We start from the raw sequence: 115,343 nt of genomic DNA, 5'->3' as shown, positions 1-115,343 counted from the left end.
GAGGGCCTGCTGCATGCGCAGGTGAGCCTTAGGCTTGGCTCCCTTAGCTATCGCCTCCATGGCAACTCCGTCACTGCCTTTAAGCGCAACGCTCCCCCCCAGACCCGCTAAAGGGTTAATAATCAAACCTAAACGAAACCGACTTGTCATTACTTGTCCTTGTACAAATATTTGATAGCACGCTCTTAGTATCAGAGTTCAATGGCTATGTGCTGCTCTCACCATGTCAGATGACTTAATGCTTAACCTTTTTAGGGATAAAAAAGATAGCCAGCATAGCCAGAAATGCACAGGCTGCCGCAGCAACCCACGCCAGTGAAGCCCCACTTCCATCGCCCCAGATCATACCACAGAGCCAGGTACCCATTGCTCCACCGACACCAAAGCTTAAACTGGCATACAGAGCCTGACCTTTACTGCGATGGCTGATATCGAAGTAGCCATGCACAAATTGAATGGAGGCGGCATGCACTAAGCCAAACGTAAACGCGTGCAGGAGCTGACTCACACCCAGCAACAGAAAATTATCGACACAAAATGCCATCAATAACCACCGCAGACCCGTGAAGCCCAGGCTGATGATCAATAATCTGTTTACCCCGAAGCGACCCAGTAGTCTGGGCGCCAGCATAAACATAAGAATTTCTGCTAACACACCGAATGCAACATAGATCCCCGCGATGGCCTCGCTGTAACCGGACTGCTTCAGATAGAGTACGAAAAAACCATAAAACGGCCCGGCACTCATCTGTAACAAGATAGCCGAGACAAGAAACCAGAATATGGCCCGATCAATTTTCAGTTTTGGCTTTTCGGCTTGATGTTTGACCACCACCCTGTCTGACGGCAGAGGTAAAGCACTGATCAGTAAGCCGACAAATAGCAGCATGCCGATGTAGGGTAAAATCTCGGTCCCCCACAGACTGATTGCAAAACCGACACTCACAACAAACACCAGATAACCTAAACTGCCGAAGCTGCGAATGGAGCCGTAACGTGAGGTATTTTCGCCTAAGGTTTCCAGCGTTATCACCTCAAGCTGGGCTAAAATGGCATTCCAGAAAAAAGTGTAAATGCTGAGGCTGATGGCTAAATAGGTGAAACTGCCATCATGAAAAAAACTTAAATAGCTGACGGCAGCAGCTGCGGCCCCCCACTTAACCAGCTGAGAACGCATGCCCGTTTTATCCGCCACCATGGCCCAAACATTCGGTGCAATGATGCGAGTGGCCATCAAAATGGCCAGCAAGAAGCCTATCTCCTGAGGATTAAAACCGCGGTTCTCAAAGAAGACACCCAGATAAGGCACCATCACGCCGAGAATGGCAAAGAAGAAGAAATAGCAGGCGCTGATCCAACGCAACTGCGTGCTAACGTTAGCGGATTGATTCATTGATTTTATTCTAAATATTGAGGGCGACTCTATTTTATACCAATCGGTATAAAGATGTGAGCGCTCAACAAAAATTTAGCGTTTATGAGGCAAGCTCATTAACTGCTACTCTGAAACTGCTCCATGGGTTAACTCTTATAAAAGGCATAAAAAAAGGCGCAAGATGCGCCTTCAATCGAGAGTGTAGCCCTTAAGCAGAGAGTAAAAGCGTTAACGCATCCCTATCTCTGGTGTCTGACTATTTACATCCATATTCTGCGCTCTGTGGCGTAACAGGTGATCCATTAATACAATCGCCAGCATGGCCTCGGCGATCGGTACCGCGCGTATACCGACGCAGGGATCGTGGCGGCCTTTAGTGACGACTTCGGCGACATCGCCTTGCGCCGTCATACTTTCACCCGGAATACTGATACTTGAGGTCGGCTTCATCGCTATGTGGGCAACAATGGGCTGACCGGAAGATATTCCACCTAAAATGCCGCCAGCATGATTAGAGGCAAAACCTTCGGGTGACATCAAATCTCTGTGTTCCGACCCCTTCTGATTGACCACCCCGAAACCATCACCAATCTCGACGCCCTTTACGGCATTAATCCCCATCAGGGCATGGGCGATTTCGGCGTCGAGCCTGTCAAATACCGGCTCTCCTAGCCCAACGGGAACACCCGTTGCGACCACGCTGACTTTAGCACCGATGGAGTCGCCACTTTTGATCAGCTTACGCATATATTCATCAAGTTCATCGAGCTTAGACTCATCAGGAAAGAAAAAAGCATTTTGTTCAATCTGAGAAAAATCCACGGTGTCGGCCTTTATCGGGCCGAGTTGAGACAGGTAGCCGTTAATTTCAATACCATGAACTTGTTTAAGGTATTTTTTGGCCACTGCGCCTGCAGCCACACGCATCGCGGTTTCACGAGCCGATGAACGTCCGCCTCCGCGGTAATCGCGCAGGCCATACTTTTGCTGGTAGGTATAATCGGCGTGTCCGGGACGGAAAAGGTCTTTAATATTCGAATAATCTTTGCTGCGCTGATCGGTATTTTCGATCATCAAGCCGATAGAGGTGCCGGTGGTTTTCCCTTCGAAGATCCCCGAAAGTACGCGCACTTCGTCAGGTTCACGCCTTGCCGTCGTATAGCGGGAAGTACCTGGACGTCTACGGTCAAGATCGCGCTGCATATCGGCCTCATTGAGCTCGAGTCCGGGAGGGCATCCATCAATTATGCACCCTAATGCTTTTCCGTGGCTCTCACCAAATGTTGTAACCACAAAATTCTGACCAATACTGTTTCCGGACATCCGTTTTCTTCACCTTTTAGCTAGTTATGAAAATACTCTGAATTTAATACACCATCTGAGATTAGCCCAAATGGGCTTTGAGTAACAGAATTAAAAAAGGCTAACATATTCGTTAGCCTTTTTTATCACCAGTATGACTCAGTGCCGATTATTCACTATCTTTATAGATGGCGAAAAGTGATTCATTTTCAACTAGCTGATCACGAGTCAACACAAACACACCGTCTCCGCCATGTTCGAAGCTTACCCAAGTGAAGGGGACATCAGGGAATTGCTCGATAAGGTGAACCATAGAGTTACCGACTTCAACAACCAGTAAGCCCTCTTCAGTCAGGTAGTCACTGGCATTAGCCAAAATTCGTTTAGTCAGATCCAATCCATCTCTGCCTGATGCTAAGCCGACCTCTGGCTCATGGTGGAACTCATCCGGCATATCACCGATATCTTCTGCATCGACATAAGGTGGGTTTGATACGATAAGGTCATAATGAGGACCTTTAGGTATCGCAGAGAAGATATCTGATTCCATTGGGAAGACTCTGTCCATCACCCCTAAGGACTCTACGTTTATTTGAGCTACCTCAAGGGCATCGGTGCTGATATCTAATGCATCGACTTCCGCTTCATCAAACTCATAGGCGCAGGCAATAGCGATACAAGCACTTCCCGTACACAGATCGAGTACGCGGTTAACCGACTTATTGTATAACCAAGGGCTGAAACGGTTCGCTATCATCTCTGCAATCGGAGAGCGAGGAACAAGAACACGCTCATCGACGTAGAACTGCAATCCAGCAAACATCGCTTTATTAGTCAGGTATGGTACGGGTAAACGTTCTCTGACCCGGCGAATGATAAGCTCTACTATCTTATGTTTTTCTGAGCTGGTGAGATTTGAATGTATAACTTGCTGCCCAATATCTTCAGGCAGATGTAGGGCATGAAAGACCAGCGCAATCGCTTCATCCCACGCATTATCGGTTCCATGACCATAATAAATATTGGCATCGTTAAAACGACTCACAGCCCAGCGCAGCATGTCACCAATCGTACGCAATTCAGTCACAGCTTCATCTACAAAAATCTTATCCAAAACTCACTCCAGCATGATAATTCCGCCTCATTGTAACTGAACTCTATTCATATGGCATCGGATTCAATAAAATAGAGGGAGAATCACTATGATTTGACTCAATCGTTGCTAATAGTTGCTTAATCAAGCAAAGCTACGACGTTCAAATCGACAGACCAGACCAGTAAATTGAGATATGAAGAAGAAAAATAACACCGAAGATCAAGATCTGTTTTCGACGCTAACTGAAGGGATCAAACCCTTGAAGCAGGATAAGCGTCATTTTCGAGTACATTCAAAAGATAAAAAGCAGATAGAAGAGAAAGAGCAACAGCTACACGCTGACAGTTATTTTTCAGATACTTATCAGCCCCACCTTCCCGATGAAGGCGCCATGCGCTGGAATCGAGATGATGTCGACAGCTTTGAGGTAAAACGATTACGTCGGGGCGATTACCAGCCGGACTTGTTACTCGACCTCCATGGTATGCGGCAATCTGAAGCTAAACTTGAACTGGCTGCATTGATCCAGGCATGCATAAGGCAACAATCCCATTGCTGCTGCGTGATGCACGGACATGGTACCGGCATCCTGAAGCAGAATATTCCCATGTGGTTAGCCCAGCATCCTCATGTGATGGCTTTTCATAAAGCCCCTAAAGAATGGGGTGGCGATGCGGCTCTTTTGGTACTAATCGATATCGGCGATGTGCCTTACAGAAGGTAGAGCGTATGGAACGCTTGAGACCATGGAGGTCTACCCAACTGGTTCCATACCAGTTTAGGCATTTCCTCCACTGACCCATAGGGACATGGGAAATGTCTTTGAAGCGTAGGGAACGCTTAAGACCATGGAGGTCAGATCCCGGCCAAAAGCTCGCCGGGATGACAGATGAAACTGGATGCTCGTTGCTCCAAAACATTCGCGGCTAAAGCTGCTCCTACATAGAGAATATCTCACCCCAGCAATAACGCTCGTAGCTCAGCATTAACTTACTGTGTGTGGATTATGCTGCCAGACTAATGAAGCTTGCTCAGCATGTTTGTCGATTAAGGTCAAACCGGAAGTCGCAAACAGAGGGGGCTCAGTTCCCGCCACTAACTCGCTGACCATGTAACCCAATAAAGGCATGTGAGCAATCACTAACACCTTGTCAGCCTTGTATTGTTCGGCATAAGCAAGGGTCAGATCGGCCGCCGTACAGGGATCACCTGAGGGAACTAATTCGTCGAGCACTAACCACTTTCTGGGCTCAGGAAAGTGTTTACTGACCTCCTGCCAGCTCTGTTGAGCTCTCAGATAGGGGCTGACCAATACAAGATCGAACTCCATAACCGTTCTCGCCAACCAGTTACTCATCAGTGAGGTGTGGTAACGCCCGGTCTCGGTAAGTACCCGTTCTCTGTCTGAATGAGCAAGATAACTAGCTTCACCATGTCGCATTAAAAATAGCTGCATACTACTCTCGCTACTCATTTTTCTTATCTCTTTATACGCCAATTGTAGCCTTAAACACAGTTAGGACAAACCAAAAATAAGTTATTAATTAGTCGAATAGACGCAGAGACATTTGCCAAAGCCTGATAAGGAGACCAATATATATATCCAAGCTACTTCAAAATGCTCGTTTCAGAGCTTACGTAGGATAGCTGAACAAGGCAGTGATTAAAGAGAATGGTGAGTCCCTTTTCAATATCACTAGCGCAGTACAGATAGTAATCGCTAACATATTCGGAGCGTATAGTTGCCAGAATCTTTGCAAATCATAAAAAGCCCTAATGATCATCGCCGATATCAGCACCTGGTGTTGGAAAATGGTTTATCTGTTCTGCTGGTCGAAGATAAGCAAGCCAGCCAGGCTGCCGCATCGATGGCAGTAAACGTCGGCCATTTTGATGATCCGCTCTCCAGACCCGGAATGGCGCACTTTCTCGAGCACATGCTTTTTCTTGGTACAGAAAAGTTCCCGGAATCCGGCGAATACCATGCCTTCATCAATCAACATGGCGGCAGTAATAATGCGTGGACAGGGACAGAACAGACCAACTTTTTCTTCAGTATAAATGCAGATGTATTCGAAGAGTCACTCGACCGCTTTAGCCAATTTTTTATCGCTCCTCTGTTTAGCAAGGAGCTGGTCGATCGTGAACGTCATGCTATCGAGTCCGAATTCAGCCTGAAACTCAAAGATGATATTCGCCGCACGTATCAGGTGCAGAAGGAAACCGTCAACCCAGCTCACCCTTTTTCAAAATTTTCAGTAGGGAATTTAGAGACCTTAGCTGGGGATGAGTCGACTTTAAGAGAAGAGTTAATCAGCTTTTATCAGTCTCATTACAGCGCTAATTTGATGACGCTATGTCTTGTAGCACCATCTCCTCTGGCCGATTTAGAGACGTTAGCGAATACCTACTTTAGCGATATTGAGAATCATCAAATCAAAAAAGCGTATCCTGAAGTTCCCATATATCAAGCAGAACAGCTAGAGTCGCAGATAAATATAATTCCAATTAAGGAGCAAAAAAGGGTCGCCATGACCTTTAGCCTACCCGCAATAGATCCTTTCTATAAACACAAGCCCTTGACCTTTATCAGTCACCTACTGGGTTACGAAGGCAAAGGCAGCTTACTCTCTTATCTTAAAGATAATGATTTAGCTGTGAATTTATCAGCTGGCGGTGGCGTCAACGGCTACAATTTCAAAGATTATAACATTAGCATTCAACTGACCGATAAAGGGGTCGCTAACCTGGATACAGTCATTGAATGCGCTTTTGAGTATATTGAACTTATCAAGACAAAAGGGATGCAGGAATGGCGCTATAAGGAGCGGGCCAACTTATTGAAACTGGCGTTTAAATATCAGGAACAGATTAAGGCGCTGGATCTGGCCAGCCATCTCAGCATCAATATGCATCATTACGATGTTGAAGATCTTCTCTTCGGTGATTACAAGATGGATAGCCTCAACGTTCCCGAGACCCTGAGTCTATTAAATATGATGACGCCATCGAACCTTCGCGTTCAACTCATCTCTTCTGAGCTTGATACAGAACGTCAGGCAGCCTGGTATCACACACCTTACCAAATAAAAGCCATCACCCCAGAGAAGCTAAAACACTGGAGTCAACTGACCATAAGGCCTGAGCTAAAATTGCCTGACGCCAACCCGTTTATTATCGAAGACTCAATTCCCAGGGCCGATAAAAGCCAAAACAGAGTCCCCGTTATCGTCTCTCAGGAAAAGGGATACCGCATCTGGCACAGAAAAGATGATGAATTTAATGTGCCTAAGGGACACCTCTATCTGTCACTCGATTCGGTACAGGCCGCTTCTTCACCTAAAAATGCTGCATTAACGCGGCTGTATGTTGAGATGCTACTCGACTACCTCACCGAATTTACCTACCAGGCCGAAGTGGCCGGGCTCAGTTACAATATTTATCCACACCAGGGTGGGATCACACTGCACCTCACCGGGTTTACCGGCAAACAAGAGGTGCTACTGGCCCTTCTGATTGATAAAGCGAGGGAACGAAATTTCACTCAAGGTCGGTTTAATCTGATTAAACGACAGATTTTAAGGAGTTGGTATAACCAGGCGAGAGCAAAACCTATCTCTCAAATATTTACCAGCCTCACGGTTACCTTACAGAAACGCAGTTATGAACCATCACGCATGGCTGAGGAACTAGAGGGGATCACACTCGAAGATCTTCACGAGCATGTCAGAAGCTTCTTTGAAAAGATCCACCTCGAAGGCTTGGTCTATGGTGACTGGCTGGAAAGTGAAGCTCAATCATTAGGTAAACGCTTGGACCACATCTTATCTCTCGTCTCCTCTCCAAGCAGAGAATCAGAGCGTGAGCTGGTTAACCTGGCGGGACACGGGACTATGATGCGAGAACTGGATGTCTCACATCAGGACAGCAGCATCATAGTCTACTATCAAGCCGATGCAGCTTCAGCAGATCAGATGGCTCTGTTTAGTTTGTTGAACCACACTATGTCATCGACCTTCTTCCATGAATTGCGCACTAAGAGGCAGCTAGGTTACATGGTAGGCACAGGGTACCTGCCGCTAAACAGATACCCGGGGATGATCTTCTACATTCAGTCACCGACATCGGGGCCAAGACAGCTTTTAGAAGCGATTGATGAATTTATTGCAGATTTTAACTATGCCGTGATGCAGATAACCAACGAGCAATGGGAAGTGACGAAGCAAGGGCTGATCAATCAAGTGATGGAGCACGATCCCAACTTAAAGACTCGCGGGCAGAGGTATTGGTCGAGCATAGGTAATAAAGACTATCAATTCACCCAAAGGGAACTCGTAGTCAAAGAGGTTGCTAAATTAACCCGATCCGACTTAATCAAATTTATGATGAAGAAGATGCGTACTAAGCACTGCGATAGGCTAGTCCTGTTCACTACCGGCGAAAGCCACGGTAACCTGGAACCCTTGACCTCAGATAATATGATCACCGATCTACGCACCTTTAAGCTAAATGCAGACAAATTTAGTTACTAATCGAGCCAGACTTATTAGAGGTTAACAAGCAGGAGTTAACCACTAGCTGTGAACAAAAGAAGTTTATAAGCAGTGTCTGTCAAACAGCACTGCTTGTTCTCTCTCCCACACAATCAACCGCGATGCCCGACGGTGTTAACATGCTCCATAGCATTAGCCCTTTGCATCAGAATAAAAGATACATAAAATATAAGATTATCAAAGGGACAACGAAATCAGTCAAAAGCACTAAAAATGTGGATCCACGCCTCTATTTGACGAGGTGTAAGGGATAGTTTCAGAACAATATCTGAGGATAAAATGAAAATAGTAATAATTATCACCTGCTAAAAAGCCTTCAAATTTTGACAAACTGTTCACTTTCTGAAAAAGTGAGGTTAAACATCTGTTGCCTAAGCATTACTGGCTAATAATCAAACTAAAAAGATGCCAAACTCTCTTATGAAAATTATCATCACTCTCCTACTGACCCTCTGCATTTTTGGTCAGGCATTTGCTGTAGAAGAAAGCATTGAACCAACTCAGCAATTAGCTAACGAACAAGTTAGTAATTTTACCCAAGAAAACCATCGCGCATCAATCCTCCTCAATTCAGAAACCTATAGTGTTCCAGAAGGGCTATCTCAGAGCACTGTCACCTCTCTTGTAGAAGATGAAGATGGGTATGTCTGGATTGGAACACTCAATGGACTCAATCGCTTCGACGGTAAGGAGTTTAAACATTATTTTGCAGATGAAACCTCTGGCCTTCCCAGCTCCTTCATTAGAAGCTTACTAATTGACAAAAAAGGTAATTTACTGGTAGGAACTGATAAAGGATTAGCTATATACAATGATAAAGTGGATAATTTTGTTATTGTCACAACAAATAGTCAACTAGAAGGAAAATCTATATGGTCACTGTTAACCGATCATAAAGATATTATTGTAGGTACAGAAAACTCTATAGTTCGTATCAGTAACGATATGAATAACATATCAATATTATCAGAATATCCATTTGGAGGCATTAAAAACTTACTTAAGCATAATGGCAGTTACATAGTAAGAACTTATGACGAGAAAGTTATAAGTATAAAACAAAATGTAGCCACTTTGCTTCCAACAGCATCTAAAGATCTATCAGTTTGGAATGACACTATATATTCCACAAATAAAGACGGCCTATTTTCAATAAATAAAAGCGTAAAGAAAATAAATAACATTTCATTCGACAGCATAAGTAGCAACCATGATAAATTAGTTGCAATAAAAAACAATAACATTTACACCATAAGTAATGATAATTCACATACATATGTAGGTGAAGTTGATACAACAACTAATAGTTTCAATAGACCAAAAGTCTATATCGGACAGAAGTCAATTTATATCGCAATACAAGGAAATGGTTTTGTAAAGATTCAAGAACAAGAAAACCTAATTTCCAACATAAACACGGACAAAAATGTTTGGTCAATTAATAAAATAAGCGATAATTTTTTAGTTTCTTCTGACTCAGAAAATTTAATCCTATATGATAACAACTTTAATACCATCAACTCGTTCAACACATCGATTACGGGACCTAAATCAGCAATTGTAAAAAATAATGATATCTTTGTAGGTACTTCTAGTGGCTTGCTAAAGATGGATATTAATGGAAATGGATTGCACTTACTAAACAAAGATAAATTTTTTATTGTTAAGGATGATAAAAGTTCAGAATACATATACGCAGGAACTGTAGCCGGTTCAATATTGAAATTCAATACCAATAACTCTACGTCTGAGAAATTTATTATTGATCAAGGAAACCCAATATTTGACATCCTTGTTGATGACAATTCTATTTGGATTGCTACTCAAGGCGGGTTAATTAAGAAAACTGGTGATATTATTGAGCCTGTTTTCACGGAAGACTTAGTTGGTAGCTTATATCTTGATAATGATGACCTTTACTTCGGAACAAGGACTGGCATATTCAAATACAATTTAAAAAGCAAAATAATAAGCAATGAACACTCTAATAACAGACCAATATACGCAATAACAAAATTCAACAACTATATAATTGCTTCTTCTGTTAGCGAGGTAATTATACTAGATTTAAATTCCAAGCTAGAATATGCACTAACTACTAATTACGGAAGCCAAATAGAATACAACATCCAGTCAATTGCCAGTCTTAAAAGCCATATCTATATTGGTGGAACAAGTGGGGTTAGTAGGTTTTCTATCGATGATTTATTTAATCATATAGAAAATAGAGAAGCTCCAGAAACAGTAATAGATAAACTATTGATTTTTAATACTCCTCAAGGTATTGGAAATGGTATTTTAAAAAAACAACTAAAAATAACTGAATCTATAAAGTTAAAATATTCAGATTATCCATTTACACTTAACTTCCACACACCTGGAGATTCTAGCAGTAAATCACTCTTCTCCTATCAAATGCTTGGCCTTTCAGATGCTTGGTTAGAATCAAAAGGCATTAATTCTGCTACTTATACAAACCTATCACCCGGTGAATATAGCTTCAATGTCTATGCTATAGATCCATTAACACTTAAGAAAGGGGTTACTAAAAGTCTGAAAGTTATAATAACCCCGCCTTGGTGGCTCTCAACACAAGCCAAATTTATCTATTTAATGCTAGCTCTGATAATTTCAGGAGCGATAGTTAAGGCAGTGCTTCGCCGTCGTGAAGTTCAGAACCAGATAGCTAAATCAGAAGAAAGATTAAAGCTATCGCTATGGGGTAGCGGAGATGAGATGTGGGATTGGGATATAGAAACCGGACAGATATACCGCTCGAACATCTGGGGCTCGCTGGAATTCCCGAGAGATGGACAACGCTCCGGCGAGAATGGTGAAGAGAGTAATATCCACCCAATGGATCAGGAGCGCGTCAGCAGCGCACTAAATAATCACTTTTATGGCAAAACCGATCATTTCGAAGCCGCCTACCGGGTAAAAGGCAAATCAGACGAATGGGTATGGATCTTAGATAGAGCCAAAATTGTCGAGCGCGATGAAAATGACAATGCGCTTCGAATGACTGGCACGATTAAAAATATTAATAACTTTAAGCATGCCGAGGAGCAACTCAGATTATTCGAGAGAGCGATTGCCAATATATCCGAAGGCATGTTCATCCTTGATAGCAACTTCCATTTTGTAGAGGTCAATGAGGCCTGCTGTGAACTGTCTATGACATCGAGAGATCAGTTTATCGGTAAACAGCTAAATTTCGATCGCTACCCCGAAAGTTATTCAGATCAGATCCGCTCGATTCTGCATCAACAGGGGAGTTGGAGCAATGAGGTTGAATCGGCGAAAGGTGATGGCAGCAGTTTTTTGATGGAGCTAACCGTCGATGCTATCTATGACGAGCTTGGCCAGCTATCCCATTATGTCGGTGTTTTCTCCGATATCTCGAGGCGTAAACAGCAAGAGGAGGAGCTGAGAAAGCTAACCAATAACGACTTGCTGACTAACTTACCCAATCGCTCCAGCCTTATGGTGACCTTAGGTAACCTGGTCAAGCGTGACTCTCACCATACACTGATGGTGCTGGACTTAGATAACTTCAAGAAGATCAATGACTCATTAGGCCACCAGGTCGGTGATGAGCTGCTAATTAAAGTCGCTAAACGTATCGAAGACACCGTGCCCTTCCATACGAGTATCTATCGCCTGGGCGGAGATGAGTTTGCCATCTTAGTCGATAACAACCCGGATATCGGCTCCAGCGCCGTTATCGCCAACAAGGTCATAGATGCTTTTGTGAGCCCGTTTGAACTAACCTCAGATAAGGTAGTAGTAGGCTTAAGTATAGGCATAGTACTCTATCCGGAAGATGATCAAAACGAGCAAGCGTTACTGCGTAAGGCCGATATTGCCATGTACCACGCAAAGTCAGGCGGCGGTAATCGCTATCAGTTCTATTCAGAATCGCTGAACCGAAACGCGATTCGACAGCTCGAAGTTGAAAACCTGATCCGCGAAGGCTTGCGTGATGATCTGTTTGAAGTCTACTACCAGCCTAAAATTGACCTCAAGTCCGGAAAAATGGCGGGCATGGAAGCGTTAGTGCGTCTTAATCACCCCGAGCAGGGACTGATCCCCCCGAGTGAGTTCATTCCTCTGGCCGAGGAGAATGGCTTAATCGTTGAAATTGGGGACTTAGTGATGAAGAAAGCCTGCTTCGCGGCACAAAAATGGCGGAGTCAAGGAATCTTCGATGGACGCGTTGCCGTCAATTTATCTTCATATCAGTTCGCTCTTCCCGACCTTCAACAGCGAATAGAGTCAATTTTACGTCTAACTCAGCTACCCGCAGCCAATTTGGAGCTGGAAATTACCGAAGGGACCGTCATAAAACAGCCGGAGAAGGCCATCAAGGTGATGCAGCAGCTCGCTAAGATGGGGGTTAGCCTGGCGTTAGATGATTTTGGTACCGGTTACTCTTCACTTTCTTACTTGAAACGCTTTCCGATCCATACGCTGAAGATAGATAAGGCTTTTGTCGATGATATAGACAAATCAGACAGAGACCTCAAGATGGTCGACTCGATCATCACTATCGCACACAACATGGGCCTCTCGGTTGTCGGTGAAGGGGTGGAAGACGCTTCACAGCTAAGCATTTTAAAGGCGTTAAAATGCGAAGAAATACAAGGATTTATATTTAGCAGGGCTGTAACTGAATCGCAGTTCACCACGCTGTTACACAAAGAATTTATCGAGCCTGACTTAGTACAAAAGAGCTCGAAAGCAATGTAAGATAACATTTACCCAATAAAATCCGCGAGAAAAACAAAAGCTGGCATAACAACTGCAACAACTCTCTCAAGTGTCAAAAAAAATGACATACCTACTAACTTGGAACATCACGTGGATGTCCCAGAACTTGAGAGAAGAATAAAATGATTAAAGTATTAGCTACGACTACTGCCCTTGTATTTTCAACTTCTACAATGGCGTTTGACACTCCTACGATTAATCCAAGTCAAGACCTTCTCTCAAATGTACAAGCTACAAAGCTAGAGAGTTCTGTCGAGATTGCAGGTGGTTACCCACACGTTAAATTCAAGCCATTAGAGCTTGCTGGCGGATACCCTCACGTTAAGTTCAAGCCGTTAGAGCTTGCTGGTGGCTACCCTCACGTTAAGTTCAAGCCATTAGAGCTTGCTGGCGGCTACCCTCACGTTAAGTTTAAGCCACTGGAAGTTGCAGGCGGCTATCCTCACGTTAAGTTTAAGCCACTAGAAGTTGCAGGCGGTTACCCACACGTTAAATTCAAGCCATTAGAGCTTGCTGGCGGATACCCTCACGTTAAGTTCAAGCCATTAGAACTTGCTGGCGGATACCCTCACGTAAAATTCAAGCCATTAGAGCTTGCTGGCGGCTACCCTCACGTTAAGTTCAAGCCATTAGAGCTTGCTGGCGGCTACCCTCATGTTAAGTTCAAGCCATTAGAGGTTGCTGGCGGATACCCTCACGTTAAATTCATCAACTCTGCAATTGCTTAAGGTCTAAGGAGAATTATTATGTTTGATTCAATCAAGAAAGCACTAGGCCTAACCCAAAAGCCAGAGCGTAAGAAAGTTCAGTTACCTGAAGGGTTAGATCATCTGGAAGTCATTTCTGCGAAGGTTTGGTGGAACTAAGTTAAACCAATAATATACAGATCAAAAAAGGAGCCTATTGGCTCCTTTTTAGTTTCTATCTCTTACTATATCCAATCTATTTTTATATCCAATCTTTTCTTGCATAAGTGCAAGCTAACAAGCTCGCATGGCCCTATAGCCTTATCGTACTCGCTCTTCTGCCAACTGCACGCTTCATCGCAAACCGCTTATGGGTATTGAGTAGTGGGTAACCCACAGGGCCTAAGATAAGTCCTATCATAGTCCAGCGCTTCACTCCCAGGCCAGAGCGAAAAGCTAAGTTACCCATCACAATACCTGAGGTAATCAATACACTTGCAACAACAAGTACAGCCACATTGACACTGAAAAATATCACTTATCTACAACCTCTTCTAAAACTATACTGCTCAAGCGCAACCGGACAAAATACAAGGAATCAATCGCACATATAGCCAATAAACCATCGTAATACCGAGAGACATTATCTAAAAAGGTCCAGTCACTTGTTTAGTATGCGAACCGCATTGTACAGAAACATCAAACAAACGCGAACAAAAAACAGGCAGCGCATCTCCTTCCGGACAAAAAAATGCGGCACCATGTTGCCGCATTGTTAATAAAACTCTTTTTGAACGAGCTTATCGTTTATTCAAAAAAGGACAGTCCATTTTCAGCCATCTCTTTTAAACGATCGCAAGGTGTAAACCTATCTCCAAATTTGGCCTGATAAGTTTCCAATACTGCCACCAGCTCAGCGGCTCCCATTGAATCGATATAATGGAACGGGCCTCCAAGAAACGGCGGGAAACCGATTCCGAAGATGGCACCAATATCACCATCACGTGGTGAGGCGATAATCCCCTCTTCCAGACAACGAACGGCTTCATTAAGCATCTGCACGACACAACGCTGAGCAACATCCTGAGAGTCGTTATTACTATCCGTTGATGTAGGCGTTAAACCAAGCACTGCATAGACTGACTCATCGACCAGCTTCGCTTTCTTCTTAAATCTCTGTTTAGCCTTGCTGCCATAAAGATAAAAACCTTTACCATTCTTACGACCTTTTCGATCGTCTGCAAGCAGCTTATCGAAGGCTGCAGGAGCCTTAAAGCGTTCGCCAAGCTCTGACTCTAAGATAGGAGAAATTTTAGCCCCGACATCGATTCCAACTTCGTCGAGTAGCGTCATAGGTCCGACAGGGAAACCAAATTTAACCAGCGCCTTATCTAAGTGTTCAACACTCTGCCCTTCCAGCAGCAGTTGAGCGGCTTCATTCATATACAGGGCCAAGATACGGTTGACATAGAAACCAGCCCCATCTTGAACCACGATAGGCGTCTTCCCCTGCTTACGGGCGAAGGCGACGGTTGTGGCTATCGTTTCGGCAGAGGTCTTCTCATGGGCGATAACCTCAACCAAAGGCATCTTCTCGACCGGAGAAAAGTAGTGTAAGCCAATAACATTTTCAGGACGGCTGGCGGCCTCGGCTATCTGCGAAATAGGCAGTGAGGAGGTGTTAGAGGCAAAAATGGTATTCTCACCACATTCACGTTCAACATCTTTAACCATCTGATGCTTTAATTTCAGATCTTCAAACACGGCTTCAACGACGATATCGGCATCTTTAATGCCTTTATATTCTGTCGTTGTCGTCATCAGAGACATTAAGTTATCTCTTACTGCCGGTGTCATATGACGACGCTTAACGCCCTTATCTAATAGCTTATAAGCATAAGAAAGCGCGTTACTCAGCCCCTGCTCACTAATATCCTTTACTCGAGCGGGTATTTTAGCTTTGGTCGTCGTCACAGACGCGATACCTCCTCCCATAAGCCCGCCACCTAACACCATAGCCTTATGAACTTTCCGTGGTTCAACATCACCGGCGCCAGTCTCTTTCTTCATCTCAGTGGTACCAAAGAAGATGCTTCGCAGCGCTTCAGATTCTTTAGAGACGACCAGATCGGCAAAGTGGTTAGCCTCAACCTCCAACCCTTTGGTTAGCCCTTTGGCCATGCCTTGACGTACACAATCAATAATTTTTGCCGGGGCCGGATAGTTACCGTGAGTTTTCTTCTCAACTTGCTTACCGGCTTGGTCGAAGATAATGTTGCGGCCGGGCGGAGTTCCCTCAAGCAGGCGGGTCACTAATGACTTTTTCACTTTTTTAGGGGCACGCTTCCCCTTAAGTGCCATCTCTACCGCGGTCTCAAGCAAAATAGACTCGGGAACCACATCGTCAACTAATCCCATTTTAAGCGCTTGCTTGGGACGAAGTTGCTTACCCGTCAACATCATATCCAGAGCGGTGGTGATCCCGACTAATCGTGGTAATCTCTGCGTTCCTCCACCACCGGGTAACAGGCCGAGTTGTACCTCAGGCACGCCCATCATGGTCTTACTGTTTAAGCTACATACTCGTTGATGACAGGCTAATGCCAATTCGAGTCCACCACCTAGACACGCGCCATTAATAGCGGCAATGACCGGAATTTTTAACGATTCCAGCTCATTAAAGACAACGTGTCCCTGCTGAGATAACTGCTTAGCATCGGCGGCCGTTTTACAGGCATCCAGCATAGAGATATCGGCGCCGGCAACGAAAGAGTCTTTCTTTCCGGAGATAAGTACCAGCCCTTTGATACTGCTGTCGGCTTTTATCTCTGCTAATACTTGGTTAATTTCAGGGCCAAACTCGGCACGCAAGGTGTTCATTGTTTCGCCGGGCACATCCATTGTCAGTATGGCAATACCATCTTCACGACGCGCTAAATTAAAGGTCTTTTCCATGACTATTACTCCACTTCAACTATCATTGCTGCGCCTAAACCGCCTGCTGCACAGGCCGTCGTGAGTCCGGTACCTCCACCGCGGCGTTTAAGCTCACGACACACCTGGGTGATTAATCGAGTTCCTGTTGCCGCGAATGGGTGTCCATAAGCGAGTGAGCCGCCCAGAACGTTAAACTTGCTCATATCTATCTCACCAATCGCACGATTACGACCTAACTTTTCGGCAGCAAACTTCTTAGAGCCAAACATCTGCATATTAGCCAGTGTTTGGGCAGCAAAGGCTTCATGCATTTCGATCAACGTCAGATCTTCAAGTTCCATTCCGGCGCGCTTGAGTGCCAATGGCGTCGCGTAAGATGGACCCATTAACATATCTTCCCAGACATCGATGGCACTAAATGCGTAGCTTTTAATGTAACCGATAGGATCGTAACCTAATGCCTTAGCGCGGCTTTCACTCATCAAGAGTACTGCCGATGCACCATCGGTGAGTGGCGTACTGGTCGCCGCAGTCACAGTACCGTGCTTGCGGTCGAACGCGGGTCTCAATTTGGCGTAAGATTCTATCGTTGAGTTTTCACGAATATTGTTATCGCGATCGATAAAGCTTTTATAAGGGGGAACATGTGCCGCCATCACCTCATCAGTCAGGTGACCGGCATTCCAGGTCTCAGTGGCCAACGAGTGTGAGCGATGAGCCAACGCATCTTGGTCGGCGCGGCTGATGTTGTAGGTTTTTGCCATCTGCTCTGCTGTTTGTCCCATAGAGAGACCCGTGGAAAATTCGGCAACGGCTGGAGGCACGGGTAACAGATCTTTTAAGCCTAAACGGCGGATAATAGCCAGTTTTTGGCCAAATGAGCGGGCTTTATTGAGATCGATCAAGGCATGAGCCAATTTCTTAGAAACACCAATAGGGACAACTGAAGATGAATCGGCACCACCGGCAATCCCTATTTCAATATTCCCCGTCATAATTGACTCGGCAACATTCACCGTCGATTGAAAACTGGTCGCACAGGCTCGGGTAACACTATAGGCGTCAGTCGCGACATCCATCCCGGTGCCAAGTACAATCTCACGAGCAATATTAGGGGCGGCGGGCATCAGCACCACTTGACCATAAACTAATTGTTCAATCTGTTTTGGGTCCAGTTCAGAACGAGATAGCATTTCATTAACGACCATCTTGCCCATATCTAACGCCGATACACCATGAAATGCCGTGGCTTGTTTTGCAAAGGGGGTTCTTAATCCCGTTACAATGGCAATACGATCGCCTCTAGCATTCGTTACCTGTTGTCTATCACTCATTTGTCACCCTCTTATTATACGTCCCGCTTACTTTAGCGAGAGGCGATATTATTTCCTTACCGCATTGCTTATGTAGACACCTGCTATTAATCAGTCCGACTGTACCTCTAATAACAGGTCTGACCATCAAAGTGTGATCTGATTCTAACTTCTTATAGTCAAGTTTTAAACAGTTGTTTGGTTTTTAGTCAAAATAAATCGGGAAAACCCTTTGTGAACAATGTTTAATGAAGAAAATTTTGATTTTATTATTGATAACTATGCATATTACCAGTCACAAATTAGCTATAACATTCAATAGAGAGCAGGATTAAGCATAATGAAAGGGCGATATTCTCACCAAAGATGAGAATTGGCACTAGCCAAACCCTATTGGAATTTTTTACCATATCTATGGTCTATACCCAAACGACCCTAAACTAACCCAAATTAACCGAGTAGCATCATGCCTTTGAGTCGATTTCACGCGTTACGCGAATACCTGAATAAGGTCATTTTAGGACAACCCGTCCTGACCGAAAACCTGCTAATAGCCTTGATTGCAGATGGACACCTGCTCGTAGAGGGACCACCAGGTTTAGCTAAAACTCGTGCAGTCAAGGCCCTGTGTGACGGTGTCGAAGGGGATTTTCACCGTATTCAATTTACTCCCGACCTATTGCCAGCCGATCTTACGGGTACCGATATCTATCGCGCACAAACTGGAACATTTGAATTTGAAGCGGGCCCAATTTTTCATAACCTTATTCTGGCGGATGAGATCAACCGAGCACCGGCAAAAGTACAATCGGCACTGCTGGAAGCCATGGGCGAAGGCCAAGTTACCGTTGGCAAGAACAGTTACCCATTACCTGATCTGTTTCTCGTTATGGCAACCCAGAACCCACTGGAGAATGAGGGAACCTACCCTCTGCCTGAGGCGCAACTCGACAGATTCTTAATGCACTTAAATCTGGATTACCCCAGTGCTGAAACCGAGTTCGAAATCATGCGGATGTCACGCAAAGAAGCATTGAAACAAGCAGCACCTTCTGTCGAACCCATTATTCAAAAAGATATATTTGAAGCCCGCGAAGAGTCACTCGAGATCTACCTTGCTGAGCCACTGGAAAAATATATCGTCGATATCGTGATGGCGACTCGTCAACCCGAGCGATACAGCGATGACCTGGCAAAATGGCTCGAATATGGCGTGAGCCCGCGAGCAACATTGTCACTGGAACGTTGTGCCCGGGCACGCGCTTGGCTCAATGAGCGAGACTTTGTCTCACCCGAAGACATTCAGGCAGTAGCGCCTAACGTATTAAGACACAGGCTACTGCTGAGCTATCAAGCCCAAGCCGAAGGCGTGAGTCGCGATCAAGTCATTAGCCATATCCTTTCTCAAGTAGCGGTACCTTAAATGGCAGAGATAGCCTTGCCTCTTTTTGCTGATGGGGTAAATCTCACTCAAAAAGAACTTTTAGCGTGCCAAAACCTAGCCAGAGCACTTCCCGAGAAGCGCTCCAAGGCCCGTGCAAGTCTCTCCGGTGACAGAGCGAGCCTAATTAAAGGTCGCGGAATGGAGTTTGCTGAGGTGCGTCACTATCAAGCCGGTGATGATGTCCGAACCATCGACTGGCGAGTGACTGCCAGAACAGGTAAGGCGCACACTAAGCTATTTGTAGAGGAGAGAGAACGGCCGATTTTAATCCTGCTCGATCTCAGTCACAGCCTCTATTTTGGCTCAAGCCTACTGCTTCAGTCCGTTCAGGCGGCGCACTTAGCCACGACCTTAGGTTGGAGTGCCATTTTTCATGGTGACAGATTAGGGGCATTAATCGCGACAGAGCAAGAGCATCTTGAATTAAAACCGAGAAGTCGTCAGCAGGGGATCTTACAGCTGATCTCCGGCATAGAATCCCTGCATAAAAAACAACTCAGTCAGATATCTGAGTATCAAAGTGAACCCGAGCATCTTTTTAAGGCCTGTCAGCGATTAAGGCGGATAGCGAAACCCGGCTCTCTAATCTGGATAATCAGTGATGGCAGTAATTTTAATGATGCTTGCCTCGCACCGTTATCGGATCTTAAACGTCATTGCGATATGGGGGCGTTCTTAATCACTGATCCACTGAGGCAAGGTACACTGGCATTGCCAAAGCAATTCCAGTTACCGGTCAAGGAAGGCAATAAAGAACTTACGCTCAATCGCGCAGGCTATGATGCCTGGCTGAAGAAACAACTCGATTCTCAAAAACAATTTACACAGATGATGCAAAAGCTGAATGTTCAAACCCGGGTCTTAGATGCGGGAGATACACTAAATAATCAAATTGGGGCATTGAGGTAATGGAAGCAACAACAAATCCCGCCTTGGCGTCTCTGAAAGATATTCAGACACCAGACGTCATTGCCTCATGGCCTATCGCTTATGGCTACTGGGTCACACTGGCTCTGATAATAGTGACGATTACTGCCATTTTCTATCTGGTCAAACGCCGACGCCTATACTCTGCACCTAAGCGTATCGTGATAGTCGAACTCAATGAGCTGGATCCAAACCACAAAGAGTTATCTTCACAAGTTAATACCTTGATTAAACGGGCTGCTATGAGCTACCTGCCCCGTGAACGAATCGCAGGACTCGAGGGACAGACTTGGTATAGTTGGATGAATACTCAAGTTAAACAGCCTGATCCACAACTGCAGCAGCTGCTCGACAAACGCTATCAAAGAGAGGGTTTAGCCAGTGGAGAAGGCCCGGTTCTGAAGGCCTTAGCTCACCAATGGCTTAAAGAAGCGTTACCCATCAAGGTGGACTCAGCAAATAGCTCCCAAACAAATACCGAGGAGCACAAATGCTGACTCTCGCATGGGCATGGCTTTTACTACTTCTGCCACTACCGCTTATTTTTCGTAAAAAACAACAAGAGGTGGAGGTCAGCGGACACCTGCATCTGCCAGGTATTGCACAAAATGGCCCCCAACAGATAGAGCAACAAGCCAGATCGCGTAAAATGCATTGGCTTATTTGGATATTGTTAATCATCGCCGTCGCTCGTCCATTATGGATGGGGGACCCCATAGAGCTTCCCAGTAAAGGGCGCGACTTGATGATGGCGGTCGATCTCTCCGGCAGTATGCAGATTGAAGACATGGTACTCGATGGAAAAACGGTGGATCGTTTCACTATGATCCAAGCCGTTGTCAGCGACTTTATTGAACGACGTAAGGGTGACAAATTAGGCTTAATTCTTTTTGCCGATCACGCCTACCTGCAAGCGCCTCTCACTCAGGACCGACGCTCCGTGGCCCAATTTTTAAAAGAGGCGCAAATAGGGCTGGTCGGGAAGCAGACCGCCATAGGTGAGGCTATTGCCTTAGCGGTTAAACGATTCGATAGGGTCGATGAGAGTAACCGCATATTAGTATTACTTACCGATGGTTCAAACAACTCCGGCTCCATCTCGCCGGAGCAGGCGGCGGCCATTGCGGCCAAGAGAGGCGTCAAAATTTACTCCATCGGTGTCGGTGCTGAAGTGATGGAGAGACGCACCCTATTTGGCAAGGAGCGAGTTAATCCCTCGATGGATCTCGACGAAACCCAGCTCACCGCACTGGCACAAACCACTGGCGGTCTCTATTTTCGAGCTCGAAATGCACAAGAGCTGGAGTCAATCTATCAAGAGATAGATAAGCTTGAACCTATCAGTCGGGATCAACTCAGTTACCGACCTCAATCGGAGCTTTTTTACCTCCCTCTTGCTACGGCCCTGCTAGTCAGTTTTTTTATGGCCTTATCGCAACTCTCACTCTTTAAACGACTCAGCATCAGATGGGGTAAACGCTAAACATGTTACATTTCTTACGCCCTGAATGGTTCCTTGCCCTGCTTCCACTCGTGATAATCATGTGGCTTTTATGGCGAACCGAACAGGCAAACTCGACCTGGAATCGATATATCTCTCCGCATCTGGCGGCATTACTGGTAACAAAAACAAAAAATGTTAAGCGTCCCTCACTCTCGTATCTGGCTGTTAGCTGGTTGATCGCGGTTTTTGCGCTTTCCGGACCCGCCTTTACTCAACAATCACTCCCGGTGTTTGAAGCCGCTCAGGGGCGAGTGATCGTCATGGATATGTCACTGTCGATGTACGCGACGGATCAAGCGCCTAACCGACTGTCTCAAGCTAAGTTTAAGGCGACAGACTTGATAGGTGAGCTAACAGAGGGGGAGACAGGACTCGTCGCCTATGCGGGCGATGCCTATACCATCAGTCCGCTAACCCGTGACAGGTCAACCTTGCTGAATCTCTTACCTACCCTCTCCCCGGATATTATGCCGTCCAGGGGCTCAAACCTCGTCGCTGCATTAGAGCAAAGCAAAAACCTGCTGGCTCAAGGTGGTCACATTCGTGGGGATATCCTACTGCTATCAGACGGCATACCTCCACGGCAGCTCAATGAAGCCAAGAAAGTCCTTAAAGGCACACAATATCGGCTCGGGATCTTAGCATTTGGAAGCGAGCAAGGCTCTCCTATCCGATTACCCGATGGCCAGTTACTTCGGGATAATGCTAATCAGGTGGTTGTGGCGAAAACAAACTACCTGCAGCTCAATGAACTCGCTCAAGAGGCCGATGGCATATTGATCCCCTTTCGCACCGATGGTCAAGATCTAGAGCAATTGCTTACCTGGCTTTCCACCACTGGCGAGACGAAAGCAACAGAACTCGATGGTGAGGTCTGGCAAGATGCCGGACCATTCATCGCTTTGTTGCTGCTTATTCCCGTCCTGTTAAGTTTCAGACATGGGTTAGTTTGCGCCGCACTCGTCTGCATTATCTATCAACCAACCCCAGCCCTTGCTTCAAGCTGGGACGATGTATGGCAAACTAAGAACCAACAGGGGATGGAGGCCTATCAGGCTCAGGAATATCAAGGTGCGTCTGAAAAATTCAGTGACCCTCAATGGCAAGCCAGTGCACACTACAAGGCTGGCGATTATGATGAAGCCTTAGCCCTATTTGAACAAGATGAGAGTGCAGCAGGCCTTTATAATCAAGGGAATGCCCTGATGCAACAGGGTAAATATGACGAAGCTATCAAGCGATACGAGCGTGCCGTCAAGAAAAACCCTGAGCTTAAAGATGCACAAGAGAACTTGGAGTTAGCTAAAAAGTTAGAAGAACAGAAGCAGGAGTCATCGGAACAGGATGAAGACTCTGGTCAGGGAGATCCCTCTGACAAAGATGAGAACTCAGACAAAGAGAAAGAGTCGAAACAGGAGAAAGGTTCTGATAAGGGGGATGGCTCTGAACAGGAGAACAAACCTGGGCAAGATGAAAACTCAGAGCAAGGTAATAACGCTAATCAAGACGAGCAATCGGATCAAGAGCAACAAGCTTCAGACCCCGCTTCGCAGGAAAATAGTAATGAATCTGAAATGCAGGCCGATCCCGACAAGAAAGAGGCTGAAAAGCCCGAAGGTGAAGAGACTCAGCAATCATCTGACTCGGTAGAGCAAAACGCTGAGAGTGCCGAAAAGGAACAATCTAAAGCTGCGCAAGCCCAAGCAGAGATGGGCGAAGAGGGTCAGGAACAATCTACAGATGAGGCAACGGCTGCTCAGCAGGCGCAAACTCAGGATGAACTTCCACCTGAGATGGAGCGCGCATTAAGGGCATTAGCCGACGATCCCCAAGTTTTGCTTCGCAATAAAATGCAGCTGGAATATCAGAAACGTCGCAGACAAGGTATGTCTTCGCAGGAACAAGAACAATGGTAAAGGTCTTCAACCAGCCATGCTTTGTAAAATTGGTATATCAAAACGACTTTAACCAAAATTTTTCTTCAAAGGATCTCGAATCGTGGTAATACGACAACTCTTTATTGCGGCACTATTAACTCTGTCGTTCTCATTCCCAAGCTTTGCCATCAGCAAAATTGAAACCTCTGTGGATAGAAATCCTGCAGTGGAAGGTGAGTACCTGGTTCTAACCATAAATGCCGACGACGACATCAGCACAGGAAAGCTCGATACCTCTTCGTTACTCCATGATTTTATCGTGGGCAGAACCAGTGTGAGCCGCAGTACGCAGATCGTCAATTTTGACACCCAAAGACTCACTCGCTGGCAAGTACTATTAGCCCCAAAGCGTTCCGGTAACATTCTCATTCCGCCCTTCACTATCGACGGAGTGAGCTCTGCGCCAATTAGTTTAACCGTTGTCCCCGTAGGCAGCCAAACCGAGCAGATGCAAAGCCTCTTTATTCGAACCAGTTTATCGACCGAGGAAGCCTATGTCGGCCAGCTGATCACCTATAAGGTTAAGCTCTTTCTGGCGGTCGAACTGCAGCGCGGAATACTGAGCGCACCAGCGATAGATGGCGCACAGATTAAGCAACTTGGCGAAGATATCGATACCACAGAGATCGTCAATGGACGGCGCTACAGAGTCATAGAGAGAACCTATGGCATTATCGCCGACCTACCCGGTGAATTAACCATTGAGGGGGCTCATTTCTCAGGTGACGTTGTCGTTCAAGCATCGAGACGAGGCGGTATGTTTTCTTTCAATGAAAGTAAACCGATGCAAGCCAAAGCCACTAAATCAGTTATTTTGATCAACCCGATCCCAACTGAGTTTATTGGTGACTGGTTAGTCTCAGATCTTGTCGCATTGAACGAAGAGTGGAAACAAGAAGACAGCTACGAGCTCGGCTCTCCAATCACGCGTACCATTACGCTTCTAGCGGTGAATACCGACGAAACAAGCCTGCCAGAACTCGATATTAAGGTACCAGGCGAACTAAAAACCTATCCGGAAAAGGCTCAAAGACAGTCTTTTGTACGCGATAAAAAGATCGTCTCTCAACTGACACAGACCTTAGCCATCGTCCCGACTAAGGCCGGCAATTACACACTGCCAGAGATTAGTGTTCCATGGTGGAACCCGCATACGAAAAAACAAGAGGTCGCTAAACTTCCTGCAAGAACCATCCTTATCACTGGAAGTGATAATGTCGAAAATGAGTTACCTATCATCTCAGCCGAAACGCATGGTTCGACGACCTCCGGTATCTGGCCCTGGTTAACACTGTTTTTTGCGCTACTTTGGTTAGTGACACTGATGCTCTGGCGCCGGGCACTTTCCCATAAATCACGTGCCGGTAATGAGCGTTTACAAGTTGCAGCAGTACAACCTAAGCAATCGAGTAGCTATGAGAGTATCGAGCAGGCCTGTGAAGAGGAGAATGCGGGTAAAGTACTCTCCGCTCTTCAAGCCTATTTCAGCGAGCAATATGCCCAAACCATGACCTTAAATGAGATATCTCACTTATCCACCGCGCTGCATACTGTGATTGCAGAGCTACAAGCAAGCGCTTTTAGCCAGGAAAAACCTAAAATAGATTATCGAACAGTCTTAGCCTCGGTAAAGTCGGCCCCCGCAGTATCGACTAAACAGGAAAAATCGGCTTTGGTCGAACTCAATCCCCGATAATTTGTTCTTTATCCAAGCATGGCAAGAAGTTAACTTGTTATTAACTTCTTGCCATTCATCGCCAGCACGTTAAGCTAGCGGGTATTGTTGGATCACAGATTTAAGAAATGTTTAGTCGCTCGCGAAATAAAAAGTCTAGTTCCACGGTCAATTCAGACATGCTTAGTAAACAAAGACGATACGATAGCCTTGTCAGGGCACTTCACGCCGACATATTCCGTTACGCCTACTGGCTTTGCGGCGATAAACATGTCGCTGAAGATATCACTCAAGAAACCTTCCTAAGGGCCTGGCGCTCGCTTGAATCTTTAAAAGATGATAAAGCGGCTAAAGCTTGGTTAATCACGATTCTGAGAAGAGAAAATGCGCGTCGATTTGAGCGTAAACAGTTTAATTACTCAGATGTAGAGCAGGATCATCTTGAAGATCAATTATCAAGCAGTTCTGAAGATCAGGCTGAACAACACTTAATTCGTCGACAGATAGCCAAGTTAGAACTCGAGTATCGCGAACCTTTACTGCTGCAAGTTATTGGTGGTTTTAGTGGCGAGGAGATCGCGGGTATTTTAGACCTTAACCGAAATACCGTTATGACCAGACTCTTTCGCGCAAGAAATCAACTTAAAGATGTTATTGAACAACCCCAAGCAAGAGGTCAATCCAATGGATGAGCTTAAATTTAGACGACAGGCCTATGGAGAGCCAAACTGTCAAGATGAGGATTTTCTCACAGCGATGCACGATTCCCCTGAGCGTGAGTCCTTTCTCAATGATCTGAAAAAGCTCGATAGTAAACTTGAGCGGGCTTTAAAGGTCGATGTGCCTGAAGACTTGGCAGCAAAGTTACTATTGAATCAACAGCTCCATCAGCATCAGGTTCAACGTCGTAAATCTGGTTTTACGCTCGCACTCGTCGCCTCAGTCGCATTTATTGCCGGGATCAGTTTCACTCTCTTAAGAATGGGGCCGGTTGATTTAGGCGAGCATGCCCTTGCCCATGTCTATCATGAAGCAATGGCCCTTAAGGTCGATGATAATGTTGGCTTCGATGAAGTTAACTTCCAACTGGCAGCGATGGGGACATTAGGTAACGCAAAATTCACGCAGCAGCCCGGTAAAGTCTTTTACAGTACTGATTGCGATTTTCAGGGGGTGAAAAGCTTACATCTGGTAATGCAGGGCGAGCACGGCAAGGTCACCCTGTTTATCGTTCCGCTTGAAGACCGCATGGTCTTAGATGAAGCCTTTGCAGACAATAACTATATAGGCCAAGGCTTTGCCACCGATAAGGCTTATATGTTACTGGTTGGTGAAGATACCGCAGATCTGGGGTTCGTAAAAAAAGAGATTAAGCAAACCTTCATCTAACTTAATCTATTATATACCGATCACTCTGTGGCACTACCTGTCGCCACAGAGTCAAACATTCGTCACATTCCCCAACAATATTGAGCTTCCTATCAAACATCTGCTAGCATAGCCCCTCACAATTCCAGAAAAAGCAAGAATGGCACAAGCATGAGCATTGAATTACCAATTTTAATTACTTTCATCGGCTACCTCGCCCTAATGATGGGAATAGGACTCTGGGCCTATAAAGCAACCGATTCTGTAGACGACTACATCCTTGGTGGCAGAGGCATGGGCCCGGCGGTGACAGCCCTGAGTGTCGGCGCCTCAGACATGTCTGGTTGGTTATTGCTAGGATTACCCGGTGCCGTTTACCTCGGTGGACTCGGTGAGGCTTGGATTGGAATAGGCTTAGTGTTTGGCGCATGGTTAAACTGGCTCTTTGTCGCTAAGCGACTGCGAATTTATACCGAATTCACCGATAATGCCCTCACACTCCCTGACTTTTTCGAGAAGCGCTTCGAAGATAAAAAAGGCCTGTTAAAATTCGTATCGGCGGTGACTATCTTAGTCTTCTTCACCTTTTATGCCTCTTCAGGCATGGTTGGCGGCGCTATCTTGTTCGAGAAAGTATTCGGTTTAGATTACACTCTCGCCTTAGTGATAGGCTCGACTATCATTGTGGCTTACACCTTCGTCGGTGGTTTCTTTGCCGTAAGTTGGACAGACTTTTTTCAAGGCTGTTTGATGTTAGTCGCACTACTTATCGTGCCGGTGGCTATCTTTAGTCAGCCTGAGGCACAAAATGGCATCGACACATTAGATCCTGCCATGCTCTCACTGTTCCATGAAAACACGACGGTAATAGGTCTGGTATCACTGTTGGCCTGGGGTCTTGGTTATTTCGGCCAGCCACATATTCTATCTCGTTTTATGGCTATTGGCAGTGCTGAGGATATCCCGGTATCTCGTCGTATCGCGATGAGTTGGATGGTCGTCGCGCTGATCGGAGCCTTGGCAACGGGACTCGCCGGAACCCTCTATTTTGCTAATGATCCATTGGCCAATCCTGAAACTGTATTTATTCATCTGGCCCATGCCGCTTTTAACCCTTGGATTGGTGGTCTGCTTATTGCGGCTATTCTTTCGGCTATCATGAGCACCATCGACTCACAGCTTCTGGTCTGCTCCAGCGTTATCACCGAAGATTTTTATAAGAAATGGTTACGACCCGAGGCGACAAGCAAAGAGTTGATGCTAGTCGGCCGTATAGGCGTATTAGCCATTGCTGTTATCGCAGGCATTGTTGCCCTTAACCCTGAAAGTAGTGTACTTGGACTTGTCAGCTATGCCTGGGCCGGATTTGGTGCCGCATTTGGTCCCGTAGTCTTATTATCCCTCTTCTGGAAAGCATATAGCCGTGACGGCGCCGTCGCAACGATTGTTGTTGGCGCATTAACCGTTGTCATTTGGAAGCAGTTATCCGGTGGAATTTTCGATCTGTATGAGATCTTACCTGGATTTGTATTTGCGACACTTTCCGGCATTATTGTTAGTAAATTATCGACACCATCTGAAGCGGTCAGAGAACAGTTTAGAGTATTTACTTCAAAACTATAAACAGTAAAAATAAGGGTTTCAGAGCGATGAAAACATAAATAGCGTACACGTGTACGCTATTTATTTACCTCTTTCTATATTTTCTTTTCCAGGTGATTTTACATTACATTAACCTCACTCCTAATACCCTTAATCCCTTAATCTTCCTGTAGATAGGGGCTTGAGCCACGCATTCAAATGCAGGCGCTCATTCCTAAATCCCCCCCCGCTCCTTATTAACATTTTTGCAACCAAAAACACCGTCTGGTCGGAGTTGTTGACAGACAATTGCATCCCTAAGATGCACTGGTCTAATAAGTGGATCCTGCAGCTAACTCTTTTCAGTTGGTCATAAAAAGCGGGACCGTAAAATAAAGAGAAGATAAAGATGAAGTACTTCAACAAGACAATTTTAGCCGTTGCTGTGACACTTGCTAGTTCACAAGCTATGGCAGCAGGATTCCAACTTAACAGTCAATCAGCAACTGGACTCGGCCGCGCATTTGCCGGTGATGCAGTTATCGCTGATAACGCATCTGTGCTATCACGTAACCCAGCAGCAATGGCTCTGTTTGATGAAAAATCATTGTCAGTTGGTGTTGCATATGCCGATTTAGACGTGAACGTCTCTGACGTATCGATTCCATTGGGGAATTACGGTAACGCAGATGACGTAGCTGAAAACAAACTTATTCCTAACTTTTACTATATCCAACCTATTAACGACAAATGGGCATTTGGTGTCGCAGGGTTTAGTAATTTTGGTACAGGTACAGATTTAACCGGCCTCGCCAACAGCAATCCAAAAGCAGCTGATGGTTCAATCGTGCCTGCACCTGCCCCGGTTGATCTGTTAGGTAATACAGAAATTATTACCATGAATTTCAATGCTAGCTTATCTTACCGTTTCAATGATCATTTCAGTGTTGGGGCTGGAGTAGACATCATTTACGGTGAAGGTAACTTAAGCCGTGAAGGAAACCTTCCGTTCGGTGAAAATGGAAGCATGGTGCCGGTTTCTTTAGTTGATGTAGAAGCTGATGGTGTTGCATTTGGTGGCATTATTGGTGCTGTTTACGAATTTAATGCCGACCATCGTTTAGGCATGAGCTACCGCTTTAGCCCAGAGTTTAAAGCTACTGGCGATGTCAACATGACTCAACCAGGTGTAGGTGCTATAGCATTTGATGAAATTAACATCCCAATGCCAGATATATTTCAAGTTGCCGGTTTTCACCAGCTCACTGAAAAATTTGCCTTACATTACACCGCTCAGCTAACGACATGGGGCGACTTCCATGAAATTACTGTTACTGACGGTCAACTGGCAAATGGAACACCTGTTGGCGATGCAGTACTTAAGCAATATGCATGGGATGACTCTTGGCTATTCAGTGTCGGTGGTACATACACTATCAATGAAAAGTGGAAAGTGCGTGCAGGTTACATGCATGATCAGGGCGTTGTGGGCGATCTCAGTTCACTGTCTATTCCTGACTCAGACCGCAACTGGTACACAGCTGGTGTAAGTTATGGCCTTAGCACACAATCGACTATCGATATGGGCATCGCCTTTGTCCGTGGTGAAGATGTTCATGTTACCGAGCATAGCTCTGTGATAGAAGCTATCCCAGGTTTGTCTGGCGATGTAACTGCATATACTCGTTCAGATGCCGTGTACTATTCAGTACAATATAGCTATCAGTTCTAAAAATTTGCTTTAACTAAGCTTGTTACGACAATACCAATCGGTATTATAAGCCGCACTCACAGTGCGGCTTTTTTGTACTTTTACAAAATGTTTCCTACAGTTAGAGTTACAACACATTGAATATGAACCTTCATGGCAAAAGTCATCGGATTGGGTGGCATCTTCTTTAAGAGTGCAGATCCCAAAGCATTAGCAGATTGGTATAAAGAGCATCTTCAGCTTCCGGTTGAACCTTGGGGCGGTGCGGCATTTTACTTAGATAACCTCTCATCTTTTTCCCGTAGCGGTTACAGCGTCTGGTCACCAATAGAAAATGGCAATGATTACCTGTCTCCTTCCGATAAGAATTTCATGTTCAACCTCATTGTCGATGATCTCGATGGTGCCCTCAATCAAGTCCAACGAGGCGGCGCAGAGGTGATCAGTGTCACCGAAGATTCAGAGTTTGGCAGATTTGGATGGTTTATCGATCCGGACGGCAATAAAGTGGAACTTTGGCAACCCCAAATAGCCTGATTGTACTGGTCGATATAATCATAGATTTCAAGGATAAAAAGTATAATATATTGATACCACCTCGTTTTATCTATGGAATAACCATGCAAAAAAATTCTCAGGTCTCGGCTTTTATATTAGGTGGATTTCTCTGCCTGGGTCTCATTCTCCTTGGTAATAGCATAGGACAGAGTCTGATCCAGATGAAATCCATGGAGCGTACCGTCACCGTAAAGGGGCTGGCAGAGCAGGAAGTTAAAGCCAATATCGCCATCTGGCCGATACGCTTTACCGAAGTCGATAACGATCTCAACTCTCTCTATCAGACAGTGCAAGATAAGACAGATAAAGTGGTACTTTTCCTGACCAAGCAAGGTTTTACACCCGATGAAATTTCAACTTCCCTCCCCTCTATCGAAGACAGACAGGCTCAGGGCTATGTCGACCCTAATGTAAAATTTCGCTACGCCGCCAAGGTCACAATATCTCTCTACACTAAGCGAGTGGATCTGTTCTTGACCAGCCGTAAGCATCTGCTGGATTTGGCCAAAGATGGAATTGCCATATCAAATCAAGATTACAACAGCCGGACCGAATTTCTGTTTACAGAACTCAACCGGGTGAAACCAGAGATGGTACAAGCCGCCACTCAAAATGCCCGCAAAGTGGCTGACAAGTTTGCCAAAGATTCCAATTCAACATTAGGCAAAATTAAGAAGGCTTCACAAGGTCAATTTAGTATCTCAGATCGAGACAGCAATACCCCTCACATAAAGAAAGTACGTGTAGTCTCGACATTAACCTACTATTTAGGTGACTGACCCAAGTCTAGGTGACTGATCCAAGTTAGCCGAATTAAGGAGTCAATGACTCCTTTTTTATTTCTCCCCCCTATAAATCGTATTTTTCTAATTTAATTATTGCATCATAAAACGCCATCCATTAGAATAATCTTATGAACTTTCATTGGTGAGCTTATTATGCGTATTCGACAGACTAAATTTCTTTTTCCAGCCCTTTTCCCTGCCCTTTTCATTAGCCTCTCATTGATGAGTGCTCACCTTTATGCTGCTTCAATTGAAACCACCACCCTGGTTGAGACCAAGAAAACAAAATGGATAGAACTGGATTCAAAACTTGAAGCCGTGAAAGCCGCAACCGTATCGGCGCAAACCTCCGGTCGCATAATAAAACTCAATTACGATGTTAATGATATTGTCTCCGAGGGAGCCTCATTACTGGAGATCACCAGTAAAGAACAGGGCGCAGAACTGGCTGCCGCCGAAGCCGACTATGCCAAAGCGATAGCCCAAGATAATGAGGCGCAGCTGCAAAGGAACCGGTATGAAACCCTGTTCCCTAAGGGAGCCATATCACAAGGCACGATGGATGAAGCTATTGCCAATGCCAAGTCCACTCAAGAAGCAGTAAGAGGCTCAAAGGCCCGCATCATCCAAGCCACTGAATCGCTAAAATATACGGAAGTCAATGCGCCATTTTCAGGAATCGTCACTAAGAGGCATGTGGAGCAAGGCGAAACAGTAAGTCCCGGGCAGCCGCTCTTCTCCGGTTTTTCCATGTCACAGATGCGCGCCATCGCCCACGTGCCACAGCGTTATATAGACGCATTGAAACAACTACCGGAGTTTAAGGTTACCCTCAATGATGGTCGTCAATTTACCTCCAACTCGCTCACCATTTTCTCGTTTGCCGATCCCCAGAGCCACAGTTATAAGGTAAGAATAAACCTACCCGAGAATGAGCCAAATTTGATGCCGGGAATGTGGGCAAAAGCCAAATTCAGTGCAGGCACTCGCTCGAGTATTCTTATTCCGACTTCATCCCTGCTGAAACAAAATGAGCTCAGTGCCGTCTACCTCAAACAGGGGGATGACTTTGTACTCAATCAAGTCCGTTTAGGCAATTACCAGGATAAAGAGGTCGAAGTCTTGGCGGGGTTGAGCCCCGGAGATGTGATCGCCAGCGACGCGTACCAGGCACTTCAAAACCGTCAGGCAAAGTAGAGAGGTCAAGATGAACGAATCAGAAAACACGACTCTGCCTGAAGCAAACATGCCCAATTCAAAATTAGGGATATCGGGTAGAATTGCGGCGGCTTTTCAGCTCAGTGCCATCACACCACTGCTGGCACTACTTGGTTTACTACTGGGTCTGTTTGCCGTCATAGTAACGCCAAAAGAGGAAGAGCCTCAGATAGATGTGACATTTGCCGATGTCTTTATTCCCTTCCCCGGTGCGACTCCGGCTCAGGTTGAAAGCTTAGTCACACTCCCGGCCGAACAGGTGATCTCCGAGATAAAGGGAATAGATACACTCTACTCTTTTTCGCAACCTGACGGTGCACTTATCATCGCGATTTTTGAAGTTGGGATCCCACGTAACGAAGCGATTGTTAAGCTCTATAATCAGATCTACTCGAACCTTGATAAACTCCCATCGGGTGCAGGGGTAGGCGAGCCACTTATCAAGCCTCGTGGAATCGATGATGTCCCCATTGTTAGTTTAACGCTATGGTCCAAACAAGCGTCAGTTTCGGCAGAACAGTTGACCCATGTTGCTCACGGACTGGAAACAGAGCTGAAGCGTATTCCCGGCACGCGTGAAGTTTCTACCTTAGGCTCACACGAACTCGTGCTTAATGTTCGAATAGATCCGATGAAGATGAACTATTACGGACTCACCTTTGATGCAATATCTCAGAGCCTTAAGTCAAATAATCATATCTCCATGCCCGCTTCTCTTATTCAGGGCAATCAGGAGATAAAAGTTCAAGCCGGTCAATTTCTGCAATCGGCTGATGATGTTAAACAACTCGTCATCTCGGTTTATCAAGACATCGACGGACAAAGCGCCCCCGTCTACCTCAGTGATGTAGCACAGATAACATTGAAATCCGATATTCCGGTGAAAAGTGTCTGGTATGGAGATAAAAATGATATCTATCCAGCAGTAACGCTGGCGATAGGAAAGCAACCTGGTGAAAATGCCGTCGATATCGCCGATCAGATCTTACAACGTATCGAGCAAGTTCAAAATATTCTGGTTCCCGACAACGTAGAGGTTACGGTATCGAGAAACTATGGTGAAACGGCGGGAAATAAAGCCAACACACTTATCTTCAAGTTAATATTTGCGACATCGGCTGTCGTGCTCTTAGTCTTGTTCACTATGGGCACCAGAGAAGCACTCGTGGTTGGTATCGCGATTATCATTACGTTAGCATCGACCCTGTTTGCGTCTTGGGCCTGGGGCTTCACATTAAACAGGATATCCCTATTTGCCCTCATCTTCTCTATCGGTATTTTGGTCGATGATGCCATCGTAGTGGTCGAAAATATCCACCGTCATATGGCGATGGGCAAACAGTCTTTTAAAGAGCTGATCCCCGTTGCCGTCGACGAAGTCGGAAGCCCTACCATTTTAGCGACCTTTACCGTTATCGCGGCACTATTACCCATGGCCTTTGTCTCTGGGTTAATGGGGCCATATATGGCGCCTATCCCAATCAATGCCAGCATGGGAATGCTTATCTCCTTAGCCGTCGCGTTCATCGTTACCCCCTGGCTCAGCCGAAAATTACTTAAACAGAATGATCAGCTGAGTCCATCTGCAGACACGACTGATGAATCTTCACTTAATGCCACAACTAATGCCTCAACAAAAGAGGAGATGAACGGTGAGCCTGAAAAAAACAGCATGATGTTAAGGCTATTTACCAAACTTATTGGCCCCTTCGTTCTGGGCAAACAGGCACGCAGGGCTCGAATTGGGCTCGCAGGCGCCATATTTGTCTTGATAGGCGTTGCAACGGCATTGCCCTTAAGCAAACTCGTCATACTCAAGATGCTGCCTCTGGACAACAAATCTGAATTTCAGGTAATGGTGGACATGCCTGAAGGGACGCCGGTAGAACAGACACAACGTGTACTTCAAGCACTCGGGCGTTATTTGGGCACGGTCGAAGAGGTTGAAAACTATCAACTCTATGCGGGCACCAATGCCCCGATGAATTTCAATGGGTTAGTCAGACATTACTTCTTGAGAGAGACTCAGGAGCTTGGCGATATTCAAGTCAACCTGCTCGACAAGAAGCACAGAGACAGAGACAGCCATACAATCGCACAGTCAATCCGTGCACCGCTGCAAGCGATAGGTAAGCCGTTTAATGCCAACATCAAAGTAGTTGAAGTGCCGCCGGGACCACCGGTCTGGTCACCTATTCTTGCCGAAGTCTACGGACCGAGCGAAGCGATCCGTGAAAAAGCGGCCTATCAGTTACAGGCCCTGTTTCATGGGACTGATGATGTCGTAGACATAGATATATTTCTGCCTGCAGCGCAGCAAAAATGGCAAGTGATCATCGACAGGAGTAAAGCGAGTCTTTCAGGGGTTCCCTATCAAAATATTGTCAGCCTCATTGCCACCTCTGTCGGCGGTCAGGATATGAGCTACCTGATTAAGGATAAACAGAAACGCCCCACACCAATCCGATTGCAGTTAAAGGAGTCAGCCAAGCTTGACCTTGAGCAAGTATTAAATCTCAAATTACTTGGCCAAGATGGCAATTCAATCCCGGTATCTGAACTGGTGAATATCAAAAAGGGCAAGATAGATGCGCCCATTATCCACAAAAACATGATCCCTATGGTGATGGTGGTTGCCGATATGGCTGGTGAGTTAGATAGTCCCCTGTATGGCATGTTTGAAATGGCGGCCAAGATAGATGCTGAAGACGGGCTGGGTTTCGAGCAACACTTTATCAATCAACCTTCGGGCCTCGACGCTATCGCGGTGCTGTGGGATGGCGAATGGAAAATCACCTACGAAACATTCCGAGATATGGGGATAGCCTACGGCGTTGGTATGATAGCCATCTATCTTCTGGTCGTCGGCCAGTTCCGCTCCTATACCGTGCCGCTCGTCATCATGGCACCGATCCCGTTAACGGTCATCGGGGTGATGCCTGGACATGCACTACTTGGGGCACATTTTACCGCGCCCTCCATGATAGGCATGATTGCGCTGGCCGGGATCATCGTCAGGAACTCCATCTTGTTGGTGGACTTCATCAACAAGGAAACCGCCGCGGGGGTTCCGTTCGAACAGGCTGTGATTCATTCAGGTGCAGTCAGAGCCAAACCAATTATGCTGACTGCGCTAGCGGCCATGATTGGTGCCCTGTTTATTATCGATGACCCCATCTTTAACGGGCTCGCCATCAGTTTAATCTTCGGCATCATGATCTCGACCCTACTGACTCTGGTCGTGATACCGGTTCTCTATTACGCAGTGATGAAAAAGCATCACGCCTGATAACTGACACATTAGATAACGAACAACGTATCAATTAACAAAACACGCGGAAATTGGTTCCGCTAAAGGAGATAACAATGTCTATAGAACGTGCAATCATGGCTTTTGCAGGAATGATGGTTTTACTCTCATTAGTATTAACGACCCTGGTTCATGCTAATTTCATCTGGTTGACGGTATTCGTTGGCGTAAATCTATTTCAAAGTGCATTTACCGGATTCTGTCCTGTCGCTATACTTATGAAAAAGCTAGGGGTAAAAACCGAGGCTGAACAGGCTTTAATAAAGGCCAATTGATCTTTCAGATTTGTAAACTCTTGCCCCTGAAAAATATCCCCATAGCGGTGCCAGGAGAGGAGAGATCGACTGGCTCAAACTAAAACATAAAATAATTAAAGGAAATTGTGTGTTTAAACAAATACTAATATCAAAACAACGCCTACAACTGAAATACTTTATGATCTTTGCCGCTTTTCTATCTCTCACTGTCAGCCAACTATCCTGGGCGGCAGATAAGGATGCTCAAGTCGCTTGGGATATGATCGATGCAGGGGCTATGGTTGTCGATGTACGAACGGCAGAGGAGTTTGAAGCGGGTCATCTTCCCAATGCAATTAACATCCCCTTCGAGCGTATAGCTGCTGCATTTAAAGAGCGAAAGATTGCCAAAGATAAGTCTGTCTTACTCTATTGCAGAAGTGGACGCAGAAGCGGAATCGCTTTCGAGGCCTTGGTATCCGAAGGCTATACCAACAGCTACAACGGCGGTGGACTTGAAACACTAAAAAGCGCGCGGGCAAAGTAGCATTCTAACTTCTGGCTGGAGATCAGGCCTGATGTCCAGCCAGTTGCCTAACTTAGGTATCTAGATAAGCTTTCTAACTCCGTTGCCTAGCGCAGATGTCCGAAGAATTAGTTGTCAAGCTTAGACCGCGCCACTCGTTCACTTAAACAATATCAGCAACGCTATGTGGTGCCCCCCTTCAAAAAAGACGACCTCTACAAATCAATATTCACTTTCTGCTTCAATCATCCCGCCTCGATTATTACTTTTAAGACTAAGTTATTCCAAATCGCGCAAAGCAATTAATTCTCAACAACTTCATCACCTTAAGCACAAACCGTTACCATTCTGCTCGCCTGTAAATATACAGTATAGATAATATATAAAGCATTTATCAAAGAGTTAACTCGCATAACGATGCGATATAAACCCCGATTCATACGCGTAAAATGCGTTTTAAACGCAATATTTATTCAGTAAAGCATTTATTACTCAGATATCTATCTTCTCGCCCCAGGTAAATAACAAGCTATTTACAAATGTTTCACACCTAGATACATTCGCTGTCGAGTAACCGGTTTTTTATATCTTCATCTGAAAAGCCACCTAATAATAATGATTAATTCTAATTAACATGGAAGACAATTATGACAGTAAGACAATTTACGACTTCAGCATTGAGCCTGTCAGTTTTAGCTATCGCTATCTCTGCCACTGTTCAAGCCGCTCCCACATTCACTCAAGGTATCCAGTCACTGAAATCTGACAGCAAACAAGCATCGCCTTTACCAAAGCGATATATTGTTAATTTCAAAAGCAGTATTCAGTCTGAAGGTGATGAAATCAGTGGGCTTTCTTACGAAGCTGCTCAAAATGAGGTGCTTTCTCAGCATAAGGCGTTGAACAGCGTTTCGGCTAAAGAGATGAAACGCATTGGTCGCAGTAACAGCTACACAGTGAAATTGGATAAAGCAGGCATCGACTCACTCAAAAAACGTGGTGATGTTGACTATGTCGAAGAGGATATGCAGCGCCATTTTCTCAGCGAAACCACTCCCTGGGGGCAAACCTACGTAGGTGCGACATCCTTAAGTGACTCTCAGGCCGGTAACCGTACTATCTGTATTATCGATTCAGGTTATGACCGCAGTCACAATGACTTAAGTGGTAACAATGTCACCGGAACCAATAATTCCGGTACGGGTAACTGGTTCGAACCGGGCAACCATAATGCTCACGGTACTCATGTAGCAGGTACAATTGCGGCGATCGCCAACAACGAAGGTGTTGTCGGTGTCATGCCGAACCAAAATGCCAATATCCATGTAATTAAGGTATTTAATGAGGCAGGTTGGGGTTACTCATCTTCGCTGGTCTCTGCAGTCGATACCTGTGTCGACAATGGCGCCAATGTTGTGACCATGAGTTTAGGTGGTAGCAGTTCCAGTACCACAGAAAAAAATGCATTAACCGCCCATCAGGATAACGGTATCTTACTCATCGCCGCTGCGGGTAATGACGGAGATAATACTCACAGTTATCCAGCCTCTTATGATGCAGTGATGTCAGTTGCGGCGGTCGATAACAACAAAGATCATGCGGCGTTCTCGCAGTACACTAACCAAGTTGAAATTGCAGGCCCGGGTGAGGCGATTCTCTCAACCGTCACTCTCGGTGAGGGTCGTCTTGCCGATATCACCATTGGTGGTCAGTCTTACTTTGATAACGGCGTTGTCCCCCATAACCGTTACGTAAAGTCGGGCACAGATCATGTGGCAACGCCGATTAGTGGTAGCGTTATGGGCGAGCTTGCCGAGTGTTCTGTGTCAGGCAGTACATTTAACTGTGGCGACATGAACAGCAAAGTTTGTCTGGTCGAGCGTGTCGGTAACCAGGGAGCCGGTTATCCGGAGATCGATGCCGTCAGAGCCTGTAATAACGCTGGCGCGAGTGCTGTCATTGTCTATGGTAATCCCGCACTGCCCGGCCTTCAGAACCCCTTCCTGGTCGATACCAACAATGAAGCTGCTATCGTATCAGTATCGGTAGACAGGGCAACGGGTCAGGCTCTTCAGGCCCAAGTAGGTTCAACGGTGACCGTTGAAAATACTGCCAACGAAGATTATGAATATTATAACGGTACCTCTATGGCGACCCCTCATGTATCGGGCGTTGCCACACTTGTCTGGAGTCATCACACTGAGTGTGGCGCAGCGCAAATACGTGCGGCACTTAACGCGACTGCCGAAGATCTTGAAACGGCGGGCCGTGATGATAAGACCGGTTACGGCTTGATCGACGCCGTGGCAGCCGACACCTATCTGGATGCTTCTTGTGACGGACCGGTCGATCCCGGTACTGGAACAGGAACCGGTGGTGCTGAGTTACAAAATGGCGTAACTAAAACAGACTTAGCCGGAGCAAAGAATGAAGAACTTCATTTCTCTTTAGATGTTCCTGCTGGTGCGACAGACTTAAGCTTCACGATGAGTGGTGGAAGCGGTGATGCCGATCTGTATGTTCAATATGGAGCAGCCCCGAGTACGAGTAGCTATGACTGTCGTCCATGGAAAACAGGCAATAGTGAATCTTGCCCTATCACCACAACGGAATCCGGAACTTACTATGTAATGGTTCAAGGCTATAGTGCATTTAGTGGTATCAATTTGGTCGCTAACTATACTGAAGCAACGGGTGGAAACACAGGCGGTGTGGCGAGCTACACCAATACTAACAGCTACTCTATACCTGACAATAAAGCTGCAGGGATCAGCAGTCCAATATCTGTGAGCCGAAGTGGTGATGCAGGCACGGTATCTGTGACAGTCAACATCACCCACACCTATATCGGTGATCTGCAGGTTGAACTTCATACTCCAAGCGGTGAAGTGGCTATCTTGCACGATAACACGGGGAGCAGCACAGATAACATTAACCAGACCTACACCGTCGATACCACTGGCATAGAATCTGCCGGAGAGTGGAAGTTAAAAGCGGTAGACAGTGGTCGCCGTGATACGGGTAGCATCGACTCTTGGGAGATAAGCTTCCAATAATAAGTTGAAACAGCCAAAGAGAGGGCTCACGCCCTCTTTTTCATTAAAGTTAACCATAGCGACCTCCTGTTAATTGCACCGCAATAGCTGATATAATCAACTTAATATCAATTGACACAACGAACTCATGACACAAGCAAATAATCCGCTTCACGGTATCAAGCTAGAAGATTTACTCACAGATCTGGTCGATCATTATGGCTGGGAAGAGCTTGGCTCCCGAATAGACATTCGTTGTTTTAATCATGATCCCAGTATCAAGTCGAGCCTGAGGTTCCTACGTAAAACCCTCTGGGCCAGAGAAAAAGTTGAATATCTTTACCTTAAGATGAATAAATTGCCTTTGCCTGCAAGAAAACCAAGGGATGACGGCTATCAAGCCAGTGATAAAACGCTTCGCGCTGCGAAAGACAGAACCACAGCTAAACCGAACAAAGACTCGAATGATGACACTCAGGTCAACGCCAATATTTGGGGAAAATAAACAAAAGCTAAAAGGGCCGAAAGTAAATACTTTCGGCCCTTTTTAATCTGTTTTAATTTAACATAGGTCCCTATCTGAATAGAATTCCTGTCAAATTTATACCAATTGGTATCATGCCGCTTTCAACATATAGTCAGATCCATCTTTTGCTGTAAACATCTGATCTTGCAGTGACCCATCGATCATACGTTTGGCATCGACATTGAGCAGGCTTATCCAATACCTGTGGCCTTCAATCTGAATATCTTCAACATTGGCTCTGTCATAAGCGCCAACCTCACCACAACGATCGAATGTCAGCTCAACATGAGTGCCCTTATCTCGCAGCAAGATGGCCGAAGGCTCACTCTTATGACCATTTAAGGCGACAAACTGCTTCGGGTCTTTCAAACCGGTATGAGTACCGTCGGTGAAGAAGATCAGCAACTGCTGGTAGTAAACAACATAACTACTGACATCCTGATGCGACCCCTTAGCTAATGGAAATGTGCTGTCAAGAAACTGCTTAGCGTTGGTCACTGCAATTTCACTTTGTGAAGTTTTGACAAGCTCCACATTCACAACTTCAGCATTGATAAGGTCATTAAAGTTCTGCTCACTTTGAATACTATTGCTTGTTGAAATGTCCATAGCCTTATCCTCTTCACTCGATCTTAAGTTAGATTTTCCATTATTTACAAAAGCATAGAAAGATATCTTTCCATCTGTTGAATATCAAATTCTTACCCTAGCCTCGATATTCAACATAAATACTCTTCCCTGATTGCTTAATTTGTAGTCTAGCGAATTTTTTACTACAATTTCACAATTAAAATTTTACACTGTGAATTTTACAAAATGCGCAATAACCAAAGCTTAATGAGAAAATCACATTTTCTGGGAACTAAGATAAGAAACCTAAGAAAACGTAATCATTTGACGATGGAGGATCTCTCCGCTCGATGTGTTCGAGTCGATGCAGATTCGGCTCCATCGGTCTCCTACCTTTCTATGATTGAGAGAGGAAAGCGGGTACCCAGCGCAGGCATGATGGCCGTCATCGCCGCCGTTTTTCAAAAAGAGGTCGATTGGTTCTTAGACGATGTCCCCGAAGATCAAGCCATTACGCCCGAGAAAGGCAGGCGAGGCGGAATAAGTGGCATGGCATTAGAGCCAAGCTTTCTCTTTTCAAAGGATATTTTGCAGATAGCCATACCTGAGATGTTATCTCAGACCGGTATTACAGGCCGCCAGTTTGCCCATCTGCTTATCCGTGCTCATCAGGAGCACCATCAGAATCACTTTCCGGATCTCGAACGTGCAGCCGAAGAGATAGGCCTTAAGCGTATGCCACTCGCGGTTGAAGATCTGATGGATATCGCAAAAGGTTTGGGGCTCTCGATAAAGTGGATCAACGATACTCCTCACGATGTCGTCGATGAGATGGGGGTCACCTCCAGTCAACTTGTCACCTCATTCTTCGAGCCTCCATCGACCATTTACGTCAATGAACAACTTAAGACGACTCCTATCAGGCTCAAATACGATCTCGCCGTACACATAGGTCATTGCGTACTGCACAACAAAGACGGGCTCAAATCTGTGTTAACCACAGGCCGAAGCCAGATCAGTGCAGATGTGGATTCGGGGGTCCCCCAATCTTCGACCGTTAATGCCCAAGATATTCTCCATGCCTGGCGTGACTTTGAATCAAGTTTTTTTGCCGGCGCCCTACTCTGTCCTAAGGTGCCATTCAGGCAGTTACTGGATCGCCACGGATACGAGATAGACGTTCATAAACAACTGGGCGTATCAGCCTCGGTAGCCATGCGCAGAATGACTGTAGTATCTCCCTACCCTCACTGGCACTACTTCGATGCCTATGCCCCGGGTAAATTGAAAGCGGTATATCGCGGTAACGGTATTCCACTGCCTTGGGGGAACATGAGACAGGTGCAGGACCCCTGTCAGCATTGGGCGGTATTTAGGATGATCAACGAACCTACGGAGGGGACATCGGCGCAGATTTCGATACTCAATGTTGAAAATGAACCCAGGATCTACTGCTGTGAGTCGATAAAAGTCGAAGATCTTGCCGGTAATAATCATGTACTTTGCGCAGGTATCGATCTTAACCCAGCCATCGAAGCACAAGGTGGCGATGCACTTTCGATAGCATCGGATCTGAAACAGGCATGTGTCACTCACGGTGGCTCGGCATCGATACCAAAGGTTATCAAGAAGGAGCTGATGAGCGTGGCGAAAATTCTCAATATCAACTGGGTAGAGCGAGGCATTGAGTCCGAGGCCAGAGTGATCTGCTCCAGAGGCGCTGTATGCCCACGAGATCCCAGCTGTTACCAATCGGGAAAGAGTCAATGTGATGGGTAAGGTTATTTTTATAACAAACTGATAAATAGAGAAGAGTCAGGACATGCTTAACTCTTCTTTAATTACAATAGGTATAACGGTTTTATATCATCTTGCCCTGAACCGGGATCAAGGCACCGGACACGTTAGCGCGTGACGACTGGCTGAGATCAAGCATCACTCCGGCTAACTGCTCAGGGTTAACCCAGTTAAGTGGATCTTCATCCGGCATCGCCTCCCGGTTAACCTGAGTGTCTATGATAGTAGGCAATACCGCATTGACCCGTATGCCGAAAGGCACGCCCTCTGAAGCCAGACTCTGCACAAACATATTGAGTGCCGCTTTGGATGCAAGATAAGGTCCCATCCCTGCCGGAGCTGAACGAATCGTGTCTCTTGCCGAAACAAACATCAAGGATCCAAAGCCCTGACTCTTCATCACATCGAAGATTTCACGACCAAGGCTCCAGGCTGTGGTGAAGTTTGAGCTCCACAGCCTTGCCACTTCCTCTTCACTGACATCGTTCCAGCTGCTCCTGGAGTACACACCTACAGCGTGATAGTGCGCATCTATGGTGCCACCTAATATCTCGAGTGACTGTGTAACCAGCTCTTTAGCGCTTTGGGATGTGGTGAGTTCGCCAAATAGTACGGTAAATTTACCTGGGTACTTAGAGGTTAACTCTTTTGCTCTGGCTTCATCACCCGGCCGACAAAAGCCCACCACTGAGGCACCGGTCGAGACTAACTCATCCACCAGGGCCCTGCCGACAACACCACAACATGCGGCGACAGTCGCAGTCTTAATCTTTTGATTATTCATATCTATCTCCATTAATCTGAATCGCGATAAGAATTAAGCCGTTAACGCAATTTTACCCACCGCTTTACCGGACTCTAATCTGGCATGGGCGTCGGCAACCTGCCAGATGGTGAAATCTGAGTCATCCAGCAGAGGTTTAACCAAGCCAAGATCGACCAGTTCGGCGACTTTAGTCAAGATCTCACCATGAGCGCTGCGGTTAATCCCCTCAACCATAGGAATAAGCATCAGCACGCTGTGAAAACTCAGGCTTTTTAAGGCCACCTGTAATACATTTTCAATAGGCAGGGTCGTTGCAACGCCGCCGTTAAATCGTGCAGCCTCGAAGCTGCGTTGAATATTCTCACCGGCCACCGTATCAAAAATGGCATCGAAGCCTACACCATCGGTATATTGCTCCACATACTCCTGTACGCTTTGCTCTGCCACGTTGACTAAGTTATCTGCCCCTAATGTCGCTGCAACTGCTATATTTTTAGCCATAGAGGTCGCAGTCACGTTTGCGCCAAAGTATTTAGCTAACTGAATAGCGATGTGACCCACGCCGCCAGTCGCACCATGAATGAGTACCTTATCCCCCTCTTTTACAGCCAGCTTGTTTTGCAGTGCTTCCCAGGCCGTGATAGATACCAAAGGCAGAGCCGCCGCCTCTTTCATGCTCAGGCTTTTCGGTTTATGTGCCATCAAGTCCACATCGACCAACATAAACTCGGCCAGCGCACCATCAATACCCGCGATCCCACCGGCGCAGCCATAAACCTCATCGCCGACCTTGAAATGGCCCACATCTCCAGCAACCTCAGTCACTATGCCTGCCACATCCCCATGTAAAACCTCAGGTAAATTGGCAGACCAGGGGGTGTCGCTCGAACGCAGCATGGTATCTAATGGATTGACACTGCTGGCTTTTACTTCCACCAGCATATGCCCGGATTTCACAATAGGTGTCACTTTATCTGCAAGCTCGAAGACGTCACTCGAACCCAGTTGTTTAATTATCATTGCTTTCATGTTTGTGCCCTCAAATAGTTAGTGGGGATATTCTATTGATTGCACTAAGAACCAACAAGGCCCCGTAAAACAAACCACTTTTGCTTTTTAGGCAAAGGCACTTTAAGCTAACTGCTGCGATAAACCAGCAGAAGAAAGTCAACATGAGCATGATCACCAGACTGCATTACTTTAATTGTGTCGTAGAAACAGGAAGTATCTCTGAGGCGAGCCGGGTGTTCGATGTTCAGCCCTCATCGATATCCCGTCAACTTATCGCATTAGAGAAAGAGTTGGGAATAAGCCTGATCAACCGCACGACCCGTAATATAGGCCTCACTGAAGCTGGGCTCACCTATTACCAATATTCTCAACGAATCGTCTCCGAGCTTGACGAAGCCCACAGAGCGGTCAACGATCTACAGCAAAATCCAAAAGGGTCTCTGAAGGTCAGTATGACTGTCGGCTTCGGCGAAAGCTGCGTGCTTCCCTTGGTCCCCGTCTTTATTAGCCTGTTTCCTGACATTAAAATAGAGCTCGAGCTAACCGAACGGGTCATAGATCTGGTTGAAGACAATGTGGATATTGCTATTCGAAGTGGCCGCTTGCCGGACTCAAATCTCATCGCCAGAAAACTTGCCGACAACAATTTTCTACTTTGCTCCAGTCCCCAGTACCTGGCCCAACACGGCAGCCCTGAAACCCCTCAGGCATTAACGGATTTTGATTGTATTCGATACGGATACGCGGGATGGCGAGACTGGTACCTGATGGATGAGAAACCTAAGAAGTTATCGATTAGAGATGGGATCACGGTAAATTCAGTCAATGGCCAGAAACAGTTATTGCTGAGTCATGCAGGCCTGGCCCTGATGCCATTATGGGCGGTCCGCGATGAGCTTAAAAATGGCAGTCTGACTCATGTTCTCAACCAGCATACATTCAGTCCTTATGAAAGCATGAGCTCAACCTATGCCATCTATTTAAGAAGAGAGCTTATCTCTCCAAAAATCAGGGTGTTCCTGGATTACCTGAAAGAACATTTAGATTAACTCTAGGGTTAATGAATATCAGGTTAAATGGGAAACTCGAATATCAAGCGCCAGGCTTGCACTCCGTCACCGGCCCGGACACTTAAACCCAGTCTATCTATCCCCATCCACTCCCAGAGAATGGGTTTTGAGAAAGCCAGAGTCGCGCCAACCTCCAAACTATTGGAAACCAGCACATCTTCACCAAACGGCGTGGCAATTTTAAGTTTATCGAAGTACCAGTAGCCCACGGCAAACACACGCGGCTCAACATCGACACCCAGCCAGTTCCATCGCCAGTGTATATCTGTGCCAATATCGATTCCCGACTGAAGGGCGGAATAGGTTTCCTTCTGTTCCCCACCGAAGCTTCGGTATCCTGCAAAGTACAGACGATTTACCCATCTGGGCCTGGTCTGTTTAAATTCCAGATCGAGCAAGCTGGAAACACCGGCCGACATGATCGCCACATTGGTACCCGAAGTGAAGTTCTTACCATAACCAAGATCGAAATAGCTTTGAAATTCATACCTCTCGGAGGTGCGGACCCGATACTCGATCCCCGGCGTAAAGGTCGCGGTCCCGACGCTCGAAGGCAAGTCCCCTTCAGGCACATCGCTCCACTTAAAGTTAAAGAAACCCAGTGACACAGGTGCTCGTAGCATTAGGGTCTCTGTATCATTTTGTTGAAGTTCGAAACTGAAAGGAAGGTTAACAACCGTCGCATTTTGCCCAGAGGTTCTATACAGACCACTGCCTAAATAATTAGCAAAAGCGTAATGAGTAAAGTCGTCTTCACTATAAACAGAAGAGGAAAAAAAGAGGATAGAGATAAAAATGGAACAGGTTTTGTTCAGAACCATAAATAAGATACGGGTTTTATAATTATGGTTCTGAATATAGCGAGAGGCAGGCTGAAAATCTACAGTGAAGTTTACTCTTTCTCTTCACCGGTAAAATGATATTCGGACATCATATGTCCAAGCTCAGTAGACTTAGTCTTCAGATACCCTTCGTTATAGCGGTTTTTCCCCACCTGAAGTGGTATTCGCTCAACGACCTCGATACCCAACTCTTTCATCGCCTTAACTTTGCGAGGATTATTGGTCATCAGCTTCACTTGCTTAATACCGATCTTCTCCATCATAGGTAAGATCATATCGTATTTTCGCATATCGGCCGGGAAACCTAATCTTTCATTAGCCTCGACGGTATTGGCACCTTGATCTTGTAGCTCATAGGCACGGATCTTATTCAGCAGACCAATTCCACGCCCTTCCTGACGAAGATAAAGGATAAAACCTTGGCCTGCTTCGGCAATATTCTGCATTGCGGTTTGAAGCTGGAATCCACAATCACAACGTAAACTAAACAGGGCATCACCGGTTAAACACTCGGAGTGAATGCGACCTAAAATCGGGGTATTTGCATCCAGCGTACCTAGCGTCAGCGCCACATGCTCTTTTCCTGTATCGGAATCTTCGAAACCATGCATGGTAAATACGCCCCATGGTGTGGGCAGCTTTGAAGAAGCGACATACTTAATCGACATGAAATAACCTTAACGACTCTCTTTCCCTGAGACGACGACAATCCAGAAAAACCAACGAGACCTATAGCCACTGATAAATGTCTTCAACAACTATTAATTCTGTCTCGTACTCAGGCGGAGTATTTTATGTGTTTTTATCTTTAAGTGAAATACCCTAGCGATTTAATCGGCTATTGATTCACCTGAAATGATAGTTGACTCACAACGCCAGCGTACGAAGGATACGCGTGGCGACAACAAAATAATTTGAAGTCGCTCACTAATGAATAATCGCGGTGGAGTAATTATTCAGTAATTAAAATTCTTTCGGGGCGAAGCCTGTCACTTGGGTGATCCCCATTTCACGGCCAAGTGCCGTCATAGGATGAACAACCACTAAGCCTTTGACTGACTTTTTAAGCTTACCCATATCGGCCTGCTCAGCCTTAGTCAGAACGCGTTTAAACTTCAATCCAGCAACACTGCCACCTTGCTTACTCAGTTCACGAGTCTGCTGCGCCTTAACACTGGCAATACGCTTAGTGACCTTGTTGATCTCTTGTGTAAATTGCAACATGATCCCTTTGTCACCACGCTTTTCAGCGGCGGCGAATTTGCGGCGAAACTGCTCTAGCTTGTCGCTAAGTCCATGAAGCTCTTCTTTTAAATTCATGCTCGTGCCTTAAATAATGCTATAAAATGCAAAAACAGCCTTGATATTACGGCTGTTTTTTAAAATTCTTGTTTGCTTGATTGGCTATTATAACGTATCTGTGCGAATACAGTTATCGCTTTTATGTCAGATAGTGAATAACCTGATTACTGCTGCCATGGAACACTAAACTGGGATCGGCCAGCTCCTGCTCAAACTTACCATCGACCAGAACATCGATATACTCAATAACGGCTCGCTGGGCATCAGCTAACTCATCCAACAGATATCCGGACCACAACCAAATATCTTTATCGGGACATTCGGCTTTAACCCTTTTGACCAAGGCTAATATAGATGCAACATTGGCAGGGTGAAGCGGATCCCCCCCCGACAGAGACAAACCTTTGCGTTTGATACGGGTATCTTTTAGATCGCTCAGTACTCGCTCTTGCATTGCGATATCAAACTCATGTCCGCTGCAAGGCTTCCACGTCGACTGGTTATAACAGCCTCGACATTGATGCTCACAACCAGAGACAAACAGGCTAGCCCGAGTACCCGGGCCATTGATGACATCTACGGGGAAGTATTGATGGTAATTCATTGCGACACCTTGCGAGTTAATTCTTTATTTTGTCTACAATTTCAAAGAGGTTTTTAGGCTGGAAGCACAGCTCAAATGGCGAAAGTAAAATGACCAAAATAAAATAACAAAAGTAAAATGACGCAACTCACTCAGGTCAGTTGCGTCTATAAGTTGACATCTGTCGTTAAACTTATGTCATTAAGCTGAAAACGAGTTAAAGATGCTTGACTCGTCGCTTAACTTCTTCCTGCTTACCATAGTTAAATGGTCGAGCATCTGGGCTTCCCAGATAGCCACAAACACGACGTGTTACAGAAACCCGGCTTGGCTCATGGTTACCACACTTAGGGCAGGTAAAGCCTTTACTGGTACACTCAAATTCACCGGTAAAGCCGCAATCGTAACACTCATCAATGGGAGTATTTGTCCCGTAGTAAGGAACACGACTGTAGCTGTAATCCCAAACATCCTCTAATGCTTCTAAATTGTTCTGCATATTGGGATATTCGCCGTAACAGATAAATCCACCGTTAGCGATAGCTGGGTAAGGTACTTCGAAGTCAAGTTTATCGTACGGGTTTACCGCTTTTTCAACATCGAGGTGAAAGCTGTTGGTGTAATAACCCTTCTGTGTCACACCTTCGACGACACCAAATATTTTAGTATCGAGCTTACAGAAACGACTACACAAGTTTTCACTCGGCGTGCTGTATAGGCTGAAACCATAACCGGTCTCATCTTTCCACTTAACTGTCGCCGCTTTCATATACTCAACGAGCGCAATCGCTTTTTCCCGCAATATCTCGCAGTCATATACGTGCTTATCGGTGCCATGCAATGCATTGATAGTTTCATGCAACCCGATATAACCTAAGGAGATTGATGCACGACCATTTTTGAAAATCGTAGAGATATCATCATCGGCGCGTAAACGTACACCACATGCACCTTCCATATAAAGGATGGGCGCCACTCTGGCTTTTACACCTTCTAAACGTTCAATACGGGTATCTAAGGCTTTGCGGGCAATAAGCAAGCGTTGATCCAGTATGCGGTAAAACTCAGCCTCATCACCATTAGCTTCAAGCGCTACGCGAGGTAAGTTAAGACTCACCACACCTAAGTTGTTACGCCCTTCATGCACCAATTCCCCCTCTTCTTCGTAGGTACCGAGGAAGCTACGACAACCCATAGGAGTCTTGAATGAACCGGTCACCTTCTCTACCTGCTCGTAGTTAAGAATATCCGGGTACATGCGGGTACTGGCGCACTTAAGTGCCTGACGCTTGATATCGTAGTTACAATCGCCTGCTTTATGGTTGATACCATCGCGAATGGCGAAAACCAACTTAGGGAATACCGCGGTCTTACGATTCTTACCCAAGCCGGCAATGCGGACCTTCAGCATAGAAGATTGAATTAAACGAGACTCCCATGATGTCCCGAGTCCGAAACCAAAGGTGACAAAAGGAGTTTGGCCATTTGCAGTGTGCAAAGTGTTCACTTCATATTCCAGAGACTGGAACGCATCGTGACACTCTTTTTCGGTCTGAGTCGTCGCAAATGCTTTTGCATCTGTGATCCCCCAGGTCAGTGCAACCTGATAATGCTTGTCGTAACTCTTGGCTACAAATGGCGATAATACTTCATCGATGCGGTTGATCGTGGTTCCACCATAGATATGGCTGGCCACCTGAGCGATGATCTGTGCAGTCACTGCGGTCGCTGTCGAGATAGACTTAGGCGTCTCAATCTCGGCGTTGCCCATCTTGAAGCCGTTGGTCAACATGCCGGCAAGATCGATCAACATACAGTTGAACATAGGAAAAAATGGCGCGTAATCCAAATCATGATAATGGATCTCACCAGACTCATGAGCCGCAACCACATCTTTGGGTAATATATGGCGAGTTGCATAATGCTTTGCAACAATACCGGCCAACAGATCACGTTGAGTCGGGATGACTTTCGAATCTTTATTGGCATTTTCATTAAGCAGGGCAGCATTGCTCTGCTCAACCAAACCTTTGATCTCTTGATTCAACCGGCTGCTGGTCTCGCGATGAAGATCTCTGTCATGACGATACTCAATATAAACCCGGGCAAGGGATTTATAGGGTCCTTCCATCAGTTGATTTTCAACGACATCTTGCAGGTCATGAATATCAACTTCTGGCATATCGGCAACGCTCTCAGCCACATTATTGGCCACTAGAGTTGCATAGTCATTATCATCAATACCTGCCGAGTTTGCTGCAGCCGATACAGCATCTCTAATCCTTGTTTCGTCAAAAGGCGTGCGGTAACCATCCCGCTTAATAACCACTGGCATTGTTTAATATCTCCTCAAGTGACGCTGAATTTAACACCACATATAGTGTATTTAAGACCATTCAGCACAATATGTTGCGTATTAAGCTACAAACATCACCAGAGAACATTGATCTCGATCATATAATTTTGGATGTGAGAAAAGAACAAAAGATAAGTGCCTATGAGGCCACTTATCTCCGATTTGACCCTTGACCCTGACACAAAAGAGGGCTAGATGAAGGATAAGAATGGTAAAAATTGTGGATAAAAATTACTTATGCTTTCCCAAGAGCAAGATAGCTACTGAGTTGGCCACCGGCTTGCTGATTTTCTCCCATCGAAGCGGCTAACTGCATGACAGATTTTAACCCCTGCCACTGCTCACGAGAGCTCTGGGTTAATTCAACATCACCCTTGAGATAAACATTCAGTTGGGCGGAAACTCTCGAAGCCTTCTGGCTGATCTCGGCACTTTGCGCGCTCCCCATCCCATCGATAACACTCTCGGCATCATTGAGTAACTTAATAAACATACTTTCAGCTCCAAACTCACTCTCCCCCCCCTTTTTTGCCAGTGCATTTTCCAACTCCCTTCGCTGCTCTTTAATGAAGGTCTTAAGATCTTCGGGCTTAGTTGTAGGCTGAGGGATATCGAAGCCGCCGTCCGATAACCGTGTCAGTTGCGAGTCAGACAAGATGCCATCCTGATACAGACGTTGTACCAGCTTTGGAATATCCTGAGTTGAGAAGTTACCCGAGCTAAAGAAGTCTTTGGCCATGCTTTCGATCTTTTGTGCTCTTTGAGCCCGAGGAGAGAGAGAGACCGACTCATCTTTAACCGTTTCTTTAGATGAGGGAGTACGCGTCGATTGAGATTGACTTAACGTCACCTTGTCACTGCTCTTCCCCGCCTCAGTCTGCTGACTGTTAACACCGTACGCATCGGCAATATTAGTGGCAGTGGAAAGCTGGCTTGCAGTATTAGCTATTGGATTCATTGTCAAAAAGTCGGCGTAAAAGAACTGGTGCAATCAACAAGCAGGAATCATGCCGAAACGATAGCGAATCAAGACTTTAGCTGTTAAAAAAGTATTTAATCAGAGAAGAACAGATGGAATCAATATAGGAATCGAATGTGTGGCAGACGAGTATTCTATCGCTGAATGCGCCACATTAAGCAAAAACAGCGATACTATACGCACGATATGCTTGGACTAACTAGCCATGCTTCGCAGAAGAGCGTTTCGAGCCTTCCTGAATGCAGGCTTTAAAATTACCCATTGAAATTTCTTTTGCATGTAGCTCCAAGCCACCAGAATTTTTGTAAGTGGTATAATCTTTATTCGGCATCTCATTGGAAACATACCAATCATTTAAATCGACATTATCGGCACATGAGCCTTTAAAAGTTAATGTCCAGGTATTTCTCAAGAAACATTTTTTAGCCGTTTGTATATAGGTATCTTCAATCTTTACCGTATCGCCCTGTGAGCCGTAGATCTGTGTAACAGTAACTTCTGTAGAAGGGCCATCGATCCCTCCCTTATGTTTATTAATGAAAAGGTTCCAATTTCCTTGAAGCTGGCTATTTTCAAGAATAAAGCTGTCACACTTAGTTATCCCGTAGTCATGAAATGCCCCGACCAAAATTTGATCATCATCAGCAATTGCAAAATTGCTTAACAACACAGTACTCACTAGCGTACTTTTTAGAATTGTTTTAATTGTCATCAGTTTTTCCTTAAATGATGTGATGAGTAAAGCCTAATGTTCACAGAGGCAAAATTAACGTTGGCGATAGCCTGCACCATTTTTTGTTAATTTTGCTCTCCCCTTCCCCAACCCAGCTCTCTGGGCATAATCCTGATTACCCGAGAATTGATGAGAAGACAATAGTTTAAATGATTAACGATACCGAAGAGGAATATAGACTAACGGCGAAAATTCATCCTCCCTTAACGACTAAAAACACCTGTTACGTTAATTGGTAGTGGAGCCTACGTCATTTACATTTCATTAACAATAGGCAGTGAGTTGCCTGACTGTATTTTAATCTGAAGTGTCCCCTATTTTTGGAGAGACAGGGAAATAGTGTTTTGATAGATACAGCTGTCCCAGTCGATAAATTCATTATCGCAAAGCCTTCATAACAGGCAACGAGTTATCATAGTGGCAGTGAGAGCAATATTGATATTAACAAAATCATAAATAGGGTAATTGCTTGAGACACAAGATATTATGATTGACAACTTTGCATCCGACATAAGCTTCGTGATCCAGGAAAGGTACTATTTTCTGTTCAGATCTTCCGTCAGAGTTAAACACATGTCCCTCAAGGAGGTTATATCCGTCTCGTCCAAGGTTACCTTTTTAAGTAACACCTCTTTCAAAGCCAATGCCTGTTGTTTCAGATCGAACCCGGCGTCAGTGGTCTCGATCACTTTCTTACGCTCATCATTTGCATCTACACTGCGGCTCAATAACCCTTTCGTCTCCAGTCTTTTGACTATGGGGGTTAAAGTTCCCAAATCGAGACGCGTCGCTTGAGATAGCCCTGTCAAACTTGCGCCATTGTCTAGCCACAGAGCCTGCATAACTAAATACTGAGGATAGGTTAGCCCGCACTCTTCGAGTAAAGGCCTGTATGCCCGGACCAATGCATTTGCAGCGGTATACAGCGCGAAACAAACATTATCAGACAGACACTTTCCTTGCTTTTCAACGGGTAAGCAATTTTCATTTTCAACCTGAAACTCTGTATTTTTACTCACTCAGTAACACCTTAATTGTCGCCATCATCTTGTCAGACTCTTCTATTGAAGCGTTATTGTACTCCGAACTACGTCAAACATAAGCCGGCGCATCCGGATTTCTGCTTGAGTTGTTGAACCGGAAGATAACTGCGGAGAATAACTCAAACAAGTACTTTGCGCGCAAAGCATTTGCGAACTTGGCTATTTAATAGTAGAGTTTAGCACAATTAATTAGCGCGCAAAGCAAAGGAGGTTTTATGCAGGCTCAACAAATTCTCTTAGATTCTCGTCCCGAAGGGTTGCCAACAACAGCTAACTTCAAACTGGCTTCATCTCCATTAGCAGGCATTAACGATGGTGAGTTTCTGGTAAAAAACTTATGGATGTCTGTCGACCCTTATATGCGTGGTCGTATGATAGACAGAAAAAGTTACATCGCCCCGTTTGCCATAGGAGAAGTCCTTGAAGGTGGTGCCATCGGTGAAGTGATCGAGTCCCGTCATCCTGAGTTTCCGGTTGGAAGTAAAGTCAGTAGCATGTTGGGTTGGCGCAGCCACTATGTGACCGATGGTAGTGATCATACTCGTCTGCCACAGACACCACTGAGTGAATCGCACTTTCTTGGCGTGCTGGGTATGCCGGGAATGACTGCCTGGACGGGTCTCAATCGAATCGCCGAGCTTAAAGAGGGAGAGACGCTTTTTGTTTCAGCCGCTTCAGGTGCTGTCGGTAGTGTGGCTTGCCAGTTGGGTAAGTTGATGGGAGCCAAAGTTGTCGCATCTGTGGGCTCAGATGAAAAAGCAGAGCACCTATTATCTATTGGTGTCGATGCTGTCATTAATTATAAAATATCGGAAAATTTAAGTGCTGAATTACACGCGGCAGCACCTGAAGGGATCGATGTTTATTTTGAAAATGTCGGCGGCGAGCACCTGTCTGCAGCACTCGACAACATGAATGACCATGGCAGAATTGCCGTGTGTGGCATGATATCTCAATACAATGATACAAGGCCGACACCGGGCCCGAGCAATCTGGCCATGATCATCATAAAGAAACTAAAAATCGAAGGATTTATCGTATTCGAGCACTGGGCTCATTACCCTGAGTTTGCCAAGCAGATGGGGCAGTGGTTAGCCAGTGGAGCGGTTAAAGCAGAGCAAACGGTCTACGAAGGGCTTGAACGGGCACCGGATGCGTTTATCGGTTTATTCGAAGGTAAGAACCGCGGCAAGATGGTGGTAAAACTCGCTTAAATTATTTTACATAAGCCAAAGCATGTTAAAAGAGAGGAAAAGGGCCTAACGGGCCCTTTTTGCTATTTGAGATCACGACTAGGGACCCAACACAGCTTCTATCTGATGTTTCGCCTGCCTCACCGCCTCCTCTCCGGCCGCAATAGCTTCTTCGGCGCGATGAAATTCCATTGTACCAATTTCGCCAACATCCGGGACTAAGCAAATATCGGGCGGGTCACCCATCAGACGCGCACGTTTATGACGCTGCTCCAGAATATCCATCGATTGCGACATCACGGCCAACATGCTGGGATCGGAGCGATTACCCATAGTGAACTTATCCGATAAGCTGGTCACATAATCCCGTCCGCGCGCCAACAGATCCATGAAGCCGGTATCTTGATGTGCTTGCGCTATCTCCTTGTCTTCTACCGAAGGTTTATTACTGGTCATGTCCACTGGCAAGACCTGTAACCGCTCCCTTCCCTGACCATTGAGATCGACGGCAATCACCACATCGACCTCCATAGCCCTGCTAACAGATACAGGCACAGGATTAACTACCGCACCATCGACAAGCCAGCGCTCTCCGACTTTCACTGGTGGTAAAATTCCAGGCATAGAACACGATGCGCGAATAGCGTGACGAAGATCGCCCTCCTTAAACCAGATCTCTTGCCCGGAATAGAGATCCGTAGCGACGGCGATTAACGGCCGCTGTAAGCCATCGATCTGTAGATCGCCAATTCTATTTTGAATAACATCGAAGACTTTATCTCCCCCGATTAAGCCCCCCTTTCGCCAACTCACATCCATTAACCCCAACACATCCCAACTGGAGAAGCCTCTCACCCAATCTTCAAGCTCCTCGAGTTGATCGTTTGCATAGGCAGCCCCTACGAGAGCCCCTATCGAGCAACCCGAGATTTTGTCGGGCTTTATTCCCATCTCAGCGAGTCCTTTTAGCACACCTATATGTGCCCAGCCTTTTGCGGCGCCACTACCTAATGCAATGCCAATTGTTGCCATATGTCCCCACAAAACGAAATTAAAAGGTGAAAAACAAGCCAGATTCATCTTATCTGTTATTTATCAAGGATTCACTAATAGATTATCCAGGTCCAGTTTTATAGCTCCAGCTCTAATACAGAACCGATACTCAACACTCTGTTAGCGCTTTATTCTAAAGTATTCTGGCCAGCAAGAGCTTTAAAATGAATCTGACTTTCTCTATGGATGAATCACCACGAGTTAGGTTATAATGGTCAGTCGAATCAATTTTGGAGTACACCTTTGCAATTTACCGATTTTTCACTGGATACGCGTCTGTTAAAGACATTGGATCATATGGGCATAGAAAAGCCCACGGAGATCCAACAGCAGGCGATACCAGTAGGCCTGTCAGGCAAAGATCTGATGGCATCATCAAAAACAGGCTCAGGTAAAACCTTAGCGTTTTTGTTACCGGCAATGCAGAGGATTATTTCCACAAGAGCATTAAGTAAGCGAGACCCGAGGGTATTGATCTTATTGCCGACCCGCGAACTCGCTAACCAGGTATACAGCCAGTTACGCTTGTTAGTCGCCAACACACAATATAAAGCGGTCAAAATCTTAGGCGGTGAAAACTTTAATGATCAGGCTAAATCATTAGAGAGAGATCCTCACTTCGTCGTGGCGACACCAGGAAGACTTGCCGACCACTTAGCTCAGCATCATCTGCACCTTAATGGACTCGAACTATTAATTTTAGATGAAGCCGACCGCATGCTTGATCTGGGCTTTGTCGATCAGTTAAAAGCAATTAATGCAGCCGCTGACCATAAGCGTCGCCAAACATTGATGTTTTCAGCAACCTTAGATCACAATAAGATCAACGAGATTGCCGCCGAGCTGTTAAAAGATCCTATGCATGTATCTATTGGTGCGGGCAATATTGAAAACCTGGATATCACTCAAAGAATTTACCTCAGTGATCATCTGGATCATAAAGAAGCATTGCTGAACCACATTTTAAAAAATGAGAAAAACAAACAGGTCATCATTTTTACTGCGACTCGCCAAGATACCGACAGGTTAGCGACTAAGCTTGCTGAAGCCGGATTTAATACCGCATCCCTCAGTGGCGACCTAAAGCAAAATGCCCGTAACCAGATCATGGATCAGTTCAGTAGAGGTTTACAGGATATCTTGGTCACTACCGATGTGGCTTCACGTGGTCTGGATCTGCTTAATGTCTCTTTGGTTATCAATTTCGATATGCCAAAATTTGCCGAAGAATATGTTCATCGTATCGGCCGTACGGGTCGAGCCGGTGCAAAGGGTGATGCGATTTCTCTCGTCGGCCCTAAAGATTGGGTCAACTTCAAACAAGTACAAGTTTTCCTTCGCAAAACATTCGAGATAAGTACAATCGATGGCTTAGAAGCTAAATTTTCAGGGCTGAAAGACAAGCCTAAGGCAAAGAATAAGCCTAAGGCTAATGCGAAGAAATCGACGGCAACGGCTGCTAAGGGTAAAACTAAGGCTAAGGCTAAAGGAAGTAGAGACAAGCGCTTTATCACAGGCATCGATGTTGGTGATGCCCCTATGCTTAGAAAGCCAAAATCTAAGCTTCAGGATACCCCTGAATAACCAGTTTAAGATGTAGGTAATAATATAATAATTATTACCTGTATCTGTGCATTGATAATTTTCCGGTTTTTTCTAGCCAATTATAGAGCCGCTAGTAACGAAACCAATAACGATTTTAAGGTATAACATGAGAGTTTGTGGCGTTGAATTAAAAGGTGGCGAAGCCATCATCTGTTTGTTGAGCTATGAAGGCGAGACGTTTAACGTGCCCGATTGTCGCCAGCAATCATTCGTCATTTCGCATTCAGAGTCTACTGAGTCTATTCGTGATTTTCATTTTGCATTCAGCAAACTAATGGAAGATTACAAAGTGGATAAAGTGGTTATTGTCTCTCGCGAACAGAAAGGTAAGTTGGCAGGTAGTGCCACCAGCTTTAAAGCCGAAGCCGCCATTCAGCTTCTTGAACTGCCGGTTATATTAATGTCTCCGGTCACAGTTAAAGAGCGTTTAAAGCGTAATCCTCCTATGGTCGACTTTGATGGTTTAGGCCTGAAGCGCTTCCAAAACCTGGCTTTCGATGCCGCTTACGCTTACCACAACCAACACATTTTCAATGTTTGGGATAGCGAGTAATAACTCTCCCTAATATTTTGTCATGAAATCAGGGTGCTATTTGCACCCTTTTTTTTACCCCATTTTTTTATACCAGTTTCATTAAATATGTTGTCAATTCAGAGTCACTCAGACTTTTCAATTCAAGGCGCATTGATGAAAGAATGGTTGCTCCCTTGTAAGTCAATGCAACGCAGAAGTGGGAAGTCTGAGAGCCTCCCAACGGGCGGGTTTCAAAGCCCTGCATGCTATGTTCGATGCTTTTGATATAGAATAACTATTAGCTTCAATCATCCGCCTTGCCTTCAGCGCTTTGAACTCCCGCTGAATGAACAGATATTTAATGAAATTGGTATTATATAGCGCTCATGAATACACTCAAATACTTAGCCGGTTATCAACAGCCAATACAAGATCAGGTATCCGAACTACTCGCCAATGGCAAGCTTAAAGCGATACTGCTTAGCAGGCACCCGGATATTCATGCTATTCGTACTGACAGAGCCTTATACGATTATACAATAGAGATAAAAAACCAGTATTTGCGCAAGTCCCAACCCCTGTCGAAGATCCAATACGATGATAAGATCAGCTTAAGCCATCAGGCTCTGGGTCTTCACTCATTCGTATCCAGAGCCCAAGGCAGAAAGACGAAAGCTAAGAACGAGATCCGCATATCGTCACGCTTAAAGAAAGTTCCGGAGCCGTTATTACGTATGGTCGTCGTTCATGAACTCGCTCACCTCAAAGAGAAAGATCATAACAAGGCCTTCTACCAACTCTGTTGTCATATGGAAGCAGATTATCATCAACTGGAGTTCGACTTAAGGTTACTGCTAACCTTACTCGACAGCGGCGTTAAGGTTTACTAATTGAACCTGAAATCCGCTTCAGGTTCAAATTCAGACTCGGGAGTTGATAGCTCGATACTGAGCAAGGCTGAACCCAGGTATCGTTCGAATATCTGTTTATATTCCTGACTTTTCATAAACAGCTGCAACTCCCGGTTAAACTCGTCCCTTAATTTTTCATCGTGAAAGGCACTGCTGGCAGGCACTGGCGGGATCAACTTGTGTTCAGTAAAGATAGTCACATCACGCTGTTTATCATTCAGGCGGTAATAGTAATAAAAAATGTATTTATCTAATACCGCATACTCATAACGACCTTTAGTTAACAGTTCTGCGATCGCCCCCATATCGGTCAACTCCTGATATGAGTCTCCCCGGGCGACCTGTTTAAACGATTCGCCGAAGTATCCCGGCGCCCCCTGAAAGGTCAGCAGACTGTGGTCCTGTAGATCTGATATTGTCTCTGGCTTAAGACCACTGACTTTAAGAGAGAAGACCATAGGTTGATAAAGAACAATTGAATCAGAGATATAGCTACCTTCGCCGTCCGCCTGCATAAAAACAGGGGCCGTCACATCCACTCTTCCTAATTTCAGCTCTCGATGCGCACGTTTAAGCCCCATAAACTCATAGGAGACGTCATGACCGAGACGCCTGAGTACCGCTTCGACGATATCGAGATCGATACCATGATGAATATCATTAATCATATGCGGTGGCCCTTCGCTCGATGCGATGGTGAGCGTTCTGGCGTTAGCTGAACTCAACAGGGTCAATGACAGGATAAAAAACACAATGAGCTGCAATTGTCCCCTCCTCATTTGATAACTAAAAACCTTTTTATGTCGGCCTAACGAATCGAGCTCAACAACCAGCCAGAACTGAACACAGTGATGCTGTTATTTAATTATACTAGGTGAGCGAATTTACCGAATAAAAAAGCAGCAATTATAGAAAGAGGTTGATAGAGATAGCGGAGATAAAAACGCCAGCGACTAGGCTGGCGTATTGGACATAATAACGAACCTAAACGGTTAACTCTGGCCCATCATCATTTGACGAACCTGCACCAACTGCTCGAAAGAGTTCATCTGCTTACGTGACAGCTGACTCGCCATGGGGATATTCGCCTTCATCGGGTTGACCGGCCTGCCATTCACATGAAACTCATAATGAAGGTGCGGCCCGGTAATGCGGCCGGTATTGCCCGATAGGGCGATAACCTGACCACGTGAGACCCTCTGCCCCTTATGCACTAATGCCTTCGAGAGGTGCAGGTAACGTGTACGGTATTTATTGCCGTGCTCTATCACCACATACTTACCCGCAAATCTATGGTCGGTCACCAAAGAGACGATACCATCACCCGGCGCGATAACCTTAGTGCCGATTGGTGTGGCAAAGTCGGTACCATTGTGAGGAGAGGTGCGCCCTGTTACCGGATGGTGACGATGAGGATTAAAGCTCGAGCTGATACGATAGTTTCTTTGAAGGGGAATACGCTGAAAAGCCCGCGCTAGACTCTGCCCTTTTTCATCATAGAAGTTGCCATCACTGTTTTGGTAGGCATTAATATGACTTCGGCCACGCTGAATGCTTACCCCCAAAATATCGCTTGCGCCCGTCATTGAGCCATCGATATATTGATCGCTCATCAGCACTGAGAAACTGTCACCCGCCCTCAGATCCCGGGCAAAATTTAATTTCTCCTTCAGCAAAGACTCTATTCGCTGGATCTCGCCTGAATCTAACCCCATTCGCTTAGCCGAGAGATAAAATGACCCCTGGATCTCCCCCGCTACGGCACGATTCTGCCAAATGCCCTCGATATTGATCTCATCGACATTGTAGGAGCCATCATCGAAACGGCTGAAGACCACCTGCCTAGCAGCCGAAAAGTATAGTTCGAGCTTCTCAAGCTCTCCCTTATCATCCAACCAGAACTTTATCTCGTTCCCCGGCTTAAGCGTATCGAGTGCCAGAATGTTTAAGTCGGCCTCTAAGACCCGGTACATGGTTTGCTGATCGACACCGGCCTGAACAAAAAGGCCACTTAAGGTATCGCCGCTGATAATACTCTTGTCAAAATCTGGTTTTACAACTGACACAGCCTCTGTGGCTACTGTGGAACTTATCTGACTGACAAGTGCATCGATATCTAAGTCGATAGGAATACGCTGAGGCAACACTTGCTGATGAGTTGGCCACAATATGGCCGCACCGATAAGCAGACCCGCACCTAATAATACTTTTTTATGGATACTCGACTCTTGTAAAAATGAGAGTACCTGAGTATTTATCTGAGACATTTTAAAAAAAGAGAATTTACCTGTTTGCAAGCTTGGCCCCATCTTCACATTATTATTCTTTTGTATGGCTATTACAGTTTTCTTTAAGAAACTGAAACAACTGCTATCAAAGCGTCATCAATCGAGTCTACTTATGGAGACTATGGCTAAGGGCCTGTTATCGCTTTGATGCAGTATTTTAAAATTGGTGTTCTTACCTGTCGCGGTAAGAAAGCCAGCATATTTATACCAAAAAAAAGTGGAACTACAAACAGGAGATATGAATATATGAGTGACATTAAGAATAATTATTCTTAATGTCACAAGAGTAGGAAATAAGATTGCAAATGAGATTAGCTTCTGGATTAGCTCTCAACCATTGGGTCAATCAGCGCACTAACACAGTAGTCACGCAATAGTCACGGCAAGACCAGCCGGGTCTCGCTGCCCATTGATGACTTAATGATATCGACACGGGTACCTATCTGCTCTTTCATCTCTGAGACATGGGAGATAACCCCGATCATGCGCCCGGTGGATTGCAGATCCATCAAGGTACGAATAGCCAAGTCCAGCGAATCTTGATCCAAACTGCCAAACCCTTCATCGATAAAGAGGGTATCGAGCTTAATGCCCCCCGCATACGCCTGTACAACATCCGATAAGCCAAGAGCCATCGATAGGGCTGCCATAAAGCTTTCACCACCACTGAGGGTCGCGACGGGACGCACCTTAGAGGTATAGGCATCTTCGACCTCGAGTTCCAGGCCTGACGCTTTATTACCCTTGGCCCTGTCCTCTTTGCGCAGCAAACGATAACGCCCCTTACTCATCACCTGCAGGCGATGACTCGCCTCGAGCAAGACATCATCGAGTAGCACACTGAGCACGAAGCGCTGCAGGCTGATCTTGTTGCCGGTATTGCCATTGGCCACATCGGCTAAGGTGCCGATAACGGCATACTCCTCTTCCAGCTTCTTGGCTTGATTGTCAGCCTCATGTAACTGCTTTTGAGTCTGAGTCAATTGCGTCACTCGGCCCTGCAATGCCTGCCAACTATGTTCAGCCTCTTGTTGCTCAGCCTGAGTACTTGCTACACGCCCCTCAAATTCGGCTAGTTGAGGTTTAACTTGCTCGGCTAACTTCTCTGCCAATTGAGCTAATGTCGTCTGGTTCGCGATGCAATCCTGCCGATATTTGGCAATCTCATCGGCTATCAGCTTTAACGCTTCACTCGATAACAGCGCTTGTGTTAACGCCTGCTTATTCTCGAAACCAGAAGCGGCCAATTGCCCATTGAGATCGACTTGAGCCTCATCACTTTTCTGCGTTGCTCGGATTGAATTCGACTGAGCCGCCGCCAATGCTTCTGTTTGAGCGGCATCTTGCTCACGCGCTTGAGTGTGAGCCTGACGGATCTCACCTATCGTTTGCTGTAAACCGTTAAGCAAGACCTGCGCTTGATTTATCGCGGTATTAAGCGCATCTAAACTACGATACTGATCGGGTATTGCCGCTAATGCCTGATCACGTTTGCCCTGTAGTGATGCTGAATTATTCTGCAGAGTGTGGAAATATTCTCGGTCAGCTTCTAATTGATGTTGTAGCTCCCTCTCCTTGGTCAGCCAAGTTTGCAACTGCAGCCTGAGCTGAGTTAACTCCTGAGCCGCAGCATTCGCATGATTCACTTGCAACTGAACTTGCTCAAGATGCGACTGCAACGACTCAAGGGGATGAGAAGCCCACTCACCGAGTCGTTGTTGATATTCATCTCTGAGCTTCGCTTGCTCCTGTAACTGTGCTTTTAACCCTTTATAATCGGCTATAACTTGATTCAAAACTCCTTTAGCAGTTTCACAAACCAGTTTGCTTGATTCTAAATCATCTTCTGTCGGCAGTACCTGCTCACTATGGGCAGGGTTTGGATGCTCAGCGCTGCCACACACGGGGCAAGGCTCACCCGGGTTTAGCTTTTGTGCCAATATACTCGCTTGACCACGATGCCAGATTAATTGTAACTGGTCATAAGCATCACCTTTCTCTTTAGCCTCCAGACGAAACTGCTTACCTTTCTCCTCTGCAAGTTTCAACGCTTGCTCAGTTTTAGCAACCTGATTGCCGGCAACTTGCCATTGCTGATAACGCTCAATCAACTCGCCTTGCGCCGTGAGTGTTTGCTGGACATTGAGCAGCTCACTGGCCACTTGTTCTAACTGGGGAACGCGTAGCTCGGCGTTTTGTCTCTCAAGCTCTATTCCCTTTAAGGTCGCGCTTGCTTTAATGCCCTTATCTTTTGCCCGATTGAGCGAGAGCATTGCTGTGTGCAGCTCTTTTTCCAGTCCATCGAGCCCAAGAAGCTGTGGTTTTAGCGAATTTAAGTATTGCTCATTACTCTGGACATCTTGTAATTTCTGCTCCTGCTCGGCCAAGGTGTCGAATTTTGCCTGACTAATGGTTAACGCCTGTTCAGTCTGTTGCTTGGAAAACTGAGCTTGGGTAATACCAGCTTGCGCCTGAGCCACTTCTGACTCACGAGCCAATGACATATCTAAAACAGGTTTTAATTGCTGCGCCTTTTGGCCGTTTTCGAACTGAAGCTGACGCTCTGCTATCGCCTCTTTCTGCTCAGCTAAATGTGTTGCTGTTTGCTGAAGTTTATCTAGCGCATCGAAGTCATTAACGAGCAACTTGGCAGATTCAAGCTGCTTATTGGCATCGATCAGGGCAAGCTTCGCCTTATCTTTACTCTCTGAGGCTTGAGTTAACCTTGGCGTCACCTCGGCAAGTTCGGCATTTAAGGCCTCGTCTGAGTCCAGTGAGACGCTGTGCAGCATGCCGTCACATTTATTACGATGGTCTCTCACATCATTGCGTATCTTTGACGCTTGCAGTTTTAATTTGTCTTCAATTTTGCGATAGATCTGAGTCTGAAATAGCTGACTGAAGATCTTCTCTCTGTCTTTCGAGTCCGCCATCAAGAGTTCACGAAATTTCCCCTGAGGCAATACCATCACCTGACGAAATTGGTCGGCATCGAGTCCGGTCAATTGCTCTATCTCGGCAGTTGCCTCGGATACCTTGCTGGCAACGAGCAGATGCTCGGTGCCATCGCTATCGACTCGATACAGCTGGGCCTCCGGCTTTTGTACCGTGTAACCATCGCCACTTTTCTTGGCTCGCTGCTGTTCGGGTACGCGTCTTATTCTGTATTGCTTTTCACCCAGCGCAAAACTAAAGGTGACCTCAGTCAACAGAGTATCGACGGATAAATCACAGCGCATCTGGCTACCTTCGCGCTCATCGCCTGTCGTCTTGCCATAAAGGGCAAAACAGATGGCATCGAGGATCGTGGTTTTACCCGCGCCTGTAGGTCCGTTGATTAAAAAAAGCGGATTGCTGCCCAGCGCCGAAAAATCGGTGACTTGGGTCGAAGCAAAGGGGCCAAAGGCCGACATTGAGAGTGAAAGTGGTCTCATGATACTTGCTCTCCCTTATGCAGTTCATCGATAGCCTGCACCATGGCTTGCTGCTGCGCTTCATTCATAGGATCCCCAGATACCTGAGAGAAGAACTCGGTAAACATATCCAGCTCCCCCTTCTTAATATGATCCCGGCGGATCTCCAGCTGGCCGTTATCAGTCATCAAGCCGGTTCGCTCCAGATGTAACACGTTAGGGTAAACCGAGCGTAACTTGCCCATGGCATCTAAGATTGCATGCTTATCTAAAAGCCGAACCATCAGGTAATCATCACAATTGGGATCTGTCTTACCAGCCTCTAACAAGGCAGATAACTCACCTTCGACAATACGGACATCACGTTTGGCAGTCAGAGGCAGTAGCTCTATCTGCGCCTTACCCTGGCTGTCGAAATCGACTAAAGTGACCGACTTTTTCTGGTGCTGCTCACTGAATGAGTACTTCAGGATGGAGCCTGAATATCTAACCTGCTCCTCCCCTTTGTACTGCGGACCATGAAGATGACCAAGAGCGGTATAATTAAACGGGGTGAACAGTGTTGGCGATATTTTATCAGCCCCACCGATACTCAATGGCCGCTCAGACTCTGACTCGCTACCACCATCGAGAAAACAGTGACCAATCACGACCTTTGGAAGACCTTGACTGTCATGTTCATGAACCTGTTCCAGCAATACCCCCATGGCCTGCTCATGGCTACCTGCTTCACAGTCAAACACCTGGCGAACCGTCGCGGGATCGGCATAGGGCAAGCCATAAAACACCGCACTGCCTGACTTTCCTTTAAGGGTTATGGGCGACAGCTCTTTATGCAGTGGACCGATAATATGTAAACCGCTGTCAGACATCTGCCGGGAAGCGAAACCAAGGCGTTCATGACCATCGTGGTTTCCCGCAATCATGATCACAGGAAGCTTCATCACATTGACCAGGCTATTGACCACATCATCGAGCAGGGCAACTGCATTGGCCGGCGGAATGGAGCGATCATAGATATCACCGGCAATAATAACGGCATCGACCTCATGCTCTTCGGCAAGCGCAAGTATTTGAACCAATATATGACGCTGGTCATCGATTAAGCTTTGATTATGCAGCTGGCGGCCAATGTGCCAATCGGAAGTGTGGATAAATTTCATTAAGTTCTCGGAAAACGACGGAAAATACAGAGTATTTTTTAGTGTCGCTATAGTAAGAAAAGTTAATCGAATAGGCAATGTTTAGCGTCCCTCACTCGAGTAACCATTCCCTCGTTGAACAGTACACACCAAGGCCTAAAATCATGAGCGATTAATATGGGCACTTAGCCTGAGTACTTAGGTCGTTCTCTGTTACCTTCCCCCTCCGCTCTATCGATGAATATAAAAGGATCTTTTGTCATATTTTTCAATACTACCCCGCCCGGCCCCTCTGTTTGATCTACTATTAACAATAGGCAGCAATATCTTATTCAAAGACTGCGGAAAGGAGAGATGGAGACCAGTATCTATCAACTGTTACTATTAGGCTCTGCTTTGGCCATCGGACTATTGGTGGGGGTGGAGCGCGGCTGGAGTAACCGCAATATTGCAGAAGGTAAACGAGTGGCTGGGCTTCGCACCTTCGGCCTGATAGGTCTTCTCGGCGGTATCACCGGTTTGCTGACATCTCAACTTGGGGCCCTCATCCTCGCCGTAGCCTTTGCTTGTGTTACTGCAATGACAGTCGCCGCTTACCTGATCAGCAGCCGCGAGACTTCGGATATTGGCATGACCAGCAATATGGCCATGGTGATAACCTTTCTGCTCGGTGCGCTGGCCGGGCTGGATCAGATCGTTATCGCAGCGGTTTGCGGGGTAGTCACCACCTTGCTGCTGCGCTCGAAACATTTCCTCCACAAGTTGCTGATGCAACTGTCACAAGCCGAGCTGAACGCCGGGCTAAACCTGCTTATCATCTCCGTGGTGCTGTTACCCGTATTGCCTGACCAAGGCTATGGTCCCTGGCAAGCGATCAATCCCTATGAAACCTGGTTAATGGTGGTACTGATCGCACTGATATCCTTCGTCGGATATTTTATGATCCGTATGTTGGGGGCTCAGCGAGGCATCTTGATGACAGGTTTTGCCGGAGGCTTGCTTTCATCGACAGCGCTGACACTGCAGCTATCACGCCTCTCCCGCGATCACCCCTCCCTGCAACAGCTTTGTTCGGTAGGCGTACTTGTGGCCTGCGGTGTGATGTTTCCGCGCATGATATTGGTCGTGGCGTTAATTAAACCGGCACTAGTGGATGCGCTTTTCATTCCTCTGGTATTGATGCTCGCAGTTGCCTTCGGCTGTGCGGCACTGATATATCGTCACAATGGCAATCAGCTGGTACTGGATGATGTGCAACCAAAAAACCCGCTGAAACTGGCATCGGCCATGTTATTCGGGCTTCTGTTAGTCACGGTGGCGCTGGTTGGCCGGGCGATTGTGGAATGGTTAGGGGAATCTGGCGTGTTCTTGATAGCACTGGTGTCGGGTGTCGCCGATGTCGATGCCATTAACCTGACGCTTTCCAGAATGGCCGGAGAAGATATCTCACCAGATATGGCAGTGCTTGGCATCGTGTTAGCGAGTATTTCCAATACCCTATTCAAAGGCTGTCTGGCTGTATTTGTCGGCGGCGCCGGGATGATACGCTGGGTAATGCTGCCTCTGGTTCTGACCGCTGCGACCGGCCTTCTGACAATATGGTTGTTGTGACTCAAGCGTTGCGGCTATCGGCGCCTAACACTTCATTCACCGACCGAACCGAATAAGTATCGACCCTCTCCTCAGAAAAAAATAACCCCATCCGACATCAACAACCCCATATAGGACATGCCCCGATCCCTTATTCTAAGAGAGCAACCTGTTATTTGACCCGATTGAACAAATGAACAAATTGTTCGCTATTTTTTGCCAAAACTTTGATGAAATCCATATTAGTCACTAATAATTGAAATAATGGGTGCGTTTCTCTCTGAATATTGATATCACAGGCATTCTTAAGCCATTTCGGTATTTTCAGGTGTAGGTGTCATGCAGTTTTCTAAGTTTGGTGAAAAGTTTAATCGTTATTCCGGTATCAACCGTCTGATGGATGATCTCAATGAGGGCCTGCGCACGCCGGGAGCCATCATGTTGGGAGGCGGTAATCCGGCAACGATTCCGGCGATGCAGGATTACTTTCACCAGGCGACAAGCGAGATGCTGGAAAATGGCGATCTGGTCGCGGCATTGGGTAATTATGACGGCCCACAGGGTAAAAACACCTTCTTAAAGGCTTTAGCAGATCTGTTACATGAGACCTATGGCTGGGATATCAGCGAGAAAAATATCAGCCTGACCAACGGCAGCCAAAGTGCATTCTTCTATCTGTTTAACCTGTTGGCGGGAAAACAGCTCGATGGCAGTCACAAGAAGATACTCCTGCCTCTGGCACCCGAGTATATCGGCTACAGTGATGCGGGCTTAGATGACGATATTTTTGTCTCCTACAGGCCGGAGATTGAGCAGTTAGATAACCGCATGTTTAAATACCATGTGGATTTTGAGCAGTTAACAGTGGATGACTCGGTAGCAGCCATCTGTGTTTCCCGGCCAACCAACCCCACGGGGAATGTGCTGACCGACGCAGAGGTAGCCGAGTTAGACAGATTAGCTCAAGCTTATGATATTCCGCTGATTATCGACAACGCCTACGGCACCCCATTCCCCAATATCATCTTCGAAGAGGTCACCCCCTTCTGGAACAGCAACACCATACTCTGTATGAGCCTGTCCAAACTTGGCCTCCCTGGCGTGCGCTGCGGTATCGTGATTGCCAATGAGGAGACCACTCAGGCACTAACGAACCTTAACGGCATCATCAGCCTGGCCCCCGGAGGTTTCGGCCCCGCGATTGCCAAGCATATGATTGAGTCGGGTGATCTATTACGCTTAAGCGAAACGGTCATCAAGCCTTTCTATAAAGAGAGATCTGAGTTTGCCGTATCCCTGCTGCAGGAGTCTATCAGCGATACCAGATTCAAAATCCATAAACCTGAAGGCGCCATGTTCCTCTGGCTATGGTTCGATGAGCTGCCAATCACCACCATGGAGCTGTACGACAGATTAAAAGCACGCGGTGTACTGATCGTCCCCGGAGAGTACTTCTTCTTCGGCCAATCGGAAGACTGGGACCACGCCCACCAATGCCTGCGGATGAACTATGTGCAGGATGAAGCCAAGATGCGCGATGGGATAGCGATTATCGCCGAAGAGGTGAAGAAGGCTTACTTGTCGAATAACAAGTGTTAAGTATCTTTTGAAGTTTGTTTCATTGGGCTGATTTGGTACTTGGCTGCATGCTGAGTACCAAAGCTTCATTGGTGTTTATTGCTTGCAGCAGGCCCATGTGTAGATACTTCTTCGGGACGCTGTAAAGCCCTCCGTGGCCGCTTAACGAAAACATCCATGTTTTCGATACCCTCAGCCGCATCTACACCTAGTCATCTATTTCTTCGATTGAGCACTTTCTGGTTAGCAGCACGAGCAGGATATAGTTCAACAACACTCAGCCAATTCCATTTGTATCTAAAGTTTGCTTTGCCCCTAATTCTCAAATAAAGATTGTGGCTGATTAAAAAACCAAGTCCATAGAAGGTGGAAGTGTCTCTGCATACACAGTAATAACCTTCCCCGCATCAGATTCTTCAGTGTTGATCTTTTGAACGACAACATCTACTTCAAAGCAAGTAAGCTTTTCACCGATCTGAATTACAGATGCATTACCTACCTCGTGCGTATCGAACGTTAATATAACCTGCATAATTTTGCCCCTTATGATTTGTGAAGTTACATCATACCACAATTAAAAAAATTACGTTTAAACACAACGAGTTACACCTAGTTATGTTTAAGAGTACTATTCGGTTAGTTGTAGTTGGTGCAACCTTCTTATCTGCAATAGCAGAACTACTTTCACATAAGGCCGAGTCGAAGAGATTGATATACAGGTGCAAGTGAACACGAGGACTTCGATTTCAAGGATGAAATCGCAGAGCGCCCAGGGATGGGTTTACAGCGTACCGAGAGATTACTTGCACATAAGCACGCTGCAAGTGATCGATCACATTGAAGCCTAAAGCTTCAACCCAGCAGCCAATACCAAATAAACCAAAACAAAAAATGCAACCAGCCTTCATTCGAAGGCTGCCCAAAGTCTATAGCCAGGAAAACAGGTCATACTGATCTGACAGCAGTTTCACACTCATTGCAACGGACATGATCACCACCAGCGGCTTGATGATTTTCGTCCCCTTGGTGAGTACCAAACGCGAGCCCAGAGTGGCACCCAGTGCCTGGCCGATAAGCATGATGCCGCCAAGCATCCAAAACACCTTGCCGCCTATTGCGAAGAAGATAAGCGATGCAATATTGGTCGAGAAGTTAAGCACCTTAGCATGGGCGGTGGCCTTGGCCAGCCCGAAGCCCGCTAAGGAGACGAACGCCAGGGCGAAGAAGCTGCCGGTGCCCGGACCGAAGAAACCATCGTATAAGCCCACAGCCAAGGCGGCGGTGAAGGCGAACAGCGTTGGCGTCATGACCCTATGTCTGTCCTCCTCACAGATCTTCTTCGAGAAGAGAAAGTAGGCCCCTATCGCCAGCATCAAAAATGGCAGCAGGACCTCAAGAAACGCGGTATCTATCTGCTGTACAGCAATAGTACCTAAAGCAGAGCCGATAAAGGCACAGAGTATCGCGAGCTTCATCTCCCCAAGCTTAACCATCCCCTTGCGGACAAAATAGAGGCTGGCAAAGAAGCTGCCCCCACAAGCTTGAAGCTTATTGGTCGCTAATGCCGCCGTCGGAGGCAGACCTGCCCACATCAGAGCCGGAATAGTAATTAAGCCACCACCGCCGGCAATGGAGTCAATAAACCCCGCTAATACCGCGACGGCGAACAGTAATGTGATGAGTTCAAAGGAAAGCTCGAGTGCCATGTTTACTTATAGTTTTCTTATTTATGAATGCCGCTATTAGACGATGTTTGCACACTAAAGGCAAAGGAGTTATCTTCCCCTGTGCGTGAGAAAACCTCACACTTAAATTAACTCTTACATCTGACAGCTGAAATACGAGAACCTTGATGCATACCTCATTACCGCCACTAAATTCACTACTTGCCTTCGAATCGGCTTCGAGGCACCTGAGTTTTACCAAGGCGGGTAGTGAACTTTTTGTCACACATGGCGCGATAAGTAAGCAGATAAGAGGCTTAGAGGAGTATCTGGGTGTTCCTCTTTTTTTAAGGCAACACAGAAAGCTGGTACTCACAGATGAGGGGCTGCGTTATCTGCCGCAGATCCAGGCGGCGCTGCAAACCATCAGCCATGCGACCGATGAGATTAAGTCACAACAGATGCTGACACAGAGTCTATCAATTAATGTACTGCCCAGCCTGACGATTAACTGGCTTATCCCGAGGATGGAGGAGTTTAAACAGCGCTATCCCCATCTCTATGTCGACCTGTCCATCGGTGACTTTGCCCTGGACTTTGACAAGAGTCCCTGTGATATAGCCATCAGAAGTGGCACTAAAGCCCCACAAAACTGTAATTTTATCAAGTTGATGGATGAGGATCTCTGTCTGGTTTGCTCTCCTCAAATAGCGACAAGGCTTAAAACTCTGGATGATATTAACCGGATGACACTGCTAAAACACACGACACGCCCGGAGCTTTGGCCCTATTGGGCAGAAAGGGTCGGCCTGTCATTAACCACGGATAAGAAGTTCGGCATGGAGCACTTTTACATGCTGAGTCAGGCGGCGGTTAGCGGCATGGGTGTGGCCTTGATCCCTCGATTTTTTATCGAGGAGCAACTGACTGACGGAAGCTTAGTGATCCCCTTCGATTCGAGTTTTACCAGCCCCTATACCTATTATCTGCTGACGCCTAAGTCGAAGAATCTTCCACTGAAAGCCAAGGCCTTTATCGACTGGCTGCTGGAAATATTTGCCCCCTATAGAAACTAGTTCCTCACACCTCATTCAACCATAAAAAAGGAGAGGCTCAAACAGAGCCTCTCCTCGTTAGCATCAGAGCATGAGTTAAACTAAACACTCGACGACATCGAACGCTTCCTGGTAATTAGTGCCTTGAGAAACATCAAATTCAAAGTTTAATACCTTCATACAGGTATCGAAGGTCTTTTCACCAAACCACTGCTTATCGAATGAGTTAAGCGCCTGAATAATCCCCTCTTGGCCGCCGTCCCCCTGAAGCGAAACCGGTGCCAGTGTCGAGATAAAGCTGGCAACCAGACCATAGAGATCCTTCTCCGCATCCCCCTCTGCCGCCCACAACTTAGGATCGGCGTAGCGGCTGGCATAGTGACTGGTCGCAATATCCAATCCGATGCCGAAGTTAACTAAGATGGCTTTCTCTTGATTACAGATAATATTTTTGGGACAAATTGCACCGTGATAGATATCCATCTGATGCATATATTGCAGACCGGTTAGTAACTGAGTAAACCACATAACCGGCTGCCCCAGCTGAATATCGCTGAGCTCATCGAGAGAGACGCCATATTCCCAAGAGCGCGCAATAAACAGCTCTTCACTTTGTGGGAGTTGACCAAAGGCCAGGACATTTTCGACATGAGGATGATGCAATTTGGATAAGCTGCGATAGAGGTTACTCAGTGTCGGCCAGTTTGACTCGACCTTGCTGTATACCGAGATGCCGCATTGATAGTGGCCCTGTATATGCCTTGCACGCCAGAATTGGCTGTGCCGGGTCGCAGCAATAAACTGCTCGAGTCGATAATGATGGTCGACAATCGCTCCGACGGTTATCTCCAGTTTTTCCGGCAGGGTATCACACACACCGTTATCGATAAGCGCAGACAGATCGCAGCGAAGTGCATCGAGATCGCCGCCTCCCCCTTTTGCCGCCACCTGATACCACTGATAGATACGTGGCTGATTCGTCTGCTCGGCTAAGGCTAAGAAGCCTTGGGCATAAGCCTGAATGTCTTCACCGGTATTGAGGGTATCCTTAATATCGATGAATTCGACATCCCCCATATCTGATACGAAGACACAATTACTGGTCCAGCCGCCGACGGTAAAGCCACGACGATGAATTTGCTGTAACCCGGATACCGAGCGCCTTAAGATCTCCAACAGCTGATAGGTTGTGAGGCTCTCTGTTTCCAATACATTCAGCGGTACACCGCGTGGCATACGGATAGGAAGTACTAACTGCTCTCCGTCCTGAATGAGCGGAGCGCAATAAGGCACACCACTGCAACCGGTCAGGGCCTGCAGTCGTTTAAATTCGGCTCTCAGTTGAGTCTCATGATTTTGTGACTGGATCTGGTCGGTAAACTGAGTTGGGATCAAGATCTTAAGTAACCATGGAGCGGTCCAGTCTCCCGGGTTGTATTCCGCCTGCCACACTTCCAGTCCACTCTGAATGAAGAGGCATTTGAGCTTAGTAAAGTCCTGAATTTTATTGTTTCGCTGCTCGACCAGGGCAACCTGGCCTATGGTTTTGAGCACCATCTCCTTCTGCTCGTCGGTGACCTGATGGCTACGAGGTGCAGTGAGTCCCCACTCCTTGGTTAACGCAGCGACAATCTGCTTTGGCGTATAGATGCTGAGTGAGCCCTGCTGTTTTTCAAGCTCTATCTCTTCGCCTTTGCGGCCGGTAATAAACACCATGCCTTGACACCAGGGCGCGTAGACACCGACGGGGATCTTATGCTTGACGTTACCCGCCAGAACCCGGGCGACATAGTTAGCTTTTGCCAAGCTGTTATCGACCTCTCGGCCATCGAGTGACCAGGCATGCAGGCCCGCATCCAGCCTGCCGATATAGCCCTTAACATCGACAACATAGACTCCCCACTCGCCTATAACGAGCGCATCGACCTCCATCGCCTGACCCGATTTTGTCGGGATCTCCACGTTAGTCAGCAATATATAATTTTCCGGCAGCTCGGAGGCTAACAATGAAAATGCCCAACGTTCGGCGTCATTCACCGGAGTCCCGAAGCTTATCTGTTTTGCCATTCTTATCTCCCTCAGTGGCAATTAACTCAAACTTGTTCTGGTTTGGATAACGTAAAATATTTGCAGTCCATCATGAATTACAGGCATAAAAAAAGCCACTCAAATGGCGGCTTCATTTCAAAATAACGGCTTACAGATTAGCTACAACAACCTTAAAAAGCTAACAACATGTCAAGTGATGGCTTATGACAAAAAATTTCTTTTATCATTTCACTTTGTCACAAGTGTAAAAGCGCCACAAAGTGGCATCAATCGAAATGCGCAGCAGATCGATTAGTGGTTACAGCCGTCGCCACATTCATGCTCATCGTCGGCGAATTCATCATCACCCTCTTGATGCTGCATGACGCCCCAACCATCGGTTGCGCCGCCAAATTCGGCGGCAAAATCATTGAGCTTCACCTCTTGCTCGACGATAGCCTGGTATTCTGGAACCATATTGATACAGACGATCAGTTCCCACTTACCGACTTCATCATTCAGGTGAAGTTCCATCTCACCTTCAAGCTCAGACTTAGCCAGCTCTTCGGTCGCAGACTCTGCATCTCTTTGGTCGTCAAAAACAAGGAAGAAATCGACATCGAGTTGCTTAGTTAGATCGATGCCCGCATCGGCCATCGCTGCCAGCATTTTGCCATTATCATCATCTGGGAATTGCATAATTTACTCCGTCCGCTCTATTCTGCCGCTACAATCTTGACTGAAGTATCGTTGAATGAAACAACTTCACCCGCACGAACCTTCTTACGTTTACGGGTCTCGACGACACCGTCAACGGTAACCATACCTTCACCAATAACGAATTTTGCTTCTCCGCCGCCGCCAACCATAGCTTCGACCTTCAAAATTTTATATAGCTCTATGAACTCTTCACCAGGCAATAATGCCAAAGTCGCAATTTGTGCTGTCACACGATTTACCTTTAATCAAATTTCTCACGGGATTATAGCACTCACAAGAGCACAAACTGTAGCAATTATCTAAGATTGGATCTGCAAATAAGCGGTGTCAGATACAGAGGGAGGAAGATAGGGAAAAAATTAGCTTTTACGACAAACAAGATGCAAGCGATTTAGATGATTCTATCCTTGCTGAGCAAACCATAACTAGAGTCATCAATCCAGGTTTCATCGACTTTATAGTTATCTCTGAGTATCCCCTCTAATTGAAAGCCATTACGTTCCAGTACTTTGGCTGAGGCGACATTGGCTTTGGCGCAAAGCGCGATAAATTTATGAACACTGAAACTAAGGACTGCCCAGTCAATAACGGCTTTAAGGCTCTCGGTGGCATAGCCTTTACCTTGGCCTTTTGTCGCTAGCATGTAACCGACTTCGGCATGCCCAAAATCAAGGTTCTTACAGTAAAGTCCTGTAAACCCGATAAAGCGACCCGTTTCCAGCTCTTCGATAACTAAGGTTAGCCAATCTCCGGAGCTATAGGACCAGGGGGATAATCTATGCTCGAACTTTTCCTTCAGAGTATCGATATCATCGGGCCGTCTGACAAATTGATTTATCATAGGATCTTGGTGAATCGATAAAAAATCGCTCCAATCATCACGATTCAAGGAGCGAACTTTTAATCTGTCGGTATAAAGCTCGAGCATAATAATGCTAATCCTTTAAGGATTATTAACCGCGGCTTGTCACTTCAAGCAGATGGTAACCAAATTGAGTTTTAACGGGACCTTGCACTTCGTTAAGCGGTGCACTGAATACCACCTCATCAAACTCTTTAACCATCATTCCAGGTCCGAAAGAACCCAGATCGCCACCTTGAGCGCCTGATGGGCAAGATGAGTTAGCCTTAGCCACATCACCAAAATCGGCGCCAGCCAAAATCTGTTGCTTAAGCTCTTCACACTGAACTTCAGTACTTACGAGTAAATGTCTTGCAGTGGCTTGTACCATGTTATAACTCCTAACATAAATTATGTTTGCTTTACCTATCTGAAGTAAAAGCAAATGAACTAAAAAATAAACCCAACTAGTATAAAACATTCGCTGGGTTTAAAAAAAGGTTTAATATAAATTGTGTCTAATAATCAAACAATACGCGATTATTTCTGACTTTCAATCCAATGATGGATCTTCATCTCCATCACGGCCATAGGCAGGGAACCAGAAGTCAATACTTGGTCATGGAACGACTTTAAGTCAAACTTATCCCCCAAGGCTTCCTCTGCTTCGGCTCTCAACGACAAGATCTTTAACTGACCGACTTTGTACGACAAGGCTTGACCGGGAATGGCCATATAACGCTCGACTTCAGCAATGATGTCCGACTCAGCCATTGGCGAATTGTCTTTCATATACTGAATGGCTTGCTCACGTGTCCAGCCTTTAGCGTGGAGTCCCGTATCGACAACCAGACGCATGGCACGAAGCATCTCATCGGATAACTTACCAAAGTATTGATAAGGGTCTTCAAATAACCCCATCTCAATACCTAAGTATTCAGCATAAAGCGCCCAGCCCTCTTCGAAAGCGGTATAGCCACTGAATCGTTGAAACTCAGGTACCCCCGAAAGCTCTTGCTTAATGGCAATTTGGAAATGATGTCCTGGTGCCGCCTCATGCAGAGAAAGCGTCGTCATCCCCCATTTAGGCTGTGCCTTTAGGTTGTACGTATTAATATAAAACACACCCGGACGTGAGCCATCGACCGCTGGCGATTCATATGAGGCCCCCGCCGCGGATTGCTCCCTGAAGCTCTCTACAGGTTTAACGACATAATCCGCCTCAGGCATAACGTTAAAGTATTTAGGCAATTCAGCATTAATCTTATCTTTAAGTGTCATATAGCCATCTATCAAGCCCTGACGTTCACTGAAGAAATACTTTGGTTCAGATGACAATGAAGCAAAAAATGCCGTTAAATCGCCTTCAAACTTTACCTGCTGACGAATTTTGTCCATTTCAGACAGAATACGGGAGACTTCACTTAAACCAATTTGATGGATCTCATCGACTGACATAGTGGTCGTCGTGTGAGAGTTAGCTAAGTGCTGATACCAAACTTTACCATTGGGCAACCCCCACCATCCATCGCTGGCTCGAGCAACCGGCAAGTAGGTTATGGCGAAGTATTCTTTCAATGAGGTTAATGCCGGCAGTAGCTCTTTATTTATCAATTGGGTGTACTTTACTGTGATCTCATCTTTTTGTGCTTGGGTAAAACTTTCCGGAAAATTGTTCACCGGAGTGTAAAACAAACTATCACTGGCTTGGTTTACCAACTGTGCTTCGAGCTGAGGAATAATGCGTTCAACCAGGATACGAGGCAGGACAACTTTACTTCTTATCCCCTCATCCATTCGCGCTTGTGCGAGCTTAGTCCAGTTGATAAAACCAGAGAGACGTGAAGCCCAGTTATCGTAATCTTCCACTGTGTTGAAAGGCTGAGCACTTTCACCACTGCCAAGTTGCACCATGCTTATCACTGTACTGTAGAACTGATTCATAGGCATAAAGCGTGACGGGAATGTCTCATCGACTAAGGCAACATTTCGATCATAACTAAACATGTCGTAGCTTAACTGTAGATCTTGAGAGAGCTGGCTTCTATCAATCTGTTCGACACGTTTCAGGTAACTGGTATTAAACTCGTGGCGAGCTTTAAGGTACTCATCGGTCAGATCACCACCGAACTGGTCATTGTAATCGTTAACACCGACAAACGTCGCATAGATAGGCTCAAGTTTAAGGTAGTCTTTAAAGAAGTTATCCACGAGGGTTAAATAAGCCTGCTCTACAGCTTCATTCTTAATAGCTTGACCTTGTTTAACTGGGCTGTTTTGTGCTATTTCCGCTTGTGCATTAACAGATACCCCAGTTGCTTTTTCACTATCTGAACAAGCTGTTAGGCCTAGTACCAATCCTATTGATACCGCAATTAAAGCTCTTTTCATTAAATCCCTCTCTCTAATATTCTGTGCAAATGCTTGTTATTTTCTATACTTATAGCAATTGATATAACTTGATCGTGTGATTAGCCTCCCTCAAAGATTGAGCTAATGAGAAAGGAGTAACCGATGATCTATTCATTTCGTAACTCAGGATTCAGAGACCCTGAGACTGGCGTCTATAACCAGACCTACTTTATGGAGGTGTTTAACCGTGAGTGGCACCGTCATATAAGAGATCACCAAAGTTTGGCGTTATTGTATCTTTGCCCGCACATACATGAAACAGTTAAGCAACCTCATTTGCTTGAATTTTTTATGAAACAAGTGCAAGAAGCCATTCTCAGGACTACGGATCTGGTGGCCAGGCTCAACAATAACAGTTTTGCATTAGGTTTATTCAACATCGATGAGCCAGGTACCCAAATTGTTTTGCAACGAATTGAAGACAAGATTAAACAGTTCAATCTTGAATATGGTAGACAACATACCAGCCATGTGGATTATGAACTTGCCGGCTGCATCTGCACACCAGAACAAGATCTTAATATCGAGATTATATTTAAAGATGTAGAGAGTCTAAGCCATGAATTAGGACGTGAGAAAAACAGAAATATTGAGCTTAGGCACTTACAATAAATATTAAAAGAGTAAAATTTGGTTAAAAAAAAGGCCCCTTTCGGGGCCTTTTTCTGGAACGAATTTACAAGGTTACGTTGTGAATTCGAGCCTTCTCTTTAATATAAGAGATATATCCCTTCGCTGAACGGGCTGTCTTATCATCTTTAACAGCTAACTTGCAGCGCTTATACGCTGACTTGTATTGCTTATTAGTGAGATAGGCCAATGCCAATTCAAACTGAGCTTCACCAGGGTGGTCAATACCGGCATCGAGTGCCTTCTTGAGAACCGGAATAGCAGCCTTAGACTTGCCATCGAGGGAAAGAATACGCCCCTGACGCAGGTAGTACTTACCATTATTACCCGCTTCAGCCGCTTTGCCATAGTACAGCGCAGCTTCTTTAAGCTCTTTAGCGGTATGATAGAAACCGGCTAAAATCGCAAGAGTCTTCTCTTCCTCTTTTATCACTCCTGATTTCATATGCTTTTGATAGATAGTCGCGGCACGATATGGCGAACCATTTTGTGCAAGCAGCTGAGTCAGACGAGTAATGTTACCCGCAGTCTCTAAAAATCCATTCTTATACGCTAAATCATAAGTGGCCAGCGACTTGGTGTACTTTTCAGTCATCAGATAGAACTGAGCTAACTGAACCCAAAGACGTTTATCGTCCTGGAAGAGAGGCACCATGGTCTCTAACACTTTAACCGCTTCTGGATACTTCTTTTGGTTGAAGTAAGCCGTTAGCTTCATCTGGTACAAACCTTTGTCAGGTTTGTCACTGATGGCTAAGCCTTTATCTGCAACCTCAAGAACTTTATTCCAGTTCTTCTGTTCAGAGTATGCAATACCGATACGACGATAGATCTGAGCTTCATGCTTACATGTGAACTCCATCCATCGGTAGTAGTACGGAATCGCTTCTTTGAACTTCTTCTCTTGCAATAAGAGATCGGCATAGAGACGTAAAGTCGCAGCGGTGTCAGTTCCACCCAGAATATCGAAATCGACGGCAGTTTTAAGATACTTGATCGCCGTGCCCATCTGAGATTTTTCAGCATAAAAGTTACCCAACATACGGGCAATATACGCTTTATCAAAATCATGACGAGGATCTGCTTCAAGTAAAACTTCTATCGCTGCGTCGATGTCACCCTCTTGATACGCTTTGAAAGACTTTTGTACTTTTTTAGCTGCGGATTGACCAACAGCTTTGGACTTACGCGTGTCGATTTCACATTTCTCAGCGGCATTAACAGCTGGTACCAGAGCTAAACTTCCACCTAAGGAGAACAATAAAGCTGCTGCTATACTAGTCGATTTAAAACTAACTTTACGCATCGTTATCTGCCTCCTTTATCTAAGGTGAAATCGAGTTGTACCTTCATACCTGGCTGCTTTAATGCTTTACCATCAACAATTTTAGGCTTGTACTTCCACTTTTTAAGTGCACGCTTTGCTTCTTTATTAAACAAACGCTTCGGTTCAGCCTTAATAATCTTGACGTTTTCTACACCACCGAGCTCATTAATAGTAAAGCTAAGTTGTACCCAACCCTCTTTACCATCACGTGCTGCAGCTATTGGGTACTGAGGCTCGATTCGCACGATAGGTGTAGCATCACCGTCGCGTGTCATCATGTTACCCAGTTTAAAGCCTGTATTGGCTCCCCCTGCCGCAACACCACCCATGTTAAATGACATATTTGTGTCGATGTCAGATGAACTGTCAGGCGGAGTCACATCCGGCTTAGGTGGCTGCTCCGGCGGCGTAGGCGGCTTCGGCTTGACCCTTGGTTTTTTCTGTGCTGATGCATCATCTTTGTTCATGGTAATTTCAATGACAGGTGATTCTGTCGAGGCATCGTGGCGGGTTGGACCGCCACCTACCAAAAACGCCATGAAAACAAACAAAGCAAAAGTCACAGCACCACCAATAATGAATGATACTATTCCTCTCAGCATATTAGTCATTCCCCGCCGATACAGAGATCTTATCAATACCCGCAGCTTTAACGTTATCCAAAACCTTAACCACTAAGCCATGTTTCGCTTCCTGGTCGGCCTGAATAAGTACAGCAGCTTCTGGTGCTTCGGCAAGCATACGTTCTACGTTTGCTGTCACACGCTCGATATCAACCTGACGATTCTCCATCATGATGACGCCAGTCTTGCTCACACCAATGAAGATGTTAGCTGAAGGCTTCTTCGTCGCTTGAGACGCTTCAGGCTTGTTATAATCAAGACCCGATGGTTTAACAAACGATGTTGTTACAATGAAGAAGATAAGCATGATAAACACGATGTCGAGCATCGGTGTCATATCAATCTCAGCTTCCTCTTCTACGCTAGAATGCTTTCTACGTGCCATGTTCAATCTCTCTCTAGTGGTGCGGCAGACTGTCTTTTAGCTTTGCCAAACTGATTTTCATTTTTGCGTCAAGACGAGTACTAAAGAATACTCCCGATAACGCAGCAACCATTCCCGCCATTGTCGGCATGGTTGCCATTGAAATACCAGCTGCCATCATACGAGCATTACTCGTGCCATGAACTGCCATCACATCGAATACTGATATCATTCCGGTTACGGTACCTAGCAGACCTATCATAGGACAGATTGCAACTAAGGTTTTGATAAGCAGCATACGTGCCGTTAAATCTTGCTTCGCTTGGGATACCCAAGCTTCACGGATGCGGTGTGCATACCAAGAGGTTGAATCCTCTCTCGCTTCCCATGCGCTAATGATTGCTTTGTGCTCTTTTGGTGATACCCAATTGAGATACCAGTAGCGCTCAAGCATCAATACCCACATGACAAACAATACACCAGCCACTAGCCAGAGGACGTCGCCCCCGGCGGCCATGAAGCCCCTGACGGAATCCCAGATATCCATCAGGAATAACATTAGGCTTTCCTCTTCTCAGCGTGTGAAGCAACAATTCCCGCACTTTGCTCTTCTAGAACTTGTACGATTGACTTGCTACGTGCAATTACAACTGCGTGCATAAGCATAAGCGGTAGTGCAGCAACCAGACCTTGAACCGTAGTCATAAGCGCCATAGAGATACCACCAGCCATAAGCTTAGGATCACCCGTACCGAACAACTGAATGCTCTGGAAGGTTGCAATCATACCAGTTACGGTACCAAGCAGACCCATCATAGGTGCGATAGCTGCCAGAACCTTGATGATTGAGATACGCGTCTCAAGTGCCGGCGTCTCTTTCAGAATCGCTTCGTCAAGTTTCAGCTCAAGCGTTTCAACATCAACATCTTTGTTGTCCTGGTAAGCCTTAAGTACTCGACCTAACGCATTGTTACCTGGATTTTCTAGGTTCTTACGCTGAGCGTTAACTTTAGCGCCAACGACACCAAGCGTGATTAGACGTTCGATAGAGATTAGAGCACCGAGAATAAGTAGGCAGATAATGATGTAACCGATGGTTCCACCCGCTTCAATACGCTCTTCGATAGTCGCCTTCTGAGTAAAGATGTTCAGTAGCACACCTTTAACCGGGTCAATGTAAAGCTTAGCAGCACCGGAAGTTGTACCTTCAAATGATGCAACAGTTTTGACCTGATAACCATCAGGCTGCTGTGAAAGCTGCTGAACCAAGCCTAGATCTGCGTTATAAACAACGTACTGACCATCGGCTAAAAGGTTGAATGGTCCAACACGAGTGATTGTTGTGTTACGAACACTACCATCGATATCGGTAACCGCGCCTTCAAACTTAACCACTTTGCCAGATTCAGCCATTTCGAACAGCTGTTCTTCCCAAAAACGCTCAAGTTCATCAATTTTTGGTAACTGCTTACGAGCACCAAGGTCGGCGATGAAAACATCACGGCCAGGATACTGTGCAGAGATGTTGGAACCCGCTAGCTTACCAGCGAAATCACCCGCATCACCTTTAACAACACCAAACATTTCACCCAAGTCACCTTGAGCTGTTTTTAAGTCTTCCTCTAACTGACCGATTTTACGCTCGTTATCAAGGAAAGCTTGGTTTAGATCTTTACCGCGCTGTCTTTCGGCAGCAAGGGCATTCTTTTCACGCTTAAGAAGTGCCGCTTTATCGCCACGCTCATTCTTAAACTCTTGCTCACGCTTCTTGTTTGTCTTAGAAGCATTTGCGCGGTCTGTCTGAACCTGCTTAAGAAGCTGGTCAATAGACTTAGGTGCGTCAGCTGCGCTAGCAATACCTGAAGATAAAGCCAGGGTTGCAGCAACGATTGCTGTAGTAATTAACTTCTTCATTATTGTGCAGCCTCCGCAGCAGGAATTGGTAACGAGAATAGATCCGGTGCACCCTGTTTACGTGCGATTCGAATACCTTTGGTGATTTCACGAAGATAGCTATCTTCTAGTTGATCCCAACCTTTAGTTTCATCGTTATACATCCAAGCTAGTCTACCGTCTAAGCTCTGAGCATAAAGGGCAACACGGCCTAAGTTAAAGAAATCAACTAAGACGTCTTTACCATCAAGCTCTAACTGGCCAGTTTTAACTGCGATAAATCCGCCGTATTCACGCTCGATGCTGTAAGCATCCAGAATAAGACGATACTTTTCAGCCAGTGTAACTTCGGCGCTGTTAAGAAGAGTTTTAAGATTGTTTACACGCTCAATACGCGTCTCTGTGTTGAAAGGAAGATCAAGTTGAACAAACTGTTCTAACGCATCAACCATTTTAAACATTAGAGGAACAACACCTTGACGAAGAGCGTCAACGCCATTGATGTCATCTTGAATTGATTTCATCGTAGCTTCTTGGTCTGCAACCAGACCCGCTACGTAATCGTTATAAGATTTTAGTGATTCGCGCTCATCTGCAACTGAACCATACTCGAACACCATGTCCTGAGCTTGGTCAAAGTACTTATCTACTTTCTTTTGAGATGTTGCTGCTTCAGCGTGAATTTTGCTGTCAGCCTTCTGAACGTCAGAAAGAGGATCTGCAATCACTAAGTTACTGCCGGCTAAGGCTAGTGCGCCCACGAGCGCTGTAGCGATTTTTGTTTTATTGCTTACCTTGGACATAGTTCCCAACCAATTTGAAGTAAAATTAAAAAGGTTTAACTTATTAACAACATGGAGTTCTGCTTATATTTGCAGGAATCTCCAGTTTATAAGTATGTCTTTCTCTTGTGATTGTTAATTATTATCTTATTTTTCTACGCCGTCGAAGGCGTAGCACCGCTGGCATCATTTCACAAAATGTTGACCTGTGTCAACAATTGAAGCGGTCTAAAACTAGTAGAAAACGACCTTAAAGGATGCAAAACAAGCAAAAGGGAGTTTTTCAGACAACTAAGTAAAAAGCGCATTAACAAGAGGCTAATAAAAAAAACCACAAATACAGGATTAACCTTTGTTTTTACTGAACTTTAACTTGTTAACATTATATTTCAAGATTTAACAAGTTATTAACCAAAGCTGGTTATACCAGTATACATTTACATTGCTATATCTGGATAATTATTGTTAAAACCATCCTAATTACCCCCTTTAATCTTAGGTCGCAATACGTGAGCGAGCCTTCCGGTCCCAGATCACACATTCCAAAAAAAAGAGACGTAAGACTAACGTCAACTTAAACATTAAAATCACGAAGGCTTTTCATCGTTAATTGAATTATTGCTTTGTTATCAATAAATTCCAGCCCAAAACATCCTTATTTTCATCCACGACCGATGAAAGGTGGTCCAACGATGCATTATGTTGTGAAATGAGAGAAATAATCTCCGCTAAAGAGCGCTCAGTTTGTGCAGCATCGGCCAGTTCGGACAGCCTTACATCGAGTGTTTTTAGCTGTTGTATTGCAAATTCAATATAGTTCAGCTTTTTATCTTTATTCCAAAACAATCCAGTCTTAAATAGGGTCGCGACATAGTTCAGTAATTCACAGTCTTTAAGCGCCGATTCGTCCCTATCGACCAGTACACCGATCGCTGCATTTAGCTGTATTCTGAGGGCCTCACAGCTTTGGTCTTGCTTGACTCTATCTAAATCTTGCTTACTCTTCACCTCTCCCATCTTATCGACTATCCCTCTGAGTAAATTGAAAATTTCTTCAAGCTCCTCAGATTTAATTAGCGACAATATTCGTCGGTTTCGGTTCAAAATTAGCGAGTTTTCATGGTGCATAACCAGAGCGAGTCGTCCCTTAGTGCTAAGTACTCTCAATGCTTCGGGGATCGCTTTTTTAAGATCCGCATACTCAATTCCATACTGGGACATTACTAGCTCAAATTGTCCATTTTCAAAAGGAAGTTCGATACAGTCAATATTTGATAATAATTTTACTTTAAGGTTGTCAGCCAAGTTAACGGCATTAATATCTGTCTTAATTTTCGCCAGATCGACACCTATCACCTCACCCTCAACAGCTCTGTTTTTCAGATAGTCGCTCACCAACAAGGGTAAAGCACCATTACCTGTCGCGATGTCTAATACCTTAAAGTCATTTGTTAGCTCTTCGAATCGTGGTGCCCATATCTCATTTAACACCCCGGTATAGTTACTGCTAAAACTCTCACCAAAAGAGGTCAAGTGCCCCTGTTCCCAATAATCACTCCAATGGTTATTCATACGACTCACTCTCGTTATTGTAATTACTTGAAGATAATACAGAAAAACACTAAAAAAAAAGACCCTTACGGGTCTTTTTTAACTTAAATACTCAATTTAGAATTTAAGTGTATAACGTGCAGTGTACTCACGACCATAGTTGTTATAAAGGTCTGTATCTTCAAACTTACCGTCTGAAGTCAATACTGGATCTTCATCTGTCAGGTTGTTAACAGCAAACATGATTGCGCCGTAGGCACCAACATCATAAGTGTAGCTGATGTTGTGGATTAACCATGAATCCAACTCGCCTTCATCCTTAGTCTCATAAGTTGAAGAGGTGTAGTTCATGTTCCAAGATAGTCTGTGGTCACCCATTGAGTAAGTCGTAGTAAATACTGACTTATAGTCTGGCTGACCAGCCCAGCCAGCAGTATCTTCTGCTGCTTGACCACCTGTAACTTCTTCAATGTATTCCAGAACGAAGCTGTTGTTCCAGTTTATAGCGAAGTCACCGACCTCTGTTTCAAAGTTTGCATTCAAGCCAACATCGACACCACTAATCTCTAACTTATCTGTGTTACCGTAACCGGTACCAACCTCAAGAACCGGACCAAGACCTCCACCAGTACCCGGTGCACGGTCAACATAGAAAGTTTCAGTAGTCGCTAGAGTGCCATCCGCAATACCTTCCATCACGTTAGTAATACTACGCTGACTGATCACATTATCGATATTCAGGTTGAAGTAATCGACTTTAATACCGAAGTTATCAACGATATCCCACGCAACACCTAAGTTGATGTACTCAGACGTTTCAGGACCTAGGTCTCCGTTTGCACTGATCCAAGTGTCATACTGCTGCTCTTTACAATCAGCTTCAGCTACTCCATTAGATGTACAGCCAGGGTAATCGGTACCATCTTCAGCACTGAAGGTTGTTGCCGCATACAGCTGATCCAGTGCCGGTGCACGGAATGCTTCTGAGTAAGATGCACGTACTACGATATTATCAAGTGCCTGCCAGCGAACAGATGCTTTAGGTGCTGTATTGCCACCAAAGTCGCTATAATCATCGTAACGAACTGCTAAGTTAACTTCTACGCTGTCTATAACAGGTAGTGCAACTTCATAGAATGCAGCCCAAACCTGACGGTCACCGCCTGCTGAGTTACCAGCACTACCACCAATCAGACCCGCTTCAGATTGTGCATCATAAACTTCAGAAAAATCTTGCTCGAAGTATTCCATACCGAAGTAATGAGCCGCTTGACCGCCTGGCAGTTCGAAAGCATCGAAACCAATACCAGCGTTGTACTGGTGGAACTCTGCGGTTCCCTGAGTCAGCGTCGTCGCCTTCATGTTATTGATGCCAGCTTCAGAACCTAAATCTATTCCGTTTGCTTCGTTATAAGCAAGGCCAGAGTAACTTAGGTAGTACTCACCCATAGACTTGTTATCGGCCTTGTTGTAGTGGTAGTAGAACTCCCACTCAGCATCGTTCCATGCGCTGACAGTACCACGAAGACCCGTTAGGTAATCCTGGTTGTAATCATCAACTGTACCATCACGAGTACCGATACCAACCCAACGGTAGTAACCTGTTGCTTCAACATCCCATGGGTTTTCAGGATGATCTGCTGCCATGTTATTCCACTTTGCTGCTGGTGGAGCATAACGACCAAATGATGTGTTCTGGGTGAACATGACACGGCCAAACCACTCAACATCTTCAGCTACTTCATAATTTGCATCGACATAAACTGTGTTACGGTCAATCGATGCCTTGTTATAAGACACGTTACCGTAAGCATACATACATAGATCTGATCCTGGGCCGAACTGCTGTTCACCAGACATCTTTCTAAATGTATCTTCACCATATTGTGCGATAAGCGCATCACAATTTGTTGAAGGCTGGAATGTTCCATCCGGATGTCTTACGTTCGCACCGTAATAACTCCAGCCATCTGTCTCGGTGTAGGCATCGATAATACCGTTACCATCGAAATCATTAGTCCAAGGTGCAGTAAACTCACGATCGGCATCAGCAATGCCTTCACGGTCCTGATGGTCCCATGCAAAGGTAATATTACCCTTGTCCATCTCATAACCGGCAATAACTGAAAATTCTTTACTCGTCATGCCATCATCTCGGTCACGACTACCAGCACCAACGCTAAACTCAAGACCCTGGAAGTTCTTCTTCATGATGATGTTTACAACACCAGCAATCGCATCAGAACCGTAAGTAGATGAAGCACCATCGGTTAGGATTTCGATACGCTCAACGGCCGCCATTGGGATAGCGTTAAGGTTTGCCGCAGAACCACCAAGAGTTGGTGAACCAGGGAAACGCTTACCATCGATCAATACCAGAGTACGATCTGAACCGGCACCACGTAGGTTAATCGTTGCTTGAGACTGAGCAGAACTACCTGAGCGCTCAGAGAAAGAACCGAAAGAGTTAAGGTTACTGTTACGTAGCGCATCGGCTACGGTAAAGTTACCTTCAACCTTCATATCTTCAGCTGTAATGGTTGTTACAGGAGATGCACCTTCAAGGTCACTACGCTTAATACGTGAACCAGTTACCTCAATTCGCTCTACTTTATCTGCTGATGCTTCATCAGCCGCAAATACTGTAGGAACTGCAAAAGCTGTTGCTGCAGCGCCACCAATTAGTGCAAAACGCACTGAATTAGCTAGTAAGCTGTTCTTATACATGTTGTTTCTCCCTGGACTCTATTTATTATTTTATTATGAGATGTATCCAGATGCACACAAAGTGTTACACCTAACTACATTCGCAAACAAATAAGACCATACATGAAACATTTAATCAACAAGTCAGCAGTATTTTTTACAGAGGTGTTATCCGTTCGACTATTTTATATACAGGCGAGTGTAAAAAATTGAATTCTTTAGATAGATTTCTATTATTACTATTGAATGATGTAGATATTGAGAGGGTTACTCTTTTTATTCTCACAGTCTAAACATTAAGCCTGCAACCATATAAAACAGTGTGTTAGATATATTTTGCAGCAAAATCCAGCTCAAAAAAGGCGAAGTTGGTGCCATTAGTACGAGAATATGGTTAGTTGAAATGAATAATTGGATGCTATTTAATCAGTTACAGCTAACATTAACACCCACACAACAAGCGTAATTATTTCGTTACACAATGAGTGATATTCTATCATATAGCCCATTTTTAATGATTTTATAAATTCAATTAGAACAGGGTCTAAGGATTGACAAGGCGGGGTTAACTTGATTGGGTAGAAATGAAATGTAGCTACTGCTTATATTATCGTTGTGACTTACTTTACCCATTTTATATTGAAGAAGAATATATGGTGATCCTACGGAATTGGAAAGAGCTCGCTGGCACAAAGTAAAGAGAGAGAGTTTCTAATTATTCAAAGCTTCTATCTTAATTAATAGTCGCAATCCTATTAGCTCTGGTATTTGCGCAGTAAAGCCATGACTAATTAAATCAAAAAAACGCCCACATGGGGCGTTTTTCAAAAGCTAAAAATCGTAATCTTACAGGTAATATCTTATGCCAATTGCAACACCATCACTCTCATCTGGAGTTTGGTTACCAGCATTGAATTCACTCATATCTTTACGTGCTTCTATATAAAGCATTGTTTGCTCGTCCCAAACAAAATGCAGACCAGCGACGATGAACTGACGCTTAAATTCGCCATCATTATAAAATGCTTCGTATGCGTCACCAGCTTTGAGGTAGTTATAAGCAAAGATAGGCTTAAGGCCATTGTCAAACTTATAGCTGAACAGTGACTCAAGACCTACAGCGTCGTGCATCAAGCGGCCCATGTTATCTGTATCATGGAACTCGTTCTTGTTGATGTTGATCGCAGCGTAGAAACCTGGTTGCTCAAATCCACCCCAAGTCAAACCAGCACCATAAATGTAATCTGTTTCAGAGATACCTTCGCCCGATGCCATGGTACCGTCAAATTCACCTAAGTTGAAACCAGCCGTAAGTGTTAGCATATCTGTTGCGGCATAAGTGATAGAACCACCAACGGTATTGTTGTATTCAACCGTTGCAATAGTTTCACTAGTAGAAGCTGTAGAGCTTCCAGTCATGAAGTTTTTATCAGCTGTTGGGAAAGGGTTTGAATTATTATCCAGCGAGCTTTCTGTCAAATCAAAGCTATCTTGCTTTAATTGCACCTGTAGAGCGAAGCTAACATCACCAAATGCATTACGGTATTGAACGGTGTTGTCACCACGACCAGTACCATTAATAGCACCATCGGCTTTGTTATATGTGTAAGTACCTGACGCGTTACCATCCCAAGTGTTCACTAGGTTAGTGTTATAAACTACGTCGTACCAAGCGCCCCACTGCTTACCTATTGTCAGGCTACCGTATGTATCATGACCAAGACCGACATAACCTAGACGATTATGAAGAAATTCATCACTTTCAGAAGAAAAAGCACTGTCATTGTTATATTCAATGTCACTGTTTCCAAACGGGTTAACACTCCACTCGAGCTTTGTGAATGCTTTCCATCCATCGCTCATTTCACGGGTAAATCCAAAATTGATGCGAGATGCACCGTTTACCACTTCTGTAGCCCCTTGAGTGTTGATGATGCGCGCATCCATCCATCCACCGATCTCAACGGCATTTTTGTCGTCTTTATAGATCTCGATTGCCGATACCGACGGAACAAATATAACGGCTGCTAATGCGGATGCTACTAGAGTCTTTTTCATGTGATGTCTAACCTTAATGTTTTCAGTCTGCTTGATTCTATTTTGTGTCATTCCGTTGTTTTATTTCTTCCTGATTGCAATTGAGACTAACAAAATATTAGCAATCACTCAAAGAGGAATGTCACAAAAATCGCGGTTTTTAGCAGCAAAAAACCCATTAAAACCCTTTAGCAGCAAGTGCCGCACCGAAACGCAACACAAACTCAACATAGCATTAAGATTCACCCCATTAAATTAACGATAACTGATTAGAAGCAATACTTTCGAATTTAACTTTCAATATGGTAAGAACGGGATCAGAAATAGGTTGAAGTTGTCTATCTATGTAGTAATCGTAATCTATCGATGACTTTTGAAACTTAACCGGCTCAGCCCCATTAAGCGTGATGAGATACTCGACTTTGGTACCCTTTCTGGAATATTGCTCATCAGAGGTATGTTGACACATCTTCTGAGCCGCTTTTACATGAGGTGATGACTTAGCGGTATAGTCTTTGATATCTCTACGTAGCCTTTTCGTAAATATCAATTCATCATCCAATTTACCCAGCTTCAGGTCATCAATAACACCACGCAAGAAAGAGACAACATCAAGTTTAGAGAAAAGACGAAAATACAGTTCTTGCTGTACCCTTCTGGCTAATGGACTCCAATCACTTCTCACCTGCTCCATGCCTTTAAAGACCAGTTCAAGTTCACCATCGGGTTTAGTATAGGCTCCCACGTATCGTTTCTTTGACCCTTCCGATGAGCCCCTCAATGTCGGCATAAAGAACTGTTCAAAATGAGATTCAAATTCCAACTCCAGATAACAGTCGAGCTTCATCTCATTTTTAAGTTTCTCTTTCCACCTCCGGTTCACTATGTCCACCAGCTGCTTCCCAATTTCGCCGATACCAGTTTGGGGAGATTTCCCCCCTAACCAGACAAAAGTTGAGTCGGTATCGCCATAAATCACCTGGTAGCCCAACTCCTCAATCCACTTACGCGTCTGCTTCATGATCTCATGACCTCTGAGTGTTATAGAGCTTGCTAAGCGGGCATCATGAAATACACAACCTTTCGAACCCAGCACACCATATAAGGAGTTCATGATAATTTTTATCGCCTGAGAAAGCGGAGCATTGTTTTCAGCCTTTGCTTCCTCCCTGTGCTCGGCTAACGTTTTTATCAGTTGAGGTAAGATGGGTGAGCGCCGACTAAACTTTGCCCCCAGAAAACCGTCCACTGTATCGGACTCCTGTGATGATAGCCCTTCTATTAACCCTTTAGGATCGATCAAGAATGTACGTATGATAGAGGGATAAAGACTCTTGAAATCCAAAACCACTATATCCCGATATAAACCCGGTATAGAGTCCATCACATACCCACCAGGGCTCTCGAGTCCCTGGCTTGCAGCCCCGGAGGGAGCGACGTAACCCGCTCTATGAAGATATGGCAGATAGAGATTATTAAATGCAGCAACTGAACCACCGACCCGACCTAACTCCAGACCTGTTAACCTCGAGCGCTCAATGGCAAAGTCAAACAGTTGAGTTTTCTCAAAAATATCCCAAACTAAACGGCTATCGTTAAGATTGTAATGGGCTAATGCCAACTTATTCTGGTGAAAAAGCTCGGTGATCTCCTCTCCTCTGTTCTCTACATTATGAATTGCCTTACCGCGATCCAATAATGCTCGACTGACAAACTCTAGAGAGAAACTATCGAATCGATAAAATGCAGCTTTGAGCCAATCAATACCATCGAGCACGACCCTGCCTGGTAAGGTCAGGGTTTCAGGCCGATATTTATCTGCAACTTTCCATCCAAGCTCGCTTTTCCCACGACCAATAGTCAGGGCAATACCGTGGAGTTTTGCTCTTCTGTACAACAGAGCCAGATCGAAAGTAACAACAGCCCAACCAATGACCACATCGGGATCATAGTCGGCAAACCAATTTATCAACGCAATAATCAGTGTTTTTTCGTCACTCACCCACTGGATATCATCGACAATTCGAGCAAACTCTCCATCTGGCTGCTTGTTTGAGCCCTGATCTGTCTGGTTGCCTACCATGATCACTTTTTGATACTCATCGCCTTTTTCATTACGTCCATAAAGTCCCACCGAATATAGCTCTCCATTGAAGCTACATTCAAAATCCAGAGATATTGATTTTAATTCGATATCGAAAGATCTTTTCCTGGCGCGCTGGGCGATGAACACCGGAAGGGCCGAGGAGGGGATGTCTTCGACATAATGCCCCATAAATTCGGCATCCAGAGCGATGAAACGTTCAATAAGATAACGCTGCTCGGGTCTGATATCGGCTTCAAAAAGGTCAATCCCTAAGTCAATAGCACCTTTGATCAGATGCCGGAAACCTTGTCTTGATTGACAATAGATAGCGGTGACATTGTCTAAATCAAAGTTATGTAAGGGTAACGCCTTGGTTCTCACCACGCCGAGTGCGGGGATTGAAAGCAAGGCTGCTAGGTTAGCACTGGCACAAAAACAGATGAATTCTGCTTGGGGAACTTTGACCAAAACAGGGCCATTTTCAGTTTTCACATAATAATGTAGCCATAATGAAGCTGAATCTTGAACAACATGCCGTGAAAGCACCCTTCCCTTTAGCGCAGTATTGGGGTTTATCTCTTTATTCATAACAGTTAAACAAGCCTCAACGCCTGACTCACGTTTCGTTGGTGATCGATACTAGTACCAAATCTGATAATGTATTACTCAATAAACTAAATAATTCTAGTTAAGGCTATGCAATCACTGTTATTATGTACAGCTCTATTTCTCTCTTTGTATGCGCATGTTATCTGCTGACGTAAAAACTCAAATTCGTACCATATATAAAGGTATTGCTTCGGCGTTACCTGACTTCCGCTCCAGGCGGGAACAAAACTATATCGTCGCAGAGATATCTAAAACCCTGGCGGGTGAATACGATAAACATAGACGCATCATAGTCGTTGAAGCTGGAACCGGGATCGGAAAGTCTCTGGCTTATATATTAGGCTCGATTCCGCTTGCGTTAGCCAGTAAGAAGAAAGTCTGTATTGCCACGGCAACCGTCGCCCTTCAGGAGCAGCTTTTACACAAAGATCTGCCCTTCTTTCTCGCGCAATCTGAATTAGATTTTACGTTCGGTCTGGTAAAAGGACGGCAGAGATACGTCTGTCTGTCTAAACTCGAGATGCTCATCGGCGCCGACAACGGCACCCAAATGGCGATGTGGCAAACAAAGCCTGACAATAGTCAGGTAAAGCAACTGCAAGCCCTGTTAAAAGACTATCATGAAGGGAAATGGAACGGTGAACGCGATACCTTGACCTCGCAACTGCCCGACTATTTATGGCAGCAGATTGCCTGCGACAAACACAGTTGTCATCGCCAATTGGCCAGTCATCGAAATTGCCCATTTCACAAAGCCAGAGAAGATATCGACAACTGGGATGTACTGATAGCTAACCACAGTCTGCTTTTTGCCGACCTGGAATTAGGTGGTGGCGTCATTCTTCCCGATCCCGAAGAGCTCTACTACATTATCGACGAAGCCCACCACCTGCCTATGGTGGCTCGAGACTTCTCCAGTGCCCAGTCTACATTAAGGGGCGCCATAGATTGGTTAGATAAAATAGATAAAACCAGTAGCAAGTTACAAAATCAAATAAAGAGTAACCATATCATCGCCCCAGCTCAGGCGATGCAAGATCATGTAACCGATCTAACAGGCTTATTAAATCAGATAGCCCACTACTGCGACTCTCAAACTAAGCGCTTCGATAACCCTGAAAATCGTATCCGGTTCGAACATGGTAAATTGCCCGAAGCCCTAATGATACAAGCTGAAAACTTAGCCACCGTTTCGACAACGGCACTGAAACAGTTTAATAAGATGTTGGTATTACTCAGTGAAGCGATTAAAGATGGTGATATCCCTAAACATCAATCTGAGCAACTGCTAACTGAAACCGGCTTCATGTTGCAAAGATTAGAAAACCTACAGAAACTGTGGAAAATGATGGCGAAGGAGGATAATCCCAAGGGTGCCCCTATGGCACGTTGGATTGAACTCATCACAGGAAAACAAACTGATTACCTGTTTAACGCCTCTCCAATCGAAGTCGGTTTTATGCTGGAGAAATTACTCTGGGATAAAGCGGCTGGGGTTGTACTTTGCAGTGCAACATTACGGGCGTTGAATAACTTCAACCATTTCACCCGCCAGGTAGGGCTCTCTATCGATGATGGCAGCCGTTATCTGGCCTTAGATTCTCCATTCGATTTCGAGCAAAATGCCACCCTCTTCTTGCCTCAAATGAAAACTGAGCCTACCGATGACAGTTATACTGAAGAGCTTGCTGAACAGATCCTGGCATTAATTGAAGGTGAACAAGCGACCTTAGTGCTATTCGCTTCCTATTGGCAGATGGAAAAAGTGGCAGATCTCGTTGAAAACAAAATTAAGACAGGATTACAGTTACAAGGTACAGCATCGAGACAAGAGATATTAACCAATCACAAGAAGCGTTGTGATGAAAACGAGCCGAGTATTATTTTTGGGACCGGGAGCTTCTCAGAAGGACTCGATCTTCCGGGTGAATATCTGACGAATCTGATCATCACCAAGCTTCCTTTCGCTGTGCCCACCTCTCCCGTAGAGCAGGCCCATGCCGAATACATTAAAATTAAAGGCGGTAATCCCTTCCTACAGCTGACGATTCCGGATGCATCACGTAAACTGATACAAAGTTGTGGTAGATTACTCCGTAAAGAGCAAGACTATGGCCGCATCACGATTTTGGACAGACGTCTTGTCAGTAAACGCTATGGAAAATCATTACTGGATGCTCTACCTCCCTTTCGCCGCGTAATTGAATAGGCATACTTTTGGATTTACTGTTTGAACCTTCAACATGGGCCATATTAGCCGGTATTGGCCTTATCGCAGGTTTCATCGATGCTGTTGCCGGTGGAGGGGGATTATTGTCTATCCCCGCGCTACTTACTGTGGGGATCCCACCGCACTTAGCCTTAGGAACGAATAAATTAGCGGCATGCTTTGGCTCATCTATGGCCGCATTTACCTATTATCGAAAGAACCTCTTTACCCCAAATCTTTGGTACCACACTTTTATTGCGACCTTTATCGGTGCAGTTAGTGGCACATTTATCGTCTATCTGATTGACAAGAGTTGGTTAGAAAAATGGCTGCCTGTCATTATCATTGTTATCGCTATTTATACTCTATTAAAACCAAATGCGATGGGTTGTACCAGCTTTACTCCACTGAGAAAGCCGGCTACTGCAGTTAAACAATGGCTCCAAGGGGTAATATTGGGGTTTTATGATGGTTTTGCCGGTCCTGGTACCGGCGCTTTTTGGACAATCAGCAGTACTACCTATCATCGTCTCCCTCTTCTGCATAGCTGTGGCTTGGCCAGGGCGATGACATTCACCAGTAACCTCACCTCACTGTTAATCTTTTTTGCACTGGGAAAAGTCAACCTGGTAATTGGCCTATCCATGGGGCTCTGCATGATGTTAGGTTCGTTTATTGGCGCGCGATCTGCGATAAAATTCGGGGTGCAGTTCATCAGGCCCCTGTTTGTAACTATCGTACTATTGACCGCAGCAAAACTTGCCTGGAGTGCTTGGTTTTGAATACAAATGAACTACTCAAACGATTAAGAGTCCAACATAAACAATTAGAACAGGAAGTGCTTCAACACGACGCTTTACTGCCCAAAGGCCAGAGACGGTTACTTCAGGACACTGAACGCTTTAACGATGAGCTTTTCATTCAAACCGGTGCAGAACTTAAGCCTTGTATTGAGCAGATAAATAAGAGTATTCAACAGTTAGAAAAGTTACTCAGAAATAAGTTGTCGGCAAGCACTATCGCAGTAAGTTGTGAGCGTATACAAGATAGGTTCACTGCGGTAAGAAGAGCCTTAAATACGACCACGCTTGGGGTCAAATCGGCTGAACAACAAAAAACCTCACGTATCGCACAAGCTCGCAGTCGCCGCAGGAAAACCCATAATGACAGTGGCTTCAACTGGATTGCTGCAGGCGTGATGCAGAACAGCCATCAACTCTATGAAGAACTCAATAAACACCATAATTGGGTGCAGAAATTTGAGCAGAAAATTGAAAGTTTGCAATCTGAACTCGAAAACTGTCATAGTGCTGACAAAATCAAAATGCAAAATGAAATCCTTTTAGTTCATCGACGTTTAGGTAAATGCCGACAAGCTATAAGCTATATAGAAGAGCGTATTCAGGCGTTTGAACGCCCTTATAGTCAAACCAATAGAAGATACTAGATCCGTTTGGTTTGGATATATATCCGAATTATTATCGTTAAGGAGTAACAATGAAATCACTCAAGCCAATCACCGCAGTCATCGCTCTGCTTGGTTCCTCATCGGTTCTGGCTGCCAACTTGCATATTCCAATGGCGTTCGAATACCTTGCCATCGATGGGAAGAAAATAGAGACCAGCCTATTCAATCATAAGGCCGATCTCGAACTGACCAATGGTTCTCATAAAATTGCAATTCGTTACCATGACATGGTTGAGGATGATTTTAGTGACGGTGAGAGCTTTGTTAAGTCATCACCATTTATCATCGCTATTGACGTTGATGGCGATCATGAATACCGACTAAAACCTGCCGATGGCGATTTTGTAAAAAAACCAAAAACTTTTGCAAAATCTCCCCAGGTCGTGATCACACGAAGCGATAAGGGTCAGGTGAGCTATAGAGTCGATCAGACCGAATTTACTGAAGATTCATTTGTAAATACTCTCTTCGGTGGCGGAAATGGCCAGGATGTTGCCAGTGTCGCCACTGCTGCAACAGGTGGTGCCGTTATCGCATCCACGACACCTACTGCACCAGTCAGTAAACCTGCACCTATCGACGCCGGGATAACCCCCACTCCTGTCTCAGGCGATAAAGCAAGCGATGCTGCACACGCTCAACAAATGCTTCAATACTGGTGGTTACACGCAGATAAAGAAACCCGTAAAGAGTTCATGAGCTGGGCGATTAAACAACTGTAAACAAGTCCTTGTGAAACGCCAGCCACTACGAGCTGGCGTTATCAGTTCTCAACACCACTTTTCGCACAAACACTTAACTCTCGATAGCACTCGTCGGCCATGCACAGGTGACTCATCACCTAATTAAGAACGCAAGTTACAAGCTAATTTGTGCCTTTACCCTATCCGCAATGCCTATACTCTCCTCATTGCTTTTATGGTGCCTGCCCTTTTAAAACCAGAAACGGTTATATTTCCAATATGTAGCTAGACAGTTATCACAAACTGGCACTAGAATTATCAAAAAGGCCGGGTAAAATTTCTATTGCTGCAAACCGATTATGGTAGCAAACTAATGGTCAGTAGCTTTTTCGCTAATAGCAATTACGATAATTATCATGGAGCATCTCTATGCAACTAGAAATTCGAAATTATTACGAAGTACTCTTAATAGAACTATTATCCGATGAAGGCTTGTTAGATGAGTTACCCGCCGATTATCTTGCTGATCTTTGCTGTGTCACACTCAACCAGCTTCCGGTCAGGTACATTCGCCACCTGGTCGATACCTATTTCTTCGAAGATTACAATGAACTCGCAGAAATGAAGTCAGAGATCCAAACGGCATTGGAAAAGTCGCGGGCATTTCTAAAGGCTAACTTGAACAAAGAAAAAGAGTGATTTGAATAAAATATAGAGCGGTTATCTCAGACAAAGAGAGCTGCGATAAAATGAGTCGAATTTAATAGGGTGTAAAGAGTGAGGGGGAGTTTGGAGGCTCCCCTAGAGCCGCACCCCGGCACATGAGTCGCCTGCTGCGGTTGCTCCCTTCCGGGCCTGGCCGAGTTCACAGGTTATCATTGCGGGGGGACCCTAGGGTCACCATTGCTTTCTCGAGATAAACACCTCAAAGAACGGCGAGCATTATCTACTATGCCCGCCCAGCAATCAAGCCTTTAAACTAAACATATCCAGAGAACTGCACCGACTGCTGATTCTATAAGCAAATATCGGCAAACAGGTCTCTTTGATGGTTCCGTTCGATTACAAAGTGATCACTCCCTTATTCTTTTCAACTAATTTTGTCCCTATGCCCTTCACTTTGACAAGATCGTTAATGGAATCGAACTGTCCATGGCTGGTACGATAATCAATTATCGCTTGTGCCTTGGACTCGCCGATCCCATTGAGCAAGACCAGCTCTTGAACGGATGCGGTATTGATATTGATATTGATACTCTGATGTTGGCTTTGTGGTTGAACGACATCGACTTCCGGGCTTTTGGTCTTAGCCTCGGCAATGTTGATATTCAGAGATAATAGGGCAGCGGTAAATAACGCAGTAATCACTGTGTGTTTCATGGTTCTATTCCTTCTTGTGAGTAATCCATTCATTTATGGCCATCAGTCCATTAATCCCTGGCCACTTTACAAATGTAGATCAATAGCTCACTTCTTGCCAACTATTGATTCCTGCATCATTGGCGCAAACAAAAACAAAGCCCGGATCACACTTTCCAATTTATTGGTAAGTTTCACATTCACAGATACTGACTCAACAAAGACCTGTTTTGAAATTCAATCAGAATTTTTTAGATCACCAAAGCGCTTCTCAAGTCACGAAATATGACAAAAAATAGATCTACTTCACCTATATAATTTTAGGTAGCCGTAATAAATACACAATCAAATTTATTTTGTGTAACTGAGCGACTGAGCTAGTGTGTTCCATCCTGATAATAACGATAAAGGACATTCGAATGTCTATGGAACAAACCGAAGCATATTTAACTGAGCCAACCCCCTCAGAGAGCAAAGCACAGAGAAACTATCTTATTTTGTTTGCCGATATAGCCCTGTTTATAATGCTTTATAATTTCCTTCCTTTCGAAGAAGGCATTAACACAGGGCTTTCCATTCTCATCTTTGCCGCGATCCTTTGGCTGACAGAGGCTATCCACATCAGTATCACCGCCATACTCATTCCTATCCTGGCCGTGGTATTAGGTGTATTTGAAACGAAAACGGCAATGAGTAATTTTGCCAATCCGATCATCTACCTCTTTTTTGGTGGTTTCGTTCTTGCTGCGGCACTGAATCAACAGGGAATAGATAAGCTCATAGCCCATAGGGTGCTTACTGCATCGAAAGGCAAGCTCAGCCTTGCCTGTATGTTTTTGTTCGGCATAACGGCTCTGTTATCCATGTGGATAAGCAATACGGCAACGGCTGCTATGATGCTGCCACTCGCATTGGGCATTTTGCAGCAACTCGACTTTAAAGAGCATAAAAAAACCTACCTGTTTATGCTTCTGGGCATAGCATATTCCGCTAACATAGGTGGTATTGGTACCTTAGTGGGTAGCCCTCCAAATGCAATCGCTGCAGCCCAAGTCGGCCTAAGCTTCAGTGATTGGTTAGAGTTTGGTCTTATCACTGTAGCCTTAATGCTCCCGACCATGCTTATTGCCCTGTATCTATTCTTAAAACCGGATCTTTCAGTCATCTGTAAGTTATCGACTTCAGAGACCAAATTAAATTTTCAAGGCAAGCTTACCCTATTGGTCTTCATTACAACTGTGTGTTGTTGGATATTCAGTAAACCCATTTCACAGGCACTCGGCGGGATCTCAAAATTCGATACAGTAGTAGCCCTAAGTGCAGTTGTTACCTTAGCTGGCCTTGGTTTAGTCGACTGGAAGAGAATTGAACGCACTACCGACTGGGGCGTACTCATCCTGTTTGGTGGCGGTTTAACCTTAAGCGCAATATTGAAAGCCACTGGAACCAGTGTCTTTCTGGCACATTGGGTTACCGATATCTTTGGTAACACCCATATGGCACTCTTCACCTTTGCCGTGATCTTCTTTGTTGTCATGTTAACCGAATTTGCCAGTAATACGGCCAGTGCCGCGCTACTCGTACCTGTGTTCGCTGCAATCGCAGAGGCACTAGGGCTATCACCCGTCATGTTATCGGTATTAATTGGTATTGCAGCCTCTTGCGCCTTTATGCTGCCCGTCGCAACGCCACCTAACGCCATTGTTTATGGCTCAGGCTTTATCAAACAATCGGAGATGATGCGAGCGGGTGTCATCATTAACTTTATCAGTATGTTTGTGTTGTATATCATCGCCCATACGTTCTGGAATATTTAATACCGATTGGTATAACACTGGAATTAACACTCCCATAAAAAAAACGCCGTGCTGGAAAGCGCGGCGTGTGTTTTTGGCAAGCCTGGACTATTAAACCTGAGGCATTAAATCTAAGCTATTAAATTCGTGACAGAGCCTGCTCCAGGTCGACAATCAGATCTTCAACCGACTCCAGACCGACGGAGATCCTTAACAGACTCGCGCCAATCCCCGCAGCCTCCCTCTCTTCATCTGAGTATGGAGAATGCGTCATGGATGCAGGATGTTGGATAAGTGATTCGGCATCACCCAGACTCACGGCAATAGCAAAAAGGTGTAAGCCATTAATAAATTTGATGCTCTGTTCCAAACTGGCATCGAGCTCGAAGGCAATGACTCCACCGGCTCTTTTCATCTGCTGCCCTATGAATTGGTGGCCGCTATGTCCCTTGATCCCCGGGTAATAAACCTTGGTGACCCTATTGTGATTCAGTAAATATTGCGCGATCACCTCTGCATTATCACAATGCCGCTCGAGTCGTACATCTAATGTCTTAAGTCCCCTTAAGATCAGCCAGGCATCATGGGGGGAAAGAACTCCACCTAAGTCTTTCAAGGTCTCATATTTAATCTTTTCAATCTGCTCATCAGAACCACAGATAATGCCGGCGATGACATCACCATGGCCGTTCAAATATTTAGTCGCACTATGAATAACGATATCGATACCGTGACTCAGTGGTTGCTGAAGAAGCGGAGTCATAAAGGTATTATCGACAATGCTGATCAATCCATGTTGCTTCGCGATCTCTGCAATTCCATCGAGGTCGAATACATCGAGGTGTGGGTTGACCGGGGTTTCACAGAATATGACTTTAGTGTCAGAGGTTATGGCATCAGCAACCGCGTTCAGATCATTAAAATCCACCAGCGTCACTCGAATGCCAAACTTTACCAGTTGGCTGGTCACCAAGGAGAAAGTACAACCGTAAACGGCTTTAGAGGCGACGAGATGATCCCCATGGCTCAAATTAGCCAATAAAGCCGATGATACCGCCGCCATGCCCGACGCGGTTGCCGTGGCGGCCTCAGCCCCCTCCAAAACAGCCATCTTTCGCTCAAGTTCGGCTGTCGTCGGGTTTCCCAGACGAGTATAAATATAACCCGCTTCATCGCCTGCAAATCTCGATGCCCCCTGCTCGGCACTGTCAAAGACAAAGGTGGCACTCTGACATAGAGGCGAGACTAAGGCTCCAGAGCTGTCTTTGATGTGTCCTGCATGTATCACTTTCGTGGCGGGCTTCCATTTATCCTGCATAAAATCTCTCCAAGGTCTGATATCCAAACCACCTCAAGAATAAGCGAGTCGCTGTTCGAGCCGTGTTTGAATAGAGCATCACCGACGGTTAGATTTATTATGTATAAAGTGTCAGTGACAACTCACCTTGACCGCTATTCACTGCCCGAGCAAACAATAGACAAAAATTTAACGGGGTTAAGATGTAAAATCTTTGTTACGAGATACGCTTTTGGTTAAAACCGCCGAAGAGAAATCTTTAAGATCCAGGAGTAATTCTTTATGGATACCAGACAACTTAGGACGCGATTTCTCCTGAAACGAGATGGGCCTACACAGCGCCATAGCCTGATAACCCAGTCTGGCTGTCAGCAAACCACCACCAAGGCCTTGCCCTAATCTGGCGGAGAGCTTGCCCGACATTTCGACAGACAATAGTTGTGTCCCCAGATCTGTGATTATTTCACTGGTACCGGCATAAACAATGTTGGTAATAATGCCCCGTATTAACTTGATACGGCTCCAATAACCCAGCTCGATGCCATAACATTCTGCAATTTTATATATCATACGTTGGTTACGCCAAAGAATGATCGCCATATCTAACAAGGCTAACGGGCTGGCAGCTAAAAGAAGCGCCGACTCTTGAGAAAATCTTCTTACATATTTTTTGGCAATAAGGTCCCTTTCACTCAATACCAGCTCATCGAATAAAATAAGCTTCTCGGCATCATTATGCTCATCATTGATAGAGGATAGGTATCGACTCAAATCCACATCTTTCGGCAATTGAGAGAGCAACTTATTGATAAACTTATCCGCTTCGCCAACCTGCATACTTTGCGACAGTCGGTCACCGGTTTGTTGCGCCTCTTCAACCGATCTGAGTCTTGCTAACTTACGCCACTCGCTCACAGTGATTGTGCCGGCCCATAAAGAGATAATTGAAGTGACAGTGACATAGAGCCCAAATAACCAAGGGCTTTCAATCCAGGCGCTCTGTAACCCTAACAGGGTTTCAGTCACCACCAGACCAAGCACACCTACCAAAGAGAGCTTAGCAAGTACTGACCAACGTCGTTGACGGGGAGACTTCCCCCTTTTACTTTCGGCATCGAAGGTCGCATCGAACGCGGCATCAATATCGCCTTCTATGCTATCACCTTGCTCGGCTAGTGGTTCTGTGGTGAATTCCAGCGGCTGTTCATCGTAATGCTGAGCGCCTTTCAGAGTAGGAGATGCTGCTTCGATAACGGGCTCGAACGCCTGCTTTTTTTTTAGACCATTTTCACTTTCATGCATCATTGTTCTACCATTATGAAAATATTACTTGCTAACTCTTCAAGTTTAGCTGTTTCCCGGCTCAATAAAGATGCTCAGAGCATTATCAAGCCGTTAGTTGAGCTTATCACCGAGCAGGTATTGAAGCAGGTGATCTAATCGTATGTGCTCAAAGTCGGCGCCTTGTGTTGAGGCTGTGACTTGTGGCGGCGCAAAATGCGTGAACTCGAAGCCTTGCGTATCCCAAAATGAAGCTTGAGGAAGCATCTTTGGGACCTCTCCGGGAAAGACGGTCACCGTTTTTTGCTGTGACAGGTCGACGCCATGTACAACCTCCACTTCCGCACTACCCGATCTGACCATGGCATGTTTAGTCGCTTTAATTGCGCTAATCGCCATCACTTCGACCTCACAGCCTTCAAATTTAGCCTGTTTCTGACTCTGTTTCACGAGTTGAGTCAATAGCGAAAGAACATTACCCTGCTGATCTCGTGTGATATGGTCCACCTTACTCGCGGCGAACAGTAACTTGTCAATTCTTGGGGAAAATAACCGCTTAAGGATATTTGATTGACCAAATTTAAAGCTCTCCATTATTCCATTGAGGGCTTGAGTCATGTCATCAAACTGATCTTTACCACTATTGAGCGGAGTAAAACAATCCACCAAGAGTAACTGTCGATCAAATTTTGCAAAGTACTCCCTATAAAAAGGCATGATCACTTTGCTCTGATATTGTTTGTATCGAGTCTTCAATACTTGATAGGCTGTATTTGATGCGCCCGCATCCAACTGAGTGACGGTTTTGGCAGATAAACCCAGCAGAGGAAACAGGGCTAAAACGGGCGTATCTACAAGCTCGCCGGGCAATAGTAGTCGTCCTGGTTGAGCATAATAAAAACCATGCCCATTGACGCAATCGAGCAATAGTTGCTGATAGAGGGAGGCAATCTGTTTCAGTTGCGCGGCATCAGCCTCACCAAAGAGGTCTAATTGAGATACGGCCTCATTAAAAGGGCCGTAACAATCGGACTTCTTGAAGATATGCTCACGCCTGGTCTGACTCATAGACCACTGACTAAAGCTCTGCTTCAGCATGGGCAGGTCGAGTAACCATTCCCCCGGGTAATCGATAATGTCGAGATAGAGTGTCGCACTATCTGTCAGCTTTGCTAACAGTCCCTTTTGAGGTTGGTATCTGATAGCTAACCTCAGCTCACTGATGCTCCGCGTAGAAGCTGGCCACTGAGAAGGGGTCTGCTTGAGCGAAGCCATCGCCTGCTCATAATCGAAACTGGCAACGGTTAAGTCTGGTTGAAGGTCCCGCTTCACTCCGTATAGGCGCTCCTCTCGGGTCACTTGCCAAAGAGGCAGGTTATTACTCTTACCAATTAAACCCGCGTTGAGAAGTTGATTCACTAAACCCGTAATAAAAGCGGTTTTACCGGCCCCGGAGAGTCCGGTCACGGCTAATCGAATATGTTTATCGGAAGTTCGGTGCGCAAATGCTTGTGTCTTTTGGCTAACTTTTTTACCTAACTTAGAAAAAGAGCGGTTTATACTACCCATAGCCTGCACTTAAAAGTTATTCGGGCGGTTAGACCGCCCATTGGAAGGATTAAAGATTATTGATCTCTTGTTTAAGATCGAAGCTATCTGATGTGACATGGCGTTCTAATTTTTGAAGCCTTATTTCTAAGCTTCTAAATTGTGTGTTCACATCCCTGAGTGCCATCTTGGCAGGCTCACCCGCTTGCCAAATTTTCTTCTTTATCTCGATATCTTTATGCGCTGTTTTATCTTTTGCAGTTCCAGGCTTAATATCCAATATCATCCATAACAAAACATAGATAACTAAAACAATACCCGAACCACCTAAAAGAAAAATTGATGCCGCTAGGACCCTGACAAGCCAAGTTTCAAAGTTAAAGTAATCGGCTATCCCTGCACATACTCCAGCAATTTTACCTGATTGAGGAATTCGGTATAAGGTACGCCCATTAGCTTCACTCATCACGGCTCCTCCATTGTGGCGACTCAGTGTCTAAAATCGATTCCAATGTATCAATACGTTGAGCCATTTTGTCGGCTCTGGTGATTAGTTCATTAAGCTGAGAATACTCTTCATCAGTAAGTCCCTGGCTCACTTGACGCTTACTGCGATAGTGAAGAATCAGCCATATGGGAGCCACTATTATCAAAAAAATAATAATTGGGGCCATTAAAATATCCGCGTTCATAGCTCACCTCTGAATTGTGATTACTTAGACTTAGTTTTAGTCTTACTGCCTTTGACTTTTGCCTTAAGCGCTTCAAGCTCAGCGGTCACTGAATCTTCAGCTTCTAGCGCTGCAAACTCATCACTTAAACTCTTTTTGTTGCCCAGGTCATAAGCTTCGACCTGTGACTCCAGCCCCTCAACACGACGTTCATATTGCTCAAACTTAGTCATCGCGTTATCAATCTTGCTAGAATCGAGTTGACGCTTAACATCTAATCGAGAAGAAGCTGTCTGCTTACGCATAATAATCGTCTTCTGACGCGCCTTTGCGTCGGCAAGCTTCTCTTGAAGAAGGTTAACTTCCTCTTTTAGACGAGCGATCTGCTCTTCAACCATGACTAACTCTTGCTCTAATGTGGCGACGAGTTCAGCGGCCTTCTGCTTCTCAATTAAAGCCGCTTTAGCAAGATCTTCGCGGTCTTTAGATAAAGCCAATTCCGCTTTATCCTGCCAATCCTGAACTTGAGTCTGCACTTTAGAGATACGACGTAGTAGCTCTTTCTTCTCAGCTAATACTTTAGCCGATGTTGAACGAACCTCAACTAAGGTGTCTTCCATCTCTTGAATTATCAAGCGTACCATTTTTTCTGGGTCTTCGGCTTTATCCAGTAGTGCACTGATGTTTGAATTAATGATATCTGCGAAGCGAGAGAAAATTCCCATGATGCTGTCCTTTAATTAACGTTGGTTTCGAAGATATTAATCCACTTTCTGTGCCAACTTTTCATATTTCATATAATACAGATACTTAACCAATATATTAACTTTTTCTTTCTTTTATTAACAGAGAGACTTATTATTAATTTCACCAATTATTAGCGTGAAAGACTAAAACTTACTGTGCCAAATCAATTTCAGCAAGATAATCTCATCGGACAATCTAATGCACTGTTAGAAGTATTGGAGCACGTGTCTCAAGTTGCGCCTCTTTCCAAGCCGGTATTGATCATCGGCGAACGAGGCACGGGTAAAGAGTTAATAGCTGAACGCTTACACTATCTGTCTACGCGATGGGATCAAAGTTTTATTAAGCTTAACTGCTCCTCTCTTAGTGAGAATTTACTCGAAAGTGAATTGTTTGGCCACGATGCAGGGGCCTTTACCGGTGCGAGTAAGAAACATGAAGGACGGTTCGAAAGAGCTCACGGTGGTACACTTTTCCTCGATGAGCTGGCGAATACTTCAGGGTTGATTCAGGAGAAGCTACTCAGAGTCATCGAATATGGTGAGTTTGAGCGCGTCGGGGGCAGCAAAACAGTCCAAACCGATGTGAGACTCGTCTGTGCAGCCAATGAAGATCTCCCCTCATTAGCGGATGCAGGAGAGTTTCGTGCCGATCTGCTCGATAGGCTGGCCTTCGATGTGATCACCTTGCCACCTCTACGCCATAGAACAGAAGATATCATGCCTCTGGCCGAATATTTTGCGGTCGGTATGGCAAGGCAACTGAAAATGGAACTATTTGAAGGTTTTAGTCCAAGGGCGATACAGCAACTCATGGAATATTCATGGCCGGGGAATATTCGTGAAATAAAGAATGTGGTCGAACGCAGCGTTTATCGTAATGCGGAAACGCAGGCACCGATAGCCAATATTATTCTGGATCCTTTTGCATCTCCTTATCGACCGACACAAAGAGTGAAGACCCTGGAGCGCCAGCAATCGATGCCATCGGTAGAACCTGCGCCTGTACAGAACGCCAATCCAGATAGTCAAAATCCTTCCTCGGAAGTCATTAATTTTCCGATTGATTTCAAAGATCATTGTGAAGGTCTTGAAGTTAATCTACTAAAACAAGCATTAGAAGCGGGTCAATTTAATCAAAAGAAAACCGCCGAACTCTTAGGCCTAAGTTACCATCAACTGCGCGGGATCCTAAAAAAATACAACCTTCTCGATAAAACTTAACACTCATTAATAAGATATGCTCATTGCTCATAGGTTATTTGCACTGCTAAAATGGCTGACAAAGTTCTGAACAAATGATTTTTTTGATGAGAGTGCTGATAAAGCGTCTATCTGCCTACTCCACAGCTGCATGCATCTTCTGCTTGCTTACCGGCTGTGGGCCGCAGTATGTTCCTCCGGGATTGGTTTATTGCTCCGAGGGTAACCCCGAGTCTTTCAACCCTCAACTTGTAACCTCTGGTACTACTATCGATGCTACCTCCCAGCAGATTTACAATGGTTTGGTCGACTATAATGCCACTTCCGGGCAGATCATTCCCTCTCTGGCAACACAGTGGCAGATAAGTGAAGATGAACTCACCTACACCTTTCAATTGAGAAAAGGGGTTAAGTTTCATGACTCGGTTCGGTTCACTCCTTCAAGAGCCTTTAATGCCGATGATGTGCTGTTCTCATTCAACAGAATTATCGATACCAGCCACCCGTATCATGCCGTCTCCAAAACCGGTTATCCATTTTTTCAAAGTATTGGTTTCGATAAACTGATAAACAAGATTGAAAAAATATCAGACTATGAAGTCGCCTTTCACCTTAATAATAAAGACGCGTCTTTTCTTTCAAACTTAGCGGCCGGCTTTGCCATTATTTTATCTGAAGAGTATGGCCAACTCCTCATTAAACAATCCAGTGAAGAGACCATAGACAGACTTCCAATAGGCACGGGGCCGTTTAAATTTGTCCAATATGTGAAAAATGAATATATTCGCTATCACAGGAATGAAAAGTATTGGCGTTCACTTCCGCAAGCTGAACTCCTTGTCTTCGATATCACACCCAAGAGCACATCCCGTCTGGCAAAATTGATCACCGGAGACTGCACGGTTTCCGCACTTCCCAAGGCCGGAGAGTTGCCGGTTGTACTTGAACATGAAGAGTTGAAAATTGACTCACAGCCCGGGTTTAATGTGGCTTTCTGGGCTTTTAATACTCAAAAGCCTCCATTCGATGATGTCAGAGTGAGAAGAGCTTTAGCGCACGCCGTAGACAGAGACAATATTCTCAGAGCCGTTTATCAAAAGACCGCCGTTGCTGCGACAGGCATGTTGCCTCCGATGTCTTGGGCATATTCAGAGAATAAGAGCATTATCGAATTCAATCCACAAAAAGCTAAACAGCTTTTAGAGCAAGCCGGTGTCGAAAACTTAACTGTCGATATTTGGGCCATGCCCGTTGCCCGGATCTACAATCCTAATGCCCATAAGACAGCCGAGCTTATCCAGGCTGATCTGGCTAATATCGGGGTAAAAGTGAATATCATCAGTTATGACTGGAGCGTGTTCAATCAGAAGTTAAGCCAGCGAAGTTATGACTCGGTTTTAATTGGTTGGAATGCCGATAATAGCGATCCAGATAACTTTTTCACTCCTATTCTCAGCTGTTCGTCTGTCGCCTCTAACAGTAACCGTTCACGTTGGTGCAGCCCTGAATTCGATAGTATTCTTGCCAAGGCAAGAGCAACGACCTCTCGGGCTGAACGAAAAATTCTCTATCAACAAGCGGAAGCAATGTTTGCAGATAAACTGCCTATGCTACCGTTCGCTCATGCCACCCGACTCGCATTTAAACACAAAGATGTTAAACAAAGCCGATTGACTCCTTTCGGAGGAATATCATTTAGTGGTAATGATAACGATGATATCAGCGATGTTAATATTGAGGTTAAGCACTAATGGCACGATACCTTCTTCGCAGGCTGAACCTTTTTCTTGCAACCTCTTTTGTACTGTTTATCGTGCTGTTCATTGTAACCAGCCACTTTCCGGTTGAAAAAAGTTTTGCGCTAACCGGATTACACTCACCCAATGCACAGCAAATAGAACAGATAGAGAAGAATTACAGCCTAAATGATGGACAATTCAGTCAATTTTTCTCCTATCTGCAGCAAAGATTAAGTGGGGATTTAGGTATCTCAGCCACCTCTCAACGACCCGTTATCGAAGAACTGGCATCGGTACTTCCGGCATCATTTGAACTGGCGGCCGTTTCAGCCATGCTGGCATTAACATTGGGGATCCCGCTCGGGGTGCTTGCCTCCTTGAGCAGACATAAAATTACACAACACACGATTATGGCAATAACCTTAACCGGATACTCAATTCCGGTATTTTGGTTGGGCCTGACTCTCTCTCTGTGGTTTGGCGTTCAGCTCGGCTGGCTGCCGATTTCAGGCCAGTTAAACCTGCTCTATGAGATAGAACCAGTCACCGGATTTGTATTGATAGACACCCTGTTATCAGATTCGCCGTACAGTACCTCGGCATTTATAGATGCCTTACTGCATATCATCCTACCGGCTATCACGCTGGCAGTTTTGCCCTTCACTGTTGTGGTCAGAATTACCCGAGCGGCAATCATCACGATTATGGATCAAACCTATATTAAGGCTGCAGAGGCCCGAGGGCTTCATACCTCACGGGTAGTATTACGTCATGCATTACCTAATGCCCTAATTCCGGTCTTAAAAAATCTGGGATTAATGTTAGGCCCATTCGCCAGTTACGCCATGGTAGTAGAGGTTATTTTCGCCTGGCCCGGTGTCGGTGCCTGGCTCGTATCGGGAATATATCAACGCGATTACACCGTTATTCAGGGTGGGGTCTTGGCTGTCGCATTGATCATCATCTTTATCAGTATCATGATTGAAGTACTTTATACGGCCATCAACCCTCTCAGCAGGAAAGAACTTTATGCCTCAAATTAAGATCTATCAGGAAGATGAGATCCCATCTCCCATGAAAAAGATCTGGCACTCTTTTTCTGATAACCCATTTGCATTTGCTGGCTTATGGGCTGTTATTGGTATCTTGTTACTCTCAATATTTGGCCCTCTCATTGCCCCCTATGCGCCAGAGCAACAAGATCCTCACGCATTGCTGCTTGCGCCCTCTTGGGACCCGGCTGGTACCGTTGAGCACTTTCTTGGAACCGATGATCTGGGCAGAGATATCTTTAGCCGCTTACTACATGGGGCACATCTGACATTCGGAATGGCATTGGGCATAGTCGTAACCGCATTGACTTTAGGCTTCGTTATCGGTGCGGTAGCAGGAATGATGAAAGGGTTGAAGTCGAGCATTTTAAGCCATCTGCTCGATGCACTTCTGTCAATTCCGTCACTTCTGATGGCGATTCTCGTTGTCGCGGTAATGGGCCCGGGGCTTAATAATGTATTTTGGGCCGTCGGACTCGCTCTCACCCCACAGTTTGTTCGCTCAATACACCAAGCCATTCATGAAGAGTTACAGAAAGAGTATGTGACAGCGGCGAAACTCGATGGTGCGAATCCGTTTCAGGTATTTTGGTATGTTATTATGCCTAATGTTTGGGATACTGTGATTATTCAAACCACCTTAGGCATATCTGCGGCTATTCTGGATATTGCGGCTTTAGGCTTTTTGAATCTAGGTGCACAGGCCCCGAGTCCGGAATGGGGTGCGATGGTTTCACAAGGTATGGATAATTTATTAACTGCACCTTGGACGGTCACCATTCCCGGCATTGCCATTTTATGCAGTGTACTTGCAATTAACTTAGTCGGTGACGGCTTGCGATCGGCGCTATCGCCTATCAATAACTAGACGTGTAGTTACCCGTTATGCCATTACTTGATATTCGAAACCTTACAATCGAACTTGACACGCCCCACGGACGAGTCAAAGCACTCGAAAGAGTCAGCCTAACGATTAATCCTGCCGAGATACACGGTCTCGTCGGTGAATCCGGCTCGGGTCGCAGCCTGCTTGCAAGAGCGATTTTAGGGATCCCCGGTCATAACTGGCGCATACAGGCCGATCGTATGATGTGGGATGGTCACAACCTGTTAGAGATGAGTCCAAAACAACGACGGAACTTAATGGGCAGTGAAATAGCCATGATATTTCAAGATCCCTCCAGTAGCTTAGACCCTGTTATTGTGGTTGGGGATCAGCTTATTGAAGCCATGCCCGAAAATAGGAAGCTTCATTTTTGGCTGCGAGCGAAAGACAAGAAGCGTACGGCAGAAAAATGGCTACATAAGGTTGGCATCAAGGACACGCAGAAAGTCATGTCCAGCTATGCGTGGGAGCTCTCTGAGGGCGAATGTCAGAAAGTCATGATTGCGATTGCGGTTGCAAACCAGCCACGCCTTCTGATCGCCGATGAACCCACAAATTCCATGGAAGCTAAAACTCAAGCCCAGATATTCAGGCTGTTGACCAAATTAAATCAATTACACAATGTTTCGATATTACTTATCAGCCATGAACTGGAAACCTTATCAATTTGGTGTAACCAACTTTCCGTCATGTATTGTGGCCAGATAATGGAGTCAGGTCCTACATCTGAAATTATCAATCAGCCATTTCATCCCTATACTAAAGCCCTACTGAACAATATTCCTGACTACTCGGGTCTGGTACAACACAAGTCGATGATGAAAACCTTGCCAGGTTCGGCTCCTGCATTGCAACACCTCCCCATTGGCTGTCGCTTAGGTCCACGCTGCCCCGAAGCGCAGAAAAAATGCGTTAATCAACCCAAACTGTGCCATAAGAAGAACCGCTATTTTGCGTGCCATTTCCCATACCATGAAGAGCCATGTAATGACGACGCCACTACTACAAGTTAATAATCTCAGTAAGCGCTTTTTTACCGGTTACAAGAGATTTAGACGTACTTATACCCAAGCACTGGACCCTGTTTCATTTGAGCTAAACACAGGCGAGACCTTGGCTATTGTCGGTGAGGCGGGTTCAGGCAAGAGTACACTTGCACGAATTCTTGTTGGCGCAGAGACTCGCAGTGGCGGAGAGATCTATTTCGAAGGCGATGCACTAGAGACCCGAAACCTGAAGCAACGTTGTAAATTAATCAGAATGATTTTTCAAGATCCTAACACTTCACTCAACCCGAGATTAACTATCGGCGATCTTTTAGATGAACCTCTCAAGTTCAATACAAGTCTCAATGAAAAAGAGAGAAAAGAGCAAGTGGTCGACAAACTGAGAAAAGTCGGCCTGCTGCCGGAACATGCTGAATTTTATCCTCATATGATATCTGAAGGAATGAAGCAGCGGGTAGCCGTTGCCCGCGCCTTAATGCTAAATCCAAAAATCATCATTGCCGATGAGGCGTTAACGGCACTGGACTTATCGGTACGTTCGCAGATCCTCAACTTGCTGCTTAAACTACAGAAAGAGATGGGACTCTCCTATATTTTTGTCTCACACAACCTCAATATCATTCGCCACTTTAGTGATAAGATTATGGTCTTGCATAATGGACAAATGGTGGAAAAGGCCACAACAGAAAATTTATTTAACTCTCCTCAACATGAGTATACCCAAAGGTTAATTCAAGAGCAGGCATTGTTAAATCCCAAACGCTAAAAAGGTTCAAACAGGACGTTGAACTGCTCCAACCACTGGATAATTTATCAAATTTGACGAAAAACAAGTGCCATTTCACGTTCGATTAATTATCCTATCGTCACTTTTTTAAGAGAAGCAGAAAAATGATAATCAAACCTAAAACACGTGGCTTTATCTGTACCACCACTCACCCTGTTGGTTGTGAAGCTAATGTACTCGAGCAGATCAATACCACTAAAGCTAAAGGTGTACTCACTAATGGCCCAAAAAAAGTATTAGTCATCGGTTCTTCTAGTGGATATGGTCTATCTTCACGTATCGCTGCCGCATTTGGTAGTGGCGCTGCAACTCTGGGTGTTTTTTTTGAAAAGCCGGGAACAGAGAGAAAACCTGGTACAGCCGGTTGGTACAACTCGGCCGCATTCGATAAATTTGCTAAAGCCGAAGGTCTATACTCTAAGAGTATCAATGGCGATGCATTCAGCCACGAAGCCAAACAAAAGGCGATCGATATAATCAAAGCCGATTTAGGCCAGATTGATATGGTTGTATATTCTCTCGCCTCTCCGGTTCGAAAGTTACCCGACTCAGGGGAGCTTATTCGCTCATCACTTAAGCCTATTGGTGAAACTTATACGGCAACGGCTGTTGATACCAATAAAGACTTAATCATTGCAACAAGCGTAGAACCTGCAACGGAACAAGAGATCCAAGATACAGTAACCGTCATGGGCGGTGAAGATTGGGAACTTTGGCTAGCGGCCCTTTCAGATGCAGGCGTACTCGCCGATGGCTGTAAGACTGTTGCTTACAGCTATATCGGAACCGAGCTGACTTGGCCTATCTACTGGAATGGTGCACTAGGCAAAGCCAAGATGGACTTAGACCGTGCAGCTAAAGCTTTGGATGAGAAACTATCAACAAAAGGTGGTAGCGCCAATGTCGCCGTACTTAAGAGTGTAGTGACCCAAGCCAGCTCAGCCATTCCGGTGATGCCTCTGTATATTGCCATGGTCTTTAAAAAGATGCGTGAAGAGGGCTTACACGAAGGTTGTATGGAACAGATCAACCGCATGTTTGCAGAACGCTTATACCGTGAAGACGGTCAAGCACCTCAAGTCGATGACACCAACCGCCTTCGCCTGGATGATTGGGAATTGCGTGAAGAGATCCAGCAGCATTGCCGTGACCTCTGGCCATCGGTAACAACCGAAAACCTGAGCGAGCTGACCGATTATCGCGAATATAAAGAAGAGTTCTTGAAGCTGTTTGGTTTCGGAGTCGAAAATGTTAACTACGAAGCCGATGTTAACCCTGAGGTTAATTTCGATGTAGAGCAGTTTTAAACCCCATCAAATATTTTTTAATCAGCTGTTATTAAACAATATTTATTAAATGTGCGTCACTTCTAAAAGTGGCGCATTTTTTTTATTTAAAACTCCAACACACCGATACATTCAATTACACTGAGCCATCTTTATAGTAGAGGAAACTAAAATGAAAATCAGTGCGCGTAATTCACTTAACGGTAAGATTAAGTCTATCCAAGAAGGCTCAGTAAATAATGAGGTTGTTATCGAACTGGCTCCTGGTGTGGAGATCACTTCAGTGGTAACTAAGGCATCATGTGAGCACTTAGGGCTTAAGGTTGGCGGCAGTGCATACGCGGTAATTAAGGCGAGTAATGTTATGGTTGCCGTAGATTAATCACTACAAACCACTGTAACGCTCTTAAATGCAATATATCGAAGATATGTTGCATTGATACCCCATTCTCTTTTTAAGCCTTCAAATCCCTCCTGTTTGTATTAAAGCCCCAAAACATTCGCGGCTAAAGCCGCTCCTACATAAATAAAATTTATCTCCAGCCCTATTGAAACCTCAAGCCCTCAAGCATTTCATCATTTAAAGAATCGCAGGCATAAAAAAAGCCAGCAAATGCTGGCCTTTTATTCATTTGACTAACGACTTTTAGTTATTGTGCCGACGAGTAAAGCACTTCACCGTTCGCTTTCAGTGTTGCGATAAGTGCTCTGTAGTCACCTTCGCTATACTGCGAGCTTAATCTTTGCTTCAAAGAGCTCAACATATTGTCATCGATAGCTTCTGCTGCATTAACCTTATCGAGCACGACTACCGCATAACCAGAAGCAAGTGCAACGGTATCAACCACTGCACTAGCAGCTGGCTGAGCCATCTGGAAAGCCTTACCGACGATAGCACCATCGATCTCCTGGTCGAAACGACCCAGTTTAGTCTTGGTGATAAAATCAATGCCTGCAGAGTCTGAACTGAATGATGTCATTAACTCTTGAGCCTTAGCCCGTGCGACCTCATTAGCTTGCTCCTGTTGCAGACGCTCAACAATGGCAGACTTAACCTTAGCAAAATCAACGGTACCGGCTGCGGTATGAGACTTGATGCGAACAACCATCGCGTGGTTAGCTTCAATCTCAATAACATCACTGTTCATGCGATCGAGCAACACGTTAGTCGAGAATGCAGCCTTCAATACCTCAGGGTTATCAAATGGCGCAGGTGCGTTGTTTCTAGAAAATACAGGCGTAGATTTAACTTCAATACCTAACTCTGTCGCCGCTTCGCTTAACGTATCAGGAACTTCATAAGTCACATCGGCAAGAGTCTGCTGCAGACCAAAATACTGATCGACTGCTTGCTTCTCTTTCAGCTGGGCAAGGATCTTACTCTTCACATCTTCAAATGCCGCTTCAGCAGCAGGCTGAACATCGAGTAGCTTGATGATGTGGTAGCCAAAGCTGGTTTTAACGACAGCTGAATATTCACCTTTAGACAGTGAATAAAGCACTTCGTCAAATGCTGGCTCCATGACGCCAGGCTCAAACCAGTCTAACTGACCGCCTTGCTCACCACTGAAAGTATCTTCAGATTCAGCTTTAGCTAATTCAGAGAACTCTTCACCCGCTTGTAATTTAGCGTAGATTGCATTGGCCTTTGCCTTAGCTGTAGAGTCATCGTCACCAAGGCTAACGAGAATATGCGCAGCTAAACGCTTTTCAGCTTTTAGGTACTGCTGCTTATTCTCATCATAATAAGTCTTAGCTTCTTCATCAGAAACGGTTACTCCGGCAGCCATATCCTTTGCATTGAGTTCAATATATTCAAGGCTCAATGTTTCAGGACTCATAAACTGGGCTAAATTTGCATCGTAATATGATTTTGCCTGTTCATCTGTAACAACAGCTTCGGCGATGAAAGGCGCCGCATCAACCCAATGGTAGCGAATATCACGAGTCTGACCTTGAATATCGGCAAGATAGTTTGCTTCACCTGGAAGTACAAATTCAGAGCCCACTAACGAAGCGACCAGCTGACGACGAGTCATATCGGTGCGCATCATATCTCTGAACGAGTTCGCTTGGTAGCCAAGCTGTCGAAGGATAGCCTGATATCTATCATTATCGAACACACCATCAGTTTGAAATGCAGGCTCTGTCATGATGGCATTTTTGATCTGTGCATCAGATACTCGCAGACCTAAGTCTGTAGCGGTCTGATCTAATAATTTCTCTGCAACAAGGCGCTCTAAAACGCTTTGCTTTACACTCGATAGATAACGTTCATCAGCCGA

96 protein-coding genes and 1 other RNA gene (2 of these 97 only partly in view) are annotated in these 115,343 nt (G+C 45.3%); 46 read left to right on the top strand and 51 right to left on the bottom strand.

Annotated features, from left to right (window positions below; translation table 11 throughout):
* The 4 genes from SSED_RS08490 to prmB all read right to left on the bottom strand — a co-directional run.
* On the bottom strand, positions 1-150 hold the 5' portion of the coding sequence (locus SSED_RS08490) for an ATP-NAD kinase family protein (protein WP_012141987.1). It extends 975 nt beyond the left edge of the window; only the first 150 of its 1,125 coding nucleotides appear in the window; its start codon is at positions 148-150; the stop codon falls past the left edge of the window.
* A gap of 85 nt (positions 151-235) precedes the next feature.
* The gene (locus tag SSED_RS08485; protein WP_012141986.1) at positions 236-1,393 is read right to left on the bottom strand and encodes an MFS transporter; all 1,158 of its coding nucleotides are present in this window, start codon (positions 1,391-1,393) and stop codon (positions 236-238) included.
* 210 nt (positions 1,394-1,603) lie between these two features.
* Complete coding sequence (gene aroC, locus SSED_RS08480) at positions 1,604-2,698, bottom strand: chorismate synthase (RefSeq protein ID WP_012141985.1); 1,095 nt, start codon at positions 2,696-2,698, stop codon at positions 1,604-1,606.
* Positions 2,699-2,846: 148 nt separating this feature from the next.
* Positions 2,847-3,791 (bottom strand): 50S ribosomal protein L3 N(5)-glutamine methyltransferase, encoded by a 945-nt coding sequence (gene prmB, locus SSED_RS08475; RefSeq protein WP_012141984.1) that lies wholly within the window; start codon positions 3,789-3,791, stop codon positions 2,847-2,849.
* A gap of 175 nt (positions 3,792-3,966) precedes the next feature.
* Here prmB and smrB point away from each other — a divergent pair, with 175 nt between their 5' ends.
* On the top strand, positions 3,967-4,497 hold the full coding sequence (gene smrB / locus SSED_RS08470) for an endonuclease SmrB (RefSeq protein WP_012141983.1): 531 nt from the start codon (positions 3,967-3,969) through the stop codon (positions 4,495-4,497).
* Positions 4,498-4,758: 261 nt separating this feature from the next.
* Here smrB and sixA read toward each other — a convergent pair whose 3' ends face one another.
* Positions 4,759-5,229 (bottom strand): phosphohistidine phosphatase SixA, encoded by a 471-nt coding sequence (gene sixA / locus SSED_RS08465; protein WP_041422054.1) that lies wholly within the window; start codon positions 5,227-5,229, stop codon positions 4,759-4,761.
* Between the two features lie 286 nt (positions 5,230-5,515).
* On the opposite strand from sixA, the gene SSED_RS08460 reads away from it, so the two are divergent.
* From SSED_RS08460 to SSED_RS08450, 3 genes are all read left to right on the top strand, one after another.
* Positions 5,516-8,305, top strand: coding sequence for an insulinase family protein (locus tag SSED_RS08460; protein WP_012141981.1), 2,790 nt, complete (start codon positions 5,516-5,518; stop codon positions 8,303-8,305).
* 441 nt (positions 8,306-8,746) lie between these two features.
* Positions 8,747-13,075 (top strand): EAL domain-containing protein, encoded by a 4,329-nt coding sequence (locus SSED_RS08455; protein WP_223295960.1) that lies wholly within the window; start codon positions 8,747-8,749, stop codon positions 13,073-13,075.
* Positions 13,076-13,218: 143 nt separating this feature from the next.
* Positions 13,219-13,824 carry a hypothetical protein gene (locus SSED_RS08450; RefSeq protein WP_012141979.1) on the top strand — a complete coding sequence of 202 codons (606 nt, stop codon included), beginning with the start codon at positions 13,219-13,221 and terminating at the stop codon, positions 13,822-13,824.
* A 271-nt stretch (positions 13,825-14,095) separates the two neighbouring features.
* Here the strand turns inward: SSED_RS08450 and SSED_RS23970 are convergent, their stop codons facing one another.
* From SSED_RS23970 to fadI, 3 genes are all read right to left on the bottom strand, one after another.
* Positions 14,096-14,320, bottom strand: coding sequence for a hypothetical protein (locus SSED_RS23970; protein WP_012141977.1), 225 nt, complete (start codon positions 14,318-14,320; stop codon positions 14,096-14,098).
* A gap of 269 nt (positions 14,321-14,589) precedes the next feature.
* Positions 14,590-16,737, bottom strand: a complete 2,148-nt coding sequence (fadJ, locus tag SSED_RS08445) for a fatty acid oxidation complex subunit alpha FadJ (RefSeq protein WP_012141976.1) — start codon at positions 16,735-16,737, stop codon at positions 14,590-14,592.
* A gap of 5 nt (positions 16,738-16,742) precedes the next feature.
* On the bottom strand, positions 16,743-18,053 hold the full coding sequence (fadI, locus tag SSED_RS08440; protein ID WP_012141975.1) for an acetyl-CoA C-acyltransferase FadI: 1,311 nt from the start codon (positions 18,051-18,053) through the stop codon (positions 16,743-16,745).
* 445 nt (positions 18,054-18,498) lie between these two features.
* Here fadI and SSED_RS08435 point away from each other — a divergent pair, with 445 nt between their 5' ends.
* From SSED_RS08435 to SSED_RS08350, 18 genes are all read left to right on the top strand, one after another.
* Positions 18,499-19,455, top strand: coding sequence for an AAA family ATPase (locus tag SSED_RS08435; RefSeq protein WP_012141974.1), 957 nt, complete (start codon positions 18,499-18,501; stop codon positions 19,453-19,455).
* Positions 19,456-20,385 carry a DUF58 domain-containing protein gene (locus SSED_RS08430; protein ID WP_012141973.1) on the top strand — a complete coding sequence of 310 codons (930 nt, stop codon included), beginning with the start codon at positions 19,456-19,458 and terminating at the stop codon, positions 20,383-20,385.
* The gene (locus tag SSED_RS08425; RefSeq protein WP_012141972.1) at positions 20,385-20,900 is read left to right on the top strand and encodes a DUF4381 domain-containing protein; all 516 of its coding nucleotides are present in this window, start codon (positions 20,385-20,387) and stop codon (positions 20,898-20,900) included. The genes SSED_RS08430 and SSED_RS08425 overlap by 1 nt, the downstream gene beginning before the upstream one ends.
* Positions 20,894-21,886 (top strand): vWA domain-containing protein, encoded by a 993-nt coding sequence (locus SSED_RS08420; protein ID WP_012141971.1) that lies wholly within the window; start codon positions 20,894-20,896, stop codon positions 21,884-21,886. The genes SSED_RS08425 and SSED_RS08420 overlap by 7 nt, the downstream gene beginning before the upstream one ends.
* A gap of 2 nt (positions 21,887-21,888) precedes the next feature.
* Positions 21,889-23,823 (top strand): vWA domain-containing protein, encoded by a 1,935-nt coding sequence (locus tag SSED_RS08415; protein ID WP_012141970.1) that lies wholly within the window; start codon positions 21,889-21,891, stop codon positions 23,821-23,823.
* A gap of 82 nt (positions 23,824-23,905) precedes the next feature.
* Positions 23,906-25,540, top strand: coding sequence for a BatD family protein (locus SSED_RS08410; RefSeq protein ID WP_012141969.1), 1,635 nt, complete (start codon positions 23,906-23,908; stop codon positions 25,538-25,540).
* Between the two features lie 107 nt (positions 25,541-25,647).
* Positions 25,648-26,211 carry a sigma-70 family RNA polymerase sigma factor gene (locus tag SSED_RS08405; RefSeq protein WP_012141968.1) on the top strand — a complete coding sequence of 188 codons (564 nt, stop codon included), beginning with the start codon at positions 25,648-25,650 and terminating at the stop codon, positions 26,209-26,211.
* Positions 26,204-26,908 (top strand): DUF3379 domain-containing protein, encoded by a 705-nt coding sequence (locus SSED_RS08400; protein ID WP_012141967.1) that lies wholly within the window; start codon positions 26,204-26,206, stop codon positions 26,906-26,908. Before SSED_RS08405 ends, SSED_RS08400 begins: the two co-directional genes overlap by 8 nt.
* A gap of 150 nt (positions 26,909-27,058) precedes the next feature.
* On the top strand, positions 27,059-28,510 hold the full coding sequence (gene putP, locus SSED_RS08395; RefSeq protein WP_012141966.1) for a sodium/proline symporter PutP: 1,452 nt from the start codon (positions 27,059-27,061) through the stop codon (positions 28,508-28,510).
* 367 nt (positions 28,511-28,877) lie between these two features.
* Positions 28,878-30,200, top strand: coding sequence for an OmpP1/FadL family transporter (locus tag SSED_RS08390; protein ID WP_012141965.1), 1,323 nt, complete (start codon positions 28,878-28,880; stop codon positions 30,198-30,200).
* A gap of 132 nt (positions 30,201-30,332) precedes the next feature.
* Positions 30,333-30,716, top strand: coding sequence for a VOC family protein (locus SSED_RS08385; RefSeq protein WP_012141964.1), 384 nt, complete (start codon positions 30,333-30,335; stop codon positions 30,714-30,716).
* A gap of 83 nt (positions 30,717-30,799) precedes the next feature.
* Positions 30,800-31,516, top strand: a complete 717-nt coding sequence (locus tag SSED_RS08380) for an SIMPL domain-containing protein (protein ID WP_012141963.1) — start codon at positions 30,800-30,802, stop codon at positions 31,514-31,516.
* 159 nt (positions 31,517-31,675) lie between these two features.
* Entirely contained in the window at positions 31,676-32,719 is a 1,044-nt protein-coding gene (locus SSED_RS08375; RefSeq protein WP_012141962.1) for an efflux RND transporter periplasmic adaptor subunit, read from the top strand.
* A 10-nt stretch (positions 32,720-32,729) separates the two neighbouring features.
* Positions 32,730-36,029 carry an efflux RND transporter permease subunit gene (locus SSED_RS08370; RefSeq protein ID WP_012141961.1) on the top strand — a complete coding sequence of 1,100 codons (3,300 nt, stop codon included), beginning with the start codon at positions 32,730-32,732 and terminating at the stop codon, positions 36,027-36,029.
* Positions 36,030-36,106: 77 nt separating this feature from the next.
* Entirely contained in the window at positions 36,107-36,325 is a 219-nt protein-coding gene (locus SSED_RS08365) for a YgaP family membrane protein (RefSeq protein ID WP_012141960.1), read from the top strand.
* A gap of 109 nt (positions 36,326-36,434) precedes the next feature.
* Entirely contained in the window at positions 36,435-36,833 is a 399-nt protein-coding gene (locus SSED_RS08360) for a rhodanese-like domain-containing protein (RefSeq protein ID WP_012141959.1), read from the top strand.
* 626 nt (positions 36,834-37,459) lie between these two features.
* Positions 37,460-39,868 (top strand): S8 family serine peptidase, encoded by a 2,409-nt coding sequence (locus SSED_RS08355; RefSeq protein ID WP_012141958.1) that lies wholly within the window; start codon positions 37,460-37,462, stop codon positions 39,866-39,868.
* 127 nt (positions 39,869-39,995) lie between these two features.
* Positions 39,996-40,352, top strand: a complete 357-nt coding sequence (locus SSED_RS08350; RefSeq protein ID WP_012141957.1) for a VF530 family protein — start codon at positions 39,996-39,998, stop codon at positions 40,350-40,352.
* Between the two features lie 111 nt (positions 40,353-40,463).
* Here SSED_RS08350 and SSED_RS08345 read toward each other — a convergent pair whose 3' ends face one another.
* Positions 40,464-40,982, bottom strand: coding sequence for an aldolase/citrate lyase/malate synthase family protein (locus SSED_RS08345; RefSeq protein ID WP_012141956.1), 519 nt, complete (start codon positions 40,980-40,982; stop codon positions 40,464-40,466).
* A 207-nt stretch (positions 40,983-41,189) separates the two neighbouring features.
* On the opposite strand from SSED_RS08345, the gene SSED_RS08340 reads away from it, so the two are divergent.
* Positions 41,190-42,722, top strand: a complete 1,533-nt coding sequence (locus SSED_RS08340) for a DUF3612 domain-containing protein (RefSeq protein ID WP_012141955.1) — start codon at positions 41,190-41,192, stop codon at positions 42,720-42,722.
* An 82-nt stretch (positions 42,723-42,804) separates the two neighbouring features.
* On the opposite strand, the gene SSED_RS08335 is transcribed toward SSED_RS08340, so the two are convergent.
* On the bottom strand, positions 42,805-43,524 hold the full coding sequence (locus SSED_RS08335) for an SDR family oxidoreductase (protein WP_012141954.1): 720 nt from the start codon (positions 43,522-43,524) through the stop codon (positions 42,805-42,807).
* A gap of 33 nt (positions 43,525-43,557) precedes the next feature.
* On the bottom strand, positions 43,558-44,535 hold the full coding sequence (locus SSED_RS08330; protein WP_012141953.1) for a zinc-dependent alcohol dehydrogenase family protein: 978 nt from the start codon (positions 44,533-44,535) through the stop codon (positions 43,558-43,560).
* Between the two features lie 143 nt (positions 44,536-44,678).
* Between SSED_RS08330 and SSED_RS08325 the strand changes: the two genes are divergently transcribed.
* Positions 44,679-45,566: a LysR family transcriptional regulator gene (locus SSED_RS08325; RefSeq protein ID WP_012141952.1), complete on the top strand. Its 888-nt coding sequence runs from the start codon at positions 44,679-44,681 to the stop codon at positions 45,564-45,566.
* A 23-nt stretch (positions 45,567-45,589) separates the two neighbouring features.
* Here the strand turns inward: SSED_RS08325 and SSED_RS08320 are convergent, their stop codons facing one another.
* The 8 genes from SSED_RS08320 to SSED_RS08280 form a co-directional block, all read right to left on the bottom strand.
* A complete protein-coding gene (locus SSED_RS08320; RefSeq protein WP_012141951.1) occupies positions 45,590-46,408 on the bottom strand; it encodes a hypothetical protein in 819 nt (272 codons plus the stop codon).
* A gap of 71 nt (positions 46,409-46,479) precedes the next feature.
* The gene (gene ribA / locus SSED_RS08315; RefSeq protein WP_012141950.1) at positions 46,480-47,097 is read right to left on the bottom strand and encodes a GTP cyclohydrolase II; all 618 of its coding nucleotides are present in this window, start codon (positions 47,095-47,097) and stop codon (positions 46,480-46,482) included.
* 295 nt (positions 47,098-47,392) lie between these two features.
* Positions 47,393-47,749, bottom strand: a complete 357-nt coding sequence (locus SSED_RS08310; protein WP_012141949.1) for a YibL family ribosome-associated protein — start codon at positions 47,747-47,749, stop codon at positions 47,393-47,395.
* A 121-nt stretch (positions 47,750-47,870) separates the two neighbouring features.
* Positions 47,871-48,335 (bottom strand): anaerobic ribonucleoside-triphosphate reductase-activating protein, encoded by a 465-nt coding sequence (nrdG, locus tag SSED_RS08305; RefSeq protein ID WP_012141948.1) that lies wholly within the window; start codon positions 48,333-48,335, stop codon positions 47,871-47,873.
* A gap of 196 nt (positions 48,336-48,531) precedes the next feature.
* The gene (gene nrdD / locus SSED_RS08300; protein WP_012141947.1) at positions 48,532-50,649 is read right to left on the bottom strand and encodes an anaerobic ribonucleoside-triphosphate reductase; all 2,118 of its coding nucleotides are present in this window, start codon (positions 50,647-50,649) and stop codon (positions 48,532-48,534) included.
* Between the two features lie 256 nt (positions 50,650-50,905).
* Positions 50,906-51,628, bottom strand: coding sequence for a hypothetical protein (locus SSED_RS08290; RefSeq protein WP_012141946.1), 723 nt, complete (start codon positions 51,626-51,628; stop codon positions 50,906-50,908).
* A gap of 220 nt (positions 51,629-51,848) precedes the next feature.
* Positions 51,849-52,361, bottom strand: a complete 513-nt coding sequence (locus tag SSED_RS08285; RefSeq protein ID WP_012141945.1) for a hypothetical protein — start codon at positions 52,359-52,361, stop codon at positions 51,849-51,851.
* Positions 52,362-52,918: 557 nt separating this feature from the next.
* Positions 52,919-53,401, bottom strand: a complete 483-nt coding sequence (locus SSED_RS08280; protein WP_012141944.1) for a MarR family winged helix-turn-helix transcriptional regulator — start codon at positions 53,399-53,401, stop codon at positions 52,919-52,921.
* 239 nt (positions 53,402-53,640) lie between these two features.
* Between SSED_RS08280 and SSED_RS08275 the strand changes: the two genes are divergently transcribed.
* Complete coding sequence (locus SSED_RS08275) at positions 53,641-54,639, top strand: NADP-dependent oxidoreductase (protein ID WP_012141943.1); 999 nt, start codon at positions 53,641-53,643, stop codon at positions 54,637-54,639.
* 78 nt (positions 54,640-54,717) lie between these two features.
* Here the strand turns inward: SSED_RS08275 and rssA are convergent, their stop codons facing one another.
* Positions 54,718-55,650: a patatin-like phospholipase RssA gene (rssA, locus tag SSED_RS08270; protein ID WP_012141942.1), complete on the bottom strand. Its 933-nt coding sequence runs from the start codon at positions 55,648-55,650 to the stop codon at positions 54,718-54,720.
* Between the two features lie 264 nt (positions 55,651-55,914).
* Between rssA and SSED_RS08265 the strand changes: the two genes are divergently transcribed.
* From SSED_RS08265 to SSED_RS08255, 3 genes are all read left to right on the top strand, one after another.
* Positions 55,915-57,255, top strand: a complete 1,341-nt coding sequence (locus tag SSED_RS08265) for a DEAD/DEAH box helicase (RefSeq protein WP_041422052.1) — start codon at positions 55,915-55,917, stop codon at positions 57,253-57,255.
* A gap of 127 nt (positions 57,256-57,382) precedes the next feature.
* The gene (locus SSED_RS08260; RefSeq protein ID WP_012141940.1) at positions 57,383-57,829 is read left to right on the top strand and encodes a DUF3010 family protein; all 447 of its coding nucleotides are present in this window, start codon (positions 57,383-57,385) and stop codon (positions 57,827-57,829) included.
* Positions 57,830-58,176: 347 nt separating this feature from the next.
* Positions 58,177-58,680: a M48 metallopeptidase family protein gene (locus tag SSED_RS08255; protein WP_012141939.1), complete on the top strand. Its 504-nt coding sequence runs from the start codon at positions 58,177-58,179 to the stop codon at positions 58,678-58,680.
* Here SSED_RS08255 and SSED_RS08250 read toward each other — a convergent pair.
* The 4 genes from SSED_RS08250 to SSED_RS08235 all read right to left on the bottom strand — a co-directional run bounded on the left by SSED_RS08250 (position 58,677) and on the right by SSED_RS08235 (position 65,565).
* Positions 58,677-59,465, bottom strand: a complete 789-nt coding sequence (locus SSED_RS08250) for a substrate-binding periplasmic protein (RefSeq protein WP_223295959.1) — start codon at positions 59,463-59,465, stop codon at positions 58,677-58,679. The genes SSED_RS08255 and SSED_RS08250 overlap by 4 nt on opposite strands.
* Positions 59,466-59,693: 228 nt before the next feature.
* Positions 59,694-60,998: a peptidoglycan DD-metalloendopeptidase family protein gene (locus SSED_RS08245; RefSeq protein WP_041422050.1), complete on the bottom strand. Its 1,305-nt coding sequence runs from the start codon at positions 60,996-60,998 to the stop codon at positions 59,694-59,696.
* A 368-nt stretch (positions 60,999-61,366) separates the two neighbouring features.
* Entirely contained in the window at positions 61,367-64,423 is a 3,057-nt protein-coding gene (locus SSED_RS08240) for an SbcC/MukB-like Walker B domain-containing protein (RefSeq protein ID WP_012141936.1), read from the bottom strand.
* Entirely contained in the window at positions 64,420-65,565 is a 1,146-nt protein-coding gene (locus SSED_RS08235; RefSeq protein ID WP_012141935.1) for an exonuclease SbcCD subunit D, read from the bottom strand. The genes SSED_RS08240 and SSED_RS08235 overlap by 4 nt, the downstream gene beginning before the upstream one ends.
* A 333-nt stretch (positions 65,566-65,898) precedes the next feature.
* Between SSED_RS08235 and SSED_RS08230 the strand changes: the two genes are divergently transcribed.
* Together SSED_RS08230 and SSED_RS08225 are read left to right on the top strand one after the other, a co-directional pair.
* Positions 65,899-67,155: an MgtC/SapB family protein gene (locus tag SSED_RS08230; RefSeq protein ID WP_012141934.1), complete on the top strand. Its 1,257-nt coding sequence runs from the start codon at positions 65,899-65,901 to the stop codon at positions 67,153-67,155.
* Positions 67,156-67,473: 318 nt separating this feature from the next.
* A complete protein-coding gene (locus tag SSED_RS08225; protein WP_012141933.1) occupies positions 67,474-68,733 on the top strand; it encodes a valine--pyruvate transaminase in 1,260 nt (419 codons plus the stop codon).
* A 322-nt stretch (positions 68,734-69,055) separates the two neighbouring features.
* On the opposite strand, the gene SSED_RS08220 is transcribed toward SSED_RS08225, so the two are convergent.
* Complete coding sequence (locus tag SSED_RS08220) at positions 69,056-69,244, bottom strand: hypothetical protein (protein WP_041421599.1); 189 nt, start codon at positions 69,242-69,244, stop codon at positions 69,056-69,058.
* Between the two features lie 394 nt (positions 69,245-69,638).
* The gene (locus tag SSED_RS08215; protein ID WP_012141932.1) at positions 69,639-70,418 is read right to left on the bottom strand and encodes a TSUP family transporter; all 780 of its coding nucleotides are present in this window, start codon (positions 70,416-70,418) and stop codon (positions 69,639-69,641) included.
* 146 nt (positions 70,419-70,564) lie between these two features.
* On the opposite strand from SSED_RS08215, the gene gcvA reads away from it, so the two are divergent.
* Positions 70,565-71,452, top strand: coding sequence for a transcriptional regulator GcvA (gcvA, locus tag SSED_RS08210; RefSeq protein ID WP_012141931.1), 888 nt, complete (start codon positions 70,565-70,567; stop codon positions 71,450-71,452).
* A 75-nt stretch (positions 71,453-71,527) separates the two neighbouring features.
* On the opposite strand, the gene SSED_RS08205 is transcribed toward gcvA, so the two are convergent.
* The 6 genes from SSED_RS08205 to SSED_RS08180 form a co-directional block, all read right to left on the bottom strand.
* Positions 71,528-73,498 carry an NERD domain-containing protein kinase family protein gene (locus tag SSED_RS08205; protein ID WP_012141930.1) on the bottom strand — a complete coding sequence of 657 codons (1,971 nt, stop codon included), beginning with the start codon at positions 73,496-73,498 and terminating at the stop codon, positions 71,528-71,530.
* Between the two features lie 273 nt (positions 73,499-73,771).
* Positions 73,772-74,158 carry a ribonuclease E inhibitor RraB gene (locus SSED_RS08200; RefSeq protein WP_012141929.1) on the bottom strand — a complete coding sequence of 129 codons (387 nt, stop codon included), beginning with the start codon at positions 74,156-74,158 and terminating at the stop codon, positions 73,772-73,774.
* A gap of 17 nt (positions 74,159-74,175) precedes the next feature.
* Positions 74,176-74,409, bottom strand: coding sequence for an RNA-binding S4 domain-containing protein (locus tag SSED_RS08195; RefSeq protein ID WP_012141928.1), 234 nt, complete (start codon positions 74,407-74,409; stop codon positions 74,176-74,178).
* Between the two features lie 161 nt (positions 74,410-74,570).
* A complete protein-coding gene (locus SSED_RS08190) occupies positions 74,571-75,107 on the bottom strand; it encodes a GNAT family N-acetyltransferase (RefSeq protein WP_012141927.1) in 537 nt (178 codons plus the stop codon).
* Between the two features lie 25 nt (positions 75,108-75,132).
* Entirely contained in the window at positions 75,133-75,501 is a 369-nt protein-coding gene (locus SSED_RS08185; protein WP_221767773.1) for a peptidylprolyl isomerase, read from the bottom strand.
* A gap of 59 nt (positions 75,502-75,560) precedes the next feature.
* On the bottom strand, positions 75,561-77,411 hold the full coding sequence (locus tag SSED_RS08180; protein ID WP_012141925.1) for a DUF885 domain-containing protein: 1,851 nt from the start codon (positions 77,409-77,411) through the stop codon (positions 75,561-75,563).
* 123 nt (positions 77,412-77,534) lie between these two features.
* On the opposite strand from SSED_RS08180, the gene SSED_RS08175 reads away from it, so the two are divergent.
* Positions 77,535-78,044 (top strand): diguanylate cyclase domain-containing protein, encoded by a 510-nt coding sequence (locus SSED_RS08175; protein ID WP_012141924.1) that lies wholly within the window; start codon positions 77,535-77,537, stop codon positions 78,042-78,044.
* A 64-nt stretch (positions 78,045-78,108) separates the two neighbouring features.
* Here SSED_RS08175 and SSED_RS08170 read toward each other — a convergent pair whose 3' ends face one another.
* The 10 genes from SSED_RS08170 to SSED_RS08125 form a co-directional block, all read right to left on the bottom strand.
* On the bottom strand, positions 78,109-79,368 hold the full coding sequence (locus SSED_RS08170; protein WP_012141923.1) for a tetratricopeptide repeat protein: 1,260 nt from the start codon (positions 79,366-79,368) through the stop codon (positions 78,109-78,111).
* 2 nt (positions 79,369-79,370) lie between these two features.
* A complete protein-coding gene (locus SSED_RS08165) occupies positions 79,371-79,991 on the bottom strand; it encodes an energy transducer TonB (protein ID WP_012141922.1) in 621 nt (206 codons plus the stop codon).
* Position 79,992: 1 nt separating this feature from the next.
* The gene (locus SSED_RS08160; RefSeq protein ID WP_012141921.1) at positions 79,993-80,397 is read right to left on the bottom strand and encodes an ExbD/TolR family protein; all 405 of its coding nucleotides are present in this window, start codon (positions 80,395-80,397) and stop codon (positions 79,993-79,995) included.
* A 13-nt stretch (positions 80,398-80,410) separates the two neighbouring features.
* A complete protein-coding gene (locus SSED_RS08155; protein WP_012141920.1) occupies positions 80,411-80,935 on the bottom strand; it encodes a MotA/TolQ/ExbB proton channel family protein in 525 nt (174 codons plus the stop codon).
* Complete coding sequence (locus SSED_RS08150) at positions 80,935-82,290, bottom strand: MotA/TolQ/ExbB proton channel family protein (RefSeq protein WP_012141919.1); 1,356 nt, start codon at positions 82,288-82,290, stop codon at positions 80,935-80,937. The genes SSED_RS08155 and SSED_RS08150 overlap by 1 nt, the downstream gene beginning before the upstream one ends.
* On the bottom strand, positions 82,290-83,072 hold the full coding sequence (locus tag SSED_RS08145) for a DUF3450 domain-containing protein (protein WP_012141918.1): 783 nt from the start codon (positions 83,070-83,072) through the stop codon (positions 82,290-82,292). The genes SSED_RS08150 and SSED_RS08145 overlap by 1 nt, the downstream gene beginning before the upstream one ends.
* Before the next feature lie 594 nt (positions 83,073-83,666).
* Positions 83,667-84,623 (bottom strand): class I SAM-dependent methyltransferase, encoded by a 957-nt coding sequence (locus SSED_RS08140; protein WP_012141917.1) that lies wholly within the window; start codon positions 84,621-84,623, stop codon positions 83,667-83,669.
* 96 nt (positions 84,624-84,719) lie between these two features.
* Positions 84,720-87,329, bottom strand: coding sequence for a TonB-dependent receptor (locus SSED_RS08135; RefSeq protein WP_012141916.1), 2,610 nt, complete (start codon positions 87,327-87,329; stop codon positions 84,720-84,722).
* An 825-nt stretch (positions 87,330-88,154) separates the two neighbouring features.
* Positions 88,155-89,366: a porin gene (locus SSED_RS08130; protein WP_012141915.1), complete on the bottom strand. Its 1,212-nt coding sequence runs from the start codon at positions 89,364-89,366 to the stop codon at positions 88,155-88,157.
* Positions 89,367-89,595: 229 nt separating this feature from the next.
* Entirely contained in the window at positions 89,596-92,019 is a 2,424-nt protein-coding gene (locus SSED_RS08125) for a DNA polymerase II (protein WP_041421598.1), read from the bottom strand.
* Positions 92,020-92,176: 157 nt separating this feature from the next.
* Here SSED_RS08125 and dinG point away from each other — a divergent pair, with 157 nt between their 5' ends.
* The 5 genes from dinG to SSED_RS08100 all read left to right on the top strand — a co-directional run bounded on the left by dinG (position 92,177) and on the right by SSED_RS08100 (position 97,099).
* Positions 92,177-94,249, top strand: coding sequence for an ATP-dependent DNA helicase DinG (dinG, locus tag SSED_RS08120; protein ID WP_041421597.1), 2,073 nt, complete (start codon positions 92,177-92,179; stop codon positions 94,247-94,249).
* 8 nt (positions 94,250-94,257) lie between these two features.
* A complete protein-coding gene (locus tag SSED_RS08115; protein ID WP_012141912.1) occupies positions 94,258-95,031 on the top strand; it encodes a TSUP family transporter in 774 nt (257 codons plus the stop codon).
* Entirely contained in the window at positions 95,028-95,696 is a 669-nt protein-coding gene (locus SSED_RS08110) for a primosomal replication protein (RefSeq protein WP_012141911.1), read from the top strand. Before SSED_RS08115 ends, SSED_RS08110 begins: the two co-directional genes overlap by 4 nt.
* Before the next feature lie 50 nt (positions 95,697-95,746).
* Positions 95,747-96,439: a DUF2057 domain-containing protein gene (locus SSED_RS08105; protein WP_012141910.1), complete on the top strand. Its 693-nt coding sequence runs from the start codon at positions 95,747-95,749 to the stop codon at positions 96,437-96,439.
* 390 nt (positions 96,440-96,829) lie between these two features.
* A complete protein-coding gene (locus SSED_RS08100; RefSeq protein ID WP_012141909.1) occupies positions 96,830-97,099 on the top strand; it encodes a late competence development ComFB family protein in 270 nt (89 codons plus the stop codon).
* A gap of 99 nt (positions 97,100-97,198) precedes the next feature.
* On the opposite strand, the gene ffs is transcribed toward SSED_RS08100, so the two are convergent.
* An RNA gene (ffs, locus tag SSED_RS23780) (signal recognition particle sRNA small type) lies at positions 97,199-97,295 on the bottom strand.
* Between the two features lie 167 nt (positions 97,296-97,462).
* The gene (locus tag SSED_RS08095) at positions 97,463-97,780 is read right to left on the bottom strand and encodes a ComEA family DNA-binding protein (RefSeq protein ID WP_012141908.1); all 318 of its coding nucleotides are present in this window, start codon (positions 97,778-97,780) and stop codon (positions 97,463-97,465) included.
* 398 nt (positions 97,781-98,178) lie between these two features.
* Between SSED_RS08095 and SSED_RS08090 the strand changes: the two genes are divergently transcribed.
* Positions 98,179-99,576, top strand: a complete 1,398-nt coding sequence (locus tag SSED_RS08090; RefSeq protein ID WP_012141907.1) for an SLC13 family permease — start codon at positions 98,179-98,181, stop codon at positions 99,574-99,576.
* 118 nt (positions 99,577-99,694) lie between these two features.
* Here the strand turns inward: SSED_RS08090 and SSED_RS08085 are convergent, their stop codons facing one another.
* The 6 genes from SSED_RS08085 to pspA all read right to left on the bottom strand — a co-directional run bounded on the left by SSED_RS08085 (position 99,695) and on the right by pspA (position 105,077).
* The gene (locus SSED_RS08085; RefSeq protein ID WP_012141906.1) at positions 99,695-100,873 is read right to left on the bottom strand and encodes a trans-sulfuration enzyme family protein; all 1,179 of its coding nucleotides are present in this window, start codon (positions 100,871-100,873) and stop codon (positions 99,695-99,697) included.
* A 177-nt stretch (positions 100,874-101,050) separates the two neighbouring features.
* Positions 101,051-102,157: a TIGR01620 family protein gene (locus SSED_RS08080; protein ID WP_012141905.1), complete on the bottom strand. Its 1,107-nt coding sequence runs from the start codon at positions 102,155-102,157 to the stop codon at positions 101,051-101,053.
* 90 nt (positions 102,158-102,247) lie between these two features.
* The gene (locus SSED_RS08075; RefSeq protein WP_012141904.1) at positions 102,248-103,702 is read right to left on the bottom strand and encodes a YcjX family GTP-binding protein; all 1,455 of its coding nucleotides are present in this window, start codon (positions 103,700-103,702) and stop codon (positions 102,248-102,250) included.
* Positions 103,703-103,751: 49 nt separating this feature from the next.
* Complete coding sequence (pspC, locus tag SSED_RS08070) at positions 103,752-104,147, bottom strand: envelope stress response membrane protein PspC (RefSeq protein WP_012141903.1); 396 nt, start codon at positions 104,145-104,147, stop codon at positions 103,752-103,754.
* On the bottom strand, positions 104,140-104,373 hold the full coding sequence (gene pspB / locus SSED_RS08065; RefSeq protein ID WP_012141902.1) for an envelope stress response membrane protein PspB: 234 nt from the start codon (positions 104,371-104,373) through the stop codon (positions 104,140-104,142). Before pspB ends, pspC begins: the two co-directional genes overlap by 8 nt.
* A 20-nt stretch (positions 104,374-104,393) precedes the next feature.
* On the bottom strand, positions 104,394-105,077 hold the full coding sequence (pspA, locus tag SSED_RS08060) for a phage shock protein PspA (RefSeq protein WP_012141901.1): 684 nt from the start codon (positions 105,075-105,077) through the stop codon (positions 104,394-104,396).
* A 177-nt stretch (positions 105,078-105,254) separates the two neighbouring features.
* On the opposite strand from pspA, the gene pspF reads away from it, so the two are divergent.
* The 8 genes from pspF (at position 105,255) to SSED_RS08020 (ending at position 113,440) form a co-directional block, all read left to right on the top strand.
* Positions 105,255-106,322: a phage shock protein operon transcriptional activator gene (gene pspF, locus SSED_RS08055; protein ID WP_012141900.1), complete on the top strand. Its 1,068-nt coding sequence runs from the start codon at positions 105,255-105,257 to the stop codon at positions 106,320-106,322.
* 86 nt (positions 106,323-106,408) lie between these two features.
* Entirely contained in the window at positions 106,409-108,052 is a 1,644-nt protein-coding gene (locus SSED_RS08050) for an ABC transporter substrate-binding protein (protein ID WP_041421596.1), read from the top strand.
* The gene (locus SSED_RS08045) at positions 108,052-109,083 is read left to right on the top strand and encodes an ABC transporter permease (RefSeq protein WP_012141898.1); all 1,032 of its coding nucleotides are present in this window, start codon (positions 108,052-108,054) and stop codon (positions 109,081-109,083) included. Before SSED_RS08050 ends, SSED_RS08045 begins: the two co-directional genes overlap by 1 nt.
* Positions 109,070-109,960, top strand: a complete 891-nt coding sequence (locus tag SSED_RS08040) for an ABC transporter permease subunit (RefSeq protein ID WP_012141897.1) — start codon at positions 109,070-109,072, stop codon at positions 109,958-109,960. Before SSED_RS08045 ends, SSED_RS08040 begins: the two co-directional genes overlap by 14 nt.
* A 17-nt stretch (positions 109,961-109,977) precedes the next feature.
* Positions 109,978-110,991 (top strand): peptide ABC transporter ATP-binding protein, encoded by a 1,014-nt coding sequence (locus SSED_RS08035; protein ID WP_012141896.1) that lies wholly within the window; start codon positions 109,978-109,980, stop codon positions 110,989-110,991.
* Positions 110,966-111,751, top strand: a complete 786-nt coding sequence (locus tag SSED_RS08030; protein ID WP_012141895.1) for a peptide ABC transporter ATP-binding protein — start codon at positions 110,966-110,968, stop codon at positions 111,749-111,751. Before SSED_RS08035 ends, SSED_RS08030 begins: the two co-directional genes overlap by 26 nt.
* Positions 111,752-111,876: 125 nt before the next feature.
* Positions 111,877-113,079 carry an enoyl-ACP reductase FabV gene (fabV, locus tag SSED_RS08025; RefSeq protein WP_012141894.1) on the top strand — a complete coding sequence of 401 codons (1,203 nt, stop codon included), beginning with the start codon at positions 111,877-111,879 and terminating at the stop codon, positions 113,077-113,079.
* A 151-nt stretch (positions 113,080-113,230) separates the two neighbouring features.
* A complete protein-coding gene (locus SSED_RS08020; RefSeq protein ID WP_012141893.1) occupies positions 113,231-113,440 on the top strand; it encodes a TOBE domain-containing protein in 210 nt (69 codons plus the stop codon).
* 268 nt (positions 113,441-113,708) lie between these two features.
* Here SSED_RS08020 and SSED_RS08015 read toward each other — a convergent pair whose 3' ends face one another.
* Positions 113,709-115,343: the 3' portion of a SurA N-terminal domain-containing protein gene (locus SSED_RS08015; protein WP_012141892.1), read on the bottom strand. 231 nt of this gene lie beyond the right edge of the window; 1,635 of the gene's 1,866 nt are visible here — the last part of the coding sequence; the start codon falls outside the window, past its right edge — the gene reads right to left on this strand; the stop codon is at positions 113,709-113,711.

It is taken from the genome of Shewanella sediminis HAW-EB3 (assembly GCF_000018025.1).
GTDB lineage: Bacteria > Pseudomonadota > Gammaproteobacteria > Enterobacterales > Shewanellaceae > Shewanella > Shewanella sediminis.
Note: the sequence above shows the minus strand (reverse complement) of the source record. Positions and strands in the feature narration are given on the sequence as shown.

Excerpts from the sequence above, each read along its gene's own strand:
- SSED_RS08485 (WP_012141986.1), bottom strand. The coding sequence starts at position 1,393 with ATGAATCAATCCGCTAACGTTAGCACGCAGTTGCGTTGGATCAGCGCC.
- aroC (WP_012141985.1), bottom strand. The coding sequence starts at position 2,698 with ATGTCCGGAAACAGTATTGGTCAGAATTTTGTGGTTACAACATTTGGT.
- smrB (WP_012141983.1), top strand. The coding sequence starts at position 3,967 with ATGAAGAAGAAAAATAACACCGAAGATCAAGATCTGTTTTCGACGCTA.
- sixA (WP_041422054.1), bottom strand. The coding sequence starts at position 5,229 with ATGCAGCTATTTTTAATGCGACATGGTGAAGCTAGTTATCTTGCTCAT.
- SSED_RS08455 (WP_223295960.1), top strand. The coding sequence starts at position 8,747 with ATGAAAATTATCATCACTCTCCTACTGACCCTCTGCATTTTTGGTCAG.
- SSED_RS08450 (WP_012141979.1), top strand. The coding sequence starts at position 13,219 with ATGATTAAAGTATTAGCTACGACTACTGCCCTTGTATTTTCAACTTCT.
- fadJ (WP_012141976.1), bottom strand. The coding sequence starts at position 16,737 with ATGGAAAAGACCTTTAATTTAGCGCGTCGTGAAGATGGTATTGCCATA.
- fadI (WP_012141975.1), bottom strand. The coding sequence starts at position 18,053 with ATGAGTGATAGACAACAGGTAACGAATGCTAGAGGCGATCGTATTGCC.
- SSED_RS08435 (WP_012141974.1), top strand. The coding sequence starts at position 18,499 with ATGCCTTTGAGTCGATTTCACGCGTTACGCGAATACCTGAATAAGGTC.
- SSED_RS08430 (WP_012141973.1), top strand. The coding sequence starts at position 19,456 with ATGGCAGAGATAGCCTTGCCTCTTTTTGCTGATGGGGTAAATCTCACT.
- SSED_RS08425 (WP_012141972.1), top strand. The coding sequence starts at position 20,385 with ATGGAAGCAACAACAAATCCCGCCTTGGCGTCTCTGAAAGATATTCAG.
- SSED_RS08420 (WP_012141971.1), top strand. The coding sequence starts at position 20,894 with ATGCTGACTCTCGCATGGGCATGGCTTTTACTACTTCTGCCACTACCG.
- SSED_RS08415 (WP_012141970.1), top strand. The coding sequence starts at position 21,889 with ATGTTACATTTCTTACGCCCTGAATGGTTCCTTGCCCTGCTTCCACTC.
- SSED_RS08405 (WP_012141968.1), top strand. The coding sequence starts at position 25,648 with ATGTTTAGTCGCTCGCGAAATAAAAAGTCTAGTTCCACGGTCAATTCA.
- SSED_RS08400 (WP_012141967.1), top strand. The coding sequence starts at position 26,204 with ATGGATGAGCTTAAATTTAGACGACAGGCCTATGGAGAGCCAAACTGT.
- putP (WP_012141966.1), top strand. The coding sequence starts at position 27,059 with ATGAGCATTGAATTACCAATTTTAATTACTTTCATCGGCTACCTCGCC.
- SSED_RS08390 (WP_012141965.1), top strand. The coding sequence starts at position 28,878 with ATGAAGTACTTCAACAAGACAATTTTAGCCGTTGCTGTGACACTTGCT.
- SSED_RS08385 (WP_012141964.1), top strand. The coding sequence starts at position 30,333 with ATGGCAAAAGTCATCGGATTGGGTGGCATCTTCTTTAAGAGTGCAGAT.
- SSED_RS08380 (WP_012141963.1), top strand. The coding sequence starts at position 30,800 with ATGCAAAAAAATTCTCAGGTCTCGGCTTTTATATTAGGTGGATTTCTC.
- SSED_RS08375 (WP_012141962.1), top strand. The coding sequence starts at position 31,676 with ATGCGTATTCGACAGACTAAATTTCTTTTTCCAGCCCTTTTCCCTGCC.
- SSED_RS08370 (WP_012141961.1), top strand. The coding sequence starts at position 32,730 with ATGAACGAATCAGAAAACACGACTCTGCCTGAAGCAAACATGCCCAAT.
- SSED_RS08365 (WP_012141960.1), top strand. The coding sequence starts at position 36,107 with ATGTCTATAGAACGTGCAATCATGGCTTTTGCAGGAATGATGGTTTTA.
- SSED_RS08355 (WP_012141958.1), top strand. The coding sequence starts at position 37,460 with ATGACAGTAAGACAATTTACGACTTCAGCATTGAGCCTGTCAGTTTTA.
- SSED_RS08350 (WP_012141957.1), top strand. The coding sequence starts at position 39,996 with ATGACACAAGCAAATAATCCGCTTCACGGTATCAAGCTAGAAGATTTA.
- SSED_RS08345 (WP_012141956.1), bottom strand. The coding sequence starts at position 40,982 with ATGGACATTTCAACAAGCAATAGTATTCAAAGTGAGCAGAACTTTAAT.
- SSED_RS08340 (WP_012141955.1), top strand. The coding sequence starts at position 41,190 with ATGCGCAATAACCAAAGCTTAATGAGAAAATCACATTTTCTGGGAACT.
- SSED_RS08335 (WP_012141954.1), bottom strand. The coding sequence starts at position 43,524 with ATGAATAATCAAAAGATTAAGACTGCGACTGTCGCCGCATGTTGTGGT.
- SSED_RS08330 (WP_012141953.1), bottom strand. The coding sequence starts at position 44,535 with ATGAAAGCAATGATAATTAAACAACTGGGTTCGAGTGACGTCTTCGAG.
- SSED_RS08325 (WP_012141952.1), top strand. The coding sequence starts at position 44,679 with ATGAGCATGATCACCAGACTGCATTACTTTAATTGTGTCGTAGAAACA.
- SSED_RS08320 (WP_012141951.1), bottom strand. The coding sequence starts at position 46,408 with ATGGTTCTGAACAAAACCTGTTCCATTTTTATCTCTATCCTCTTTTTT.
- ribA (WP_012141950.1), bottom strand. The coding sequence starts at position 47,097 with ATGTCGATTAAGTATGTCGCTTCTTCAAAGCTGCCCACACCATGGGGC.
- SSED_RS08310 (WP_012141949.1), bottom strand. The coding sequence starts at position 47,749 with ATGAATTTAAAAGAAGAGCTTCATGGACTTAGCGACAAGCTAGAGCAG.
- nrdG (WP_012141948.1), bottom strand. The coding sequence starts at position 48,335 with ATGAATTACCATCAATACTTCCCCGTAGATGTCATCAATGGCCCGGGT.
- nrdD (WP_012141947.1), bottom strand. The coding sequence starts at position 50,649 with ATGCCAGTGGTTATTAAGCGGGATGGTTACCGCACGCCTTTTGACGAA.
- SSED_RS08290 (WP_012141946.1), bottom strand. The coding sequence starts at position 51,628 with ATGAATCCAATAGCTAATACTGCAAGCCAGCTTTCCACTGCCACTAAT.
- SSED_RS08285 (WP_012141945.1), bottom strand. The coding sequence starts at position 52,361 with ATGACAATTAAAACAATTCTAAAAAGTACGCTAGTGAGTACTGTGTTG.
- SSED_RS08275 (WP_012141943.1), top strand. The coding sequence starts at position 53,641 with ATGCAGGCTCAACAAATTCTCTTAGATTCTCGTCCCGAAGGGTTGCCA.
- rssA (WP_012141942.1), bottom strand. The coding sequence starts at position 55,650 with ATGGCAACAATTGGCATTGCATTAGGTAGTGGCGCCGCAAAAGGCTGG.
- SSED_RS08260 (WP_012141940.1), top strand. The coding sequence starts at position 57,383 with ATGAGAGTTTGTGGCGTTGAATTAAAAGGTGGCGAAGCCATCATCTGT.
- SSED_RS08255 (WP_012141939.1), top strand. The coding sequence starts at position 58,177 with ATGAATACACTCAAATACTTAGCCGGTTATCAACAGCCAATACAAGAT.
- SSED_RS08240 (WP_012141936.1), bottom strand. The coding sequence starts at position 64,423 with ATGAGACCACTTTCACTCTCAATGTCGGCCTTTGGCCCCTTTGCTTCG.
- SSED_RS08235 (WP_012141935.1), bottom strand. The coding sequence starts at position 65,565 with ATGAAATTTATCCACACTTCCGATTGGCACATTGGCCGCCAGCTGCAT.
- SSED_RS08230 (WP_012141934.1), top strand. The coding sequence starts at position 65,899 with ATGGAGACCAGTATCTATCAACTGTTACTATTAGGCTCTGCTTTGGCC.
- SSED_RS08225 (WP_012141933.1), top strand. The coding sequence starts at position 67,474 with ATGCAGTTTTCTAAGTTTGGTGAAAAGTTTAATCGTTATTCCGGTATC.
- SSED_RS08220 (WP_041421599.1), bottom strand. The coding sequence starts at position 69,244 with ATGCAGGTTATATTAACGTTCGATACGCACGAGGTAGGTAATGCATCT.
- SSED_RS08215 (WP_012141932.1), bottom strand. The coding sequence starts at position 70,418 with ATGGCACTCGAGCTTTCCTTTGAACTCATCACATTACTGTTCGCCGTC.
- gcvA (WP_012141931.1), top strand. The coding sequence starts at position 70,565 with ATGCATACCTCATTACCGCCACTAAATTCACTACTTGCCTTCGAATCG.
- SSED_RS08205 (WP_012141930.1), bottom strand. The coding sequence starts at position 73,498 with ATGGCAAAACAGATAAGCTTCGGGACTCCGGTGAATGACGCCGAACGT.
- SSED_RS08200 (WP_012141929.1), bottom strand. The coding sequence starts at position 74,158 with ATGCAATTCCCAGATGATGATAATGGCAAAATGCTGGCAGCGATGGCC.
- SSED_RS08190 (WP_012141927.1), bottom strand. The coding sequence starts at position 75,107 with ATGCTCGAGCTTTATACCGACAGATTAAAAGTTCGCTCCTTGAATCGT.
- SSED_RS08185 (WP_221767773.1), bottom strand. The coding sequence starts at position 75,501 with ATGTTTTATACTAGTTGGGTTTATTTTTTAGTTCATTTGCTTTTACTT.
- SSED_RS08180 (WP_012141925.1), bottom strand. The coding sequence starts at position 77,411 with ATGAAAAGAGCTTTAATTGCGGTATCAATAGGATTGGTACTAGGCCTA.
- SSED_RS08175 (WP_012141924.1), top strand. The coding sequence starts at position 77,535 with ATGATCTATTCATTTCGTAACTCAGGATTCAGAGACCCTGAGACTGGC.
- SSED_RS08170 (WP_012141923.1), bottom strand. The coding sequence starts at position 79,368 with ATGCGTAAAGTTAGTTTTAAATCGACTAGTATAGCAGCAGCTTTATTG.
- SSED_RS08165 (WP_012141922.1), bottom strand. The coding sequence starts at position 79,991 with ATGCTGAGAGGAATAGTATCATTCATTATTGGTGGTGCTGTGACTTTT.
- SSED_RS08160 (WP_012141921.1), bottom strand. The coding sequence starts at position 80,397 with ATGGCACGTAGAAAGCATTCTAGCGTAGAAGAGGAAGCTGAGATTGAT.
- SSED_RS08155 (WP_012141920.1), bottom strand. The coding sequence starts at position 80,935 with ATGTTATTCCTGATGGATATCTGGGATTCCGTCAGGGGCTTCATGGCC.
- SSED_RS08150 (WP_012141919.1), bottom strand. The coding sequence starts at position 82,290 with ATGAAGAAGTTAATTACTACAGCAATCGTTGCTGCAACCCTGGCTTTA.
- SSED_RS08145 (WP_012141918.1), bottom strand. The coding sequence starts at position 83,072 with ATGTCCAAGGTAAGCAATAAAACAAAAATCGCTACAGCGCTCGTGGGC.
- SSED_RS08140 (WP_012141917.1), bottom strand. The coding sequence starts at position 84,623 with ATGAATAACCATTGGAGTGATTATTGGGAACAGGGGCACTTGACCTCT.
- SSED_RS08135 (WP_012141916.1), bottom strand. The coding sequence starts at position 87,329 with ATGTATAAGAACAGCTTACTAGCTAATTCAGTGCGTTTTGCACTAATT.
- SSED_RS08130 (WP_012141915.1), bottom strand. The coding sequence starts at position 89,366 with ATGAAAAAGACTCTAGTAGCATCCGCATTAGCAGCCGTTATATTTGTT.
- SSED_RS08125 (WP_041421598.1), bottom strand. The coding sequence starts at position 92,019 with ATGAATAAAGAGATAAACCCCAATACTGCGCTAAAGGGAAGGGTGCTT.
- dinG (WP_041421597.1), top strand. The coding sequence starts at position 92,177 with ATGTTATCTGCTGACGTAAAAACTCAAATTCGTACCATATATAAAGGT.
- SSED_RS08105 (WP_012141910.1), top strand. The coding sequence starts at position 95,747 with ATGAAATCACTCAAGCCAATCACCGCAGTCATCGCTCTGCTTGGTTCC.
- SSED_RS08100 (WP_012141909.1), top strand. The coding sequence starts at position 96,830 with ATGCAACTAGAAATTCGAAATTATTACGAAGTACTCTTAATAGAACTA.
- SSED_RS08095 (WP_012141908.1), bottom strand. The coding sequence starts at position 97,780 with ATGAAACACACAGTGATTACTGCGTTATTTACCGCTGCCCTATTATCT.
- SSED_RS08090 (WP_012141907.1), top strand. The coding sequence starts at position 98,179 with ATGTCTATGGAACAAACCGAAGCATATTTAACTGAGCCAACCCCCTCA.
- SSED_RS08085 (WP_012141906.1), bottom strand. The coding sequence starts at position 100,873 with ATGCAGGATAAATGGAAGCCCGCCACGAAAGTGATACATGCAGGACAC.
- SSED_RS08080 (WP_012141905.1), bottom strand. The coding sequence starts at position 102,157 with ATGATGCATGAAAGTGAAAATGGTCTAAAAAAAAAGCAGGCGTTCGAG.
- SSED_RS08075 (WP_012141904.1), bottom strand. The coding sequence starts at position 103,702 with ATGGGTAGTATAAACCGCTCTTTTTCTAAGTTAGGTAAAAAAGTTAGC.
- pspC (WP_012141903.1), bottom strand. The coding sequence starts at position 104,147 with ATGAGTGAAGCTAATGGGCGTACCTTATACCGAATTCCTCAATCAGGT.
- pspB (WP_012141902.1), bottom strand. The coding sequence starts at position 104,373 with ATGAACGCGGATATTTTAATGGCCCCAATTATTATTTTTTTGATAATA.
- pspA (WP_012141901.1), bottom strand. The coding sequence starts at position 105,077 with ATGGGAATTTTCTCTCGCTTCGCAGATATCATTAATTCAAACATCAGT.
- SSED_RS08050 (WP_041421596.1), top strand. The coding sequence starts at position 106,409 with ATGAGAGTGCTGATAAAGCGTCTATCTGCCTACTCCACAGCTGCATGC.
- SSED_RS08045 (WP_012141898.1), top strand. The coding sequence starts at position 108,052 with ATGGCACGATACCTTCTTCGCAGGCTGAACCTTTTTCTTGCAACCTCT.
- SSED_RS08040 (WP_012141897.1), top strand. The coding sequence starts at position 109,070 with ATGCCTCAAATTAAGATCTATCAGGAAGATGAGATCCCATCTCCCATG.
- SSED_RS08035 (WP_012141896.1), top strand. The coding sequence starts at position 109,978 with ATGCCATTACTTGATATTCGAAACCTTACAATCGAACTTGACACGCCC.
- SSED_RS08030 (WP_012141895.1), top strand. The coding sequence starts at position 110,966 with ATGACGACGCCACTACTACAAGTTAATAATCTCAGTAAGCGCTTTTTT.
- fabV (WP_012141894.1), top strand. The coding sequence starts at position 111,877 with ATGATAATCAAACCTAAAACACGTGGCTTTATCTGTACCACCACTCAC.
- SSED_RS08020 (WP_012141893.1), top strand. The coding sequence starts at position 113,231 with ATGAAAATCAGTGCGCGTAATTCACTTAACGGTAAGATTAAGTCTATC.